Annotated in this window: 122 protein-coding genes and 2 pseudogenes (1 of these 124 running past the window's edge); 80 read left to right on the forward strand and 44 right to left on the reverse strand. The window is 62.8% G+C overall.

All coding sequences use genetic code 11. From position 1 onward, the window contains the following. Window positions 1–141 (reverse strand): porin PorA family protein (locus ACKAMS_RS22505; RefSeq protein WP_408989599.1); only part of this gene is annotated, 141 nt, incomplete at its 3' end. Window positions 142–357: 216 nt separating this feature from the next. On the opposite strand from ACKAMS_RS22505, the pseudogene ACKAMS_RS22510 reads away from it, so the two are divergent. Continuing rightward, a pseudogene (locus ACKAMS_RS22510) lies at window positions 358–1,407 on the forward strand (acyltransferase family protein); the annotation flags it as partial. A gap of 23 nt (window positions 1,408–1,430) precedes the next feature. Here ACKAMS_RS22510 and ACKAMS_RS22515 read toward each other — a convergent pair. The 4 genes from ACKAMS_RS22515 to ACKAMS_RS22530 all read right to left on the reverse strand — a co-directional run bounded on the left by ACKAMS_RS22515 (window position 1,431) and on the right by ACKAMS_RS22530 (window position 7,713). After that, the gene (locus ACKAMS_RS22515; RefSeq protein ID WP_408989600.1) at window positions 1,431–5,765 is read right to left on the reverse strand and encodes an alpha-(1->3)-arabinofuranosyltransferase family protein; all 4,335 of its coding nucleotides are present in this window, start codon (window positions 5,763–5,765) and stop codon (window positions 1,431–1,433) included. Between the two features lie 43 nt (window positions 5,766–5,808). Continuing rightward, window positions 5,809–5,982, reverse strand: a complete 174-nt coding sequence (locus ACKAMS_RS22520; protein ID WP_003945488.1) for a DUF2613 domain-containing protein — start codon at window positions 5,980–5,982, stop codon at window positions 5,809–5,811. 129 nt (window positions 5,983–6,111) lie between these two features. Continuing rightward, the gene (locus ACKAMS_RS22525) at window positions 6,112–7,200 is read right to left on the reverse strand and encodes an isochorismate synthase MenF (protein WP_020906430.1); all 1,089 of its coding nucleotides are present in this window, start codon (window positions 7,198–7,200) and stop codon (window positions 6,112–6,114) included. Window positions 7,201–7,245: 45 nt separating this feature from the next. Further along, on the reverse strand, window positions 7,246–7,713 hold the full coding sequence (locus ACKAMS_RS22530; protein WP_003945900.1) for a universal stress protein: 468 nt from the start codon (window positions 7,711–7,713) through the stop codon (window positions 7,246–7,248). A gap of 101 nt (window positions 7,714–7,814) precedes the next feature. Between ACKAMS_RS22530 and ACKAMS_RS22535 the strand changes: the two genes are divergently transcribed. Continuing rightward, window positions 7,815–8,993 (forward strand): glycoside hydrolase family 3 N-terminal domain-containing protein, encoded by a 1,179-nt coding sequence (locus ACKAMS_RS22535; RefSeq protein WP_019747138.1) that lies wholly within the window; start codon window positions 7,815–7,817, stop codon window positions 8,991–8,993. A 72-nt stretch (window positions 8,994–9,065) separates the two neighbouring features. Continuing rightward, window positions 9,066–9,665: a TetR/AcrR family transcriptional regulator gene (locus tag ACKAMS_RS22540; RefSeq protein WP_003945885.1), complete on the forward strand. Its 600-nt coding sequence runs from the start codon at window positions 9,066–9,068 to the stop codon at window positions 9,663–9,665. Window positions 9,666–9,767: 102 nt separating this feature from the next. Here ACKAMS_RS22540 and ACKAMS_RS22545 read toward each other — a convergent pair whose 3' ends face one another. The 3 genes from ACKAMS_RS22545 to ACKAMS_RS22555 all read right to left on the reverse strand — a co-directional run bounded on the left by ACKAMS_RS22545 (window position 9,768) and on the right by ACKAMS_RS22555 (window position 12,326). Then, window positions 9,768–10,631, reverse strand: coding sequence for a MaoC/PaaZ C-terminal domain-containing protein (locus ACKAMS_RS22545; protein ID WP_084326925.1), 864 nt, complete (start codon window positions 10,629–10,631; stop codon window positions 9,768–9,770). After that, window positions 10,631–11,977 carry a 3-oxoacyl-ACP reductase gene (locus tag ACKAMS_RS22550; protein WP_003945596.1) on the reverse strand — a complete coding sequence of 449 codons (1,347 nt, stop codon included), beginning with the start codon at window positions 11,975–11,977 and terminating at the stop codon, window positions 10,631–10,633. The genes ACKAMS_RS22545 and ACKAMS_RS22550 overlap by 1 nt, the downstream gene beginning before the upstream one ends. 76 nt (window positions 11,978–12,053) lie before the next feature. Then, window positions 12,054–12,326, reverse strand: coding sequence for a helix-turn-helix domain-containing protein (locus ACKAMS_RS22555; RefSeq protein ID WP_408989529.1), 273 nt, complete (start codon window positions 12,324–12,326; stop codon window positions 12,054–12,056). Window positions 12,327–12,415: 89 nt separating this feature from the next. Here ACKAMS_RS22555 and ACKAMS_RS22560 point away from each other — a divergent pair, with 89 nt between their 5' ends. From ACKAMS_RS22560 to ACKAMS_RS22820, 53 genes are all read left to right on the forward strand, one after another. Then, the gene (locus ACKAMS_RS22560) at window positions 12,416–12,604 is read left to right on the forward strand and encodes an excisionase family DNA-binding protein (protein ID WP_408989530.1); all 189 of its coding nucleotides are present in this window, start codon (window positions 12,416–12,418) and stop codon (window positions 12,602–12,604) included. Window positions 12,605–12,673: 69 nt separating this feature from the next. After that, window positions 12,674–13,219 carry a hypothetical protein gene (locus ACKAMS_RS22565; RefSeq protein ID WP_408989531.1) on the forward strand — a complete coding sequence of 182 codons (546 nt, stop codon included), beginning with the start codon at window positions 12,674–12,676 and terminating at the stop codon, window positions 13,217–13,219. Window positions 13,220–13,291: 72 nt separating this feature from the next. Beyond that, a complete protein-coding gene (locus tag ACKAMS_RS22570; protein WP_408989532.1) occupies window positions 13,292–14,488 on the forward strand; it encodes a hypothetical protein in 1,197 nt (398 codons plus the stop codon). Continuing rightward, a complete protein-coding gene (locus ACKAMS_RS22575) occupies window positions 14,476–15,435 on the forward strand; it encodes a hypothetical protein (RefSeq protein ID WP_408989533.1) in 960 nt (319 codons plus the stop codon). Before ACKAMS_RS22570 ends, ACKAMS_RS22575 begins: the two co-directional genes overlap by 13 nt. A gap of 131 nt (window positions 15,436–15,566) precedes the next feature. Then, the gene (locus ACKAMS_RS22580; protein WP_408989534.1) at window positions 15,567–15,779 is read left to right on the forward strand and encodes a hypothetical protein; all 213 of its coding nucleotides are present in this window, start codon (window positions 15,567–15,569) and stop codon (window positions 15,777–15,779) included. After that, window positions 15,776–16,189, forward strand: a complete 414-nt coding sequence (locus tag ACKAMS_RS22585) for a hypothetical protein (RefSeq protein WP_408989535.1) — start codon at window positions 15,776–15,778, stop codon at window positions 16,187–16,189. Before ACKAMS_RS22580 ends, ACKAMS_RS22585 begins: the two co-directional genes overlap by 4 nt. Then, window positions 16,186–16,464 (forward strand): hypothetical protein, encoded by a 279-nt coding sequence (locus ACKAMS_RS22590; RefSeq protein WP_408989536.1) that lies wholly within the window; start codon window positions 16,186–16,188, stop codon window positions 16,462–16,464. Before ACKAMS_RS22585 ends, ACKAMS_RS22590 begins: the two co-directional genes overlap by 4 nt. Next, entirely contained in the window at window positions 16,464–16,853 is a 390-nt protein-coding gene (locus tag ACKAMS_RS22595) for a hypothetical protein (RefSeq protein ID WP_408989537.1), read from the forward strand. Before ACKAMS_RS22590 ends, ACKAMS_RS22595 begins: the two co-directional genes overlap by 1 nt. Next, window positions 16,853–17,185 (forward strand): hypothetical protein, encoded by a 333-nt coding sequence (locus ACKAMS_RS22600; protein ID WP_042950682.1) that lies wholly within the window; start codon window positions 16,853–16,855, stop codon window positions 17,183–17,185. Before ACKAMS_RS22595 ends, ACKAMS_RS22600 begins: the two co-directional genes overlap by 1 nt. After that, a complete protein-coding gene (locus ACKAMS_RS22605) occupies window positions 17,182–18,582 on the forward strand; it encodes a ParB/RepB/Spo0J family partition protein (protein ID WP_408989538.1) in 1,401 nt (466 codons plus the stop codon). Before ACKAMS_RS22600 ends, ACKAMS_RS22605 begins: the two co-directional genes overlap by 4 nt. Window positions 18,583–18,743: 161 nt before the next feature. Next, window positions 18,744–19,673 carry a hypothetical protein gene (locus ACKAMS_RS22610; RefSeq protein ID WP_408989539.1) on the forward strand — a complete coding sequence of 310 codons (930 nt, stop codon included), beginning with the start codon at window positions 18,744–18,746 and terminating at the stop codon, window positions 19,671–19,673. Beyond that, window positions 19,670–19,870, forward strand: coding sequence for a hypothetical protein (locus tag ACKAMS_RS22615; protein WP_408989540.1), 201 nt, complete (start codon window positions 19,670–19,672; stop codon window positions 19,868–19,870). Before ACKAMS_RS22610 ends, ACKAMS_RS22615 begins: the two co-directional genes overlap by 4 nt. Further along, window positions 19,867–20,004 carry a hypothetical protein gene (locus ACKAMS_RS22620; RefSeq protein WP_157838957.1) on the forward strand — a complete coding sequence of 46 codons (138 nt, stop codon included), beginning with the start codon at window positions 19,867–19,869 and terminating at the stop codon, window positions 20,002–20,004. The genes ACKAMS_RS22615 and ACKAMS_RS22620 overlap by 4 nt, the downstream gene beginning before the upstream one ends. Next, window positions 20,001–20,321 (forward strand): hypothetical protein, encoded by a 321-nt coding sequence (locus ACKAMS_RS22625; protein WP_042950684.1) that lies wholly within the window; start codon window positions 20,001–20,003, stop codon window positions 20,319–20,321. Before ACKAMS_RS22620 ends, ACKAMS_RS22625 begins: the two co-directional genes overlap by 4 nt. 1 nt (window position 20,322) lies before the next feature. After that, the gene (locus ACKAMS_RS22630; RefSeq protein ID WP_408989541.1) at window positions 20,323–20,919 is read left to right on the forward strand and encodes a hypothetical protein; all 597 of its coding nucleotides are present in this window, start codon (window positions 20,323–20,325) and stop codon (window positions 20,917–20,919) included. Then, complete coding sequence (locus ACKAMS_RS22635; protein WP_408989542.1) at window positions 20,916–21,764, forward strand: hypothetical protein; 849 nt, start codon at window positions 20,916–20,918, stop codon at window positions 21,762–21,764. The genes ACKAMS_RS22630 and ACKAMS_RS22635 overlap by 4 nt, the downstream gene beginning before the upstream one ends. Then, window positions 21,761–22,036 (forward strand): hypothetical protein, encoded by a 276-nt coding sequence (locus tag ACKAMS_RS22640; RefSeq protein ID WP_408989543.1) that lies wholly within the window; start codon window positions 21,761–21,763, stop codon window positions 22,034–22,036. Before ACKAMS_RS22635 ends, ACKAMS_RS22640 begins: the two co-directional genes overlap by 4 nt. Before the next feature lie 82 nt (window positions 22,037–22,118). After that, window positions 22,119–23,456, forward strand: coding sequence for a hypothetical protein (locus tag ACKAMS_RS22645; protein WP_408989544.1), 1,338 nt, complete (start codon window positions 22,119–22,121; stop codon window positions 23,454–23,456). Next, window positions 23,453–23,830, forward strand: coding sequence for a hypothetical protein (locus tag ACKAMS_RS22650; RefSeq protein ID WP_408989545.1), 378 nt, complete (start codon window positions 23,453–23,455; stop codon window positions 23,828–23,830). Before ACKAMS_RS22645 ends, ACKAMS_RS22650 begins: the two co-directional genes overlap by 4 nt. After that, a complete protein-coding gene (locus ACKAMS_RS22655; RefSeq protein WP_408989546.1) occupies window positions 23,827–24,975 on the forward strand; it encodes a DUF6221 family protein in 1,149 nt (382 codons plus the stop codon). Before ACKAMS_RS22650 ends, ACKAMS_RS22655 begins: the two co-directional genes overlap by 4 nt. Continuing rightward, complete coding sequence (locus ACKAMS_RS22660; protein WP_408989547.1) at window positions 24,972–25,163, forward strand: hypothetical protein; 192 nt, start codon at window positions 24,972–24,974, stop codon at window positions 25,161–25,163. The genes ACKAMS_RS22655 and ACKAMS_RS22660 overlap by 4 nt, the downstream gene beginning before the upstream one ends. Further along, complete coding sequence (locus ACKAMS_RS22665; RefSeq protein ID WP_408989548.1) at window positions 25,160–25,420, forward strand: hypothetical protein; 261 nt, start codon at window positions 25,160–25,162, stop codon at window positions 25,418–25,420. The genes ACKAMS_RS22660 and ACKAMS_RS22665 overlap by 4 nt, the downstream gene beginning before the upstream one ends. Next, window positions 25,410–26,033: a hypothetical protein gene (locus ACKAMS_RS22670; protein WP_408989549.1), complete on the forward strand. Its 624-nt coding sequence runs from the start codon at window positions 25,410–25,412 to the stop codon at window positions 26,031–26,033. Before ACKAMS_RS22665 ends, ACKAMS_RS22670 begins: the two co-directional genes overlap by 11 nt. Window position 26,034: 1 nt before the next feature. Continuing rightward, the gene (locus tag ACKAMS_RS22675) at window positions 26,035–26,406 is read left to right on the forward strand and encodes a hypothetical protein (RefSeq protein ID WP_408989550.1); all 372 of its coding nucleotides are present in this window, start codon (window positions 26,035–26,037) and stop codon (window positions 26,404–26,406) included. A gap of 53 nt (window positions 26,407–26,459) precedes the next feature. Further along, complete coding sequence (locus ACKAMS_RS22680; RefSeq protein ID WP_346842999.1) at window positions 26,460–26,819, forward strand: HNH endonuclease; 360 nt, start codon at window positions 26,460–26,462, stop codon at window positions 26,817–26,819. A gap of 96 nt (window positions 26,820–26,915) precedes the next feature. Further along, on the forward strand, window positions 26,916–27,395 hold the full coding sequence (locus ACKAMS_RS22685; RefSeq protein WP_408989551.1) for a hypothetical protein: 480 nt from the start codon (window positions 26,916–26,918) through the stop codon (window positions 27,393–27,395). Further along, window positions 27,379–28,851, forward strand: coding sequence for a hypothetical protein (locus ACKAMS_RS22690; protein WP_408989552.1), 1,473 nt, complete (start codon window positions 27,379–27,381; stop codon window positions 28,849–28,851). Before ACKAMS_RS22685 ends, ACKAMS_RS22690 begins: the two co-directional genes overlap by 17 nt. 4 nt (window positions 28,852–28,855) lie before the next feature. Further along, on the forward strand, window positions 28,856–30,205 hold the full coding sequence (locus tag ACKAMS_RS22695) for a phage portal protein (protein WP_408989553.1): 1,350 nt from the start codon (window positions 28,856–28,858) through the stop codon (window positions 30,203–30,205). Next, window positions 30,205–31,974 (forward strand): hypothetical protein, encoded by a 1,770-nt coding sequence (locus ACKAMS_RS22700; protein WP_408989554.1) that lies wholly within the window; start codon window positions 30,205–30,207, stop codon window positions 31,972–31,974. Before ACKAMS_RS22695 ends, ACKAMS_RS22700 begins: the two co-directional genes overlap by 1 nt. Beyond that, complete coding sequence (locus ACKAMS_RS22705) at window positions 31,971–32,258, forward strand: hypothetical protein (RefSeq protein WP_317827544.1); 288 nt, start codon at window positions 31,971–31,973, stop codon at window positions 32,256–32,258. The genes ACKAMS_RS22700 and ACKAMS_RS22705 overlap by 4 nt, the downstream gene beginning before the upstream one ends. 151 nt (window positions 32,259–32,409) lie before the next feature. Beyond that, window positions 32,410–33,051: a hypothetical protein gene (locus ACKAMS_RS22710; protein WP_408989555.1), complete on the forward strand. Its 642-nt coding sequence runs from the start codon at window positions 32,410–32,412 to the stop codon at window positions 33,049–33,051. 62 nt (window positions 33,052–33,113) lie between these two features. Then, entirely contained in the window at window positions 33,114–34,265 is a 1,152-nt protein-coding gene (locus tag ACKAMS_RS22715; RefSeq protein ID WP_408989556.1) for a P22 phage major capsid protein family protein, read from the forward strand. A gap of 15 nt (window positions 34,266–34,280) precedes the next feature. Next, the gene (locus tag ACKAMS_RS22720; RefSeq protein WP_408989557.1) at window positions 34,281–34,790 is read left to right on the forward strand and encodes a hypothetical protein; all 510 of its coding nucleotides are present in this window, start codon (window positions 34,281–34,283) and stop codon (window positions 34,788–34,790) included. Continuing rightward, window positions 34,787–35,137, forward strand: a complete 351-nt coding sequence (locus tag ACKAMS_RS22725; protein ID WP_408989558.1) for a hypothetical protein — start codon at window positions 34,787–34,789, stop codon at window positions 35,135–35,137. The genes ACKAMS_RS22720 and ACKAMS_RS22725 overlap by 4 nt, the downstream gene beginning before the upstream one ends. 1 nt (window position 35,138) lies before the next feature. Beyond that, window positions 35,139–35,489: a hypothetical protein gene (locus ACKAMS_RS22730; RefSeq protein WP_408989559.1), complete on the forward strand. Its 351-nt coding sequence runs from the start codon at window positions 35,139–35,141 to the stop codon at window positions 35,487–35,489. Next, window positions 35,486–35,923, forward strand: coding sequence for a hypothetical protein (locus ACKAMS_RS22735; RefSeq protein WP_408989560.1), 438 nt, complete (start codon window positions 35,486–35,488; stop codon window positions 35,921–35,923). The genes ACKAMS_RS22730 and ACKAMS_RS22735 overlap by 4 nt, the downstream gene beginning before the upstream one ends. 93 nt (window positions 35,924–36,016) lie before the next feature. Continuing rightward, entirely contained in the window at window positions 36,017–36,958 is a 942-nt protein-coding gene (locus tag ACKAMS_RS22740; protein ID WP_408989561.1) for an Ig domain-containing protein, read from the forward strand. Window positions 36,959–37,068: 110 nt separating this feature from the next. Beyond that, complete coding sequence (locus tag ACKAMS_RS22745; RefSeq protein WP_295101563.1) at window positions 37,069–37,497, forward strand: hypothetical protein; 429 nt, start codon at window positions 37,069–37,071, stop codon at window positions 37,495–37,497. Window positions 37,498–37,625: 128 nt separating this feature from the next. Beyond that, window positions 37,626–37,940, forward strand: coding sequence for a hypothetical protein (locus tag ACKAMS_RS22750; RefSeq protein WP_408989562.1), 315 nt, complete (start codon window positions 37,626–37,628; stop codon window positions 37,938–37,940). Window positions 37,941–37,974: 34 nt separating this feature from the next. Further along, window positions 37,975–42,660, forward strand: coding sequence for a transglycosylase SLT domain-containing protein (locus ACKAMS_RS22755; protein ID WP_408989563.1), 4,686 nt, complete (start codon window positions 37,975–37,977; stop codon window positions 42,658–42,660). Then, entirely contained in the window at window positions 42,661–43,536 is an 876-nt protein-coding gene (locus ACKAMS_RS22760; RefSeq protein WP_408989564.1) for a hypothetical protein, read from the forward strand. After that, window positions 43,533–45,266: a hypothetical protein gene (locus ACKAMS_RS22765; protein WP_408989565.1), complete on the forward strand. Its 1,734-nt coding sequence runs from the start codon at window positions 43,533–43,535 to the stop codon at window positions 45,264–45,266. Before ACKAMS_RS22760 ends, ACKAMS_RS22765 begins: the two co-directional genes overlap by 4 nt. Before the next feature lie 20 nt (window positions 45,267–45,286). After that, the gene (locus tag ACKAMS_RS22770) at window positions 45,287–45,799 is read left to right on the forward strand and encodes a DUF2744 domain-containing protein (protein WP_408989566.1); all 513 of its coding nucleotides are present in this window, start codon (window positions 45,287–45,289) and stop codon (window positions 45,797–45,799) included. Then, window positions 45,796–46,866, forward strand: coding sequence for an N-acetylmuramoyl-L-alanine amidase (locus ACKAMS_RS22775; RefSeq protein ID WP_408989567.1), 1,071 nt, complete (start codon window positions 45,796–45,798; stop codon window positions 46,864–46,866). Before ACKAMS_RS22770 ends, ACKAMS_RS22775 begins: the two co-directional genes overlap by 4 nt. Continuing rightward, window positions 46,863–47,099, forward strand: a complete 237-nt coding sequence (locus tag ACKAMS_RS22780) for a hypothetical protein (RefSeq protein ID WP_408989568.1) — start codon at window positions 46,863–46,865, stop codon at window positions 47,097–47,099. Before ACKAMS_RS22775 ends, ACKAMS_RS22780 begins: the two co-directional genes overlap by 4 nt. Beyond that, complete coding sequence (locus ACKAMS_RS22785; RefSeq protein WP_408989569.1) at window positions 47,099–47,392, forward strand: hypothetical protein; 294 nt, start codon at window positions 47,099–47,101, stop codon at window positions 47,390–47,392. Before ACKAMS_RS22780 ends, ACKAMS_RS22785 begins: the two co-directional genes overlap by 1 nt. Before the next feature lies 1 nt (window position 47,393). After that, complete coding sequence (locus tag ACKAMS_RS22790) at window positions 47,394–47,798, forward strand: hypothetical protein (RefSeq protein ID WP_408989570.1); 405 nt, start codon at window positions 47,394–47,396, stop codon at window positions 47,796–47,798. Next, window positions 47,799–48,131 carry a hypothetical protein gene (locus ACKAMS_RS22795; RefSeq protein WP_408989571.1) on the forward strand — a complete coding sequence of 111 codons (333 nt, stop codon included), beginning with the start codon at window positions 47,799–47,801 and terminating at the stop codon, window positions 48,129–48,131. A gap of 36 nt (window positions 48,132–48,167) precedes the next feature. Beyond that, window positions 48,168–48,824, forward strand: a complete 657-nt coding sequence (locus ACKAMS_RS22800) for a hypothetical protein (protein ID WP_408989572.1) — start codon at window positions 48,168–48,170, stop codon at window positions 48,822–48,824. Window positions 48,825–48,833: 9 nt separating this feature from the next. Continuing rightward, complete coding sequence (locus ACKAMS_RS22805; protein WP_408989573.1) at window positions 48,834–49,112, forward strand: hypothetical protein; 279 nt, start codon at window positions 48,834–48,836, stop codon at window positions 49,110–49,112. Beyond that, window positions 49,109–49,510, forward strand: a complete 402-nt coding sequence (locus ACKAMS_RS22810; protein ID WP_408989574.1) for a hypothetical protein — start codon at window positions 49,109–49,111, stop codon at window positions 49,508–49,510. Before ACKAMS_RS22805 ends, ACKAMS_RS22810 begins: the two co-directional genes overlap by 4 nt. 9 nt (window positions 49,511–49,519) lie before the next feature. Further along, complete coding sequence (locus tag ACKAMS_RS22815; protein WP_408989575.1) at window positions 49,520–49,957, forward strand: hypothetical protein; 438 nt, start codon at window positions 49,520–49,522, stop codon at window positions 49,955–49,957. A 2-nt stretch (window positions 49,958–49,959) separates the two neighbouring features. Further along, the gene (locus ACKAMS_RS22820) at window positions 49,960–51,297 is read left to right on the forward strand and encodes a hypothetical protein (RefSeq protein ID WP_408989576.1); all 1,338 of its coding nucleotides are present in this window, start codon (window positions 49,960–49,962) and stop codon (window positions 51,295–51,297) included. A 73-nt stretch (window positions 51,298–51,370) separates the two neighbouring features. On the opposite strand, the gene ACKAMS_RS22825 is transcribed toward ACKAMS_RS22820, so the two are convergent. After that, complete coding sequence (locus ACKAMS_RS22825; RefSeq protein ID WP_408989577.1) at window positions 51,371–51,706, reverse strand: hypothetical protein; 336 nt, start codon at window positions 51,704–51,706, stop codon at window positions 51,371–51,373. Between the two features lie 18 nt (window positions 51,707–51,724). Further along, window positions 51,725–52,609, reverse strand: a complete 885-nt coding sequence (locus ACKAMS_RS22830) for a tyrosine-type recombinase/integrase (RefSeq protein ID WP_408989578.1) — start codon at window positions 52,607–52,609, stop codon at window positions 51,725–51,727. 200 nt (window positions 52,610–52,809) lie between these two features. Between ACKAMS_RS22830 and ACKAMS_RS22835 the strand changes: the two genes are divergently transcribed. Then, window positions 52,810–54,165, forward strand: a complete 1,356-nt coding sequence (locus ACKAMS_RS22835; protein WP_019747140.1) for an acetyl-CoA C-acetyltransferase — start codon at window positions 52,810–52,812, stop codon at window positions 54,163–54,165. A gap of 294 nt (window positions 54,166–54,459) precedes the next feature. Next, window positions 54,460–56,724: a VanW family protein gene (locus ACKAMS_RS22840; protein WP_279219017.1), complete on the forward strand. Its 2,265-nt coding sequence runs from the start codon at window positions 54,460–54,462 to the stop codon at window positions 56,722–56,724. Window positions 56,725–56,728: 4 nt separating this feature from the next. Here the strand turns inward: ACKAMS_RS22840 and ACKAMS_RS22845 are convergent, their stop codons facing one another. From ACKAMS_RS22845 to ACKAMS_RS22855, 3 genes are all read right to left on the reverse strand, one after another. Then, window positions 56,729–57,712 (reverse strand): LLM class F420-dependent oxidoreductase, encoded by a 984-nt coding sequence (locus tag ACKAMS_RS22845; protein WP_408989579.1) that lies wholly within the window; start codon window positions 57,710–57,712, stop codon window positions 56,729–56,731. Between the two features lie 85 nt (window positions 57,713–57,797). Further along, the gene (locus ACKAMS_RS22850; RefSeq protein ID WP_019747143.1) at window positions 57,798–58,286 is read right to left on the reverse strand and encodes a hypothetical protein; all 489 of its coding nucleotides are present in this window, start codon (window positions 58,284–58,286) and stop codon (window positions 57,798–57,800) included. After that, window positions 58,283–58,528 (reverse strand): helix-turn-helix transcriptional regulator, encoded by a 246-nt coding sequence (locus ACKAMS_RS22855; RefSeq protein ID WP_019747144.1) that lies wholly within the window; start codon window positions 58,526–58,528, stop codon window positions 58,283–58,285. The genes ACKAMS_RS22850 and ACKAMS_RS22855 overlap by 4 nt, the downstream gene beginning before the upstream one ends. 65 nt (window positions 58,529–58,593) lie before the next feature. Between ACKAMS_RS22855 and ACKAMS_RS22860 the strand changes: the two genes are divergently transcribed. Then, window positions 58,594–59,172 (forward strand): nucleotidyltransferase family protein, encoded by a 579-nt coding sequence (locus ACKAMS_RS22860; RefSeq protein ID WP_029254596.1) that lies wholly within the window; start codon window positions 58,594–58,596, stop codon window positions 59,170–59,172. Here the strand turns inward: ACKAMS_RS22860 and ACKAMS_RS22865 are convergent. Together ACKAMS_RS22865 and ACKAMS_RS22870 are read right to left on the reverse strand one after the other, a co-directional pair. Next, entirely contained in the window at window positions 59,169–61,181 is a 2,013-nt protein-coding gene (locus tag ACKAMS_RS22865) for a YhgE/Pip domain-containing protein (protein ID WP_029254597.1), read from the reverse strand. The two genes, ACKAMS_RS22860 and ACKAMS_RS22865, sit on opposite strands and share 4 nt — an antisense overlap. A gap of 5 nt (window positions 61,182–61,186) precedes the next feature. Further along, window positions 61,187–61,909 (reverse strand): ATP-binding cassette domain-containing protein, encoded by a 723-nt coding sequence (locus ACKAMS_RS22870; RefSeq protein WP_019747147.1) that lies wholly within the window; start codon window positions 61,907–61,909, stop codon window positions 61,187–61,189. A gap of 320 nt (window positions 61,910–62,229) precedes the next feature. Between ACKAMS_RS22870 and ACKAMS_RS22875 the strand changes: the two genes are divergently transcribed. Continuing rightward, window positions 62,230–62,718: a hypothetical protein gene (locus ACKAMS_RS22875; RefSeq protein ID WP_256063696.1), complete on the forward strand. Its 489-nt coding sequence runs from the start codon at window positions 62,230–62,232 to the stop codon at window positions 62,716–62,718. Between the two features lie 85 nt (window positions 62,719–62,803). Here the strand turns inward: ACKAMS_RS22875 and ACKAMS_RS22880 are convergent, their stop codons facing one another. The 4 genes from ACKAMS_RS22880 to ACKAMS_RS22895 all read right to left on the reverse strand — a co-directional run bounded on the left by ACKAMS_RS22880 (window position 62,804) and on the right by ACKAMS_RS22895 (window position 68,648). Continuing rightward, the gene (locus ACKAMS_RS22880; RefSeq protein WP_020906438.1) at window positions 62,804–64,639 is read right to left on the reverse strand and encodes an acyl-CoA dehydrogenase; all 1,836 of its coding nucleotides are present in this window, start codon (window positions 64,637–64,639) and stop codon (window positions 62,804–62,806) included. An 89-nt stretch (window positions 64,640–64,728) separates the two neighbouring features. Continuing rightward, window positions 64,729–65,361, reverse strand: a complete 633-nt coding sequence (locus ACKAMS_RS22885) for a bifunctional 2-polyprenyl-6-hydroxyphenol methylase/3-demethylubiquinol 3-O-methyltransferase UbiG (RefSeq protein ID WP_019747150.1) — start codon at window positions 65,359–65,361, stop codon at window positions 64,729–64,731. Between the two features lie 21 nt (window positions 65,362–65,382). Beyond that, window positions 65,383–67,866 carry an FtsX-like permease family protein gene (locus ACKAMS_RS22890; protein ID WP_408989580.1) on the reverse strand — a complete coding sequence of 828 codons (2,484 nt, stop codon included), beginning with the start codon at window positions 67,864–67,866 and terminating at the stop codon, window positions 65,383–65,385. Next, window positions 67,866–68,648: an ABC transporter ATP-binding protein gene (locus ACKAMS_RS22895; RefSeq protein WP_019747152.1), complete on the reverse strand. Its 783-nt coding sequence runs from the start codon at window positions 68,646–68,648 to the stop codon at window positions 67,866–67,868. Before ACKAMS_RS22895 ends, ACKAMS_RS22890 begins: the two co-directional genes overlap by 1 nt. A gap of 109 nt (window positions 68,649–68,757) precedes the next feature. Between ACKAMS_RS22895 and ACKAMS_RS22900 the strand changes: the two genes are divergently transcribed. From ACKAMS_RS22900 to murJ, 4 genes are all read left to right on the forward strand, one after another. Beyond that, complete coding sequence (locus ACKAMS_RS22900; RefSeq protein WP_408989581.1) at window positions 68,758–69,996, forward strand: sensor histidine kinase; 1,239 nt, start codon at window positions 68,758–68,760, stop codon at window positions 69,994–69,996. Beyond that, complete coding sequence (locus ACKAMS_RS22905; protein WP_003945784.1) at window positions 69,984–70,625, forward strand: response regulator transcription factor; 642 nt, start codon at window positions 69,984–69,986, stop codon at window positions 70,623–70,625. The genes ACKAMS_RS22900 and ACKAMS_RS22905 overlap by 13 nt, the downstream gene beginning before the upstream one ends. A 161-nt stretch (window positions 70,626–70,786) precedes the next feature. After that, a complete protein-coding gene (locus tag ACKAMS_RS22910; RefSeq protein ID WP_003945837.1) occupies window positions 70,787–71,815 on the forward strand; it encodes a beta-ketoacyl-ACP synthase III in 1,029 nt (342 codons plus the stop codon). Between the two features lie 97 nt (window positions 71,816–71,912). Then, on the forward strand, window positions 71,913–73,529 hold the full coding sequence (gene murJ / locus ACKAMS_RS22915) for a murein biosynthesis integral membrane protein MurJ (RefSeq protein WP_021343075.1): 1,617 nt from the start codon (window positions 71,913–71,915) through the stop codon (window positions 73,527–73,529). Here murJ and ACKAMS_RS22920 read toward each other — a convergent pair. The 3 genes from ACKAMS_RS22920 to ACKAMS_RS22930 all read right to left on the reverse strand — a co-directional run bounded on the left by ACKAMS_RS22920 (window position 73,515) and on the right by ACKAMS_RS22930 (window position 76,784). Further along, window positions 73,515–74,669 (reverse strand): alkaline phosphatase family protein, encoded by a 1,155-nt coding sequence (locus ACKAMS_RS22920; protein WP_060938329.1) that lies wholly within the window; start codon window positions 74,667–74,669, stop codon window positions 73,515–73,517. The two genes, murJ and ACKAMS_RS22920, sit on opposite strands and share 15 nt — an antisense overlap. A 135-nt stretch (window positions 74,670–74,804) precedes the next feature. Continuing rightward, on the reverse strand, window positions 74,805–75,578 hold the full coding sequence (locus ACKAMS_RS22925; RefSeq protein WP_019747156.1) for a VOC family protein: 774 nt from the start codon (window positions 75,576–75,578) through the stop codon (window positions 74,805–74,807). A 261-nt stretch (window positions 75,579–75,839) separates the two neighbouring features. Continuing rightward, the gene (locus tag ACKAMS_RS22930) at window positions 75,840–76,784 is read right to left on the reverse strand and encodes an alpha/beta fold hydrolase (RefSeq protein WP_408989582.1); all 945 of its coding nucleotides are present in this window, start codon (window positions 76,782–76,784) and stop codon (window positions 75,840–75,842) included. Between the two features lie 219 nt (window positions 76,785–77,003). Here ACKAMS_RS22930 and ACKAMS_RS22935 point away from each other — a divergent pair, with 219 nt between their 5' ends. Then, on the forward strand, window positions 77,004–77,141 hold the full coding sequence (locus tag ACKAMS_RS22935) for a hypothetical protein (protein WP_256063691.1): 138 nt from the start codon (window positions 77,004–77,006) through the stop codon (window positions 77,139–77,141). Here ACKAMS_RS22935 and ACKAMS_RS22940 read toward each other — a convergent pair. Next, on the reverse strand, window positions 77,123–77,884 hold the full coding sequence (locus tag ACKAMS_RS22940; RefSeq protein ID WP_020723638.1) for an SDR family NAD(P)-dependent oxidoreductase: 762 nt from the start codon (window positions 77,882–77,884) through the stop codon (window positions 77,123–77,125). The genes ACKAMS_RS22935 and ACKAMS_RS22940 overlap by 19 nt on opposite strands. Before the next feature lie 205 nt (window positions 77,885–78,089). Between ACKAMS_RS22940 and ACKAMS_RS22945 the strand changes: the two genes are divergently transcribed. Further along, window positions 78,090–78,218: a hypothetical protein gene (locus ACKAMS_RS22945; RefSeq protein WP_046378037.1), complete on the forward strand. Its 129-nt coding sequence runs from the start codon at window positions 78,090–78,092 to the stop codon at window positions 78,216–78,218. A gap of 109 nt (window positions 78,219–78,327) precedes the next feature. On the opposite strand, the gene ACKAMS_RS22950 is transcribed toward ACKAMS_RS22945, so the two are convergent. Next, window positions 78,328–79,173: a glycosyltransferase family 92 protein gene (locus ACKAMS_RS22950; RefSeq protein WP_408989583.1), complete on the reverse strand. Its 846-nt coding sequence runs from the start codon at window positions 79,171–79,173 to the stop codon at window positions 78,328–78,330. A 105-nt stretch (window positions 79,174–79,278) separates the two neighbouring features. Here ACKAMS_RS22950 and ACKAMS_RS22955 point away from each other — a divergent pair, with 105 nt between their 5' ends. The 3 genes from ACKAMS_RS22955 to ACKAMS_RS22965 all read left to right on the forward strand — a co-directional run bounded on the left by ACKAMS_RS22955 (window position 79,279) and on the right by ACKAMS_RS22965 (window position 83,087). Beyond that, a complete protein-coding gene (locus ACKAMS_RS22955; RefSeq protein ID WP_084326934.1) occupies window positions 79,279–80,514 on the forward strand; it encodes a cytochrome P450 in 1,236 nt (411 codons plus the stop codon). Then, a complete protein-coding gene (locus ACKAMS_RS22960) occupies window positions 80,511–81,074 on the forward strand; it encodes a TetR/AcrR family transcriptional regulator (RefSeq protein WP_060938324.1) in 564 nt (187 codons plus the stop codon). Before ACKAMS_RS22955 ends, ACKAMS_RS22960 begins: the two co-directional genes overlap by 4 nt. A gap of 99 nt (window positions 81,075–81,173) precedes the next feature. Next, window positions 81,174–83,087, forward strand: a complete 1,914-nt coding sequence (locus tag ACKAMS_RS22965; protein ID WP_408989584.1) for an alkyl/aryl-sulfatase — start codon at window positions 81,174–81,176, stop codon at window positions 83,085–83,087. Window positions 83,088–83,130: 43 nt separating this feature from the next. On the opposite strand, the gene ACKAMS_RS22970 is transcribed toward ACKAMS_RS22965, so the two are convergent. Then, the gene (locus ACKAMS_RS22970) at window positions 83,131–84,243 is read right to left on the reverse strand and encodes an NDMA-dependent alcohol dehydrogenase (RefSeq protein ID WP_024487546.1); all 1,113 of its coding nucleotides are present in this window, start codon (window positions 84,241–84,243) and stop codon (window positions 83,131–83,133) included. 163 nt (window positions 84,244–84,406) lie between these two features. Between ACKAMS_RS22970 and ACKAMS_RS22975 the strand changes: the two genes are divergently transcribed. After that, complete coding sequence (locus tag ACKAMS_RS22975) at window positions 84,407–85,366, forward strand: helix-turn-helix domain-containing protein (protein ID WP_408989585.1); 960 nt, start codon at window positions 84,407–84,409, stop codon at window positions 85,364–85,366. A gap of 9 nt (window positions 85,367–85,375) precedes the next feature. Here the strand turns inward: ACKAMS_RS22975 and ACKAMS_RS22980 are convergent, their stop codons facing one another. From ACKAMS_RS22980 to ACKAMS_RS22990, 3 genes are read right to left on the reverse strand one after another with little or no spacing between them, the layout of a single operon-like run. Then, window positions 85,376–85,996: an L-threonylcarbamoyladenylate synthase gene (locus tag ACKAMS_RS22980; protein ID WP_019747165.1), complete on the reverse strand. Its 621-nt coding sequence runs from the start codon at window positions 85,994–85,996 to the stop codon at window positions 85,376–85,378. A 26-nt stretch (window positions 85,997–86,022) separates the two neighbouring features. Then, a complete protein-coding gene (locus ACKAMS_RS22985; RefSeq protein WP_019747166.1) occupies window positions 86,023–86,448 on the reverse strand; it encodes a MerR family transcriptional regulator in 426 nt (141 codons plus the stop codon). Between the two features lie 35 nt (window positions 86,449–86,483). Next, window positions 86,484–87,983: a SulP family inorganic anion transporter gene (locus ACKAMS_RS22990; protein WP_182262504.1), complete on the reverse strand. Its 1,500-nt coding sequence runs from the start codon at window positions 87,981–87,983 to the stop codon at window positions 86,484–86,486. 297 nt (window positions 87,984–88,280) lie between these two features. Between ACKAMS_RS22990 and ACKAMS_RS22995 the strand changes: the two genes are divergently transcribed. The 4 genes from ACKAMS_RS22995 to ACKAMS_RS23010 all read left to right on the forward strand — a co-directional run bounded on the left by ACKAMS_RS22995 (window position 88,281) and on the right by ACKAMS_RS23010 (window position 91,851). Next, complete coding sequence (locus tag ACKAMS_RS22995; RefSeq protein ID WP_020968624.1) at window positions 88,281–89,495, forward strand: Ig-like domain-containing protein; 1,215 nt, start codon at window positions 88,281–88,283, stop codon at window positions 89,493–89,495. Window positions 89,496–89,550: 55 nt separating this feature from the next. Further along, window positions 89,551–90,669, forward strand: a complete 1,119-nt coding sequence (locus tag ACKAMS_RS23000) for an Ig-like domain-containing protein (RefSeq protein ID WP_047889148.1) — start codon at window positions 89,551–89,553, stop codon at window positions 90,667–90,669. A 288-nt stretch (window positions 90,670–90,957) separates the two neighbouring features. After that, the gene (locus tag ACKAMS_RS23005) at window positions 90,958–91,326 is read left to right on the forward strand and encodes a hypothetical protein (protein ID WP_029537646.1); all 369 of its coding nucleotides are present in this window, start codon (window positions 90,958–90,960) and stop codon (window positions 91,324–91,326) included. A 354-nt stretch (window positions 91,327–91,680) separates the two neighbouring features. Then, window positions 91,681–91,851 carry a hypothetical protein gene (locus tag ACKAMS_RS23010; RefSeq protein ID WP_020906453.1) on the forward strand — a complete coding sequence of 57 codons (171 nt, stop codon included), beginning with the start codon at window positions 91,681–91,683 and terminating at the stop codon, window positions 91,849–91,851. A 72-nt stretch (window positions 91,852–91,923) separates the two neighbouring features. Here ACKAMS_RS23010 and ACKAMS_RS23015 read toward each other — a convergent pair. From ACKAMS_RS23015 to ACKAMS_RS23025, 3 genes and pseudogenes are all read right to left on the reverse strand, one after another. After that, a pseudogene (locus tag ACKAMS_RS23015) lies at window positions 91,924–92,667 on the reverse strand (HNH endonuclease family protein); the annotation flags it as partial. A gap of 78 nt (window positions 92,668–92,745) precedes the next feature. Continuing rightward, window positions 92,746–93,111: a pyridoxamine 5'-phosphate oxidase family protein gene (locus ACKAMS_RS23020; RefSeq protein WP_279219660.1), complete on the reverse strand. Its 366-nt coding sequence runs from the start codon at window positions 93,109–93,111 to the stop codon at window positions 92,746–92,748. Between the two features lie 113 nt (window positions 93,112–93,224). Further along, window positions 93,225–93,593: a hypothetical protein gene (locus ACKAMS_RS23025; RefSeq protein ID WP_020906454.1), complete on the reverse strand. Its 369-nt coding sequence runs from the start codon at window positions 93,591–93,593 to the stop codon at window positions 93,225–93,227. 704 nt (window positions 93,594–94,297) lie between these two features. Here ACKAMS_RS23025 and ACKAMS_RS23030 point away from each other — a divergent pair. Then, entirely contained in the window at window positions 94,298–94,768 is a 471-nt protein-coding gene (locus ACKAMS_RS23030) for a hypothetical protein (protein ID WP_029254609.1), read from the forward strand. Between the two features lie 7 nt (window positions 94,769–94,775). Here the strand turns inward: ACKAMS_RS23030 and ACKAMS_RS23035 are convergent, their stop codons facing one another. The 3 genes from ACKAMS_RS23035 to ACKAMS_RS23045 form a co-directional block, all read right to left on the reverse strand. Then, window positions 94,776–95,699 carry a DUF2797 domain-containing protein gene (locus ACKAMS_RS23035; RefSeq protein ID WP_029254610.1) on the reverse strand — a complete coding sequence of 308 codons (924 nt, stop codon included), beginning with the start codon at window positions 95,697–95,699 and terminating at the stop codon, window positions 94,776–94,778. Window positions 95,700–95,762: 63 nt separating this feature from the next. After that, a complete protein-coding gene (locus tag ACKAMS_RS23040; protein ID WP_069147077.1) occupies window positions 95,763–96,419 on the reverse strand; it encodes a DUF305 domain-containing protein in 657 nt (218 codons plus the stop codon). Continuing rightward, window positions 96,416–97,981 (reverse strand): LVIVD repeat-containing protein, encoded by a 1,566-nt coding sequence (locus ACKAMS_RS23045; protein ID WP_408989586.1) that lies wholly within the window; start codon window positions 97,979–97,981, stop codon window positions 96,416–96,418. The genes ACKAMS_RS23040 and ACKAMS_RS23045 overlap by 4 nt, the downstream gene beginning before the upstream one ends. Before the next feature lie 195 nt (window positions 97,982–98,176). On the opposite strand from ACKAMS_RS23045, the gene ACKAMS_RS23050 reads away from it, so the two are divergent. Both ACKAMS_RS23050 and ACKAMS_RS23055 read left to right on the forward strand, forming a co-directional pair. Further along, entirely contained in the window at window positions 98,177–98,764 is a 588-nt protein-coding gene (locus ACKAMS_RS23050; protein ID WP_408989587.1) for a TetR family transcriptional regulator, read from the forward strand. A gap of 45 nt (window positions 98,765–98,809) precedes the next feature. After that, the gene (locus tag ACKAMS_RS23055; protein WP_408989588.1) at window positions 98,810–99,946 is read left to right on the forward strand and encodes a GIY-YIG nuclease family protein; all 1,137 of its coding nucleotides are present in this window, start codon (window positions 98,810–98,812) and stop codon (window positions 99,944–99,946) included. 80 nt (window positions 99,947–100,026) lie between these two features. Here ACKAMS_RS23055 and ACKAMS_RS23060 read toward each other — a convergent pair whose 3' ends face one another. From ACKAMS_RS23060 to ACKAMS_RS23075, 4 genes are all read right to left on the reverse strand, one after another. Continuing rightward, window positions 100,027–101,244: a Dyp-type peroxidase gene (locus ACKAMS_RS23060; protein WP_142006686.1), complete on the reverse strand. Its 1,218-nt coding sequence runs from the start codon at window positions 101,242–101,244 to the stop codon at window positions 100,027–100,029. Beyond that, entirely contained in the window at window positions 101,237–101,737 is a 501-nt protein-coding gene (locus ACKAMS_RS23065; RefSeq protein ID WP_047889154.1) for a copper chaperone PCu(A)C, read from the reverse strand. Before ACKAMS_RS23065 ends, ACKAMS_RS23060 begins: the two co-directional genes overlap by 8 nt. Window positions 101,738–101,762: 25 nt before the next feature. Continuing rightward, entirely contained in the window at window positions 101,763–103,196 is a 1,434-nt protein-coding gene (locus tag ACKAMS_RS23070) for a PepSY-associated TM helix domain-containing protein (protein WP_408989589.1), read from the reverse strand. Window positions 103,197–103,304: 108 nt separating this feature from the next. Next, entirely contained in the window at window positions 103,305–103,835 is a 531-nt protein-coding gene (locus ACKAMS_RS23075; protein WP_029254615.1) for a hypothetical protein, read from the reverse strand. Between the two features lie 387 nt (window positions 103,836–104,222). Between ACKAMS_RS23075 and ACKAMS_RS23080 the strand changes: the two genes are divergently transcribed. Both ACKAMS_RS23080 and ACKAMS_RS23085 read left to right on the forward strand, forming a co-directional pair. Next, window positions 104,223–104,393 (forward strand): hypothetical protein, encoded by a 171-nt coding sequence (locus ACKAMS_RS23080; RefSeq protein ID WP_158304199.1) that lies wholly within the window; start codon window positions 104,223–104,225, stop codon window positions 104,391–104,393. 385 nt (window positions 104,394–104,778) lie between these two features. Continuing rightward, entirely contained in the window at window positions 104,779–105,945 is a 1,167-nt protein-coding gene (locus tag ACKAMS_RS23085; RefSeq protein ID WP_020906466.1) for a MinD/ParA family protein, read from the forward strand. 37 nt (window positions 105,946–105,982) lie between these two features. Here the strand turns inward: ACKAMS_RS23085 and ACKAMS_RS23090 are convergent, their stop codons facing one another. From ACKAMS_RS23090 to ACKAMS_RS23100, 3 genes are all read right to left on the reverse strand, one after another. Beyond that, the gene (locus tag ACKAMS_RS23090; protein WP_019747188.1) at window positions 105,983–107,017 is read right to left on the reverse strand and encodes a hypothetical protein; all 1,035 of its coding nucleotides are present in this window, start codon (window positions 107,015–107,017) and stop codon (window positions 105,983–105,985) included. 201 nt (window positions 107,018–107,218) lie between these two features. After that, entirely contained in the window at window positions 107,219–108,301 is a 1,083-nt protein-coding gene (locus ACKAMS_RS23095; protein ID WP_019747189.1) for a M48 family metallopeptidase, read from the reverse strand. 77 nt (window positions 108,302–108,378) lie between these two features. Next, window positions 108,379–108,582: a hypothetical protein gene (locus tag ACKAMS_RS23100; protein WP_003945456.1), complete on the reverse strand. Its 204-nt coding sequence runs from the start codon at window positions 108,580–108,582 to the stop codon at window positions 108,379–108,381. A gap of 145 nt (window positions 108,583–108,727) precedes the next feature. On the opposite strand from ACKAMS_RS23100, the gene ACKAMS_RS23105 reads away from it, so the two are divergent. Then, window positions 108,728–108,883, forward strand: coding sequence for a DUF6131 family protein (locus ACKAMS_RS23105; RefSeq protein ID WP_003945912.1), 156 nt, complete (start codon window positions 108,728–108,730; stop codon window positions 108,881–108,883). Here ACKAMS_RS23105 and ACKAMS_RS23110 read toward each other — a convergent pair. The 3 genes from ACKAMS_RS23110 to ACKAMS_RS23120 all read right to left on the reverse strand — a co-directional run. Continuing rightward, the gene (locus ACKAMS_RS23110; RefSeq protein WP_408989590.1) at window positions 108,877–110,046 is read right to left on the reverse strand and encodes a glutamate--cysteine ligase; all 1,170 of its coding nucleotides are present in this window, start codon (window positions 110,044–110,046) and stop codon (window positions 108,877–108,879) included. The genes ACKAMS_RS23105 and ACKAMS_RS23110 overlap by 7 nt on opposite strands. Window positions 110,047–110,563: 517 nt before the next feature. Further along, on the reverse strand, window positions 110,564–110,950 hold the full coding sequence (locus tag ACKAMS_RS23115; protein WP_135000256.1) for a hypothetical protein: 387 nt from the start codon (window positions 110,948–110,950) through the stop codon (window positions 110,564–110,566). Window positions 110,951–111,205: 255 nt separating this feature from the next. Next, window positions 111,206–111,488, reverse strand: the final stretch of a protein-coding gene (locus tag ACKAMS_RS23120; protein WP_408989591.1) for a serine hydrolase. It continues 1,124 nt past the right edge of the window; 283 of the gene's 1,407 nt are visible here — the last part of the coding sequence; its start codon lies off the right edge, out of view — the gene reads right to left on this strand; it ends in the stop codon at window positions 111,206–111,208.

Raw genomic sequence — 111,488 nt, forward strand, 5'->3', positions numbered from 1 at the left:
GGTCACCTCGAGGTCGAGTGGCGTCTTCTCCAGCTTGCCTACCGTGTAGGTAGGAATGAGGATGGCGATGGCCAAAAGGAAGGCACCGAGGCCCACCAGAATGCAAGGAAGTATCCGGCTCGGCCCTGAGCGTTCCGCCATGCTGTGACTCCTAACCCGTTAAGTCTTTCGAGGTTCCCCAACCGGCACAATATGAGCTGCGCAGATCGCATGGGGCCCCCGATGGACACCATGTGTGGCAGAACACTAACAGTCCACCGGCCCGGTTTGTCGCATGAGGGCATGAATTGGCCAGGCATTTTGTTGTGAGTCCCTGGTGGTTTCCCTCAATCGGCCTGGGGTGCACACTTATCCGTGATGATCAGTTCCACGAATTCCTCTCAGACGGTCCCGCCACAGGCTCGGGGCTTCGTTCCGGCTTTGGACGGTATGCGTGGATTGGCCGCGCTCGGCGTCCTCGTCACCCATGTCGCGTTCCAGACCGGTGAAGCGCAGTCCGGTGCGATCGGGCGCGCGTTCGGTCGACTCGATCTCGCCGTAGCGGTGTTCTTTGCCTTGTCCGGATTTCTCCTGTGGCGCCCCCACGCGGCAAAGGCTCGCGGAATCGGGCAGCCGCAGTCGACCGTCCGGTACTGGATCTCCCGCGCGACGCGCATTCTGCCGGCGTACTGGGTGGCAGTGGTCCTGATCCTGCTGTTCCTGCCCGGAGCCGGCGGGGGCTACCAAGTGTGGCTGGCGAATCTCGGGTTGGCGCAGGTCTTCGTGCCGTTGACACTCACCGAGGGCCTCACGCAGATGTGGAGCCTGTCGGTCGAGGTGGCGTTCTATGTTCTGCTGCCGCTTTTCGCGTATCTGATGGTCCGACTACGAGGAAACTCGGTCCGGTTCCGGCTGCCGCTTCTGCTCGGGGTGTCGGTCTTGGCCTTGACGTGGGCATTCATTCCGATTCCGACGCCGGACGCTATCCACCACGACAACTGGTTGCCGGGCTACCTGCCGTGGTTCGGCGCCGGCATGGTGCTGGCCGAGCTGGCAGTGGGCCCGTCGACATGGGTGCATCGCCTCGCGCACCGTCGGGTACTCCTGACCCTGATTGCCTTTATCGCCTTCGTTCTCTCGTGCACTGATCTGGCCGGGCCCGAAGGTCTGGTGCGGCCTGAGCCGTGGCAGTACGCGATCAAGATTGCACTCGGTGCGATCATCAGCTTCTCGTTGATCGCGCCACTGGTTCTGCGCGATCAATCGCAGCATCGGTTCCTGGCCAGTCCATTGGCGCTGGCAATCGGACGCTGGTCCTACGGCCTGTTCATCTGGCACCTGGCCGTACTGAACGCTGTGTTCCCCGTATTCGGCATAGTTCCGTTCTCGGGCAGCTTCTTCTACGTCCTGGCCCTCACGGTCGTCCTGAGCGTCGCTGTGGCCTCGGCCAGTTACGCCTTGGTGGAGGAACCGGCGCGCGTCGCGGTCACGCGGTGGGAGAAGCGCCGCCACATCGGTGAACCGGCAAAGGGCAACGCGGCCAACCCGGTCACGACCAAGGCCACCAACATCGAGAACTGAATCGCGAACGAGTCGCCCACATAGCCGCCCGGCGCCCGCCACGGTCCGGTCGAGAGCAGCGTGATGCCGATCATCGCGGCCACGCCGGCGGTGCCGACGAGAATGCGTGCGGTCCGAGCCGGGCCGAAGATTCGCAGCGCGGCAAGTCCGAGGATCGAGCACACAACTGCGATCGCCGCTCCCACTCCGCCGCCGATGACGGTGGCCGCCGCGAGCACGCCCACCCATCCTGCCGCGACGCTGCGCCACGGTCGGGGTGGTGTGAGGGGCTTGGGCTCTCGGCGCGTGGGGACAAGAGCCGCGAACAACAGCGGGATCAGCAACACGAGCCCGCCGAAGATGCCGAGGCGGTACCAACGGTCGCTGGGGAAGTCGATGGTGACGGTTCCCGCGGTGCCTGCCGGCACGATCCAGCCCTGCTGCCAACCGTTCACGACCACCGGCGTCAGCTCGGAACCGTCCGGCGCCGTGGCGATCCAACCGATGCTGGTGCTCTCGGGATTGACGATCAGCTGATCGGCGGACGAGTTCGTGACGGTGAGTTCGCGGTGATTCGCCGTCCACGCGGTCGATTCGAGCGGTGTATTCCGTTGCGCGGCTGAAGGACCGACAGCCGTCAGATCGAGATTGTCGACCGAGAATGCGGGGCCTGGTTCGACGACCACTTCAGGCTGTCCCGCCGGCAAAGTCGCCGAAGCGTCCAGACCGCACACACGTGCCTCGACGGGTGCGCCGGTCCGAAGTTGCGTCGCCGTCGCCGTGATCGAGGTGGGGAACTGCTGTCCGGCAACCGAAATGGTCGGGCCGTCGCCACAGGTGACGGTGACGGTGCGGTTGTCGAATGATTCTGCGCCCTGCACTCCGGAACCGGCGATCGGGGTTCCGTCGGCACCGACGACGCCGACCTCGGCGAGGCCGGTGGGCTGCGCCTGGGCGAAGCCGAGCGCCGTCTGATCGAGGACCGGTTCCCAATCGGTGATGCTCAGGACGATCTTGTCGGTGACGAAGGGGGAGAGGGTAACTCGACTGGTTCGAGGCGTGTCGTCCGAGGGTTCGGGCAGCTCTCGCACCTGCGGCCCGTTGCCGAGATTCACCGCGACACTGGTCGGCAGCGACGGCAGAGTGCCAAGTCCCCGCGTGATGTCCAGGCCGGTGACCAGGGTGGGCTCGGGAAGATTGAGAGTCAGCGTCGGTTTCGGGCCGCCCGGTTCTGTGGTGCTCTGCGGCGCCGACCACGTGGTGCGTGCGTCGCCGTCGGTGGCAGCGAAGGCAGATCCGCGTGTGTCGCCGATGTCGCTCGAACCCGAAGCCGTGATTCGGCCGGGGACGGAAAGCAGGTCTTCGAGAGCGTTGCCCTGACGCGCTCGGACAGTCAGTGTCGGTGCAACGACTGTGTTTTCGGCCACCGTGAGCGTGCGCTGGAAGCGGCTCGGCTCTTCCGGTATCGCCATGAATGCATTGCTGCACCGCACGCGGTCCGTCGAGTCGGCGCAGGCGTTGCGGCCGGGGAACTCCTGGCTCAGGTTCCACGCGTTCACAGATGCGCCCGTCGGCGTGCTCGGCAGGACTGTGTCGAAACGGATCGGTACGGTCTTCGGCGCGCTGCGATCGGAGAAGTCTTCGACGGAGAGTTCGCTGATGCCGAACTGTGTTCCAGGAGATCCGTTTTCGGTGTGAGTCGCTGTGACGCGTACCCACGGCGTGTTGCCGCCCGGGATCGAGACGGTGATGGGCTCACCGGGACGCTCCACCTTCACCGCCGTGCTGCCGTTCGGTGTCGAGACCTCGAGCCATTTGACGGGAGCTCCGATTGCCGCGGCACTGGTGGTCAGATGAAGCAACCCACTGGAAATCGGTGTGTCGAAGTCGATCTGCAACCACTGGCCCAGTGCGCGCTCGATGCCGTTGCTGAACCAGCCGGTGGCCGGATCGCCGTCGACCGTCGACGCGGGACTGCTCGACGGTGAAGTGCCGCCCAGCTGGGTGGCGTCGGAGGCGGCGCTGGAAACGGTGATCGAAGCTCCGCTCCAACGGCCTTCCGCGAGAGGCGTGTTCGCAACCGGGTAGTCGGGCACCAGATTGTAGGTACGACGAGCGTCGTCGGGGGTGCGAAGGGCGGAACTGTGGTTGTCGACCTGACCGAAATCGGTTTCTCGATCGCGCGGTGTGTCGGTGACGGTGACAGAATCGACGGGCAGTCCCGCAGCTTCGGCGTCGGCGGCGAGAATCATCGGCCCGGTCCCCGGAACCAGCCCGCTTTCGTGAAGTCGCACAGACGATTCCGGCCCACCTTGTACACGCGGAACCTGGTTCAGGTCGACGGAGTACGGGCCACTGACCGCCGGGGTGCCGTCGGGCGGGGTGACCTCGAAGATTTCGATGGCCGGGTAACCGGGACGCAGATCGCTGTCCGCGACCAGCCCTTCGATCTGTTCGGGGCTGTCGTCTTCACCGAAGTGGGCGACTCGCTCGATCCCCGGCGAGCCTTCGACCGCCTGGTGCACGAGTATCGGCCTGGCCGATCGCGACGTTTCGCCGTCGAGGTCGTTGCGCATCACCAGGTAGTGGATGCCCTGCCCAAGCAAGGTCTGCGCGAGGCCGTCCGACGGACGTCCGTCGGCGATGAGACGTTGCACCGAATCGAGCGCTCGGATCGCGCCGGGAGGGGTCAGCGGGACCGAGTCACGCACCGCCCACGGCGTACTCGCCAACGCCTGAAGCGGTTCGTCACGCGTCAGACCCCAGACTTGGCTGCCGAAGGGCGCTCCCGGGACGACCAGGGCTCGTTCGGCTTCCGATCCGGGGGAGGTGTTGTCCTCGAGCCACTGCGCTGCTTCGTTCCAGTACGAGGGAACGTCCGGATAAGCACCGCGGGGAGCGAGCTTTCCCGTCCAGGCCAAGGCAGTCGAGAGGGTGAGGGCAACGAGGATCAGGCTGGTCAGTGCGACCATCGGTTCGCGCTCGGGATGGGCGAACGCGCGGCGCCATCGGGCGAGTGGAACCGATCCCGGTAGTGGCACTTTGGCCAGCAGGTGTGCGAGTCCGAGCACCAGCGGCAGACGGACCAACGGCTCGAGCTTGTGGACGTTGCGCAGCGGCGCGCCCGCCGAGTCGAGGAACAGGCGTACCGACTCCGACACCGGCGAGCTGAGTTCACCAACGTATCCCGCGGCCAGGCCGGTGATACCGACGAACAGGATGAGTGTCAGCCGGCCGCGAGCAGGCATGGACCGCATGCAGAGCCCGGCGAGGCCGGCGGCGGCAACCAGACCGGTGGCGACAACTGCTGCGGGCTGGGTGACCAGGACGGCGCCGGCAATGCGTTCGGGGGAGACGAACGGGGTCCAACTGTCCGTGCCGCGAAGTATCTCGGCCAGCGACGCCCACTGTGTGGTGACACCGGCGGACTCGATGTAGTCGAGGAACGGTGGGCTGATCTTGCCGAGCAGAAGTAGCGGCACGATCCACCAGAGCGTGCCGAGAGCGACGAACAGCGCCCACCACGCGGTGAACGTCAGCCATGTTCGGTTGGGTTTGTGCGAGAGCCACCAGATGATCGCGACCAGGCAGGCCGCGGCGGTCGCGACGGCATTGATCGAACCCATGAGCGCGACGGCAAGCGCGGATTGTGCGGCCAACCGCCTCAACCCCCGTGAGTGGTCAGGGAGTCCAGGGACTCGTTTTCCACGCACAGGGCCGAAAGCCAAAATCACCGGCAACAACACCCACGGCGCCAGCATCATCGGCAGGGTTTCCGAGGAAATCGAACCGAGCGTGGTCAGCACGCGGGGAGAAAGAACAAAGGCAACCGCTGCGATGACGCGCGAACTACGGCTGCCGATACCGAGAGCCTCGGCAACTCGGATGATGCCCCAGAATCCTGCGATCAGAAGCAGCGCCCACCAGATGCGCTGGGTGAACCACGGCGGAACGTTCGCCAACTCGCCGAGCGCGAAGAACGGCCCGTGCGGAAAGAAATATCCGTAGGCCTGGTTCTGAACCTGGCCGAGCGGGGCCTGACTACTCCACTGATGCGACGCGCGTTCGAGAAAACCGAACGGATTCTGCGTCAGGTCGTACTTGGTGTCAGCGGTGATCAGACCCGGCGATTGCAGAAAAGTAAGAAGAAACGCTACGACGGAGGCGCCGAACAGCCACCGCTTCGACAGGGGCTCTGCCGACGGGGCGGTGTCTACCGAAGACACCGCTGCGTCGGCGGAAGAACGGGAACTCGCGAGGCCTGCGCTCTCAGCGGCTGCCGTACTCAACCTGGTTCAGCACGGAAGAATCTGCGTTTCCGCTGCGGTCGATCTCGGGACGAGTGTTGTCCGACGCGGCGGCCGTGACACCGAAGATGACGCCGGCACCCAGAACGGCACCGATGACAGCGCTGGCCACACCGGGGACAAGGAACTTCGTCATCGCGGATCTCCCAATTGGTCGTTAGTCGGTCGTTCGCGGTCGGACGGACTTACCGGCCCGTACGAACTGCTCGGGTCAAGGTATCACCCGCACTCGAGAATCCGGACGATTACCCTCGTGACGTGCTGGTCAGTCGAGGGTTTCGGCACCAAGCGCGGTCAACAGAGTGCGCAGTTTCGTAGATGTCTCGTCGAGTTCGTCCTGCGGATCCGATTCGGCGACAATTCCACCACCCGCGCTGGCCCAGGCGTTACGGCCGTCTGCACTGATCTCGGCGCAGCGGATGGCAACCACCCAATCGCCGTCACCGGCCTCGTCGCACCATCCCACGGCGCCGCCGTAGAAACGGCGAGGCTCCTCGGTCTCGCGGATGACTTTCAGTGCCGCGTCGGTGGGTGTTCCGCACAGCGCGGGCGTCGGATGCAGAGCGATGGCGAGGTCGAGCGCAGTGGTGTCGTTTCGCAGCGTGCCGCGGATCGGGCTGGCCAAGTGCCAGACCTCGTGAGTATTGGTCAGTTCGGGAGTTACCGGCACCGACAGATCGCTGCACATCGGTTGCAGGACCTCGCGGATCCACGCCGTCACGAAGGCGTGCTCGGCCAGATTCTTCGTCGAATGCAGAAGGCTCTCGCCTGCCTCGCGGTCTTGATCGGCGTCGGCGGATCGCTTTGTGGTCCCGGCCAACGGGCGACACGTCACGACGCGCCCGCGTCGACTGACCAATACTTCGGGCGTCGCGCCGACCAGGCTGTGGCCCTCGAATTCGGCTCCCGCAGCAGAGAGGTCGACGGCAAAGGTGTTGGCGACGGGATTGAGCGCCGCCATGCGTGCGGCGAGCGCGGTCGGGGAGATCGGGGTCTGCGTGCGAAGTTCCACAGTGCGAGCCGCGACAACCTTGTCGATCTCTCCACTGCGGAGACGTCCGATCAACTTTTCCACCCGACGAAGATGCTCCGACGACGACGGGATCTCCCGGTCAACCCGGGTCGTGGGCAGGGCCTGGGGATCGCACGGTTGCCACGGCCGCGACGTGATCGTCGCCTCGGCAGGTTCGTACAACGCCGTTGCGGCAGCCGGGTCGAAGGGGAGCGCTCCGACGATCAGCTTTGTCGTACCTGCCGACAGAGCGTGGGTGGCCGCGTCGGAGCTGTCGAAGCTGCGTCGTACGCCGCGGGTGACCACGCTGTGATCGGGGCGCGAGAGAACAAAACCGTCCATGGTGGCTTCGACACTAGTCGGCCACGGATCAGGAATGCGCGAAGGTCACTTCCCTGGAGGGACGATCAACACCGGCCGATGACTGTGACGCAGAACATGATCCGCGACGCTGCTCTGCAGTAGCGACCGCAAACCCGTAGTGCCACGGGTGCCGGTCACGATGATGTCGACGTCCAATTCGTCTGCGGTTTCGCAGATTGCAGACCAGATCGCGGATCGGCACTCGGCGCTTCTGCCTTCGACGGTCAGGCCTGCGGCCTCGGCCAGTGCGACGCCCTCGGCGAGGGTGACTTTGGCGTCGGTGTACGCGATGTCCTCGACGTCGTCGTCGGGAACCCACTCCGGTTGCATCACCCCGGACAGGCCGGACATGCGAGCGGCCTGGCGAACCATCGGCTCCCAGGCAGTGACGAGAACAGCACGATTGGCGGAGAGGAAACGCCCCGCATAGTCGACTGCACGCTTGGCGTTGTCGGAACCGTCGTACGCGATGAGCATCAGACCTTGTGGCATCACGACCTCCTCGTCAGCGGGGGAATCGGTTCTCTTCCAGGCTACCGTCCCGATGTGCCCGTGAGGGAGTGTATGGGTACCGGGTCCGTTACGGTCGAGGTATGCGGATCAAGTTTCTGAAGGCTGCGACGACCATTGCTTTATGCGGAGGGTTGGTTGCGGGATGCTCGGGCGAAAACGGGACCGCCGATCCGGTTTCGAGCGCCCCGACCAGCACCACCTCCGAGATCACGTCGACGCCTGCGGCATCCAGCTCCGCGCCCGTCGCCGCGTCGTGCGGTAGTGACCTTCTGGCTTCACTGTCCCTGCGTCAGAAACTTGCCCAGCTGCTCAACGTCGGCGTCACCGGGACCGATGACGCGTTGTCGATAGTGCAGAACGAGGAGATCGGCGGCATCTTCGTCGGAAGTTGGACCGATCAGTCGATGCTCACCAATCGCGAAGTGCCGCAGGTTGCTTCGGCGTCGAAGTTGCCGTTGATGGTGACGATCGACGAAGAAGGTGGACGAGTTTCCCGCGTCGCGGACATCCTCGGGCCCGATCCGTCGGCCAGAGAAACGGCGCAGACCATGACAGTGGAACAGACGTACCAGATGGCGCTCGAGCGTGGACGCGGGTTGAAGGATCTCGGGATCACCGTCAACTACGCCCCCGACGTCGACGTCAGCAGCCAACCCGACGACTCCGTGATCGGGGACCGCTCGTACTCCGACGACCCCCAGACCGTGGTTGCCTACGCCGGTGCGTACGCGCAGGGTATGCGCGATGCCGGAATCTTCCCGGTGATCAAGCACTTTCCCGGACATGGCAGCGCGTCGGGTGACTCGCACCGGGGTGAGGTGACAACGCCGCCCTTGCAGGATCTGATCGCGTCGGACCTGATTCCCTTCCGGGAGCTGTCGGGAACCGGAGTCGGCGTCATGATGGGTCACCTCGAGGTTCCCGGTCTGACCGAGCCCGGTACCCCTGCCAGCATCAGCCCCGCCGCCGTCGCGTTGCTTCGCGACGGAGTGGGTTACGGCGCAGCGCCGTTCACCGGCCCGGTATTCACCGACGACCTCAGCGGAATGCAGGCGATCACCGACCGATACGATATTGCCGACGCGGTTCAGGCTGCGCTGGTGGCTGGAGTCGATCAGGCATTGTGGCTGACAACCGACGACGTTCCGCGGGTGCTCGACCATCTCGAGCAGGCCGTCGCGTCCGGTGAGCTTCCGCAGGCGCGGGTCGATCAGGCCGTGGTCACAGTTGCCACTGCCAAAGGTGCCGTGACCTGCTGAGTCGAAGTCGGGATTCGACGCACAATCTTACCGTAGAGTAAGATCGACATTTACCCTGTGGTTGGAGGAAGCATGGCCGGCGGTACCAAGCGACTGCCACGCGCAGTGCGTGAGCAGCAGATGCTCGACGCGGCTGTGGACGTGTTCTCCGACAGGGGGTTTCACGAAACTTCGATGGACACCATCGCAGCCAAAGCCGAGATCTCGAAGCCGATGCTGTACCTGTACTACGGCTCGAAGGAAGAGTTGTTCGCGGCGTGCATTCATCGTGAAGGGCTCCGCTTCCTCGAAGCGCTCGCCCCGGCCGGTGCGCCGAACCTGACTCCGCGTGAACAATTGCGCGCCGCTCTCGAGGGCTTCCTCGGGTTCGTGGGCGCAAACCGCAAGTCGTGGATGGTGCTCTACCGTCAGGCCGTCGGGCAGCAGGCTTTTGCGGGAACCGTGCAGTCCAGCCGCGATCGGTTGATCGAGTTGACTGCGCATCTGCTCGAGTCCAGCACCAAGGATCCTGATGCCGCGCACGATTACGGGATCATCGCCATTGCGCTCGTCGGCGCCGGTGAGGCGGTAGCCGACCGGGTCGCGGGTGGGGAAATCGAAGTGGATGCCGCAGCGGATCTACTCGAATCCCTCGCGTGGCGCGGTCTGTCGGGCAAGAAGAAGTCCGAATAGCCCCCCAAGCCAATCTGAGCGAACGTACCTTTCAGCGCATCCAAGGCGCCGAAAGGTACGTTCGCTCAATTGGGGTGGGTGGGAAACCCGACAAAACTCAGGTCAGCGCAGCGTCGCCGTGACGTGCGGGTAGCCCTTCTTCGGGTGACGCAGCGACAGATCCCAGCCGCCGTCGGTGCGATCAGCGTAGGCATTCAGCGTCGCCGGTAGCAGAATCGGCTTGCCGAAACGCACGCTGTAGGTGACCTTGTCCGCGACGGATCCCTCGACGGTCCGCAGAACTGCCGCGGCACTCCACATTCCGTGAGCAATGGTCTTCGGGAAACCGAAAGCCTTGGCGCCCAGAGACGAGACGTGAATCGGATTGCGGTCGCCGGAGACGGCGGCGTACTTGCTGATCGTGGTCTGGTCGACGCGGATGGTGCTCATCGGCATCGGCGGGACCTCGTCGGCCTTGGGCTCCGGACCTGGCTGGCCGGACAGGGAGGTCTTCTGCTGGTTCAGGAAGCTCGAGGTCTGTCGCCAGACCAGTTCCCGTCCCACCCGAATTTCGGTGATCACGTCGATCAGCAGGCCCTTGCGGTGCTCACGCAGGTTCTCGGCATGCACCGAGAGGTCAAGCGGTTCGCTGACGGAGATGGGCCGCAGCGATTCGATGACGTTCTCGGCGTGAACGGAGCCGACGGCGGCGAAGGGGAAGTCCTTCGACACCATCAGCTTCATCACGGTCGGGAAGGCCAAGGTGAAGGGATACGTGATCGGCAAAGTGTCGCCGAATCGCAGTCCGGTCACGCGGCAGTACGCCGCCAGATTGTCGGTGTCGACCTTCAGTCCGGTGAGGGTGAAGGTCTGCTGTGGCACCGAGCGCGAGTTGGACTTGTTCCACGGCAACAATCCCAGTACCGCCCGGGAGTAGATGTCGATGGTCTTCGGCTGCTCGGTGAGCGCGACGGTCTTTGTTGCCATCATGCGCCCAGGAGGCTCTGGCCGCAGACGCGAACGACCTGTCCCGTAACGGCATTGGAGGCCGGGCTGGCGAAGTATGCGACGGTCTCGGCGACGTCGACGGTCTCGCCGCCCTGCAGGAGCGAGCTCATGCGGCGGCCGGCTTCTCGGGTGGCGAAGGGGATGGCTGCGGTCATGGCGGTCTCGATGAAGCCCGGTGCGACGGCGTTGATGGTGATGTTCTTCTTCGCCAGGACGGGAGCTTCGGCGTGTACGAGGCCGATGACGCCGGCCTTGGAGGTGCCGTAGTTGGTCTGGCCGCGGTTGCCCGCGATGCCGGCGATGGACGAGACGTCGACGACGCGGCCGCCTTCCTTGAGAGCGCCCTTCTCGACGAGGTGCTCGGTGATCTTCTGCGGTGCAAGAAGATTGACGTTCATGACCATGTTCCAGCGGCCCTCGTCCATGTTGGCGAGGGTCTTGTCGCGGGTGATGCCGGCGTTGTGGACGATGATGTCGGCTCCGCCGTGACGCTCGAGGAGGTGAGCTGCGAGGACCTCGGCTGCGTCGGCCGCCGTGACGTCAAGGGCGAGGGACGTGCCGCCGACCTTGTTTGCGGTCTCGGACAGTGCTTCGCCGGCGGCCGGGATGTCAGCGCAGACCACGTGTGCGCCGTCGCGGGCCAGGACCTCGGCGATGGTGGCGCCGATACCGCGGGCTGCGCCGGTGACGACGGCAACCTTGCCTTCGAGCGGCTTGTCCCAGCTTGCGGGCGCGACGGAATCTTCAGCGCCGACGACGATGACCTGGCCGTCGACGAAGGCGGACTTTGCCGAAAGGAGAAAGCGCAGAGTCGATTCCACGCCGGACAGTCCGGTGGACGCCTTGGGGGAGACGTAGACCAGCTGAGCGGTGGAGCCGCGCTTGATCTCCTTGCCGACGCTGCGGGTGAAGCCTTCGAGCGCGCGCTGCGCGACATGCTCGTCGACGCTCGACGTTTCTTCCGGCGTCGTGCCGAGAACGACGACGCGAGCCGACGGTGCGAGGTTGCGGATCACGGGCTGGAAGAACTCGAACAGCTGCTCGAGCTCGCTGACCTGAGTGATTCCGGTGGCGTCGAACACGAGTCCGCCGAAGCTGCTGTCGTGTGCCTGAGCCGCCGGGTAGTCGGAGAGCAGTACGCGAAGTGGTTCTGCGAGCCGACCCTTGCCGCCGATGAGGACAGGTCCGGCGAGTGCGGGTTCCCCTGCTTTGTAGCGACGCAGGTTCTCGGGCCTGGGCAGGCCGGCCTTCGACGCGATGAATGCGCCGGGGGCGGACGAGAGGAACTGTGAATAGAGGTCGGGAGCTCCCTTGCTGGCTGCCACGGTCCTACCTTCTGTTGTGTTTCGGGTTGTCTCTCACCGGGCAATCGGAAGAATGCGGCGATAGACAAGTAACTTACTACTGAGTAAGTGACCTTACCGAAGTTCCTACCCGGCGCTCGGGAATGAGGTCTGTTATGGGCACGTCCAGCACGGATGCGACCTCGATGAGTTCGCCGATGTCCCAGCCTCGAGCCCCAGAAAGCTTTCGCGAAAGTGCCGGCTGAGTCATGCCGAGGCGCCGGGCGAGTTCCGTCTGAGTGAGTTTTGCATTTTCTCGAGCGCTCTCGACCAATTCGCCGGCCATCGCGTTGTACATGTCCCGAGCTGCAATTCCATGCCGATTCGTCATGCCATGACAGTACGTCATGAGCGACAACTGCGACAAGGTGATTTGCGACGTGCTTGACGCGTCATGACATTTCGGTATAGCTTCGCGTTATGCCAAAACGGAATGACAGCGATGAGATTCTCACCGTTCGTCAGGTCGCCGAGGAGTGGACCGTTTCGGTTCGAACGATCCAGCGCTACATCCAAAACGGCCGCATAAAGGCTGTTCGATTGCCCGGCGGTCAGTCGAGACTTCGCCGCAGTGACGTCGATCGGGCGCTCGTTCCTCGCAGTTCCTGACCCCACGAAAATGCCCGCCCGGTGTCCTACCACCAGGCGGGCGGTGACCCCCTCACGAAAGGAGCACTGATGATCGACGACACCCCACCCGCTGATTCTGCTGTCCCGCCGAAGACGCAGATGTACTTCGCCTCTGCGTACACCGACACCACACTCGCGGAATGGTTGAAGGACCCGGCCTCCACGGACATGTTCGCCGCCGCATTCACGCACGCCGCCGCGACCTCGAACAGCCTGCTCACCGTCACTGTCGGCAGTGTCGGATCATTCGAGATCGTCACCCTCCTCGACCCCGCCAACAACTACGACCACGTCGTCCGCATCAACACCGACGACCCGTGGGCTCCCTGGTCCGATCTCTCCATCTCCATCGCTTCTGCAGCAGAGGTGTGGAGCACTGTCGAGGACGCGCTGGAAACTCTCGGCATCAATCGCGGCCTGGTGCCGGCGTCCCGCACTCGCAGTGACCGGTACTGGTACGCCGTCCTCACCTTCCCCGCCGAGCCGGGACGTCGCCGCCTCACGAATGGCAACTACCTCTCCGACGACGGCGACGGCGTCGCCCGGGAGTGGGACAGGGCCGGCCAACTCGTCAACGTCGATCGAAAAGTCTGACCCCACGAAAATGCCCGCCCGGTGTCCTACCACCGGACGGGCTGGTGACCTACCCCACGAAAGGAAAGAGTCATGTCGGAGTCTACGACAGACACACCCCCGACCGGCAAGAATGTCGGCGGAGCGTTCTACTCGGAGAGCACGGGATACCTCCTGCGTCCCGATGTTCCGATGTCGCCGAATGCCCGACGGACACTCGACGCGATCAACGCCGAACACTTCAACGGCTCGGACGACGACGTCGCAGCCGTCATGGCACGCAAGGAGAAGCCGGCCGACAGTGGCCCGCTGTACCTGGTGCGACCACACGTTCCGGCCGAGCAACAGAAAGTCATCGACCTCACGAACGGTCGCAGCCGGAAACTCGTCAAAGCGGAACGTGCCGTCGACGAACTCCGCGAACACGTGCGAGCCTTCCGCCGGTGCGACCGCGAAGGCAACACCGGAGCGTGGGCGACTCTTAACCATCACCTGTTGAAGGTGTGCACCGATCGGCTGCAGGAATTCCACAACGACGTTGTGGAAGTTCTCGGTAGCGGTGAAACATTCACGAGCGCAGCCTCATCCGAGCCGCGCCTCCAGATGGTCAGCGGTGGCACCGTTCATGAGGTGCCGCTGTATGTGCAATTCGCCATGGCGTACAGCGGGCAGTCCGTGGACGAGTACTTCGCAGAACCTTCCGACCTACGCAACGCCCTTGAGAAGTCCATCAACTCCGCTCTTCTCGACCTCCGCGAACGTGGCTGCGTCCTCACGCCGATCGACAATTCCCAACCCGCTGACTGCGACGGATGGCAGTCCGATGCATCTGGTGTCCGAAGCAGGTGGGCCGGCCACCGGACATTCGTCGAGCAGCTCACCATGGCGATACGCGGCCAGTCCGCCCACGAGTACTTCAGAGAACCCGATGAGATCCGCCGAGACAGCGAACGGAGGACAACGAACGCGCTCCTGATCATCGGTCACACCCTCGCCCCAGTCCCTGATACCGGGGCGGACGACAGTGCCACCGAGAAGAGCGATCCTCAGCAGAGCTTCGAGGACAGTTCCGGCGAACGCGATCCCGGCGCCGAAGCAGACCTCGAAGCCCTCCGCCACGAGACCGCTGTCCGAGCCCAGTACGCCGTCGGCTCGATGTCCAAAGACGCCCGACGCGGACTCCTCGACATCATCGCCACCCTGCACCCGAAGCTCGTCCTCGACGCCATCACCGACGTCAACACCGCCCGCCGCCACCTCGACCACACCCTCGACGGATGGCGGTCATGATCGGCCGGTTGCGTGCCGCGTGGGACGACTCCCGCCGTGCCGCCTACAGCCGACACGGCTCGAACCCGATGAGCCGCGAGGAATGGTTCGAACTCCACGACGTCATCAGCAAGCTCGACTCCAAGATCAGTCGGCTGCCGGACCTCGATACTCAACGCAAACTCTTCGACTTGTACCGCACGAAAGACGTGACCACTGATGGTCTCGACGAGTACCTCGAAGCGATCGGGGTGGCTTCGCCGTTCACGGATGCGCAGGAAGCGCGCATCCGTGAGCACGGCGACGAGCTGATGAAGAGCGTCGGAAATCTCATTGCTGGATTCTTCGGCGGTGATGGGGTTCGGGCGGAGTCCACCAGCGCTGAGACTGCGGACAGCGAAGAGGACGCCCTAGATGCTGAGCGTAGGCACCAAGTCCATACCGACCACGCCCTTGCCCTCGCCCATCTACTCGGTCTGAAACTCCGTGGCGGACCTGCGGCCCGAGCCGCTGTCAATGCTTTCGTCCGGGACCACAAGAACTTCAGATTCCAGCTGACCGACTATGCCAAACAGGGAGGTCAGTGCGGTGTGGATAATCTCGGAGTCCGGCTCATCCCGAAGGATCCGCGCGTTGACATCGTTGATGGCGTCGCGAGTGCTGATGGCATTGTCGGGGATGTAGTGCGGGATGGGCTTCACGATTCTTCTCCTTCTGTTGGTGATGCTGGCGCTCACAGCGTAGGAGAGGGCGAGGTCGCGGGGGTTGAAACAGCAGCCCCCGTGACTGATGCCACCGACAGCCCGGTCGATGTGGGTTGTTCGGCGCAGGTCATGTTGGCTGGCCATGTCATCGACGTGACGCTGACACAGAACGAGTACGCCGGCGCTGTCACGATGAGCATCCACCTGCCCGACGGGCCTCCCGTATGGCGCACGATGACACTTGGAGAGCTCCGGCTCCGCTGATCTCCGGTGGTGGTGGCCTTCCCCCCTCGTGCCGCCATCGGCAGCCGCCACCACCGGGCACTGCCCCCTCACTTTTTCGGACCGCCACCTCGGGTGGTTCGCCACCCTTCCCCACTCTCTTGGAGACAGCTATGTGGATTTCAACTGACCCGCATCCGGATCTGGTGCGGTTCGACGTGTCTGAGTCGAAGCCGATCGACACCGAAGCCGGGTGGAAGCGGTACCTCGATTCCACCGCGACCGCGAGCCGAATTATCTTCAGCTTGAAGTTCTCTGGTGGTGTCGTGTCGGCGTGGGCCATCCTGCGCGCACTGAACTACCTCGATCAGGTCGGTGTCCTGTGAGCTGGACCACGGTCAAGGATCAACTTCGCCATTTACCCGAGGCTCAGCAGTTAGCTGAGAAGATCCGTACGTCCCGCGAGTTCGCGAAGATTCAGAAGTTCGATCGCAATGGAGATCCGATCACCCTCGAAGAGTGGGCGGATCTGCTCTCTGATCGTGATTACTCCACTGTCGGAGCTGATTACGTCACGATCGACGGTGGGCGTGTGCTGGTGAACACGTTGTGGACGGGGGTCCCTTGGTATGGCGACGACCTGTTCACGTCTCGTCTGCTTCCGATGCGTGGATGTGTCGACGAGTCCGGGCAGCAGCGCCCGGTGTGGGCGCAGTCGTACTCGACGCTCGCGGCCGCTGCCGGCGGGCACGCCGAGATCCTCGACAGACTTCGTGCGGGCAGGTGGCCGACGTGAACGCCAACCCACCCGGTCATCCGATCCGGACTGACCCGCATGGCCAGCCGATCCGGATCGATCTCGTCGACCCCAGGCAGTCGATCAGGATCGACCATGTCGATCCCAAGCTGCCGGCCACCCCACCTCGGATCAGTCACGCCGTATACGTCGAGTGCGTCGTCTGCGCGAGACGCAGTGAGTCACTGCCAGTTTCGTTGAAGACCGGAGTCTGCACCCGATGCGAGCCCGTCGCACAAGCCACCTACATCCACGTCAAGAAGGAAGACCACTGATGGATAACGCCGAACCAATCGCAGCGCCAACGCTTCTCGCTGACGCCGATCGCGCTCTCGACGAGGACGACAAGCGAGCCCTGTCCCTCGCGCTCGGATACAACGTCGCTGTGCTGAGCCTCCCGCCGCTGCAAATCCACAACGATCACGCCGCGATTCAAGCCCACGGGTACGGCGAGGTCCGCAAGCTCCCGCAAGGCCCGCGGATTGTGTGGCAGTCGGAGAGCGAACTCGCCTCAATTACCGCGAACGAGAACGGCGAGATCACGGTTCACGTTGTGCCGTACCTCGATACGAAGACAGCGCTCGATCTCGCGGGTGCACTCGCTGCGGTGGTCGCGCGTATCGCGGGCGGCGACCTGCCGAATCCTCCGGGCCGGGAGCACTGATGGCGTCGACGTGCAACAAGAAGGGCTGCGACGCGAAGCTCCTGTTCGCCCGCTCGATGGCGACAGGTCGATCGATGCCACTGGATCTGTACCCGGACCCCGGGCGTGGCACTGTCCGGAAGCATTTCGTCACCGAGCACGGTGAGGAAGTTGTCTACGGGGAGGTGCTGCGCGGCACTGCCCTGGCCACCGCGCTCGCGAACTCTGAGCTGCTCTACGTGATGCACGCCGACACCTGCCTGGCGAACCGCCCACTCAATCCGATGCCCGCGCATCTGCGTTCCGCTTTCTCCCGCCCATCCACTCGACCGTCGAGGAGACGATTCCGATGACCACCAACACTTCTGACACCGACACCGCAGCGCCTCGTTTCGAGCTGCTCACAATTACCGCTGTGAAGCCGCACGCGAAGAACGTGCGCCGCAGTGTCGGTGGGCTCGTAGAGCTGACGGACTCGATCAAGGCGCAGGGTGTTCTGCAGCCGCTCGTCGTCGCCCCCGCGAAGAAGGCCGGCACCTACACGCTGATCGCGGGGCACCGCCGCGCCGCGGCCGCCAAACGTGCCGGCCTCAAGACCGTGCCGTGCGTGGTCCGCGCCGATCTCGACACCGACGCCAAGCAGATCGAGGCGATGCTGGTGGAGAACCTTCAGCATCTCGCGCTCGATCCGATCGAAGAGGGCGATGCGTATCAGTCCCTGTTGGATCTGAACATTCCGTACAAGGAGATCGCCGAGACCACCGGCCGCGCGCAGAAAACCATCCGTGACCGGGTGAAGGTGGCGTCCGCGTCGGACTCGATCCGCAACAAGGTCATCGACAAGCAGCTCTCACTCGAGGACGCCATCGCGCTCGAGGGATTCGCCGACGACAAGGAAGCGTACGAGCGGATCGCGAACTACATCGGTACCAACAACTTCGAGTGGGCACTCAAGCAGGCGAAAATCGAACGCGCATTCCAGAAGGAAGCAGCCAAGATCCGCGCCCAGCTGCTCGCCGAAGGCATCTCCGAGTACGACAAGGACGAGTGCCAGCGCATCGTCGACGAAGCCGCCGCCAATGGCAACGATCTCAAGTGGGTCGGTCCGACCGATGACCGCCCCGCGGACGCCAAGCCCGACGATCTCGCGTTCTACTTCTGGGCGCACGGATCGGCATCGGCGATCTCGCGGATGCGGTGGATGCGTCTCGTCCCCGCAGACACCCCCGGCGGCAAGGTCACCAACCTCGCGGACGAGCGCACCAGCCGCGACGCCGAAGCGGAGCGCCTCGCCCGCGCCAAGCTGGAGGCAGACCTCGCCATCGCGCACACCGTCCGCCGCGAACACCTCAGCAAGGCAGTCACAGCGGGCGAGAAGGACCTCGCGCACTCCTGCCTCACGCAGATGATCGCCGTCCGGTTCGACGAGGACCCGGACGACGTCGATCTCGTTGCGGCCTTCCTGGCCGTCAAGCCGCCCGTGTGGGGCGGCGACGAAGACGATGACGACCGCCTCGCGAAAGTCCGCGAACGCGTCGAGCAGGCGATCGGACGCCTCACGATCAATCAGCTCGCGATCCTGGTCCGCGTCGTCGAACGCGACTTCGCCGACATCAGCCTCAAGCGTGCCAGCGGCTGGACATGGCCGGACTCGATCGACTGGTGCAACGAGCTGTCCGAGAAGTTCGGGTACGAGTGGTCCGACGTCGAGGCCACCCTCGTCGACGCCGTCCAGTCCCAGAACGACTGACCGATGTCGAGCGCCACCGTAGCGGACGACTGGTGGCACGGACTCCCGCCCGACCGCCGGATCCAGATCTGGCAGTGGGTCGCTGGCAAGGAAGCCGCGCCGCACCAAGAAGTCGAAGGCCAGTTCGCACTCCCGCTCCACCCTCACCGAAGGTGACACCAATGGTCTCAACAACTTACGTACCCCGCCCGGACAAGTACGGCCCGCGAATCAAGCACGTGCCGCTGCACTCCCACAGCGAAGGTGAGAACGCCATAGCTCTCGCCGCAGCCGCCGGCCTCGACCTCGACCAGTGGCAGCGCGACGCCCTCGCCGCCTCGATGGGCACCGTCCTCGATACCTGGGCTGCGCCTCGCGTCGGGATTCTGTGCCCTGATGAGAACGATCGTGAATACGCCACGCTCGCTCGTGAGCTGTACGAGCTGCTGTTGTTCGCGAACCGCCGGATCGTCCACACCGCAGCTCATTTCAGCACCGCGAGGGAAGCGCAGCACAAGCTCTCTCGGATCCTGATGGAGTCGAACTTTCTGCGTTCTGAAGTCAAGCATGTCTATACCGCCAACGGTCAACAGCGCATTGAGATGCGAAATGGCAGCGTCATTCATTACGTCGCACGCAAGACCGGATCGATCCGGATCGCGAACGTCGATCTCCTCGTGCTCGACGATGCGGAGTTCCTGCCAGACAGCACCTATCGCGACGTCCTACCGATGGTTGTGCACAGCGGTAATCCACAGGTGTGGATGCTCGGCAACGCCGTCGACGCACGATCCAACAACCACGGCCATGTCTTCGGTCGGGCACGCCACCGCGCCCTCGCGCTCGATCCTCAGCAGTGCTGGATCGAGTACTCCGCCGACGACGCTCGCTATCCCAACGACGATCCGGACCCATCGCGACGAGCCCGACTCGTCATCGACCCGGACGACCGCACGCAGTGGGCGCGCGCGAACCCTGGTCGACGCATCTCAGAGAACTCGATCCGAGAAGAGAGGCAAACGGTTCTCGAAAGAGAGTTCCTCACCCACCGACTCGGAATCGGGCACTGGCCCACCATCGACGACGACGCCACAAGCGGGGACGCATCGTGAACATTCAGAAGCTGACCTACGAGAAGGAAACCCGCGAAGCCCTCGCCGGAACCTACACCCCTGCCGGCATCCAACTCTGGCTCACCGTCGCCAACCCCCGCACCTACAACTTCACCCCACTCGAAGCCATCTACGAAGGCTTCGGCGCGAAGGTTCTCGACCTCGCCAAGCGACTCGCAGCCGGGAGAAGTCGATGACCAGAACACAACTCGCCGCACTCTTCACCGCATGCTCTCTCGCTGCGATCGGCACCAGCTTCGCAGTGTTCATCGCCATCGACGGACTGATCGGCCCACTCGAGAAACTCGCCGCACGAAGGAGCACACGATGACCGTGAAGACGTTCCGAAAAAAGCCGGTCGACGTCGAGGCTGTGAAATTCACCGGATGGTCGAGCGCCGTCGAGATCCAAACATGGTTGCCTGGCACGCTCTTCGTCCCACGTGGCTATGAGCACCATCTGCGCTACAAGCGCGAGTACGACCGAAGCAACGGGAATGTGTACCCCGAAATCGCACCCTCGTTCCTGGTGATCGCCTCTGCGGCCGGCCCTGCCCGGGTCGACGAGGGTGACTGGATCATCAAAGACGGAGAGATAGTCAGCTTCTGCAACACAAGCACTTTCACGCAGACATATGAGGCGGTGTGACATGGCACTCGGACCAGAGAACGCGCGGGCTCGGCACAATCAACACGCCCTCATCGAGAAGTCGTCACTCGGCACAGACACCGCCCGTGCGCTGCGAGAGTCAGTCTCAGCTGAGCATGGCCACCGGATAGCGCAGGAAGCAGCACGACGGGAGAACGGAACCTATTGCCCTGCGTGCAAGCTGAACACCCCGCCCGCCCCGTACTGCACCAACTGCGGAGGTTCCACCATGGTGGATCGGTGGCCCACCCCGTCTATCCCTACCGAGCCCGCCGAGGAGACGACGGTGAAGGCCTTCGACATCGATGCAGCGGTCGAAAGAGTGTCGGAGGCAGTGCGGGCAGCGTTCGTCGAGATGCAGCGTTTGGGCCTCTTGGGGCCTACCGACGCACCAGAATCGTGGCCCACGTGGAACGACGTCCCCGACGGAATATGGTTCACGCGCAATGGTCTTGGACCGATCGTCGCAAATCGCAAGCGCGGGGCACTGGTCGATTGCCGTCGCCGCGATGGCTCGACCATCGTGATGCCCTACCAGTTCTCCGTCACGTCCCCGTACGATCGCGGGCCGTTCGTGCCGGTCGAGGTCGAGCGGTGAACGCCACCGAGCGGTCCCTGTTGGACCGCATCGATGCGCTCGTCGACGAGCAGCTCGACGGCGGCGAACCGGAGACCGGGTACGACTTCGATGATCCGGACTTCCCCGGTTGCCCGCACTGCAATCGTGATTGGCACGGTCTGGCAATCACGGAACGGATCGAGCGGATGCGCCAGTACGGCATGTTCGATGTGAAGTACAAGTACGCCGAGGATGATTCGCCTGTGCTGTGCCCGGGCTCGGATTTCATCGGACCGTGGGCGACACCGCATCAGATCAAGTCGATGAGGCATCGCCGGTTTCTCGGGACAACCCCGAGGACGCCGCCATGGATTGAGTATCGGTCCACTCGAGACGCGGAGTCCACGATGGAGCCGTCCGGGGCGGCTCACGACCCCCGCGACCTCATCACGCACGAGATGCCTGATGCCCTGCGGTATCTCATTGCTGCGCGCAGCGGCCGGGAAAGCCTGCTGCTCGAGATGCTGAGGAGAAATATCACGGCGCTCTACCCGGAGGGTATGTGGTCACTCCCGCCAGCGCCGGATGATCCGTTTGTTCCGGAGGAGTGGTCCGGTGTGCCGCCGATTCGGGTGTCGTGGCGCGATCCAGCGCCGGTGACGTGGCGTGATCGGATCAACGTCGTCGGGTTCCGCGGCGTACGTCCGGATCTGGAGATCATCGACGAGACGCACATACGCGTCAGCCTTCCGGGAGGTGTTGTGCTCGCGGAAATCCCGGAGGTGCCGAGTACTCCGCAGGAGCGGGCGTTGCCGCGTCCGAGTTCGACGCCGCCGATGTGGGCGGTCGATCCCACCCGTTCTCGTCGTAGGAGGAATCAGTGAGTGCTGCAAGCAAGTTCGTGTCTGTGCCGTTCGAGGTGACGGCTATTCAGTTCTCCTCGACGGTGGCTGTGCAGGGTATTGCGCAGTGGTTGGGCGTTCCGATCGTCCGCCGGCATCGTCGCTCCGGTGCGGTAGCGACGTTGGAGTCGATCGGGTTCGAGGTCGAGGGACAGTCGTTCACGTTGTATCCGGGTGACTGGTTCGTGCGTGGCCCGAATGGCTGGTATCAGCTCGAAGCCGAGTCGTTCGCCGCTCGGTACCGGCCCGCGTGATGACCGGCCGCCCGAGCGCTCGTGCGCCCCCTGCGGTGCTTGGCCCGTTCACTTCCAATCTCATTGCGACGACAGGATTCCTGTGTCTTGGTTTCAGACCGATGATCAGTTCCCCAACAACCGGAAGTCCCGGGAGTTGGCGGAGCGAGGGCTGGAGAGTCAGCTCGACGGCCTTGCGGCGCTGGGTATGTGGAATCTCGCTGGGGCGCAGTGTCAGGCGACGGGCACCGATGGTGTCGTCAAGCGTGCTGATGCGTTCCGGTTGGTTCTCAACCCGGAGTTCGTGGACCACTTGGCGGGGTTGTTGGTGGCTGTCCGTTTGTGGCATGCACCTGGCCATGACTGCTCGAGGTGCCCGCCGGTCGAGCCGGGGACGTGGTTGTTTCACGACTGGTTCGATTTGAAGTACGACCGTGCGGCCTCGAAGCGGGTTGCCGATCGCAAGAAGATGGAACTCAAGGACAAGGGCCTGATCAATCAGGTGTGGGCGAGGGATTGCATCGACCCGGCGGATCCTGGAACTGGCAAGTGCCGTTACTGCGGCAAGGTCGTCAAACGCAAGGACACCCGCTCCACGGACGGTGCTCGTCCGTGGCTCGACCACGTCGACCCCACCAGAGCCGATGGCGCACGCAACGTCGTCCTCTCGTGCAGTGGGTGCAATCAGAGGAAGGGCAATCGGACGCCCGCAGAGGCCGGCCTCGTGCTGCTGCCACCGCCGCGTCCGGTCGTTGACACCGTTTCGTCCGTCTCGCCGCAGCGCGCCGCCGCTGGGAACGTCTCGCCGGGTAATGCCGCCGCAGGGACCTTCTCGCCGTCGCCGAGCGTCGCAGGGACGGCCGAAACAGTGTCAGCCCACCCAGGAACCCCCGCAACGGTGTCGCAGCCGTCAGCGACCGCAGGGCAGCCCCACACGGGCAGCTCGCCGCTGACACGCTCCGCAGGCACCACCGCCGAGGTGACCGACCACTCTGAGACCACCGACCGACCACGGGAACGACCACACGAAAACCACGGTAAGCAAGCTGTCCCCGTGCGTGCGACGCGCACGCACACGGGCCTGGCAGGGTCAGGGCAGGGTAAGGGTTTGGGTAGGGGTGTGGGGAAGGGTTCCGGTACAGGGTCACCTGCCGATACCCACCCAGGTGAGATCCCTCGTAAACGACGTCGACGCAGAGGCCGTGGTCAATCCACCTCGCTACCGCAACCTGTGAATCCATCAGTCTCAGAGATCACCACTGACAGAGATCCCAACCTCGACGCAGGCGAAGCACCAGAGGTATTCGTGCACGCACAGTTCGGATCACCGTGGAAGAACTGGGTCGGCGCGCCGTCCACCGTCGACGAGACCACCTGCCCGATCCACCACATCGAAGACCCCTGCCACAAATGCCTCGACGAGGAAGGCCAGAACCGATGACCACCACCGAGCAGCTCGACGAAACCTCGATCGACAAACTCGACCAGCTCGCACTCCACCTCGTCGGAATCGTCCACGGCGACGGCGAACAGCGCGAGGTCACCACCCTCACCCGATCACTGACCCGAGAGCAGCTCATCGGACTCGCGATCTCCTGCGCCGCGATGGTCGACCCCGGCAAGTCCGTCGACCAACTCCTCGAATGGCTCGACCCCACCGCGAACCACTACATCGACGGCACCCGCTACACCGACTCCCAGATCCGCGACGCCCACGCAGCATTCGCCGGCGGCGACCGCAGGGACAAGATCGTCCGAATCGAGAAGGCATACCAGAAGCTCATCCGCTCGTCAGCGATGAAGGCACGCCGATGATCAACCCCGATCACCTCTGCCGAGCGGAGCACCAGTGCCGCGGCCGCCGACGAGACATCAAGTCCGGAGACTGGCTACCGGCACTCACCCTCACCCCGAACACCCTGTGCCACTCGTGCGTCCTGTGGGTCGAAGGCGCTGTCGCGCAACTCGGTACAGAACACGACGCACTGCAAGCACTGTTCCTCGACCCGTCCGCACGCCCCGGCGGCGGAGTCAAGGCAGCGTCACCGGCGCCGGCCGTCCCGATCAACGTCTACACCGACGCCCTCGCCCAAGACATCCGCGAGACCGTCCACAGGTGCGCCGAGCTGATCTGCGAAGCCATCCGCCGCGACACACCCGAGCAGAGGTTCTTCGGATCCCACTACTCGATCGTCGCCAACAACGTCCACGTCCTGCTCGCCATCCCCTCACACGAGACGACGGAATGGAACCGCGCAGGCGACGACTGGATCTACGTCGTCCACGACGGACCGACGCTCGCCCTCAAGCTCGTCGACCTCCATCGCCGAGCACGCGCCACCATCGGCCAGGAACGCGGCCGCGACCGCATGCCGTTGCCCTGCCCGCGCTGTGAGGAGCACCAACTCGGACGCTGGTACGGCTCCGTCACTGTCGACTGCCTCGCGTGCGGAAGCCGCTGGGCCGAATCCGACTACAAGCAAATGACTCTCGTCCTCGCCGCCACGCCAGGACTCACGCCGCCGCCACGCATCCGGCATCTCGCATCCAACTATCGAAGGACCAACCGCATGACCCACATCCTCGAATTCCTCCGCGCCCGCCTCGACGACGAGGAACGCATCGCCGACGCCACAACGGAGTACCAACCGATCGACGAATGGGAGGCCATCGGCGTAGAAGACGACGACAACCCCGAGATCGCACGACAGTGCTGGACCGTCTGCGAGATCGCAACGCCACGTCGCAACAACCAGGCCGCTCGCTCACTCATGACCCACATCGCCCACCACGACCCCGCACGAGTACTCCGCGACGTCGCAGCCAAACGCGCGACCCTCGACACACTCTTCGCAGCTGATCTTCTGCCTACTCAGTGGTCGATCTTCGCCAAGGTGATCGAGCCGATGGCAGCTGTGTACTCCGATCACCCTGACTACCAGAAGGAATGGACGCTATGACCCACCCTCAGCCTGTCGTGAACACCATCGCCACGATGAATGTCAGCCAGGTGACGCTCGATGTCTTGGAGCAGTTCGTCAACGCCACACGTGGCTGGCCGCGAGACACAGTCGTCAGTATCACGAACAGCGTTCACCGCAGTGAATCGAACACGTGCATCTCGGCCACGATGAAAGGCACGGAATGAGTGCCCCGAAGCGTGACGGCACCATCGAAGATGCGCAACGGCACGTCGATGCGTGGGCTGACACTGGCGACGGATACCGCAATCTCGGTAAACGACATGTCCTGCAATGCCTCTGGTGCGACAAGTACTTCGATGGCAGAACCAAAGCGGACGCCCTGGCCAAATATCGAGAGCACGAGAAGGAGGTCGCTGCTGTCGCACACCGCGCCTACGCCGCGCAGTTCGAAGCCGATCGGTGTGTGAGCGATGGCGACTGATCTGCGGGCGATCATGGACCGGGACGAGCGGATGTCGAAGATGCTTCGTGACCCGGACTTGACCGATGATGCGTTGCTGTTCGCGTTAGCGACGCTGGAGTTCATCAAGTGCATGCAGCAACCCAGGCATCGGCGTGGGTGGAAGAAGAAGCAGGACTGGATGCGTGAGGTCAGCATCATGGCATTCGGGGAGTCGAAGAAGGACTACCGCGTCAAGCGTGTGATCCGCGAGGACATTCCTCGCTACGAGGCGTCAGGTGCGGCGTGTACCGGCTGTGTGGCCCCGATGATCCGCCGTGAGGGATTGTGCGGCAAGAACACCTACACCTCGTGGATCGACCGGGATCCGCTCACCGGTGAGGCGAAGTGGGTTGGCTACTGCACGCGGCACTACGGCCACGACAAGGACATGGAGCACCGCCGGCGGTTGGAGGAGTGGCGAGCGAACGGTGAACCCAGCCCACCGCCCAATCGTGGTGGTGTCCTGGCTCGCCACATCTCGGCGGACTGGCCGTACCTGTACGAATGGGCGGCTCCGCACCTGACGCCATTGGAGGGCGGCAAGGAAGCGACGCCGCCTCGTCCGGTGTTCGAGTTGATCAGAGGAGGGTGAGATGGGTGGGTGGCCGAATCCGGCTGACAGTCCAGTCGAGGTGGCTCGTCGTGTGGCGCAGTCGTATCGGATGGCGTTGGAGTCGGTGAGTCCGGAGCTGTGCGCTCGTATCGATGGGCAGGCGGTGGAGGTTGGACAGGGTTGGGTGGTGCCGAATGCTGTGCCGCTCAACACGGATGAGCTGATGAGTGCCAAGGATCTGGAGGCGGTCTTGTTCGTGCCGGCCTCCACATTGCGCACGTGGGCGCATCGCGGTTTGCTCTCGAAGTACACGGCCGAGGACGGCAGTCCGGTGTACTTGGTGTCCGAAGTGTTGGCGCACCGATCAAGCACGAGGCGAGCACGAAAGGCACGCGCCGCCGACACGAGTTGACCTGCGCTTGCGTTGCTCTCGTGTTTCAGGGACACTGGAGACCACTGGCCGACGTGACTTCACAGCACGTCGGCCTTCGTCGTATCCAGGGTCTGGAGGTCGTCATGGCCCACACACCACGGAGCAAGGGACGCACCGGCCGGCCTTACCGCCGAGCAGTCGAACGAGTGAAGCGCCGTAGCCAGGTCTGCTGGCTGTGCAACGAGGCGATCGACATGTCGCTGAAGTGGCCGGACCCGATGAGCTTCAGCGCGGACCATGTGGAGTCCGTGAAGTCGCTGCCTCCGAACGATCCCAAGCTCACTGACCCGAAGAACCTTATGCCAGCACATCTTTCGTGCAACTCGCGGCGAGGTGACGGCAGCCGCGAGGCGCCGCGCCAGCTGCGGTGGTCGCGGCAGTGGCTCGTCTGACGCTCTGACCTGCACCCCTGGGGGGTACCCCCGGGGCCGGCAAGGCGGGGGACCGCACGGCGCCAGCGCCCTTTCTCTCCCCAGGGATGGTGAAAAATGCCAGGTCAGGACGCCGAAACCGCCGATGTGGCAGCGGTCACAATTCTGCCGGAAATGCCGAAAGGCCTGCTCAAGCGCGGTCGCGGCTTGTGGGACGAGAAGGCGCAGATCTTGGCCGGCCATCCGCTCGGGTTGATCGTCCTCGCGGAGCTGTGCCGCACCGTCGATCGGTGTGAACGCCTCGACGCGCAGCTGCGCGGCCGCGACAAGGAATGGATGAGCATCGATCTCGATCCTTTCTTCCGCGAGCACCGGCTGTCCGCCGGCGTCACCGTCGTCGACGTCACTGCCAAGGTCGTGATGAACGCGCCGCTGCGTGAGGCACGCCAGCAGCAGACAGTTCTCAAGCAACTCGCGGCGCAGGTCGATGCGTTCGAGCGCGCAGCTGTCGATGCCGGTGCAGGACGGGCAAGTTCACCGGCCGAGACGCCGGGCGTTCCCTCGATCATGGACAAGATCCGTGCTCGAAACGCCTGACGTCGGCGGTGCGGTGGCCGAGAAACCACCGCTGGACGGTTCGCAGAAGCCGCGGTTGTCGAACTACCCAACGTTCTTCACCACGCTCGGCGACGACGCGATCGACTTGTACGAGGCGACCGGGTTCGAATTGCTGGAGTGGGAGAAGGATGCTTGCCGGCATCTGATGGGCGAGGAGAAGAACTTTCGGTGGAGTTCTCCGCGTTCGCTGATCATCGCGCCGCGCCAGAACGGTAAGAACGTCATCGTCGAGGTTCGCGAATTGGCGGGGTTGTACCTGCTCGGTGAGCGCAAGATCCTGCACACCGCGCACGAGTTCAAGACGGCCAAGGACGCGTTCATCGACTTGTCCGCGCGCATCGCGAAAATCGAAGAGCTCGAGGACATGTGCCTGCTCCCGCACCGCACGTCGAACGAGGAGGTCTCGATCCGGCTCAAGCCGCATCGCGGCGAGCGAGATCCGCGCTACATCCGGTACCTCGCCCGCACTGCGGACGCGGCGCGCGGATTCAAGAAGGTGGACCTGTTCGTCGGCGACGAGGCGTACGCGATCACCCACGAACAGGTAGCGGCGTTCCGGCCCACACAGTCGGCCGCGCCGAACCGCCAGTTCATCCTGCTGTCGAGCGCGGGCACGGGCAACAGCGAGTTCCTCGCTCAGCAACGCAACGCCGGTATCGAGCACACGGCGAGCGGGTTGTTGTTCCTCGAGTACTCGGCGGACCCGGAGGCTGACCTCGACGATCACGACGCGTGGGCGATCGCGAACCCGTCGTACCCGATCCACAAGACGCACGAGTTCATGCTCGAAGAGCGCGAGCTGCAGGGTGAGATCCAGTTCGCGCGCGAGCATCTGGGCATCTGGGACGACCCGCGTGTGAACGCAGCGATCACCCCGGCGATGTGGGAAGCGTGCAGGGACGAGTCCTCGCAGGTTCTCGACCCGGTGGCGATCGCTGTCGATGTCACTCCGGATCAAGCGTTCTCGTCGATCTCGATCGCCGGTCGACGCGAAGACGGATTGCCGTATGTCGAACTCGTCTATCACGAGCGCGGCATGCACTGGGTGGTCGAGACGGCGGCGCGGCTCAAGCTCGAGCACGACGCTCTCGGGGTGGTCCTCGACGGCGGCGGCCAGGCGGGCGCGTTGATCGCGGGATTCCGCGAGATCGGGTTCGAGGTCGAGGTGACCGGTGCGCGGGACATGGCGCAGGGCGCCGGTGCGTTCTACGCCGAGGTCGAAGAAGAACGGATGCGGCACAACGGCGAACCGGATCTCGTGTCGGCGGTCGCAGCATCACGCAGACGTCAAGTCGGTGACGCGTGGGCGTGGGACCGACGGGACACGTCGGCAGATATCAGTCCGTTGGTCGCGTGCACGTTGGCGTGGCACGGATACACGAGGTTGATCACCGCATCCAGTACTAAACGGGTGCGCAGTGGGAAGGTGTGGTGATCGGATGCTCATCGAGAGCGAGGCCGTCAAGGTCGCGAAGGATCTCCTTCCGAAGTTGTATCAGGAACGCAAAAGGCTTACCCGGCTCGACAAGTGGTACCGCTGGGACCAAGAGGATCTGACGTTGCCGAGGTCGGCGACCAACGAACTCAAAGCTCTCCAGAAGCTGGCGAAGACGCCGTGGCTGTGGCTTGTGGTGACGACGCTCGCGCAGGCGATGTTCGTCGACGACTACCGATCGTCGACGGCTAAGGAGACCTCGCCGCAGTGGACGACGTGGATGGCGAACGGAATGGACGTGCGCCAGATAGCGATTCATCGCGCCGCGCTGGCCTACGGCTACTCGTACGTGAGTGTGATGCCCGGGATCGATGATCTCGGGCGTAAGCAGTCTGTGATTCGTGGCGTCTCGCCGCGTAAGGCATTCGCTGTGTACGAGGACCCGGCCGAGGACGAGTGGCCCGAATACGTGTTGCGCGATGATCCGGGCGGCAAACTACGTCTGATCGACGACCAGGTGGTGCACAACCTCCAGCGCGTGGGCAACGACGGCGAGATCGAGCACGTCGGATTCGAGTGGCACGGCGCTGACCGCTGCCCGTTCATCCGGTACGCGAACGATCTCGACCTCGAAGGCCGCGCGACCGGCCAGGTGGAGCCGTTCATCGGCGTGGCGAACAGGATCAACAAGACCACCTACGACCGGTTGCAGACACAGCACTTCAATTCGTGGAAGGTCCGCACGGTCTCGGGTATGGCCGAGCCTGAGACCGACACCGAGAAGGCGCGTGCGGAACTGTTGTTGCGGCAGAACGATCTGTTGGTCGCGGAAGACCCGGATACCAAGTTCGGGACTTTGGACGAGACGCCGCTCGACGGGTTCATCGCGGCTGCCGAATCCGACATCGAGGCACTCTCGGCGACGAGTCAGACGCCGTCGTATGCGCTGACCGGCAAGCTGGTCAACCTCAATGCGGAGGCGTTGGTGGCTGCTCGTCACCCGTTGACGCAGAAGGTGTTCGAGATCCGGACCTCGTTCGGTGGTTCGCACAATCGGACGATGCGGTTGAGTGCGTGGTTCGAGGAGGACTACGAGATCGCCACTGATGTCAGCGCGTCGGTCAAGTGGCAGGACCTCGAGGCGCGGTCGCTTTCGCAGGCAGTCGATGCGTACGGCAAGGCAGCGAAGTTGCTCGGCGTTCCGGTGCAGGCGCTGTGGGGCCGGATTCCGGGTGTGTCGAAGACCGACGTCGAGGAGTGGCAGAAGATGGCGCTCGACAGCGATCCTCTGGCCGAGTACCTGCGTGACCAGTTCGGCCCGGTCACCTCGGCTGATCATCTCTTGGGGGTTTGATGGCTCGCACGAAACTCGGTCGCAAGCTGACCGAGTTGCATCGGCGTGCGCAGCTGCGACTCTCGGCTCAGGTGGTCGCGGATCTGCGGCGCGCGTGGCGGATTCTCGCGTTTCAGCGATTGGACGAGACGCAGGGTCCGTGGTTGCAGGTCGCGGTCCCGGTGATCGAGGCGGCGCACATGCAGTCGCAGGAGATCTCGGCACAGTACGTGCAGGACTTCCGCGCTGCGGAGCGTCCGGAGCTTCGACCGATCCCGTGGGTCGAGCCGGTGCGCACGGTGCTCGGTGAGGATCGATCACCGGCTCCGGTGCCGGTTCCGGAGAGCACGGCGAAACCGTCTGCGCGGAGCCGGGTTACGGATTCTTCGCAGTCGGGGCAGTCTGCTCGTTCGCGGGCCCGGGTCACTGATCCGGAAGCTGCCGAGCGGGGGACACGGTCACGGGCGCGGGTCACCGACAACACCGCGCCGACAACGCGAGCCCGTTCACGCTCGCGGGTCAGTGTGGCGGAGCCGATCGAACTCGACCTCGACCGGACAGCTCGTGGTCTGTTGATCACTGGGCCGGTGCGGGCACGCAAGCTGATGCCGGCACCGGAAGCCGACGCGATGGACAAGGCGTTCGTGTCCTCGACGTCGGCGGCTGTGCGGATGGTCGCCGAGGGAGGACGGGACTTCACGCAGAAGATCGTCGAACTCGATCGCGAGGCATTGGGATTCGCGCGAGTGACGAAGGCTGAACCCTGCTGGTTCTGCGCGATGCTCGCCAGTCTCGGCGCGGTCTACAAGGGTCAGACGTCGTTCTCGTCGACGGACGCTCGGTACACCGGCGGCGGCACGGCGAAGGTGCATGACGGGTGTCAGTGCACGTTGGAGCCGATCTACGACGAGACCGCGGATCTTCCCGACCGGACAGCGGAGTTCCGGGCGTTGTGGGACGAGGCGACGGCCGGTGCGAGTGGGCACGAGGCGACGGTGTTGTTTCGGCGTGCATACGAGGGCCGGACTCAGGAGAACGATCCAGCGCATCCGGACACGCCGAAGGAACCGGAGAAAGGCAGCGACGAGTACAAGCGAGCACTCGCGGAGCGGTTGCTGCCGAAGTTCGAGAGCCAGCTCGAGACGCTGCTCGCGGACGGCCGAGGCGAAGACTCCGAACCTGTCATCTACCACCGCGCACAGATCGCCCGTCACCGCGAGGCACTCGGACTGGGGCCCGGCGAGAAGACACCGGAAACGAAGGCCAGTGGCGGGAGTACTCCTCCGCCGAAGGCACCGAGTACTCGCAGCGTTGCCAGCGGCGACGAGGGCGATACGTGGCGGGTTCCCGATGCAGAGGTCCCGGCTCAGTATCCGGAAGTCGGTGGTGACGGAGGCGGCGTGCCGTTCACTCCGGATCAGCGTCCGAGCGTCGATGCGCGTTTCGCTCACATCGCGGACGGTGACAAGAACCGGGACGGGAAGATCGTTTCCGGTGGTCACCGCTTCGGAAGCAACGTCATCGGCAAGGACGGACGCCCGAAAGAAGAGTTCCCGGACGTTCCGGACACGCAGCTCAAGGCGATGATCGATCGAGCGCTCGCAGATCCGACGTCGATCACCCGGCGCGGCGGTCAGATGGACTTTCGGCGGATCGTCGACGGGTGTCCGGTGGTGGTGCGGGTGCGCGGCCGGGAGGGTCCGGGGCGGATCAACACCGCGTATCCGGCGTGGAAGGAACTCGAAAGGGCTCGGACTACCGGCGAAGGGCGGCTACTATGGGGACTGTGAGCAGGACATTCGAGGATTTCGAAGACCTGGCCGAAGCGATGTATCGCTCCGGCCGCTTCGTCGATTCCTCCGACGTCGCTGATGCCGCGGTCTCGGCGTACGAGGCGGGCGAGTACTTCTACTCCGTCGTCTCGATGGTCGAGTTCGCCGCCGATCACCAGATCACGCTCGGCGAGTTCCGCAGCGAGGTCGACCGACTGATCATCCCGCTCTTCGACGACGAGATCGACCTGACCTCGTTCCGGGAGTACCTCGACAAGGTTCCCAACCGCAGAGCCGCATAAGTAGTTTTCACCAGCTACACCCGAATGCCCCGTTGACCATCTGGTCCGGGGCATTCGGCGTTTCATCACGACTTCCTCGCCGGGTTCGGTGAGGCTCGCTCACGGTCAGCGATCAATGACCGGTATGCCGACGGGCTCACGGGAGATACCAATGAATGTCAAGACCACACGTGCACATGCCGGATTCGGTTTCGGGCACGCGGATCCTTTCACGTCGATGTCGATGAGGGCATGCCGCCAGCATCCACGCCGAGATCCGGACGGGCACAAGCCCGACGGAGGCAACGGCGGAGATGGCGGTGACGGTGGAGACGGTGGTGACGGCGGAAAGCCGTTCACTCCGATCACCACTCAAGCCGAATTCGACAAAGCACTCGGTGCGCGGCTGACACGTGAGCGGGCGCAGTACGCCAATCACGATACGTACAAAGCCAGTCACGACGAGTTGCAGAAGATCAGGGACGGCGAGAAGTCCGAGACGGAGAAGGAACGTGATCTTCGCGTCGCGGCCGAGAAGCGTGCCGAGCAGCTCGAACTCAAGGATCTGCAACGGTCGGTTGCCGAGGCCAAGGGCATTCCTCTCAAGCACGCCGGGCGGCTCAAAGGTGCAACCAAAGAAGAACTCGAAGCGGACGCCGACGAGTATCTCGAGGATTACACGCCGTCGGAAAGCGCTGGCAAGCCACGCATTCCGGGCAAGCCTCGGGAGAATCTGCGTGGCGGCGGCGCTCCGGACGCAGAACCCGAGGAGACCGATCCCGTCAAGTTGGCGGCCTCGATCCCTCGATACTGATCAACCACTCGCTGCGGCATGGCAGCCGACGTGGTCAACCCCAACAACCATGAGGAGGAACCATGCCGAACGAAAACGAACATGAGTTCATCAAGCCGAACGTCATCATCAACACCGCGCTCGGGCTTCTCCAGCGCGAGATCGTCATCCCGAACTTGGTGTGGCTGAATGGTTTCGGGGACTTCGCCGGAGCTGCTGACGACACGATCAGCCTGCGGGTGCCGGGTCGCCTCGGATCGCGCACTCGTGCGCTGCGCGCCGAGGGTGCGGCTCGCAACATCCAGATGGACACCCTGAAGGAGACCAAGGTCGACGTCACCCTCACCGACGACGTCTACAACGCTGTACCGGTCACCGACGAGCAGCTCAGCCTCGACATCAAGGACTTCGGCAAGCAGATCCTCGCGCCGCAGGTGCGCGGCGTCGCGGAAGGCCTCGAAATCGGCCTGGTCGAGGAAATGCGAGACGCGCCGTACCAGGCGACGGTCATCATCGACCGCTCCAACGTGTTCGACAGTTTCGTCGATGCACGTAAGGCGCTCAACGATGAGAACGTTCCGTTCGGTGAGCGGACCGCACTTGTCGGGTCGGGCATCGAAGCCGCGATCCTCAAGGACCCGAACTTCAAGCATGCCGATCAGGCTGGCTCGGATTCGGCTCTGCGCGAGGCGATTGTCGGTCGCATCGCAGGATTCACCATCGTGGTCTCCAACGCCCTCGACGACGACGAGGGTTACGTCTTCCACAAGACGGCGTACACGATGGTCACTCGTGCGCCGGCCGTCCCGGACGGTGCGAGCTTCGGAAAGTCGCAGGCCTTCAACGGGCTCGCGATGCGCTGGCTCCGGGATTACGACTTCACGTCCACCACGGACCGATCGCTGGTGGATGCGTACGTCGGCTACGGCCACGTCGTGGAGCCCGACGGGCGGTTCCTGCGCGGGGTTCGGCTGCAGCTCGGTACTGCATCCATCACCGTCGTGCCGACCACCGCGTCGGTGGTCGTCGGAGGCAACACTCAGATCACCGTCAAGGACGACGGCGGCGACGCGGTCACCCCGAAGGGTGCGACGTACACCAGCTCCGATCCGACGAAGGCGACCGTGTCGACCACAGGCAAGGTCACCGGCGTTGCAGTGGGCTCGGCGACGATCACCGCGAAGTACCAGAACAAGACGGCGACGACGGCGATCACCGTCACCGCAGCGCCCTGATCGAAGGAGTAGGCGATGACTGAACCGACCGGGCCCGCACGGCTGGCCACCACCGATCAGCTCAAGGTCCGGTTGGGGAAGTCCTCGTTCTCCACCAAGGACGAGGCCCGCGCGGCTGCTGTTCTCGACGACGTCTCTGCCCTCGCTCGCAGCGAGGGCAGAGCGTGGCCGGACGCAGCATCTGCCGGTGCCGACGTCGTGGCCGTGGTGCTCTCGGCGTCGATGCGGGCGTACAACAACCCGAACATGTACGTCTCGCGCGCTGCCGGGGTGTTCAACCATCGGGTGCACGATTCCGCTTTCGCGACAGGAACGTTCACGAAAGCCGAACTCGACATCCTCGCTCGTGCTCGCCGCAAGGCCAGTCGATCGTCGGGGTTGTGGACGCAGGCAACGACGAAGGGCGGGTACGGGTTCCCGACTGGGTTCGTTCCGGTCGACGGTTCGTCCGATCCGTTCCCGGTGTACGCGGAGGATGATCCGTTCAACGCGTACGGCGATCACTACTCGGGCGGCTCTCGATGATGCCGGGTGAGGGCGAGACCATCGAGGTGTTCCCGCCGGTGGATTCCGTGGTCGTCGACCGGCACGGTGACACCGATGCGCCGGCGACCTCGTATGAGGTCGAGGATGTTCTGATCGACTGGGACGCCACGATGGACACTCCGGTGCGCGGTACTGCCGGCGCTCGCGGGCAGAACGTGCTCACGAAGGTGATCCTGATCTGTCCGGAAGGTACCGAGATCGTCAACGGCGCAAAGGTGAAGTTGCCGGGTGTTGCGGCGAAGTTCACCGTTGACGGCGATCCTGCGCCGTGGCGGATGGGTAGCTGGGAGCCAGGTGTGATCGTTCGGCTCAAGGGGGTGAAATGACATGGCAATCAGGAACTATCAGCCCAACCATGCGGGGATCGGCGAGTTGCTCAAGGGCAGACAGATGCGCTCGCTGGTGCGTGAGCGGGCTGAGATGGCGGAAGCGCTCTACCGCGGCCGCGTCGCTCGTCGTACCGGGATGCTCGCCCGAGATACCCGGGTGTCGACGTTCCTCGGCGGTCCGCTCAACAACATGGCCAAGGGCGACCGCTGGGTCGGCCGGTTGACAGTCGGCAATCAGCGCGTCGAGTACGGCGCGAGTCACGAGTTCGGTACCGACAACGGCGACGAGCGGATAGTGGCAGGCGCGCACGATCTGCCTGCGGTGCTCGCAGAATTGCGGAACGTATGAGTGTCAACGACTTTCCGTCGATCGACGATCTTCCGGACTGGCCCGATCTCGAAGACCTGATGTGTACGTACTTCGCACGGTTCGGCACAGCGTTGACGCAGCGCCCGAATCCGGACGAGTTCAACGAAAGGCTGACGGCCGGTGAGGTGTTCATCGAGATCGCCCGCGCCGGCGGCGGCGCTCCTGACGGCCGCCTGGATCTCGCTCCGATCGTCGTCGCAGTCACCTCGACCAAGCGCAGCACGTCGTGGCAGGTGATGGGTCAGATCCGCAAAGCCGTCCAGGTCGCCAACAACGGCGTCACCATCGACGGGGTACTGATTCACTCGATCACCGAAACCGGTGAGCTGTCGATGATTCCGCAGTTGGGTGTCGATCCACGGACCGTCGAGTTGACGTTCGTCACGATCGCCCCGATGCCGCGCACTCGCTGACTGCGCCGCACCACCCTGAAGCCATCCGATGACCGGGTGGCTTTTTTCATGCCCGAGAACTTCGGTTCCCTCTTTCACTCCGATAGGAGCACCATGTCCATCTCCTCGTTCAAAGATGCCAACAACGACCTGATCATTTCCGCGCTCGATCTCGCGATCGTCCTCACGCCGTATTCGAATCCGATGCTCGAAACGCTCGAGGATCCGGCGACAGGTGACCTCATCACGCTGCCTGAGCACTGGCGCTCTGTGGGTTTGACGGAGAAGAAGTCGGGTGTGAACTTCGGTCACGAGACCTCGTCGACGGACATCGAGTCCTACGGTGAGTCGGAGCCGACGAAGAAGATCATGAACAAGCGCACCGGCACCACGGATTTCGTGATGCAGGAGTCGAATCGTCAGGCGCTGGAGCTGTTCTGGCAGGCTGACTACTCGGACATCGAACCGTCCGAGCACGGCGGTATCGTGCTTCCCGCTCCGGGGCGTCCGACGATCCGGTTCTACCACGCGATCGTGCTCGGCACTGATGGCGCGGAAGGCGCGGAGATCTACCCGTACTGGCTGTTGCCGAAGGTGTCGGTGACCAAGGTCGACAACCAGTCGTCCAACGACGACGGGTCGATCACGTACCACCCGACTCTGACCTGGTACAAGGACCGCAACTTCCTCACCAGCCTCGTGTCCGGTGGCACGGCGTCGGCGCAGGGCTTCTGTGGTCTCGGCTGGGCGAACCTGGTCGAGGCGGCTGGATTCGGTGCACCTGCCGGCACAACGCTGGCGATCTCGACGGTCACCCTGCCCGGTGGCACGGTCGGCGCGTCGTATTCGCAGACGCTGACTGCGTCCGGTGGTAATGGCGCGAAGACGTGGTCGCTGCAGACCGGGACGCTGCCGGCCGGACTGAATCTCAACGCGTCGACCGGTGTCATCTCCGGAACGCCGAGCGCGGCCGGTACGTCGAACGTGACCGTCAAGGTCACCGACGCCGCGGCTGCTACCGCAACGAAGGCCCTGTCGATCGTCGTCAGCGCCTGACCCACTGACGGCCCCTGGTCGTCTCCCACGCCTGGCCGCACGGTGATGTCCCAGCCACCGTGCGGCCAGCCTTTTCGTATCCGGCTGGGACGCTGGGAAGGAAAACAATCATGTCCGAGAACACATTCACTGCTCCGCCACTGGTCGACTCGCTCGATGCCACACCAGCGCCCGCGGCGTTCGGCGGCAAGTTCGCCGAGTACCAGCAGCGCGCAGCACTCAAGGCCCGCCCGCCTGTCATCTTCGGCGCAGAGGAAGGTTTCGATCCGCCGATCGTGATCGCGCCGGCGAATCCGGAGCGTATGGACGCGATGAACCGGGTCATCTTCGACAAGGACAAGCTGACCATCTTGATGGCCGGCGCTCTCGACGAGGACGATCCGAACTTCGACGCGCACGGCCGTAAGGAGTTCGATCGCCTGTGGGCTGTGATCGGGCAGATGCCGATCGAGGTGTATCGGGTTCTGTTCCAGGATGTCTGGGATCAGCTCTTCGGTAAGGGAGCGGCGAATGTGCCGGGGGGTTCGAAGCGCTCCTAGCTCTAGTCGAGAACTACGGGGCGCAGCTGCGCTACGACTTTCACGCTCACCTCACCCTCGATCTCGACGACTGGTTTCGAGGTGAGCGTGACTGGCGCACGTTCTGGGAACTGAAAGACGAACTGCCGATGGGCAGCAAGTACAAGGCAGCGCTCCAGGACGACGACGAACACGCTGCCGTGTTGCTGCGGTTGCATCCGGAACTCGCGCAACCGGCCAAGGCGGGCAAAGCCGGAATCCCGTTGCAGGGCTTCACTCCCGAGATGGCACTGCTCGCTCGCGGATTGAACCATCTGATCGCGCTGCTGGCGGCGTTGGTGGGTGCCAAGGATCCGAAGTTCATCGACCCTCCGCGCACTGCCCTCGATCGGGTGATCGAAGCCGGTCGCGGCAACGGAATGGCGCGCACGCTCGCGAAAGCTCTTCCGCACCAACACCAATAACTGAAAACCCTGACGCTCACGTGTGGAGGCGACGATGACCAACTATTCGGCCGGTTCGGCATCGATCGACATCGGATCGAATCTGCACAACTTCCACCGTGACGTCAGGGCCAAGGTCGAGTCGGAGGACGTCAGTTTCTTCGTCGACGTCCTCCCGGACATGACTGGGTTCGCGGCCGAAGTCAACAACAGGCTCGACGCCATCGATGCCGAGTTCTATGTCGACGTGCTGCCGGACATGACGGGCTTCGCGCGCGAGGTCGACACTCGTCTGGGTGCAATCGACGCGGACTTCTACGTCGACGTGCATCCCGACCTGACCGGATTCGCGCAGGAACTCGACACCCGCCTCGGACAGATCAGTGCGTCCGTGGCCGTCGACGTCGAGGCAGATCTGACCGGGTTCGCACAGGACCTTCAGGCGCGCCTGGACCTGATGACACCGACCGTGCAGGTCGATGTCGAGATCAATTCTCTGCTCGCGTCGATCGAGCTCGCGGCGCTCACCCGCAACCGCTCGATGACGATCGACGTCAACGTCGACCGGGACACGCTCAACCAGCTCGGCAGCTTGGGTGGAAGTCTCGGCGGCGGTCTCGGTGGTTCCATCTCGGGTCTCGGCGGGGCAAGTTCCTCGGCCACTGGCGGTTTGACGAGCATGGCGCTGATCCTCGGCGCCATCGTGACGTTGGCTCCGCTGGTGATCGGTGCTGTCGGCTCGATCGGTGTCGGTATCGCGGCACTCGGTACTGTTGCCGGCCCCGCACTCGGAGGCTTGCTCACGGGCCTGTCCGGTGTCGGAGAGGCCTTCACCGCTGCTGGTGCGGCAGCGGATTCCGCCGGGGAGGACGTCGAGGCTTCTGCGAAGGCTCAGGAGTCCGCTCTGCGGTCGCTGGGGATGGCGCAGCGCAACCTCGAGGACGCCGTCAAGGACGAGGCTCAAGCCCGTGAGGACGTCGTCCGTGCACGCAAGGACGAGCAGGAGCAGCTCGAAGATCTGAACATCACTCTGCGCGGTGGTGCGATCGCGGAGCAGGGCGCGGTGTTGGCGCTCGCGAAGGCGCGCCGTGATGCCCGCAACCTGAAGCCCGGCACCGACAGGCTCGATCAGGACGTCGCGGTTCAGCGGGTCGCGGAGGCGGAGCAGCGTCTGCTAGAGGTCCAGGAACGTAACCAGGACCTCGCCGGTAAGGCGGACGACGCGAACCGCGTCGGTATCGAGGGTTCGAATCAGGTTGTCGCGGCGAAGGACCGGGTGTACGACGCCGAGCGCCGTGTCACCGATGCGCAGCAGCAGGTCCGTCTGGCGCAGGAGGCCACCGAAGAGTCGATGACCAAGGCGTCCTCGGCGGCCGACAAGTACGAGCAGGCGTTGGCGAAGCTGTCGCCGGCGGCCGCGGACTTCGTGCGGAGAATGCGTGCTCTCGCCGAAGAGGGCGGCGCGTGGAACGTTTTCCAGCAGTCCGTGCAGCAAGGTCTGTTCGAAGGTATCGGTGATTCGGTCTCGAATCTCGCGAATACTGTTTTGCCGAAGATCACTCCGGCGATGACGGAGATCGCGCGCTCGATCGGCGGGATTGTCACCACGATCTCCGATGTCCTCACCGGCCCGGCTGGTGAGCAACTGACGACGCTGCTGACGTCGATCCCGCAGTTCTTCACCGCGATGACGCCCGGTATCGAATCGACCGTGCAGGGGTTCCTCGCGTTCGGTGATGCTGCGGCTCCCGCGATGTCGGCACTCGGGCAGGGTGTCGGTGACGTCCTCGGGATGATCGGTGACGCGTTCGTCGAGCTGAACGACTCCGGTGTTCTGACGGAAGCGATTTCAGGGTTCGGGGACATGCTTTCGGGCATCGGTCAGTGGATGGGTCCGCTGACGACGATGTTCGTCGAACTCGGTGCGGTAGCAGGTCCGATTTTCGGTGACCTGTTCACCATCTGGGGTCAGACCATCTCGGAGATGACACCGGCGCTGACGGTCATGGCGCAGGTGATCGGTGACGTGCTCGTCAACGACTTCGAGGCATTCCGGCCCACGATTGTCGCTGTCACGCAAGCATTTGCGGACTTCCTCGTCGCGGTCGCGCCGCTCATCGAACCGCTGGCGGAGATGGCCGCCGTCATCCTGACGGGAATGGCGACGAACTTCTCCTCGCTTATGGTCGCGATGACACCGGTTATCCAGCAGATCGCGGACAACCTGACGCCGATCATTCCGATTCTCGCGAATCACATGGAGAAACTGACGCCGATCTTCGCTGACGCGGCGATGATTCTCGGTGACGCGCTGGTGACGGCACTCGACGAACTCGGGCCGTACCTGCCCGAGCTGGTGCAGACGATGTCGGATCTGGTGATCACCATCGCTCCGCTGCTTCCGGAACTGGTGGAGTTGGCGATCGAAGTCATTCCGATCGTGGTGGGTGCGGCGTCGACGATTCTGCCGATCTTCACCAACGTCGTCGGGATCTTTGCGGAGATCGCGACGTATGCGGTTCCGCTGATCACAGGTGCGCTCAACGGGCTGGAAGGGCCGGTCGGTGCGATCGGCGGATTCTTCGAGGGTATGGCCGAGACCGTTGGTCGGGTCTGGGACGGGATTATCCGGACGATCGGTAGGGCCGTCGGTCAAGTCGGCGGGATCATCAAATCCATTGGTGATGCGGATATTTGGTTCCCAGGAAAAGACGGCGTCCGCAGTCTTGGTGAGTCGATGGTCAGCTGGGGCAACCGTGTCGTGCAAGGGCCCACTGTCATCGACGGTAATGCGGTTGCTGAATCGGCCGATGGTGCGAAGTCTCCGGAGCGTATGCGGATTCAGCGGCGCGCTGATGGCGGGCTCTTCCGTGGTTACGGTGGCCCTCGGGACGATGCGAATGTCGTGGCGATCTCGGACGAGGAGTACATCGTCAACGCGGTCTCGACGGCGAAGCACTTCGATCTGATCGAGGCGATCAACAACGACGAGTTGCCGGCGTTCAAGGACGGAGGCACCACCGGCCGGAAGAAGCCTGGCGGCGCGGCAGCTCCGACGCCGATCGTGCAGGCGCAGAAGGCCCCGACAGCGGCGGAGACGGCCGCGTCGACGGCGACTCCGACCACGACCTCGGGTGCCTCGCGTGGCGCGGCATCACCGGCCGGTACACCGGTTCCGGCGTCGGCGTCCTCGGGCAGCATCATCGGCTCGATGGAAGCCGTGGTCGGGGCGAAGTTCCCGTCGCTGCTGCAGAACGGGCGCGCGTTCTCCGGCATGCGTTCCGGAGACCCCGGCCATCACGGCTCCGGTCACGCCGCCGACTTCTCCAACGGAGGCGACGAGGGCAGCCCCGAGATGCAGGGCCTGGCGCAGTTCATCGCCGACAACTACCTCGGGCAGACGCTCGAGCTGATCCACTCGCCGTTCGATCGCAACATCAAGAACTCCGAGTACGTCGGTGACGGCGTCGGGTTGTACGGCGCGGGAACGATGGCTGGGCATCGCAATCACGTGCACTGGGCGGTCTCGGCTCCGGTCGGCGCGCCCGGTGGTAGCGGTGCGGGCGTCTCTGGTGGCGGTGAGTCGAATCGGGTGATCAATGCCAGCCCGAACTATTCGGGAGCGTCGCCGTACAGCGCCGGCAATCCTGGTGATGCGTACGGCGCGGGGATGCTCGGCGCCAACTACGGCGACGCGTGGGATCGTGCCGACTCTTACGGTGACGGTCCCTCGGATGCTGATCTCGAGAAGATCAGTGTTCAGGCGTACGGGCGTAAAGCTGGTGAGCTGGGCGCGAATTGGTTTCTCGGGATCTTCGGGTTGGAGAATTCGATCCTGTCGGAGTCGAACGTCTATAACAAGGCGTACAACGACACGTTGGAGGCGACGAAACCGAAGGACCCCGGGCAGTACGCGGGCAGTGGGCCGGGTGTCTACACGGCGCCGCAGGTCACCGTCGACGGCGCGGATTGGATGGTCAACTCGAATTGGGGTGCCGGTGCCGGTGGTACGTCGGCGGACGCCGGGTTGAACCACGTGTACGACCCGGCGGGCGGTGCGGAGCAGTGGCGCTCGACCGTCGAGGCGGTGCTGCTCGGGACGGGGCGCTCTCCCTCGTTGGCCGGGATCACGGTTCAGCAGATCCAGATCGAATCGGGCGGCGATCCGAATGCGATCAACAACTGGGACATCAACGCGCAGAACGGGACACCGTCCATTGGTTTGATTCAGGTGATCAAGCCGACGTTCGATTCGTATATGGATGCCCGGTATCCGGGTGGTCAGGCGGACCCGGCACCGAACATCGCGGCGGCATTCAACTATGTCGATGACGAGTACGGCGGCGCGTCGAATATCTGGCCGAAGGTCAACGGGTACAAGGACGGTGGCCAGTACCGGGGACGTGGTGGCCCGCGTGAGGATGCAAATCTGATCGCGATCTCGGACGAGGAGTTCATCGTCAATGCGATGTCGACTCGGGCGAATCTGCCTCTGCTCGAAGCGATCAACTCCGGGCAGCCCGTCATGGATGCGATATCCGACAGTGCCCGGTGGTCTGCCGGTGTCGTCCCGCAGCGTCCGGTCGTCGCGGCCGGTGCCGGTTTGGGTGGTCAGAGTATCGACCGGTCCACCAATCACACCGGCGACATCATCACCGCCGATCTCGCCTCGTACTTCGCCGAACGCGAAAGACGCGCCGCGATCGACGGGTTCGCAGAACTAGCACGGTGGGGAGTGTAAATGTCCGAATTCCAGACCGACGAGATCCACGGTGCCGACGGCAGCTATTGGAACGTCACCACCGGCGAGCAGGGTGTGACGTTGGCACCGGGGCCGACGAAGCTGGTCGATGCCCCGGTGAAGACGATGTGGATCAAATCGGCCCAAGGTGAGCACTACCAGGGATCGAAAGTCCTGCGCCGCGATCCGGTGGCGGCGTTCAACATCGAGGGTGACGATCCGCTCGAATGGCACGATCGGGATTCGCGGTTTCGGATGGCGTTCGAGTACGACCGACAGAGCCGGTGGGTTCGCACCACTGCGGACGGTGCCCGCACCCTGATGGTGCGGCTGCTGTCCGAACCGGCGCAGTCTGCGATCGGCAACAAGGATCCGCACATCTGGGGTCAGTCGATGTTGACCGTGTCGTTGGCGGCGGAGTTCGCGTACTGGACGATGCCGGACATCGTGCGCCGTTGGCGTCTGATGACCGGCACTTCCGGGAGCGGGTTCGTCCCGGTGTGGAATCCGTGCGACGTCCCGATCTGGCTCAAGTGGGTGTGCACCTACCCCGGCAAGTACACGTTGCCGGACTTCTCGTTCCTCGGTGACGTCGCGGCGGCGCGTGTGGTGCCGCTGGAACCGTTGGTGGCCACGGACGGCAACCTCACGGTCGATACGTCCCAAAGTGAGGAGCAGTTGATCTCGACCGAGGAAACCCCTGTGTGGCCCCGTCAGGCGGGTAAGGGGTTCCTGTTCCCAGTGCCCGCGCACACCGCCAGTGAGGACAACCCGATCATGCTGCCTGTCTCGGTGACGGGCGGTGTGGCCGGGGTCTCGGGCGTGCAGCTGCGGATGCCTCGTAACTTCTCTCGGCCCTCGGGGGTGAAGCGATGACCACGATGCTCAGCGACGCCGAGTTCGACGAGTTGTGCGAGCAGACCTGGGACGAGGGTCAACTGATCCGTGAGGCGCACCGAGCGATGGCCCGCACGCCACCGCTGGTCCGTCTGTGGGCGAACCCGACAGATCCCGCGCAGGGACTCCTCTTGCGCGGGATCGCCGCAGACTCGAGTTCGGGGAAGTTCCCGTTCAAGAAGAACCGCGCCGGCACCGGAACGCTCAAGCTGCGAGGTGATCACTTCCTCGCCCGCTGGCTGATGACCATCCCGAACAACCCGGCCGCGAAGAAGAACGTCGTCATCTCGGTCGACCATATGGGCGGCCGGATCCGGTGGTCGGGTCTGCTCAAGCATTGGCGGTTCAGCAAAGACAAAGACGGAATCCGTTTCCTGGAAGCGACGTTCGTGGACGACTTGCAGTTCCTGTCGTACCTTCTCGCGCCGCCGAACCCGGCACTTCCGCTGGGGTTGTTCCAGTTCCCGCGTGTGTTCACCCTTCTCGGCCCGACTATCTGGGCTGCATCGATGACGATTTGGCTCAATCTGTGGAGATTCCAGGGCAATTGGTGGAACCTTCCCGACGATCCGTTCGACTTCAGTCAGTGGACCGAAGCGCACAACATGAACACCTGGCAGGTGATCATCGCCGCGCCGACGTTCTTCAACGATCCGTCGCTGCCCACTCTGTTGGCGGCGCGGATGGACCCGATCGACAAGGTCATCGAAGACGCCATCGATGACGCGCAGGTCGTGCTCCGGTACCGGCGAATCTTCACCGTCGACGGTGAGACCTCGAGCGTTGCCGGTGTCGACAATCCGCGCAACGGTGTCCTCGAGCTTTCCCTCGTCGACCGGTCGGGCTACTACGAGGACACCGGCACCGGAACCACCGGCACGGTCCTCGACGGTTTCAAGCGCTCCATTGCGCAGTTCGCTTCCGGGTTCATCGAGACCGTGGACGTGTTCGTCTCCGACGATCAGACCCTCACCCCTCCGGAGTACTACCTCAAGAAATGGTTCGGGGTGGTTCCTAGTCATCCCTGGATAGTCCTTCGGGACAGCGAATGGTCGAACATCGAAGCCTCGGATCTCTCATGGGGTCCGGCCGGTCCGGTGCAGATCGTGGTCGGCGGGCAGAACGAGTTCGCGGACAGTGCGATCGAGTTGGCGATCCAAGCGGCCGGCAACATGATCGGGTACTTCTTCCTCGGCGGATTCTCCTCCGCCGGTGATATGGCGGCGACGGTGATCATGCCGCTGCTGCGCGGAACGGTACTGGCGTGGAACAACTTCAAGTCCGGTGCGCGTGCGATCAACCTCGGTTGGGTGCACCTGATGGAGATGTACCAGTCCGGTGCGAACAACGCCTGGACCATCTCGGCGGTGATGGCGATCCGCACAGGCATGCTCGCCACTGCCGACGAGTCGGCCTCGAAGATGCGCATGTCCGCCGGTGCTCCGTACTACCCCGGATTGCACATGCTCACCGGCGACCGCGTCGCGCATTCCATCGAAGGGATGACCGACTCGATCACCACAGATCCGTTGTTCGTCAACCAGATCGAGGAAATGAACCTCGCCTGGGATGCCGAGCAGGACGCACCGCATGACTACGAGATCACCGCCGGCACGGGCAAGGCCCTGATGACTCAGGCCGAACGCTCGTCCCGGCTGATGTCCAAAGCGATGGCGACGCTGCAGAACATCGGCGTCAGCCTCGTCTAACCGATAGGAGAACAATCACGATGAGTGGTGTTCCGCTCCAACAGGAATGCGATCCCGACGACCCGGAAGAACATCTGCTCTGGTCGTACACGAAGTTGCCGATGAAACTCGCGGACGGCGCCTACCTGGTGACCATGCCGGAGGTCCTCAGGAAGTGGTCGAAGCAGCAGTACGACGCCGGGTTTCGGCATCATCCGGAATTGCAGACGATCGAGTTCGTGCCACCTCCGGGCGGGATCAGCATGTACGGCCCGCCGGGTGAGTGGCTCAAAACTGAGGACGCCGCCACCCGCCGGGTGGAGAACGCCGAAGCGACCCAGCGTGAGTTCGACGATCTCAAGGATCAGGTCCTCGCATCGATGCCCGAGTACGCGGCGCGCATCACGACGATGACTCCGGAGGAGAAGGCAGCGGCGCGTGAGGATGCGAAAAGCAAACTCCAGGAGTCGCTCTCGAACATGCAGTCGATGCTCGCCGTACTCAACCAACAGGAAGAGTCCGCCGACAACGCGGACGAGACGGAGGAATCATGACATGGACAGGTGACCCCGTATTTCTCGAGCAAGTCATTCGAGATGCGGGAGTGAGTGTTTCGCTCTATCCGGGCGCACTCGATCGAGGGCAAGGTGACTTCTACCAAATCTGGGGAATCATCGACCATCACACCGGCGCACCGGTCGGATCGAACCCCGGACCGGGAGCGATCGCGAAGCATCCGACCCTCGGGCTCGCCTCGCAGATTCACCTCTCCCGCAAAGGCGTGGCCACGATCTGTGGTGTCGGTATCGCCTACCACGCAGGGGAAGGTTCCTGGCCGGGAATCCGAACGAACGCCGCCAATCAGGTCACCATCGGTGTCGAGGCCGAGAACAGCGGCACCGAAGGCTGGTCGTCCGAACAGTATTGGGCGTACGTGCGCATCAACGCTGCGATCCTTCGGAAGATCGAGCAGCCGTCGTCCCACACGATCGGCCACAAGGAGTGGGCGAAGGTCCAAGGCAAGTGGGATCCGGGCGGAATGGACATGGGCAAGTTCCGCGCCGACGTCGCCAACATGATCGCCGAGTTGAACGGCGTCAAGCCCGATGTACCGGTGATCGAGAACCAGATCGACCGTGTCCGGTTCTTCTCCGACTGGCTCGGCAAACGCCTGCACGAGGGTGAGAAGCCGTGCAAGGACGGCGTCGGACGGTACGCGGACTTCGAGAACGGTTCGATCTACTGGCACCCCGACACCGGCGCAGTCCCGATCCCGAAGCTCGTCTACGAAGTGTGGGCTGCACGCGGGTGGGAGATCGAGTTCCTCGGCTACCCACAACGGTTCCACGTCGTCTACGAGAACGAAGGCGATCTGCAGTCTTTCCAGGGCGGCACCATCGCCCGCCGTTACGGCACACCTGGTTTCGTCTGCCACGGCGTCATCGGCCGGCGCTGGATCGAAGAAGGCGGTGTCCGCGGCGTCGACGGCAAGCCCACGAAACTCGGCTGGCCTACCTCCGACGAATACGACTACGACGGCGGCCGTCGTCAGGACTTCGAGCACGGTTCCCTCCTCTGGCATCCGTCAGGGGCAATCGAGATCACAGGAGACAACCGATGAGCCACAGCGATCCCCGCCCCAGCGCGGACATCGACAACCGTTTCGACTTCCATCCCGCCACCACAGCGGAGAAACGCGGCGAGCACGGCAGCATTCGGGAAGCGTGCAAAGCCCTCGCCCACGACCTGGACGCGAAGGTCCCACCCGGCCGCGAGAAGTCCCTCGCACTGACCAACCTGGAACAAGCCATGTTCTGGGCTAACGCAGCAATCGCACGAGGAGCGCAGCAGTGATGACGAACCCCGGTATCGACCTTCTCGGAAACCTCCTGCGGGAGCAGCTCGCTGCGCAGCCGTGGTTCAAGCGGTACGCGAACACCGTCACCTCCGCAGTGGGCTTTCTCGTCGGCGTGGTGTGGCTGCTTGTCTCGGCCGGTGTGCATCTGCCGGCGGAAGTGACCAGCGGTGTCCTGCTGCTCGTGAGCGCCCTCACTGTGGCGGGTGTGAAGCTCACCCCGAACGGCGTCACCGAGAAACAGGTTGTCGAGATCGAAGAGTACGTCGGCCGACACCGCTCCCAGGACTGACGTGCCGCGCCCTGTATTCGCAGCTATCGTCGAGCGGTCGCTGCGCACAGGCGCGTACGCGGGTGTCACGGTCGCCGGATTCGCGTCGATCCTGTGGACACCGCGCACCATCGCCGATGTACTCGTCGGCGGTACGTCGACGGCGTGGGGCATCTTCCTGCTCGTCGGTGGTGCCGTGTGCACGTTCGCGTCGATCACCGAGCGCTACCTGATCGAGCACCCGGCGATCCTGCTGGTGATCGCCGGGCTGTGCCTGTATCTCGTTGCGCTGTGGGAGATCACCCTCGACGGGGAACTCTCCCGCCTGACACAAACGGCGGTCATCACCGCGTACGCGCTGCATCTCTTCGCCAGACATGTGCAGTTGCGCAGACTAGCGGGAGCTCTGACACCAAAGGACGTGTAGATGTTCGGGTTCACCGCCACGGAAATAGCGTTACTCGTCACGGCTTTCGGTGGCGGGACCACTCTGCAAGCTGCCCTCGCAGCGCTCAAAGCACGGCGGCTCGGCGCTCAGTCTCGCGAGCAATCACAGAACTCGGCGGTCGCCACCGAGTTGGCGCGCGTCCGCGAAAGCGAGAGCGAAGCGTGGGAGCGCGCCGATGCGATGGAAGAGCGCTACGACCGGATGACTGCTTCCCGCAACGCGTGGCGAGAACGATCCCACAGGCAAGACATCTATCACGCTCGCCACTGCCGGACCGAGACGGACGAGTATCCGCCGCCGCCAAGGGAATAGGAGGACTGCCATGCTCAGTGACAGTGGAGAAGGCTGATGACCTCTCCAGGGCACGATTTCAACACACCCACCACCGTTGTCACCGGCAACGATGGTTCGACGAGGCGGATGGCGCAGCGGACGCAGGCCGCCGTGATGAAACAGAAGTCCGACGAACTCAAAGCGAGTGGGTGGGGTGAGGGTTCCGAGAAGCACTTCGGTGACAAAGCAGCCCAGCAGGCGGAACTCGCCGGCCTGCAATCGCGGACTCAGAAGCTCGAAGGCGTCATCGGCTACGCCCACGCCTACGCGAACGGCGGGCTGTCGCTCTCACTCGGCTCGGTGAAGTTCCCGATGAGCAATCAGATCGGCCCACTTGTCGGGGTCACCATGACGAACGGCTCGTTCTTCCTCGGCTCGAAAGGCCTGTGGGTCGCGGACGCACAAGCATCCTTCGACACGTACGGCGTTGGTGTGAAGAAGATTTCGATCACAGCGAAGGTGTTCAGTCCAGGTGGACTGATCCACTTTCAGCGCAGTTCGATATTCGACACCGGTGAGGAGAACACCCGCGCAGTGCACATGCCGTTCACCATTCCCTCGGCCGGATACTACGTCGAACTCTGGCTCAATGCCGCGATCGGCCGCGGGGTGTACGGCGGTAGTGAATGGAACGGGTTGTCAGTCAACAAGATCAGTACCGAAGAGAGCTAGGAGGACACCGTGGCCGTCTCGGGTGAGTTCACGTATCCACCGATCGACTACTTCGCCGGACAACCGCCGATCGAAACCCGATCTGATGCCGAGTGGGAGGAGCGCGCTCGCTTCGTCATCGCCGAAAGTGGCGTTCCCGACGGGGATGTCGCCGCCCTCGCGTCGGCATTGCGCGCGAGTGCAACTCGCGAAGAAGTACTGCGCGCGGAGATTGTCGCGGGCTGGGCCGCAATCGAGGAGGAGGCCTACCAAATGAACCAAGCGATGACCGAGGAAGGTGTGACATGACCGTCATAATGGAACCGTTGACCGACCCGGCGGGACGTCCGGAGACCGACCCGCTGACCTTCTACATCGAGACCATCCGCCAGAATGCCTCGGGCACAGCGACTGTGAGCGTCAAACGCGTGGACGTCACACCCGTCGACGGCGTGCTGACCACCCCAGATCTCGATCCTGGACCGACACAAGTGCAGTGGCGGGGAGTCCGCTACAAGATCGACATTCCGGACTCGGATACATCAGTTCGGCTGTGGCCGCTTATCGATGCCGGTTGGCCGACCCCGTCGCCGGGTGCGCCCGGCTTTGTTCGCAATGCCGGCGGTATCGACCGCATGGAACCGGTCGAACTCGCTGACTACTCCGGGCATCCGAAAGTTCCTGCATCCCTTTACTTGCTCTTCTAGGAGAATCTCATGGCCCATTCAGGTAAGTACTATGGTCTGTTTCTGAAGTCGTTGCTCAACAAGGAAGTCGACATCGACTCCGACACTCTGAAGGTGATGCTGTGCAACAGCACGTACACACCGAATCAGGATACGCACCAGTACAAGTCGTCGGTGACTAACGAGATCACCGGTACCGGATACACCGCCGGCGGCGCGACGCTCACGGGCGTGACGCTGACGTACAACGCGAGCACGAACACGATCGTGCTGGACGCTGACGATGTGTCCTGGAACGGTGCGACGTTCACGGCCCGTCACGCTGTCATCTACGACTCGACGCCCGGCTCCGATGCGACCCGGCCGCTGATCGCTGTGATCACTTTCGATACGGATATTCCGGCGACCAGTGCCCCGTTCCAGTTGCTGTGGGATGCGGCGGGGATTGCCTCTCTGACGGTGAGCTGATCGTGGCCGTCGTGCACGGCGGCCGCCCTGTGCAGGCGGTGCGGTGGATCACTGAGGACGGCGAAGAGAAGATCATCGTCCAGATCCGCTGGGTCGACGCGCACGGTGTCGATCACCTGGTGTGGGACGGGACGATGCCCGCGTTCGTCGAAGCCGGGCGCGCAACCGGTGCCGGCGCAGTCACAGCCCCGACGGTGTCGGCGGGGCAACGGCTGGCGATACCGGTTGTCGGGTCGGCCGACGGTGAAGTACTCGACGTCACCGTCTCCGCCGGCGCCCGTCTCGGCGTTCCCGTGGCAGCAGGGTCCGGAGCGGTCGCGGTTCCCGTCGTCTCAGGTGGCGCTCGAATCGCCATGCCGCACATCACCGGCTCCGGTCTCGTACGTGCACCACTGGCCGGTGAGTTCACCGACAGTGACGTGAACGTGCCGATGGTGACCGGCGAGGGCGAGGTGTACGCACCGACCGTGCAGGTACCCGTGGACCTCGAGATCACGGCCGCCTCTGGTGTCGGTGAGGTGCTGATTCCGGTCGTCCGCGCCGGTGGCGCTGCGGTGGTGCCGGTCGTGACAGGTTCGGGATCTGTGTCCGTCCCTGTGGTGACAGCAGGGCAGAGCATCACGGTTCCGCCCGCAGCGGGCTCCGGCCTCGTCCGAGTCCCTGTTGTTGCGGTACCCGCCGCCGTGTCGGTACCGATCGTCACAGGTTCCGGAGTGGTGAATGTGCCGGTCGTCAAGAACGGTGAGTCGTACACCGACCTCTTCAACCGGGCATCTCTCGGCTCGGACTGGGGCGTGTACTCACCGCTGCCTGTCATTTCGGGCAGTACGAAGATGCAGGCCGGTTCCCTGTCGTTCGGCCAGCAGGCGCTGTGCACTCCGACGTACGCACAAGCGCTCACGAGCAACAACCAGTCGGTGTCGATCACTCTCGCCGCTCCGACCGGCACGCTGAACACCAACGGCGGTTGCGTCTTCGGCGGGTATCTGCGGGCGACAGGTGCGGCGGACTCGGGAACGATGGTCGCTTTCCAGGCGTACGGCAGCACTGCGGTGATCGCGTCGAAGTCCGGTGCGACGTTTACGCAGCGGGCCACGAACACGCTCGGGTCGGCTGTCACTTCGGGTGATGTGTTCGAGTTCCGGGCAGTGAGCAACGGATACACGCTCTACCGCAACGGTCTCGTCGCGTGTTCGTGGTTGGACTCCGGAAACCTGATGGCGGTCGGATCATCGAACCTGAGGGGTGGTGCGATCGTGATGTCCGCGTACAACGCGAACACCAGCTACCAGTTGCAGTACTCGATGGCGATCGACGAGTTCACCTTGAAAGACATCTAGACCCCGAGCACGACAAAGCCCCAACTCATCAGCAAACCTGATGAGTTGGGGCTTCTTGTCGTATCAGAACTGGTTAGCAGCGACCAGACTCCGCGAGGTCGAAGGCGTGCACAGTTCGTTCGCGCTCATCGTTCGAGAGTGCGTACCAATCGTCACTCTCGATCATCCAGTCGTAAAACTCGCGGATCTCGGCCTGTCGATCGAAGTCCTCGACGAGCGGCGCAAATGCCTCGACGTAGGAGACCAGCCACCGGCACATCTCGGCAGGCGTGCTGGCATAGAAGTAGTCGTCGATCGAGATCTCACCGTCTTGTGTGCCGCTGGCGGTGGGCGTTCCCTGGACGGAGGTCGTGCAGCCGGCGAGCACAAGTGAGCCGACCACGAGTGCCACCGAAATCCGTTTGCGCATGCATGGATCAAACCAGACTTACGTAGTGTCCGGTTTCTTTCGTCGTGTTGACTTCTGTCGTTTTCGAAATGTGGACAGGCCCTCGCTCAGTTTGTCGACTGAACCGCTCGAGCGGCGTGCGCTGTACGCGACATACATGGTTGTAGTCCCGAGATCCTTGTGGCCGAGCAGCTGTTGAACGTCGCGAACATCCGCACCGAGGTCACACATCACCGTGGCGAAACGATGACGCAACGTATGAAGCGTGTATGAGAGGCCGAGTCCTTTCAGGTGCTCTGAGGCCAGCTGCGAGATGTAGTTCGGTGTGTACGGTTGGCCGTTCCGTCGGCGGAAGATCGGCCCCGATTGGTGCAGGAATGAACGCAACTCTTCCACCACAGTTGGTGGAACTCGGACGATCCGTTCGTGTCCACCCTTGCCTCTCACGGTCAGAAAGCCGCCGCCCGTGGGCTCGATGCGGAGATCGCCCCTGCAAATAGATGCGATCTCACCCGCTCGAAGTCCGCAGTAGCCCGCGAGTAATAGCCAGCAGAACATCGTGTGATTGTGCAGTGCCCCAAGCAATGCGACGCGTAGGTCGTCCTCCGGAATAGGGCGCGGTGAGCGCCGCTTAATCTTCGGCATGACGAGACATCTGGTCGGATCGTGTCCGAGTAGTTCTGACTCGTACGCCCAGAGGAAGAAAGCTCGCACATGGGAGGTGTAGGTCTGGACGCTGCTGGCGCTGACAGTGAGCGATCGCTGCCAGCGTGAGAGGTCATCGGGAGTTGCTTCGATGAGGTTCTTTCCTAGCCAAGCCTCGACTCTTTCGAGTTGACCCTTGCGGTGGATTGCGGTGTTCGGCTGGAGATTTCTCATTCTCAGGTGAGCGAGATGTTGCTTGATTTCAGTTGATGAAGTCATGGGCGAATCGTTACCCGTCCTTCGGGTCATGGCGAGTGTCGTTTCCGGTTCGATGCTCACTTGTGAGCACCTCGCAATAAGTGCAGAGACCGCCCGTTTGACCTGCGCTTTTTCGATCTAGAAATATCTGACTTTACGGTAAGATAATACTGAGTAAGAATAGTCTTCAACAGGTAATCGCACCATCCTTGGAGACGCAAGTGACAAGCAAAGCCCGTTCAAACGCAAAGCCCGCCGCACCGCGCACCGCACCGGCCGCAGCCGCTGCGAAGTCCGCAGGTCAGCGCCGTCCGGTTGCGATCGTCGGCGGAAATCGCATTCCGTTCGCACGCTCGGACAAGGCGTACGCACAGGCGTCCAACCAGGACATGTTCACCGCGACGCTCGACGGTCTGGTGAGCCGATTCAATCTGCAGGGCGAGAAGCTCGGCATGGTCGTCGGCGGTGCGGTGCTCAAGCACAGCCGTGATTTCAATCTCATTCGCGAGTCCGTTCTCGGCAGCGCGCTGAGCCCGTACACGTCGGCGTACGACCTTCAGCAGGCGTGTGGCACGGGACTGCAGTCGATCATCGCCGTCGGCGACGCCATTTCGGCCGGCCGCATCGATTCGGGCATCGGCGGCGGCACGGACACCACGTCCGACGCCCCGATCGGCGTCAACGATCAGGCGCGCGAGTTCCTGCTCTCCCTCAATCGCGCGAAGTCCACGGGCGACCGCATCAAGCTGCTCGGCAACGTCCGTGCGGGCATGCTCGGCCTCGAAATTCCGCGCAACGGCGAGCCTCGCACCGGCAAGTCGATGGGTGACCACGCTGCGATCACCGCCAAGGAATTCGGCATCAAGCGCGAGGATCAGGACGAACTTGCCGCTGCCAGCCACAAGAACATGGCGGCTGCCTACGACCGCGGCTTCTTCGACGACCTCGTCACCCCGTTCCTCGGCCTGACCCGCGACGACAACCTCCGTCCCGGTTCGACCGTCGAGAAGTTGTCGACGCTCAAGCCCGTCTTCGGTACCAAGCTCGGCGACGCGACGATGACGGCAGGCAACTCGACGCCGCTTACCGACGGCGCTTCTGCAGTGCTCCTCTCCACCGACGAGTGGGCAGCCGAGCGCAACCTTCCGGTTCTGGCGCACCTCGTCGATTCCGAAACCGCTGCCGTCGACTACGTCCACGGCAAAGACGGGTTGCTCATGGCTCCCACGTACGCGATTCCGCGTTTGCTGGCCCGCAACGGTCTGACCTTGCAGGACTTCGATTACTACGAGATCCACGAAGCCTTCGCTTCGGTGGTTCTGGCAACCCTGCAGGCCTTCGAGTCCGACGAGTACTGCAAGGAACGCCTCGGCCTCGACGGCGCGTTGGGATCGATCGACCGAAGCAAGCTCAATGTCAACGGATCGTCCTTGGCTGCAGGTCACCCGTTCGCGGCAACCGGCGGACGTATTGTGGCTTCCCTCGCAAAGATGCTCGCGGAGAAGGGCTCGGGCCGCGGCCTGATCTCGATCTGTGCGGCCGGCGGCCAGGGTGTCACGGCGATCATCGAGCGGTAAGCGCTCCACAATCTCCCCACGTGCGTGAAAACTGCGCTCACCTGCAGTGATCGTGGCGAGGGGATGCGTAATCGGGGATCCGGCCACGAGGGGTGGCCGGATCCCCGAACTCTTTGCAAACTTTTTCGCGCAGGCGTGTAACGCTGCAGAATAGCTACCGATATTCATGACAGCCCCGTGTTGCTGCCTGACCCCCGACCTGGCAGCAGCGCGGGGCTCTCGTATGTCCGGATATCCTGTATTGAGTTGTCGGTGAGCGCCGCAGCGACGGTTGATGCAGCGAGGAGCCAACAGGTGAGTGACGAAGAGGGTCCGTCCGTCGAGAAGACGAACAGCGAGGACTCGTCCCTCCCGGAACAGGAACTCGAGTCGGTCGAGGAACCTCAGGCGGTCGAAGAGACCGAGTCGGTCGATGAACCCAAGACCCCTGAGGACACCGAGGCGGTTGTCGAGGCTGAATCAGTAGAACCAGAACCAGCCGAAGCACCAAGGCCTGTCGACGAAGAAGCAATCGATTCCACAGAAGCGACAGTCGACGAAGCAGTAGACGAGCCGACAATCGTCGAGCCCACAATCGACGAGCCGACAATCGACGAATCGGCAAACGAGGTCACCACCGTCATCCCAGTCGTCCCAGCGGAGGACGCACCGCCGACGGAAGTAGTCGACTCGGCTCCGGCGACAGAAGCCATCGACGAGCAGACAGAGCAGTTCGAGCCCCCGGCAGTGGTGGTTCCCCCGAAGCCGCCGCGCCCCGAGTTCGTGCAGCAGTACGACACCCAGCAATTCGAACCCATCCAGCAGCAGTACGAGCCTGTTGTCCGCGAACCAGAGGCAGTTGCACCACCAGCACCGCAACAACAGCCAGAAGCGCCCGCTCCGGAGTCTTCCCGTAAGTGGGTCAAACCGGCGATAGCAGTCGGCGCCATCTTTGCCGTCGCAGTGATTGCCTACGGAGTGGACATCTTCACGTCGTCGGGGAAGACACCACGCGGCACCCAGGTCGCCGGGGTGGACATCGGTGATCTCACGCCTGCCGACGCAGAGGCCACGCTGCGCGCCGAACTCGGCCCACGGCTCGTCGAACCGGTAGCGGTACATGCCGGCGGCGTCGATTCCGAGATCGTTCCCGCATCTGCGGGTGTGGACGTCGACTGGTCGGCGACGCTCTCGGGCGTGAACGCTCAGCCGATCAACCCGATCACCCGCATCACGTCGTTCTTCGGCTCCCGCGAGGTGCCCGTGGTGTCGACGGTCGACCAGGGTGCGTTGGATGCCTCGATGTCGCAACTTGCGGCGAACAGCGATCGTGCGCCCGTCGAAGGCGCAGTCGTGTTCGAGAGTGGGAAGGCGACGGGTGTTTCACCTGCCGCCGGCCAGGCTCTCGAAACGCAGCAGGCGGGCGCAACGTTCGCCGCGGAGTGGTCTGACGGTGGCGTCGTCGATCTTCCGGTCGACGAGGTGCCGGTGACGGTCACTCAGGCCGGTGTCGATCGCGCACTGCAGGAGATTGCCATTCCGGCTGCCTCGGGTGATGTCGTGGTCAACGGCCGTGACGGCAAGGTTGCGACGCTCGGCGTCGACCAGATCGGTGAGGTTCTGACCTTCACACCTGACGGCTCGGGTGGGCTGACTCCGCAGTACAACACGGATGCTGCGATCAAGATTCTGACTCCGCAGTTGGTATCGACTGAAGTACAACCCAAGGACGCGTCGTTCACCTTCGCCGGTGGTAAGCCGTCGGTTGTGCCGGGTGTTGTCGGTGATCTGATCAACTGGCCGGACACGGTCAAGGAACTTCCGGTTCTGCTGGGCAGCACGGCTTCTCGGGCAACACCCGCCGTGTACGGACCCGTCCCGCCGGCGTTGACCACCGAAGCCGCGGATGCCCTCGGCATCAACGAGGTGATCGGCGAATTCACCACCGGTGGTTTCGAATACGCGTCTGGTGTGAATATCGGCCTGGCCGCATCGGAGATCGACGGGGCCGTGATCAAGCCAGGGGATACGTTCTCGCTCAACGAGTACACGGGTCCGCGCGGTGCGGCTCAGGGATACGTCGAGTCGGGGATCATCAACAATGGTCGCCCGGACAAGGCTGTCGGCGGCGGTATCAGCCAGCTCGCGACGACGCTCTACAACGCGACGTATTTCGCAGGCATGGACGACGTCGCGCACACCGAGCACAGTTACTACATCTCGCGGTACCCCGAAGCGCGTGAGGCGACCATCTTCGATGGTGCGATCGACTTGCAGTTCCGTAATCCGGCGAAGACCGGCGTGATGATCGAGACGATTGCGACGTCGTCGAACATCACCGTTCGGATCTGGGGAACCAAAACCGTCGATGTCGCTTCGACGACCGGCCCGCGCACGTCGCCGACGTCGCCGAACACCGTGACGTTGCCGGAGGGGCCTGGTTGTGTCGCTTCGAGCGGTGCGCCCGGATTCACGGTCAGCGACACCCGCGTGATCACCGACCACGCGAGTGGCGCCGAGATTTCCTCGAACACCCGGACCGTCAAGTACGACCCGGTGCCGATCGTGAAGTGCGAGTAGGGAACTACTTGCCGACGAGTGGGCCGAGGGTGCGGCCCGCAAGGTCGACGATGCCTGGCTCTTCGCCGTTGGTGATCAGGTTGATCACGACGCCGTCGATGCCGTGGTCGAGGATGCGCGTCTGAACCTGCTCGGCGACGTCGTCCGGGCTGCCGACGAAATGGCGTTCGGTGGCCTTGGCGACCACGTCTTGCGGCGCCGTGGTGATGTCGAGGCCACGCTCCGCGAGAAACGTTCGCTGATGCGCGCGAGCCTTGTCGCCGTCCTCGTCGATCATCATGAACGTGAGGAAGCTGGTCTCGAGGGTTGCGGGATCGCGACCGGCTTCGTCGCAGCGTGCCGCAAGTGCTTCCATCTTGCGCGGCAGTTCCGACGGGTCGCAGATGATGTTGAGGTGATCCGCGAAGCGAGCGGCGAGGCCGAACGTCTTCTTCTCACCGCCACCGCCGAGCAGGATCGGCAGGTCGTCGCGGACTCGCGGCTCGTTGATGGCGTCCTCGACGTGGTACCACTTGCCGTCGAAGGTGGGGCGCTCACCGCGGAGCATCGGCACGATGATCTGCAGTGCTTCGTCGAGCTTCTGGAAGCGCTCGGTGAACGTTCCGAACTCGTATCCGAACGAATTGTGTTCGAGCTCGAACCAACCGGCGCCGATGCCCAGGATGGCCCGACCGCCGCTCACCACGTCGAGGGTGGTGACGGTCTTGGCGAGCATGGGCGGATTGCGGTAGGTGTTTCCCGTGACCAGTGCAGACAACTGGATGGTTTCGGTGGCCGTCGCCAGCGCGGAGAGCGCGGAGTAGGCCTCGAGCATCGGGGCGTCCGGCGCTCCGATTCCGGGGAGTTGGTAGAAGTGATCCATCACGAATGCAGTGTCGAAGCCTGCGGCTTCGGCTTCGCGGGCCTGCACTATGACGGTGGGGAAGAGGTCCTTGACCGGACCGCCGTAGCTGAAGTTGGGCATCTGGTATCCGAGGCGAGTGCTCACCGTTTCGACGTTACTCGCGATCGGTTGACCTGGCACGATTTTACCAACTCTATGGATTCCGTTGTGCTGGGCAGACTTCCGGAATTCAGAGAAGTTCTTCGGCCGCTTCGCGTCGCTTGGCGCGCTGCTGGTGAAGCTTGACTGCCGCGATTGCGACGCCGCCACCGACGATTCCGCCGACGAGAGCGCCGACCCAGGTGGACGATTCTTCGTACGAATCGAATTTGAGGCGCGCCATGATGCCGACTGCCGCGACGAGGTACAGCGCGATGCTGATCACGACCCGGGGACGGTTGTAGTTGGACAACACGTAGACATCGACGTCGCGCCGGAGTGCATAGACAATCGTGACCACCGAGCCGAACAGCGCGACGATCAGCAGCGCGAGCGAGATCCACGCCCCTGTTCGGCCGGCGACCCAGGGCAGAATCGCCGAGCTGACGAAGACTGCCCAGAAGACACTCTGCAATCCCACCGCCGAGGCTTCGTTCCAGACGTCGCGCTGACGCTCGTCCTTGTAGAAGTCGTCGTCCAGATCTCCGACGAACCGCATTGCCTTCATCATGGTGCTCATGCCGTCTCCTCTGGAATTTCTGCGGTGAGTGCCGATTCGGGTAAGGGGAAGAGCGCTTCGACGGTGGTCCCCAGTGCCAGTGCCAGGCGAAGTGCCAGGTAGACACTCGGTGCGTAGTCGCCGCGTTCGACGGAGACGATGCTCTGTCTGCTCACCTGACCTGCCGTGGCCAGTTGCGCCTGGGTGAGGCCGGCGAGGCGTCGGTGCTCCCGCACGTTGTTGTCGCCGGCCTTTCCAGTCATAGGAAAAGTAAAGAATACTTGTCACATGATGTCAAGTTTACTTGTCATATGAGAGGCTGAAGAGCATGCGTGAACGATTTCTCGAGATCGCCCTGGCCAATCCAGTGGTTGCAACGATCGTGGATCGGGCGCCGAAGCTGGGATTGTCGGAGTGGTACCTGACGGCGGGTGGGCTCTTCCAAACCGTCTGGAATCACATCGACGGCCGTGACCTCGGCGCCGGAATCAAGGACTACGACCTCTTCTATTTCGACGCCGGCGATCTGAGCTACGACGCGGAGGACCGTGTGATTCGTTCGGCGGCAGAACTGTTCGCCGATGTGGATGCCGATGTCGAAGTACGCAACGAAGCCCGCGTGCACCTGTGGTACGAGCAGCATTTCGGGATTCCCGGCGTTCCGTTCACCAGTTGCCGCGACGCTATCGACCACTTCGCTTCCACAACTTGCTGTTTCGGGATCACCAAGTCTGCGGGCGGCACTGTGGACGTGTATGCCCCGCATGGATACGACGATCTTTTCGACATGATCGTCCGTCCCAACCCGGTGCTGGCACCGAGAGAGGTTTACGAGGCCAAGGCGGCACGGTGGCGCAAGGAATGGCCTGCGCTGACCGTGGAGCCTTGGCCGGAGACCCTGACCTAGACTTCGATCGGCGGATGCAGCCTGTCCATGGTCCATTGCCGATTTCGGCGTGCAGCAAGTGAACTGGCCCCGAGTGAGGCGACGAGAAGGCCGCCGAGGACGGCGATCGAGACCCACAGTCTCGAGTCGATACCGCCGACGGTGAGTTGTCGTAGCCCGTTCACCGCGTAGGTCATCGGGTCGAAGGGGTGGATGATCTGGAACGGTTTCGCGGTGGTTTCGACGGGATAGATGCCGCCGGCCGAAACCAGTTGCAGCATCAGGAACGCCAGGGTGATGACGCGTCCGACGGATACTCCGAAGATGGCGTTGAATGCCTGGATCAACGCCATATACGTGGCAGTGATGAGCATCAGGAATCCGACGGTGCCGAGGGCGTGTGTGGGGTGCAGGCCGACGGCGAAGTGCACGACCAGGTACATCACGATCACCTGGCAGATGCCGATGAGCAATGCCGGCCAGTAAGAGGCGAGGACCACTCGCAGCGCGCCGAGTCCGTTTGCGATGGGCCGGTTCTGGAGCGGCTTGAGCAGCATCCAGGTGATGATGCCGCCCACGAACAGCGCGAGGGGCAGGAAGAACGGAGCAAAACCGGTACCGAAGGTGCTTGCCCGGTTCTCGTAGGTCTCCTGTAGTTCGACCGGGCTGGAGAGGGTTTGAGCGGTTGCGGTTCGCTGCTGATCGGTCCAACTGGGAACCTGACCGGCGCCCTCGGTGAGTTTGGTCGCGAGTTCGGCAGACCCGGCACGGAGTTGCTCGGTGCCGTCGGCGAGTTTGGCTGCACCATCGGAGAGTTGGACGCTGCCGTCGGTGAGTTGAACCAGTCCACTGCTGAGGGTTTGAGCGCCGTCGTTGACTTGCTGACCGCCGTCACGCAGCTGCACCAGGCCGTTGCGGAGTTCACCGCCGCCGTTGGCCGCGGCATTCAGCCCGGCTCGGAAGGTGCTCGACGGATCGTCGAGTTGGTAAGCGAGTTGTTGTGCACCGCTCTTGAGTTCGCCTAGTTGGCCCATGGTCGCTTCACCGAAACCCTGAGTGCGCAGCATGTCCTGGGCAGGCGCGAGGGCATTGGCGATCTGTTGGCTGACAGGATCCGGGTTCAGCCGAAGGCTGGCCACCGCCTGCCCGACCAGCTGTGCGACGTCTGCTTGTGTGTTCCCGAGGACGCTCAGTTGGTCGACGACCTGGGTGACGCCACCACTGAGTTGGCTTGCGCCGTCGCCCAGTTGGACGGCTCCGAGATCGAGTTGCCCCAAACCGTCGGTCAGTGCGAGGACACCGTCCGTGGCGGTATTGATACCGGTCGAGAGTTGCGCTGTACCGCCGGCAAGAGTGGCTGCACCGTCACGTGCGGTAACCATGTTGTCTGCCAGAGTTTTCGAGCCCGACGCCAATTCGCCGGCTCCGGCGTTGGCAGTGTTCACTCCGGCCGAGAGCTGGAGTGCTCCGTCGGCGGCCTGCTTCAAACCTGCACCCGCGTCGGTCAATCCGACCAGGACCGTCTCGACGGACTGCGCGCCGATCTTGTCGCTGACTTGACTGAGGACCTGCTGGGCGGCGTTTTGGCCGATGATGGTGCCGAGGTAGTTGTTGACGTCGTTGAAGGTGAACTGCAACTGAGCTTTGTGAGGGTCCTTGGTCGTCGGGGAGGCCACGGCCTCGCTGAAATTCTCGGGCAGAGTGAGAGAGAAGTAGTACGTGCCGTCCGAGACTCCCTGTTCGGCTTCCTGCTGTGAGACCAGGTGGAGATCGAGCTCACCGGAATCGAGAAGTGCTTGGCTTACTTCGTCGCCCGCCTTGAGCTCTTGACCCTGCACCATTGCACCGCGGTCGGTGTTGACCAGTGCGACGGGGACCTTGTTGACCTCACCGAACGGATTCCAGAAGGCCCACAGGTACATTGCGCCGTACAGCAGTGGCATCAAGATGATGGTGACGAGTGCGATCCTGGGCATCGCGCCGCGGGAGAACCGCTTGAGTTCGGTTCCGAGAGACATTCCAGCGAGCATCGCGGTTACCTCGCCCCTTCTTGGTCGGGATTGGTGACTTCTTGGAGCAGGGCGACGGCATCGATGGGTGATCCGTCGGGCAGCGGGTTGACGGTCGACGCGATGATGGTCTGGTAGCTCCCCATCTCGACGAGTCGCTCGACGAGGTACGCGCGTTCGGAGTCGCGCCGCACCTGTTCGAGATCGTCGACGACGAGCAGGGCCGGCTTCTTCGTGTTCGCGACGGCGATACGCAGCAGGGTCGCCTCGAGTTCCCCGAGATCGCTGACGTACCGGCCGAGCGCAGGCAGCGGATGATCGCCGAAGACGGGAGCGCACACCGCTTCGAGTTCGCGGTCTCCGGCACGTCCGATGAGCTTGTACCAGGGCGCATCCCAGCGAATTTGTTCGGTGATCAGATCTCGGACGGTGACGGACTCGGCAAGCTCGTCGATGTCCTCGAACCCGGCGACCCCGGCGATCTCGAAGATCTCTCGGGGACGCGTTCGACCGAAGACGGACAGTGATCCGGAACTGGCTTTCATTCGTCCGCTGAGTGTCAGAAGTAAGGACGTACGTCCTGAACCGGCCGAGCCTTCGAGGATGGTCACACCGCCCGCACGAATCTCGAGATTGACGGGTCCGAACACCGGCCCCCATGGGCCGTCGAGCGCCAAGTCCGTGGCGGTCAATGCCAGTTCAGGGGCGTAATCGAGTTGTGCGTGCTCTGGTGCGACCACGATGATCACCTGTCTGTTGATCTACTCGGCCTTCGAAAGAACCGAGTGCTGGTTCAGTGGACGTTCGTGCTCACCCAATCACATCGGTAGCGGGTGAGCGGTCCCACGAATGGGATGTGTCGGACACGATCGGTAACTTGGAGACCGAACGGTATGTATTCTGTTGGAAACGGACAGGGGGTGTCGAGGTGCCGGTTCGTAGACGCGGTATGTGCGCGTTACTGGTCATGACCGCCCTGTCAGTTGTCTCCTGTGCCGGTGAGCGCGAGTCGCCCCCGTTCGTGTCGAGCGAGAGGCTTTTCGAGTTCACCGGTCGCAATGTCGGACCCGTGACCGTTCCGCCCTTGCCTTCCGATCGGCACGAGTCCGAAGCAGCGCCATACGGAGCCATCACCCTGTCCGGTGGGTGGAGCGGCGCAGCCAATGTCTCGCTGCCCGGATCCGTCACGTGTTTCGAGCACAACTGGGCGGATTCGCTGCCCGCCGGTCACCGCCAGTGGGCCTACGAGGTGCACACCAGTTCCTTCTACGAGTACGACGGCGGCGGCGAATATCCGGGGCGTGATTTCCAGTTGCAGGTCTACGTGAACGAAAACCCGGAACCAGGTCAGTCCGGGGCGACGATGATGTTCTCGGATCAGAGCGGACAGTTCGTGTCCTTCGGCGGCGGTGTCGACAATTCCATCGAAATAGTCAGTTCTCCGGACCGCAGGCGCGTGGCGCTTTCCCTGGTAGGAACGGCGGCACGGCCCGGCGAACAACCGACGACGTCCGTACTGTCCGCACAGATCAGTTGCCCGACCGTCGAGCGCAGATGACCACAGATTGCATTGACTGCCGAGCATGAAAATGCCGGTCCCGAAACATTTTCGGGACCGGCACTTTTCATGAATCAGGAACGAATCAGAATGCTGCTTCGTCGATCTCCATGATGTCGTTCTCGGTGTTCGCGATGATCTCGCGTGAAGCGGTGAGCTCGGGCAGGACGTTCTTGGTGAAGAAGGACGCGATGGCGACCTTGCCTTCGTAGAAGCCCTTGTCCTTGTCGGAAGCGCCGTTGTCGAGTGCTGCGAGAGCGATCTCGGACTGGCGGAGGAGCTGCCAGCCGATGAGCAGGTCGCCGACGGACATCAGGAAGCGGACGGAGCCGAGGCCGACCTTGTACAGCTCGGTGGGCTGCTCCTGAGCTCCCATGAGGAAGCCGGTGAGCGTGGCAGCCATGGCCTGGACGTCTTCGAGTGCGGTGGCGAGCAGTGCGCGCTCCGCCTTCAGGCGACCGTTGCCGGCTTCGCTGTCGATGAAGGTCTTGATCTGTCCGGCAACGTGAGCGAGCGCGACGCCGCGGTCACGAGCGATCTTGCGGAAGAAGAAGTCCTGAGCCTGGATGGCCGTGGTGCCTTCGTACAGCGAGTCGATCTTGGAATCGCGGATGTACTGCTCGATCGGGTAGTCCTGCAGGAAGCCGGAGCCACCGAGGGTCTGCAGGCTGTCCGTCAGGTACTGGTACGCACGCTCGGAGCCGACGCCCTTGACGATCGGGAGCAGCAGGTCGTTGACGCGGAACGCGGTGTCCTTGTCTGCGCCCGAGACGAGCTGGGCGACAACCTCGTCCTGGTGTGCTGCGGTGTAGAGGTATACCGCGCGCAGGCCTTCGGCGTATGCCTTCTGCATTGCCAGGCTGCGACGCACGTCGGGGTGGTGCGTGATGGTCACGCGCGGCGCTGCCTTGTTGGTCATCTGGGTCAGGTCAGCACCCTGAACGCGCTGCTTGGCGTAATCGAGAGCGTTGAGGTAACCGGTGGAGAGGGTGGCGATTGCCTTGGTGCCGACCATCATTCGAGCGTGCTCGATGACGTCGAACATCTGGGCGATGCCGTTGTGGACCTCGCCGACCAGCCAGCCCTGTGCGGGGATGCCGTGGCCACCGAAGGTGACCTCACACGTGGCGGAGACCTTCAGGCCCATCTTGTGCTCGACGTTGGTGACGAAGACGCCGTTACGCTCGCCGAACTCTTCGGTCTCGAAGTTGAAGTGCGTCTTCGGGACGAAGAACAGGCTCAGGCCCTTGGTGCCGGGTCCGGCGCCTTCGGGGCGAGCGAGAACGAGGTGGAAGATGTTCTCGAACAGGTCGTCCGAGTCGGCCGAGGTGATGAAGCGCTTGACGCCCTCGATGTGCCAGGAGCCGTCGTCCTGCTTGATCGCCTTGGTGCGTCCGGCACCGACGTCGGAGCCGGCGTCGGGCTCGGTGAGCACCATCGTGGCGCCCCATCCGCGTTCGACGATGGTGGCGGCCCACTTCTTCTGCTCTTCGGTGCCGTTGTTGAACAGCACGTCCGCGAAAGCGGGTCCGGCCTGGTACATGTGCGCTGCAGGCTGTGCGCCCAGGATCAGCTCACCGATGGCCCACACGACGGAGCGGGGAACCGGCACGCCGCCGACCTCTTCGCTCAGTCCCATGCGGTACCACTCGGCATCCCACAGAGCCTTGAACGACTTCTTGAAGGATTCCGGAAGTGCAACGGTGTGCGTCTCGGGATCGAAGACAGGGGGGTTGCGGTCCGCGTCGGCGAAAGATTCGCCAAGCGGTCCCTCGGCCAGGCGTGCGACCTCTGCCAGCATGTTGCGGACAGTGTCGGCATCCAGGTCGCCCCAAGCGCCTTCGCTCAGTGGCTTCTCCAGTCCGAGAACCTCGAAGAGGTTGAACTCCAGGTCCCGAACGTTGCTCTTGTAATGGCCCATGTCTTCTGCTTCTCCCAGTGAGGTGGTGCGGTCCAGCACTCCTAGTACCGCCCGAAGTTTATTACTCGTCGGTAACTTAATACATGTTACTAGCCGTTCTTTGCATTGCCAACACCGGATTTGCGTCCGATGACAAGTGCGTCGACCGCGATTCCCGTTTCGGTGTGTCTGTGCGGATTTCCGGCGATCTCGAACTCGAGCCTTCCTTGGAACTCCTGCATCAATTCTTCTGGTGTGTAAAGGATTTCGGGATCTTTCGGTCCGCCGACGCCGTAGTCGATGTTGCTTCGGTCGTGCCCCAAAATCATGAGGATTCCATCAGGTTTCAGAGAATTTATGGCACGGTTCACAACCAGGGTCCGTTGTGGTGCGGGCAGATGAAGGTAAAGAAGCAGGGCCAAGTCGTATCCCTGCCCGTTCCTGGAGGCGTAATCCGCGACGGTGACGTCGCCGCATCGGTAGTCGAGCCGGTCGAGAACCGATCGGGGCGAGCGGGCCGCGATCGTGCGGGCTTTCTCGATCGCGACGGCCGAGTAGTCGATGCCGGTGACCTCCCAACCGCGGGTCGCGAGCCACAACGCGTTACGGCCCTCGCCGCACGCCAGGTCGAGTGCCTGGCCGTGGGGGAGGGCCGTCGCGTATTCCACCAGCAGTTCGTTGGGAGGAGCGCCCCAGACGAGCTCGGTTTCTTCGTACTTCTTGTCCCAGGCCGCCGCATCCATAGATGACGACGGTAGTGCCACTCAGTGGTTACGCACTCCGTCCATCGGGTTCTTGCGTAGGGCGGCGCGCGTCGGGATCGCGATGGAGACAAATCCCAGAACAGCGGTCACCGCGACGATGGAACCGTAGATCGCCGGTGAAATCGCCGGGATCGGCTGCCCGGACACCGCTACGGCGATACCCATCAGAGGCGGCAGGGCGATCAGTGATCCGACCACGACGGCGATTCCCACCACCATCAACGACTCGATGCGCATCATCGCTCGGACCTGCCTCGTCCGCGAGCCCACCAGTTGAAGGAGCGCGAACTCGCGGGAACGCTCGGCAGTGGCGGCGACCAGGGTGTTCACGACGGCGACTGCGAGATAGCCGAGCAGGACGAGTACGGCGAGGATGCTGACCCACGACTGCATACGACGCTGATCTTCGCCCGCGGCCCCGAACTGGTCCTGGTTCATCGCGGCGATCGAGGGGAACGAGCGCAACGACTGCTGGACTTCGGCCGACCGTCCGGGTTCGGCAGCAACCAGAACGGTGTCGATCAGAGCGTCGGTGGAGTGCTGACGCAAAGTCTCGATCGGCATGGTCACGTCCCCGAATCCGAGGCCGCGACCATATTTTGCGACGACTATCGGATGCACCAGTGTGCCGTCCCCTAGATAGAGGTCGACGCGCTGACCTACCTTGGCTCCGAGTGTGAAGGCGCCGTCTTCGCTCACGGCAACGGTATCGCCGGTCAGAGCGCTCAGGTCGCCCTCGGTCACCGCGAGATCGAGGGTCGCGTCGGCGCTGGCGGCGTCGATGCCCTGGGCAGCGATCGCGCTGTCGGCTGAGCCGCCTTCCTCACCGCTGGGTACCGGCAGGACTTGACTGCGGACCACCGGGTTTGCCGCACTCACTCCGGGCACCGATGCGATCGAGTCGAGGAGCGAGGGAGCGATGCCGGCCGGCGCGCCGACGATCAGGTCGGCGGTGACGCCCTTGATCGACTGGTTGCTCGCCTCGGCGGCGACGGTGCTCTGGCTGAAGAACTGCACCGAGCCCAGTGCGATTGCGAGAGCCAAGGGAACAACCGCCGACGAGAGCCGTCTCGAATTGGATTCGGCGTTGGCGGCAGCGAGAACTTTGGACGCCGACCCACTACGGCGCAGTGGACCGCCGATCACCTTGATGATGCCGCGCACCAACAAGGGGCCGAGCAGCGCGACCGAGAAGATCAACAACAGTGCACTCGAACCGGCTCCAGCGGCTGCCACGCTGCCGGGCAGGAAAGCGGGGAGGATGCACGCGCTGAGACCGGCGGCACCGAAGATCAGCCCGGTGACGATGCGTCCGCGGCTCAGTTTCGCCGGGCCGCTTTCGGATTCGCGAAGCGCTTCGACTGGGTCGAGCTTCGCCGGTCGTCGTGCCGCGATCGCCGCTGCCGCGCGGGCAGTGAGTACGCAGATCAGGAATGCCGCGATCGCCGGAAGTGGGCTGTACGCCAACGCGAAATCGGTGGGCATGACCCCGGCGTCGGCAAACTGTGCACCCAGGAATCGGGCGAGCAGGTATCCGGGCACCGCGCCGAGAGCTGCCGCCGCAGCAGCAACGAGCAGCACTTCACGTCCGATCATGACGTGGACTTGTCGCGTGGTGGCCCCGATTGCCCGCAGCAGAGCGAACTCTCGGCGTCTGGCGTTGATCGAGAGCGACAGCGTGCTGGAAACTACGAACATACTGACCATCAACGCGAGACCGGCAAACGACGCGCAGAGCACGATCAACTGGGTCCGCGCAGCACCGGCGTCGAGGAATTCGATGCCTCCGCGTGCGGTGCCGGTCGAGACCTCCGCGCCGGTTCCGGCGAGTGCATCGCGGGCGAGAGCGGCAGCATCCACGCCTTCGGGAGCGATCAATCCGACTGCGGTGACAGCGTTCTGGTGCGGCCACAACCGTTCGGCCTCTGCGTCGTCGAGGAAGACGAGTGCCGGACGGTCGGGTGACGGCACCGAGGCCGAATCAGCTGTGCCGACGACGGTGTACTCGTCGGCTATCGCGCCGTGAGCCAGCGTGATTTGCTCGCCGAGAGCGGCGCCCGTGGTCGAGACCACCTCGTCTCGGCTCTGCGGAGCGCGACCTTCGGTGAGCGAGTACGGCGCCAATTGTGCCGTGTTCCAAGGATGTGCGTCGAGTACGACGCCCTCGGCGGTGCTGACGGGGACGGAGATGTCGGGAATCACCGTGACATCGAGGGCATCGAGCTTGCGGACGGTATCGCCGTCGAGGAGAACTCGCTCGGCAAAAGGCTGATCGGCGTCTTCCTTGACCTCGAGCGCCTGTGGTGCACTCACGACGGCGTCGGCACCGGCGTAGAGATGTGGTGAGACTCCGCCTCGCACTCCCGATTCCAGCAGCACACCCAGACCGCAGGTGAGGAGCGCTGCGCAGAATACGGAGACGAACACGGCGACGAAACCGGAGCGATGCGCTTTCAGGTGCGCAAAGGTGTGCGCTTTCATCATCACCAGTCCCCGAGGTGTGTCATGCGCTCGGCGATCTGCTGCGGCGTCGGGCGGTCGATGTGCCCGACAAGTTTCCCGTCGGCGAGGAACAGCACACGATCGGCGTACGACGCGGCCACCGGGTCGTGCGTGACCATGACGATGGTCTGATCGAACTCGGCGGCTGTCCGGCGCAACAACTCCAGAACCTGCTTGGCGCTGCGGGAGTCGAGGGCGCCGGTCGGCTCGTCGGCAAAGAGTGCGTCGGGGTGAGTGACGAGGGCGCGCGCGATGGCGACGCGTTGCTGCTGACCGCCGGACAGTTCGGAGGGTTTGCGCTTGCGGTGCGATCCGAGTCCGACGGATTCGAGGACGAAGGTCAGGTACTGCTTGTCGGCTCGTCGTCCGGCGAGGAGTAGGGGGAGCGTGACGTTCTGCTCGACGTCGAGAGCGCCGAGCAGGTTGTAGGCCTGGAAGACGAAACCGATGTGATCGCGACGGAAGATGCTGCGGGCCTTCGGCTTCAGCTGTGAGATCTCGGTGTCGCCCAGCCACACCGATCCGCTGCTCGGTCGATCGAGCCCTGCGGCGCAGTGCAGGAAAGTGCTCTTGCCCGATCCGGACGGGCCCATCACGGCGGTGAAGGTGCTGCGCGGCAAGGTGAGGCTGATGTTGTCGAGGGCGGTCACGGCGCCGCGGCCGTTGCCGTAGATCTTGCTGACGCCTTCGAGTCGCACGGCGGATGTTCGGGCGGCCGTGGCACCAGGGGCCGGCGGGGCGAGGACCGAGTGTCGATTCTTCATGGGATGAACGCTATGGAGATTCGGCATTCGTCGACATCCAGCCGGGTCCCGAATCAATGGTGTAGCCAGCTGTAGTGGATCGCGGCATCAGGTGCGGCATGCTGGGGCAGTGAAGAAGAGAACCAGGGCTGCGGTGTACGTGCTCGTCGAGGGTGCGGCAGCCGTGGTCTCCCTGTTCTTGCTGATGGTCGGTCTCATTCTGCTGTCGCTCTCGATTCTGATCGTCGGCTGGTTGCTGTTGCCGTCGTACGTGCGGGTGCTCCGGTGGTGGGCGGGTCTGGCCCGCAAGAGAACGGCTGCGTACACCGGACGCCCTGTTCTGCAGCGATACCCACCGATGCCCGGCAATCCGACCTTCGGGGATTGGCGCCGGTTCCTCACCGATCAGTCGACCAGGCGCGACGCGGCCTGGCTGTCGATTCATGGTCTGGGGGCTTTCGTCGCGGCGATGCTGACCATCGCTCTGCCACTCGGTGCACTCAATTCGATTGCCGTCCCGCTGTACTGGCAGCAGATGCCCGCCGGTGAACCCGTCAACAATCCGTACCCCGTGACGTCGTGGTTGGGCGCTGCCGGAATGCCGTTGATCGGCATCCTGTACCTCCTGATCGCGTGGTGGTTGGTCCCCGCGATGGCGAAGTGGATCAGCTGGTCGACCACGACTTTGCTTGCGCCGGACACGCGTTCGGACCTCTCGAAGCGCGTCACCGCCCTGACGGCCAGCCGCGCTGCGGCGCTCGACGCACATTCGGCCGAACTCAAGCGCATCGAGCGGGATCTGCACGACGGCGCGCAGAACCGTCTGGTCGCGGTGGTGATGATGTTGGGGATGGCCGAGCGGTCGTTGCAGAACAATCCGGACCAGGCTCTGCCACAACTGCATCGGGCCCAGGATGCGGCCACCGAGGCGTTGAGCGAACTCCGGACGTTGGTGCACGACATCTACCCGCCGATCCTCGACGAGTTGGGTCTGGAGGGCGCGATCTCCGCGCTCGCCGGGCGCTCCGCCGTGCCCTGCGTACTCGAGATCGAAGAACTCCGCCGTGCCCCGGCTGCCGTCGAGGCTGCTGCGTACTTCGTCGTCGCCGAGGCCTTGACCAACGTCGCAAAACACAGCGGAGCGCGCAGTGTCACCGTCACGGCACGGACGGAGGCGTCGGACGACTCGTTGGGTGAGACGATGCTCATCGACGTGATCGACGATGGTCAGGGCGGCGCGAACGAACGCCCGGGCGGCGGCGTGGCGGGTATCCGACGCCGGGTCGAGGCTTTCGAAGGAACCGCAGTATTGGAGAGCCCGGAGGGTGGACCGACAACGATGAGGGTGGAACTACCATGCGGATTCTGATTGCCGAGGACGACGCTCTCCTGCGAGAGGGGCTGGCACTGCTGCTCCGCGGAGAGGGCTTCGAGGTGTCTGCCGTCTCCGACGCCGCACAGTTCCTCACGGTGTTCGAGGAGACCGCCCCCGACGCCGCGGTGCTCGACGTCCGGATGCCTCCTACTTTCACCAACGAGGGGCTTCGAGCGGCGATCGAGGTGCGCAAGCTTCGCCCGGGCTTTCCCGTCCTGGTCCTTTCCGCGTACGTCGAGGATCGCTACGCCGGTGAATTGTTGGCAGGAGGCGCCGGCGGGGTCGGGTACCTGCTCAAGGAACGGGTCGGCAAGGTAGCCGAGTTCGTCGACGCATTGAACCGGGTCGTCGACGGCGGAACCGTGATGGATCCCGAGGTTGTATCCCAACTGATGAGCCGTCGACGCGCCGACGATCCGATCAGATCACTGACCCCACGCGAGTCCGAGGTTCTCGGACTGATGGCGGAGGGGCTGGGAAATCAGGAAATCGCCAGGAAACTGGTCGTGAGCGACACTGCTGTGAGCAAGCACATAGGAAATATCTTCGCAAAACTCGGCCTGTCGGCTTCCGAAAGCGGGCATCGTCGTGTTTTGGCAGTTCTAGCTCATTTACGCGCCTGATCGTGGATCTGGACTACATACCTGACCGAAGCGTAATGTGAGCCAGCCTCATGTTGTTGCCGTGATCGAACGGTGACCTGAGAGGCAGGGGCTTATGTCCTGTACGTAACGTGTGATGTCGAATGCGCGTCATCACCAGAAACCAACGAGGAGATCGATCAATGGGTAAGCCGATTGCCAGTGTGGCCGGAGGTCGGCAGTCCGTCCTTCTCGGGCTCGGCGTTCACCGCCCGGAGCGAGTCGTGACCAACGACGAGATCTGCGAGCTGATCGATTCCACCGACGAGTGGATCCAGACGCGATCGGGTATCAAGTCGCGCCGGTTCTCCGGCGAAGGTGAAGGCATCCTCGCGATGTCGATCAGCGCGGCGCGTAAAGCACTGGACGTCAGCGGCATTGCCCCTGAGCAGATCGGCGCCGTGATCATCGCGACGTCGACGTGGGACCTGCAGACTCCTCAGGCTGCGTCCATCGTCGCCCACGAGCTCGGCATCAAGGGTCCGGCTGCATTCGACGTCGCGGCAGGCTGCGCCGGTTTCTGTACCGCCCTTGCCGTGGCCAGCGACCTCGTTCGCGGCGGCACGGTTGATCACGTACTCGTCGTCGGCGTCGAGTTGATGAGCGAGGCCACCGAGCCCACCGATCGCAGCGTTCGCTTCATCTTCGGTGACGGCGCAGGCGCAGTTGTCGTCGGCCCGAGCGATACCGTCGGAATCGGCCCGGTCGAGTGGGGTTCGGACGGCAGCCAGTCCGACGCCATCGTTCAGGAGCCGAGCTGGCTCGACTACACCAAGAACCCGACCGGACCTCGGCCGTGGATCAAGATGGCCGGTACCGCGGTGTTCCGCTGGGCTGCCTTCGAGATGGGCAAGGTCGCCACTCGCACCCTGGAGAAGTCGGGGCTGGGTATCGAGGACATCGACGCTTTTGTGCCGCACCAGGCAAACCAGCGCATCAACGAGGTCATCGCTCGCAGCATGAAGCTGCCCGAGGGCTTCCCCGTCTCCAACGACATCGCCGAGACGGGCAACACGTCCGCGGCCTCGATCCCGCTCGCCATGGAGCAGATGCTGCGCGACGGCCAGTGCAAGCCGGGCGACAAGGCATTGCTTCTCGCCTTCGGTGCGGGTCTGTCCTTCGCCGGCCAGGTTGTCGTCATGCCGCCGTTGGCTGGAGCGGAATCAGCCTGATCTTCTCTCGTGACGAGCGCCTCGAACCCCACGGTTCGGGGCGCTCTTCCGTTTCCGTCCAGATCGTCGTACCTCTGCGATGTGGCACTCTGGCGAGATGGTCGAGAGTATGGGGGAGTCCGAACGTACGGGTGTGACGGGCGGCAGCTTGGCGAAGATGGGCGGGCAAGTGGCGCTCGCCAGCACGGTCAGTCGGATCACCGGCTTCGTCCGCACCCTTGCCCTTGCCGCGGTCCTCGGCATCGCCCTGGTCAGTGATGCGTACAACGCGGCCAACAGCTTCCCGAACATGGTCTATCAGCTCCTCCTCGGCGGAATTCTCGCCAGCGTTCTGCTTCCGTATCTGACACGGCAGCGAAGTCGTGGGCGGACGCTCGAACGAGAGCAGACGCAGCGCGTTCTCACCGTCGGAGCGCTTGCTCTTGCGCTCGTGACGGTAGTGGCGGTGGTGTGCGCGCCGCCTCTGGTCTCGGCTGTGATCGATGATCCGGCTCAACGAGAGTTGACGACGCTCTTCGCGTACTTGCTTCTGCCGGAGATCTTCTTCTACGGCGTCACGGCGATGATGACGGCAGTACTCAGTGTTCGATCAGTGTTCGGCGCGCCGGCCTGGGCGCCGGTGATCAACAACGTCGTCCTTCTGGTGACGGTCGCGGTCTTCCTGTGCATCCCGGGGCCGGTTACTCTGACTCCCGAGTCGATGACCACCGCGCAGGTTCTGGTGATCGGTATCGGCACTCTGCTCGGGATCGTGGCGCAAACCGCCGTCGTTGCTCGAGCGCTGCACCGCAACGGGTTTCGGTGGCGCCTTCGCGTGCGGGTCGTACCGCACACCTGGCGCCCGGTGCGCGTCGGGGCGCCGTTGCTCGGTTGGGTACTTGTGTACGTCGTTGCCGGTCAGATCGGTGTGTGGGTGACGATGAAGGTCACTCTCTCCCGTCACGTCTACTCGATGTACACGCACGCGGATCTGCTGTTTCAAGTGGCGTACGGCATTCTCGGTGTGTCGTTGTTGACGGTGCTGATGCCGCGGATCGCCAGGTCGGTTGCTGCGGGTGACGACGTCGGCGTCGTATCCGATCTCGGCCGGGGAGCCCGGTATTCAGTGGTGGCGCTGATTCCGGTCACGGTGGCGCTCATGGTCTTCGGCCCCTCGTTGACCACCCTGATCTTCTTCGGCCGGGTCGACGGCAGCAGTGCCCGGTTGATCGGGACGGCCGTTGCGGTCAGTGCATTCGGGCTGGTGCCCTTTGCGATGGTCATGCTTCAGCTTCGAGTGTTCTACGCCGACAACAACACCCGAACTCCCGCGGTGATCGCGCTGGTGATGGTGGTAGCCAAGACGGCGCTCGTTCTTCTTGCGTCTCTGTCGGCGAGTGACGAAACGCTGGTCCTGGCCGTCTGTGCGGCGGGCTCGTTCTCCTACGTGTGCGGAGCGGCGCTCGGCCACATCCTGCTTCGAAAGCGATACGGGCTGTTGGGATTCCGTCGCGTGCAGGCCACCGTCGGAAGGATTTCGGCGGCGGCAATTCTGGCAGGTGGTTGTGCGCTCGCTTTGGTGGTGGCGGTTCAGAACCGAGTTCCCGAGCCCAGGCTTGCTGCTGTTATTTCATTGTCGGCGGGTGCGGCCGTCGGTGCCGTCGTCCTGTTGGGCGCATGCAAGGTCGTCGGTGTTCCCGAGATTCGCCGGGCTCGGGCCCTACTGCTGTCCTGAGGACAAGAGCGGTACCAGCAGTTCGTCCGGAGTGAGGGCGCCGTGCTGTCCACGGAGGCCGGACAGTCCCGATTCGACAGATCGACGTACGACGGCCACGTCCCCGGACGCAATGGCGATGACATCACCGATCCGGCCGTGATACTCGGAATGCACTGCAGGCCCGAACAATCCTGCGACTATGCCCTCGGATCTCGTCCCGATCCACATGCGGTCACCCAGTTCGGCGCGCCAGCGGTCCGCAACATCTTGTGCAGCGCCTTCTCGGGTGTGGATGTGACGACATCTAGGTTCACCGGCAAGAGCGAGTACATCTTTGGACAGAGTCGGAGTGTTGTCGAAGTCGATCTTGTTCTCGTCCGACACGTCGACCATTCCGTGGTCTGCCGTCACCAGCAATCTCACGTCCGGACCGAGAGCGGCGGCGAGTTGCTCGACCAGTCGATCGACAAGCATCAGTTGGAAAATCCACGGCTCGGACTCGGGGCCGTAGACGTGGCCGAGTGCATCGATCTCGCTGATGTAGCAGTACGTGAACGTACGGTCGGCAGATTTCGACGCGGCCACGGTGCGAGCGAGGAGGTCTCCGTATGCCTGGATTCCGGCGAACTGGGCGCCGCGCATTCCCGCCCGGGTGAGGCCGCTGCCGTCGAATTTGGACGGAACGACGGTAGTGACGGTGATGCCGGCGGCCGCGGCACGATCGAAGGTCGTGGCCTGCGGCTGCAGGGTCTCCGGGACGATGGAGTCGGTCTGAGATTCCTTCTTGCCCGCGCTGTGCCAACCCAGCCAGTTGAACACCGAATCGGCTTCTTCGACGTAAGACTGGTAACCGGTGATTCCGTGCGCCCCCGAGGGCAGCCCGGTCCCCAACGAGACGATGCTGGTGGCCGTCGTCGTGGGGAATCCTGCCCGTATGGGCGTTCCGATAAGTGAGTTCAGGAATGGTGCGTGTTCGGCGTTGCGGGCGAGCAAGTTCGCGCCCATCCCGTCTACCAGCAGAATTACAGTCTTCTTGCTGGGCTGTAGATCGAGACGGTTCGCTTCGCCGCTCACTCCGAGAGAAGCGAGTACCGACGGCGCAAGCGTCGACAGAGTCGGCTGCGAGTACACATCGAGGAGAGGGGCGGGGGCGGGCATCCCATGAGATTAGGCGTTGGACGCAGAAAACTGCATACCTTCTGGGCGAGTGTTCAAATCCGTGCGGTCAAATCGGGACTTTCCAGATGATCAGCGAGCAGAGACCGCGGGCCGGTGCGGCCTCTGCGCGGAGATTCACTCCATGATCGTGGAGATCTGGAACTTGGCACCGAGTGGATCGGCCACCGACGCGAGACGGCCGAAGGGCGTGTCCTCGGGATCGCGCAAGACGCTGCCGCCGAATTCGACGACCTTGGCGACGGCCGCGTCGGTGTCGTCCGCCCCGAAGTACACCTGCCAGAACGACGGCACCTCTGCCGGGAGGAACGAGCTGGCATCCATCAAACCGGCGACGACGGTGTCGCCCTGCTTGGCCTGTGAGTACCGGAACTCGTCGCTGTCGCCGATGGACTCGTAAGTCCAGCCGAACACGTCGGTGTAGAACGGCAGGACCGCGGCGTAGTTCTTGGACAAAGTCTCGTGCCACACCGGGGCTCCGGCCTCGCCGACCAGACCGAAGCCGTGGTGCTGATCTGCCTGCCAGATACCGACGACTGCACCGGCAGGATCGCCCACGATCGCCATGCTGCCCTGGGGACCGACCTGCATCGACGGCATCATGATCATTCCGCCCGCGGCTTCGGCCTTGGACGCCGACGTTGCCGCATCAGTCGAGGAGATGTAGGTGGTCCAGACGTTGCCGTACGGGTTTCCCTCCTGCTGAGGTCCGAGCCCGGCGATGGGCTGCCCGTCTTTGCTGAAGATCGCGTAGCCGCCGTACTGCGGGTCGTCGTTTGTGTCAGTCTGCCAACCGAACACGTTGGTGTAGAAGGATTTGGCGACCTCGGTATCGGAGCTGGTGAGGTCGATCCAACAGGGTGTTCCGTCGAGCGCTGTGCGTGCGGGCATCTGAAACTCTCCTTTACCGAAACGGATACACAAGTACGGGTCGCGCAAATGCTTGGCCGAGGAAGGCGCGAATCTCACGCTACGCGCGTACCCCGACACATTCCCAGGGCTCGAGAGCTTTGGAGTATTTGACCGTTCGCGCTTACCGGTGGGCCGGACCTGCCGACGTAGTCGATCGCCGAATCGTCCTTGATACGCCGAAGTTGATGGGGCACTTGCTCGATCGACAAGGCCGTTCAACGGGTGTGGTGCCGGTACGTGTCAGCTCGTGATCAGCCCCGTGCGATCGAGCCACGCGAGCGCATGACGGGTGAACTCGTCCGGAATCTCCAACTGTGGGGTGTGGCCGGTGTCGCCGAGAATGATGGTGGTCCAGTGTGGATGTGCGGTAGCAGCTGCCCGTGCAGCCTCGACCGGGACAAGACGATCGCGATCGCCGTGCATCAGGAGTGTCGGAGTCGTGATCTCTCGCAGGGTCTTTCGATACGAAGCCGGACGGGCGAGGGTCATCAACAGTGACCGTGCTGCCTGGAGGAATTCTGCATCCTGGGTGGGTTCGCCGCGGCGAATCGCAGTCAAGGCGGCGCCAGCGTCGAGGACTGCGGGATCGGCTCGCGTCGGATCGGCAAAACACAATCTGGTCATCTGAGCGGCCAACTGCCGGTCGGACATCTTCCGGCGTCCGAAGCCGAGAACCTGCTCACCGACGTACGGCATCGAGTAGAGCGCGAATTGGGCGGCGACGGTCAGATCGGGAAGTTGGACGGGCAGTGGGAGCGCCGGATCCACCAGGACCAGGCCGGCAACTGATTCGGGATTGGCATGGGTCGAGATTGCCGAGACCATTCCCCCCATCGAATTGCCGAACAGGACGGCAGGTTCACCTACTACTGTCTCGAGAAAGCGATTCAGGAGTGCTGCGTTGGCGTCGACGCCGGTGTGCCGCCCACGGGCAGAGGTGAGTCCGAATCCAGCGAGGTCCAGTGCGTACACACGCGTGCGCGCCGCCAGCGTCGGTGCCACCCGCACCCAGTTCAGGTGCGAGCCGCCCAGTCCGTGAACGAGCACGATGGGCGGCGCTCCGCTGGGACCGCCGAAGTCGATCCAGTGAACATCACCGCCGAGATCGGTGATGTTGCTTGTCCCGCCCCACGGGTGTGTGAGGGTGCTTCCGTCGGCGAGTTCGGCCGAAACAGCGGATTCCATACCTGACAGGATGCACCGAGGCGCGGTTCCAGTCACGCTCTCGTCCCGGCTCGGGATCCGAAACTGTGTCCTCGATCACGGACTATCGGGAAGCTCGGGAAACGGGCAAAACGGAATTTGACTGGTGTCAAGCACTTTTCGCGGTTGTTGCCGCTTTCCGACGGCCGTGGCGCGCGTCCGGCGGAGGTCGGTTCGGGCATACTGAAAACCATGTGGTGGATGGTCGGGCTCATTGTTCTGGCCGCGCTGGTTTTGGCATCCGTTCTGGTCGGTTTCGTTTTCCGCCGCCCGATCGCCGAAGCCAAGTCGGCGGTGCTTGCCTTCGACGACGCCAGCCCTCAGCCCCAGCGCGACTGACCACCGTCGAGCGGAATTGTTGCTCCAGTCAGATACGCGGCATCCGGGCCGACCAGGAAAGCCACCGCGGTGCCGATGTCCGTTTCGCAGTCCCCGATCCTCCGTAGCGGAATCCCGGCAACAAAAGCGGCAGCCTCTTCCGGACGCGCATCTGCCCAACGCTGTAGCCCGGGCGAGGATGCATGAGGAGCAACCGCGTTGACTCGGATCCCGTCGACGCCCCATTCGCACGCTGCTGCGCGACTGAGGGCTCGGACGGATTCCTTCACGGCCGCGTATCCGCCGTAGCCGGCGGCGTCCCAACGGACGGCCACGGAACTGACCATGTTGATGATCGCCCCGCCGCCGCGCTCCTTCATGAACGGGTAGCAGGCTTGCATTGTTCGCAGCGTCGCGACGGGACCGGAAGTCAATCCGTCGGCAAGGCGCTCCGGAGTGAGGTCGAGGACGTTGCCGAGCGGGTTGAGGCTGGCGTTGTTGATCAGGATGTCGACGCCGCCGAACAGTTCCACGGTTCGCGCCACGGCAGCGGTGATGGAACCCGCGTCGGCGATATCCACGAGCACCGGTTCGGCACGGCCTCCGCGTTCGGTGATCTCGTTACATGTGACGACGAGTTTCGACTCAGTGCGGCCCGCCACCGCGACGGAAGCACCTTCCTTGGCAAGCGCAAACGCAACACCCTGGCCGACGCCTTGCCCTGCGCCAGTGATCAGCGCCACTTTTCCATCCAACTTGCCCACTGCTGTTCTCCTGCTCGTCATTCAACGGTTCCCGAAGCGTTGTCCGAATCGCGCATTGTTACTCGTGGGTTCCCGCTGGATGAGATGTGAGTTACGTCCCACTTGGTGGCACCACTTTAAAACTCGGCTGTCTTACGTATATTGTGAGCGCCGTTACATACCGGGCGCGCGGACCGCGTACACATTCCATGATGAGGAGATAGACATGGGTTCCACAGAAGCAGATCTCAAGCTCTACGGCGAGATTGCAAAGGGCATCGGCGGACTGGCCGGCCTCTTCACCGGTGTTGCTGCAATCATCGGCCTGGGCACCGCCCTCGCACCGCTTTCCTGATCCGTTTTTCGGATAGGTAGCACTCCGGCCCGCGACCTGAAGGCATTGCCTTCGTGGACGCGGGCCGGAGGTTTATCTGTACCTGAATACCTGTGTCTTGCAGGCACATTCAATTCTGTGATGCGTCAATTGCCGCCGGAACATCCACACCTTCTTCGTGGGCTTGGGGTCCGAAGTTCGGCAGCGGAGTGAAGTCGAGTGCCGCCTCCGAACCGCGGTAATGGCGGAAGTAGAAGAGGGATCGGTCGGGCCGCACCAGGCTGTCCGGTTCGCTTGTCTTCCATCCCCAGTGGACGTCCGCTCGCAGAATCTCCGACAGCCTCACGATGTTCTTGCAACCATGGCTCTGTAGCCCAAGGCATTTCAATTCCTCGACGTCTCGCAGTTGCCCGTCGCGCGTCCACCTGGATTCGTAGACCAGAGCATCGAGAACAACACGGTGTGAATCCGCCTGAGTAACTCCGGCAAGTAGAACCTCCCAGTCCAATCCTGGTGCGTGTTCGAGGTATTCGTCGGCGTCGATGAATGCTGCCCACGCGACGGTGTCGCGGTACCGGCTCACGTAATCGACGTAGGCCTCTACCTGTCCGTGCACGATCCGACCGTCCTCCTCGCGCGGTTGCCAGTCGACGATCGTCACCGGAAGGTCGTGCAGTTCTTTGCGGAATGCGACCTGAACTTCACTGTCCGACATCGATCGGGTGAAGGCGCCGTAAGAGTTGCCTCTCTTGTCCTCGCTGCGGCCGTGCCAACGGTTGAGACTGAATGCGCTTGTCTTGCGGGTGGACCCGACGGAACCGGTGTTGTCGTAGAGAACAACCTCCCAGCCCTGCTCGATGTGGTGCAGGCACCAGTCCCTGATGAAGGGGAGATGTTCGCGGGGGAGCAGGACCGCAACCACGGCGCGGCGTCCGGTGTCAGAGCTGGTCGGTTGCTTCATCGGATCTGTGATCACCCGACACACGATAGTGCTCTGCGTGGATGTGAGTTACTCGATGTTGATCGCAGAATATTGGTCGTCAACATTGACACATCTATCAATTTGTCTCATAGTCGAGTCATGACAACATCTGTGTCACATTCGCCACGGTTTGTTCCTTCCACCGGGGAGTCCTGGCGTTCGCCGTGGGCCATGTACGACGCATTGCGCGAGAACGATCCGGTGCACAACGTTGTGCCGGAAGCCTCGCCGCAGGACGACTACTGGGTGCTCACCCGTCACGAAGACGTCTACAACGCCGCTCGTGATTACGAGACGTACTCGTCGGCAAAGGGATTGACCACTGTCTACGGTGAACTCGAGCAGATCGGGATGCAGGATAATCCGCCGTTCGTGATGCAGGACCCGCCCGTGCAGTCGGAGTTCCGGCGCATGGTGTCGAAGGGATTCACCCCGCGTCAGGTCTCGGCGGTCGAGCCGATGGTCCGCGAATTCGTCGTCGAACGTATCGAAGCGTTGAAAGCGCGTGGCAGTGGCGATATCGTCGTCGAGCTCTTCAAGCCGTTGCCGTCGATGGTTGTCGCACACTATCTGGGTGTGCCGGAATCGGACCGTGACCAGTTCGACGGCTGGACCGAGGCCATTGTCGCTGCCAATTCGGCAGGTGGCGTGGCCGCGGCAGCGACGACGGCGCAGGCCGCCACCGGTGAGTTGATGATGTACTTCGCGTCGCTGATCGAACGCCGCAAGGTCGAACCGGGTGACGACACGATTTCGCACCTGCTCGCCGCTGGACTCGGTGAAGACGGCGACATGTCCGGCCTGCTGTCGATTCTGGGCTTCGCCTTCACCATGGTGGCCGGTGGAAACGACACCACGACAGGAATGCTGGGTGGTTCGGTGGCGATGCTGACCGAACGCCTCGATCAGCGTCAGATCCTGCTGGACGATCCCGCATTGATCACCGACGCGGTCGACGAGTTGCTTCGACTCACCTCACCGGTCCAAGGACTGGCACGCACCACGACTCGGGATGTGGCTTTGGGCGGCAAAGTGATTCCGGCAGGACGTAAGGTTCTGTTGATGTACGGTGCGGCCAATCGTGATCCCGAAAAGTACGGACCCGACGCGGCGGAGTTGGACGTCTTGCGTCGACCGCAGAAGATTCTCACCTTCAGTCATGGCGCCCACCACTGTCTGGGGGCGTCGGCAGCTCGGATGCAGGCTCGAGTTGCGTTGGAAGAGTTACTCTCCCGGATTCCAGATTTCCATATCGACATCGACGCGATGCAATACGCGCCGGGCAACTACGTGCGCCGTCCACTCACAGCGCCGATGTCGGTGACCCGGCCGTGAGCAACGACTGGCTCGGTGAGGGGCGCGCCTTGGCGGCAGCCGAGAAGATCCTCGACAGTGCGGCGCAACTGTTCGTCGAGAAAGGTGTCAACGCCGTCGGTATGGCGGAGATAGCCTCTGCTGCAGGATGTTCCCGGGCCACCCTGTATCGGTACTTCGAGAATCGGCAGGCCCTTCACATTGCATTCGTTCACCGCGAAGCGCGCAGGCTGGGAACTGCGATCGCGGAATCGGTAGCGACCATCGATGATCCGAGCGAGCGTCTCGAAACGGCGATGCTCACCGCAGTCTCCGCGGTGCGCAGCACTCCGACGTTGGCTGCATGGTTCACTCCGGGTGATGCGAGTCTTGCAGGTGAACTTGCCAATTCATCCGACGTCATCAACGGACTGGGCGTCGCGATGCTCGGTGAAAACGGAGCAGGCACAGCGTCACGAGCACGCTGGATCGTGCGAGTGATCCTCTCACTGCTCATGGTGCCGGGGGCGGACGAGAACGACGAGCGGACGTTGGTGCGTGAGTTCGTTGCTGCGCTGTTGAACGCTGGACGAACCACGTGATCATCCCTTCCGGGTGATGCGCGAGGACTACGTGGCGATCGAGGATGAACCGGTATCCAGACACAGGACACCGCGAGTTCCCGAGGAGCGTAAGAGAAGATGACTACACCATCCGAACTCGACCCCAAGCCCGCTACCGAAGCGACTCGCCTTGCGAATGCCCAGGTTCTCCGTGATCTTCCGTTCGATGACACATTCGACTTCGAACTGATTTCTCGAGGTCTGGTAGCGCCACTCATCGACGGCGGGTTGGTCAAGGGTGACAGAGGACAGTTCATCTTCTCCTACGGCGCCTACGGGTTCGCCGACGGCGAAGCGCCGGACACCGTCAACCCGAGTCTCTGGCGCCAAGCCACTTTGATGGGAAAGGGCGGCGGGCTCTTCAAGCTTGCCGATCGCCTCTACCAGGTGATCGGCCAGGACTTGTCGAACACGACGATCATCGAGGGCGATACCGGGTTGATCATCGGTGACACCCTGATGTCCGCGGAAACAGCCGCTCTTGCGCTGGAGTTGTACTACCAGCACCGCCCCAAGGTCCCGGTCAAGGCAATTATCTTCACACACTCCCACGGCGACCATTTCGGCGGAGTCAAAGGATTTGTCACCGACGAAGAGATCGAGTCCGGTGCCGTAAAAGTCTATGCACCAGACAGTTTCACGGAGGAAGCGATCTCCGAGAACGTGCTCGCCGGAACGGCGATGACGCGTCGCGGAATGTACATGTACGGATCATTCCTGCGTCCAGGCCCGCAGGGGCAGGTTTCCGGTGGTCTCGGACTGTCCACGTCGCACGGCACGTCGACGTTCGCGGTGCCGACCGACGTCATCACCGAGCCGGTACACGAAGAAGTCATCGACGGTGTGCGCGTGACGTTCATGCTCGCACCGGGCACCGAAGCGCCGTCCGAAATGCTGTTCTATCTACCCGATTTCAAGGCGCTCGGGTCAGCGGAGGACGTCACGCACACAATGCACAACCTGTACACGTTGCGCGGCGCCAAAACTCGCGACGCCAAGGCCTGGTCGCACTACGTTCGTCTGGCGATGGAACTTTTTCCCGACGTCGAAATCATTTTCGCGCAGCATCATTGGCCCACGTGGGGCAACGACAAGATCTTGAAGCTGATGTCGGATCAGGCAGACCTGTACAAGTATCTGCACGATCAGACGTTGCGTCTTGCCAACAAGGGACTGACACCGGTAGAGATTGCCGACCAGATCGAGGTACCCGACGCCATCGGAAAGCAGTGGTACAACCGCGGGTACTACGGCTCGCTCAGTCACAACGTCAAAGCGATCTACACCTTCTATCTCGGTTGGTTCGACGGCGTTCCCGCTCACCTCAATCCTCATCCGCCGGTGGAGAACGGCAAGCGCTATGTCGAAGCCGTCGGCGGACCCGATGCGCTTCTGACCAAGGGCAAGCAGGCGTTCGACGACGGCGACTATCGCTGGGCGGCGGAGCTGGTGAACCATCTGGTGTTCGCCGATCCGAGTAACCAGAAAGCCCGAGAGTTGTTGGCGGACACGTACGAACAACTCGGCTACCAGGCCGAGAACGGTACGTGGCGCAACTTCTACTTGGTCGGAGCGATGGAATTGCGGCATCCGCTGGCACCGATGCCGTCCAACAACCCCACCGGCCCGGCCGTTGTCGCCGTGATGCCGCTCGAGCAGATGCTGGACTTCTGGGCAGTTCGCCTCGACGGTCCCAAAGCTGCCGACGTCGACCTGTCGTTGCGATTCGTGTTGTCGGACACTGCGGACAACGTCCTGGTCACAGTGCGCAACGGCGTGCTGAATTACGACACGGACAAGGCAGATGCTTCGGCCGCCCTGACTCTGACCTTGACCCGTGCCGTGTTCAACGAGGTGTATCTGGGAACGACCTCGCTCACCGAATCCATCAAGGCCGGAACGGCAAAAGCTGTGGGAGATCAGTCTGAACTGGAGACGTTCATCTCGCTGCTGGAGGACTTCGATCTGTGGTTCGACATCGTGACGCCGTGACAGTCGCACCAGTCACGCCGTGACTGGTGCGACTGATCGATGATCAGTGTTCGTGAATGATGACTCCGCGCATGATCTTTCCCGACTTCATGTCGTCGTAGCCCTGGTTGATGTCTTCGAGGCGGTACTCGGTGGTGACCATTTCGTCGAGCTTCAAGAGCCCGGCTTCGTAGAGGTTGAGTAGACGGGGGATGTCGGCGCGAGGATTGCATTCGCCGAACAGGCTTCCGCGGAGCTGTTTTTGGAACAGGGTCATTTCGGCGAGGTGCAACTGTGTGTCAGTGGCACCCATTGGTGAGACCGCTGTCAAGACTACGCGGCCACCCTTGCGGATCAGTCCGACCATTGGCTGGATCATGTCGCCGCTCGCCACCCCGACGGTCAGGATCGCGACGTCAGCCATGACGCCCCAGGTCAATTCGTTGACCAGCGTCATGGCCTCGTCGATCGACGAAGCAAAGTGGGTCGCTCCGAGAGTTTCGGCCATGGCCTTCTTGTCCGGCGAGATGTCGACTGCCACGATGTGCCTCGCGCCCGCGATCTTCGCCCCCTGGATTGCACTTCCACCGATCCCGCCGATTCCGACGACGACCACGGAGTCGCCGGGCGAGACCTCACCGGTGTTGACGGCAGATCCCCAACCGGTGGTGACTCCGCAGCCGACGAGGCAGGCCTTCTCGAGGGGAATCCATTTGTTGATCTTCACCACGGACGCTTCCGGCACTACCGTGTAGTTGCCGAAAGTTCCCAGAAGCGAGAAGGTTCCGACGTCGTGCCCGCGAGCTGTCGCGCGGTACGTCCCGTCGACCTGTGCGCCGGCCATCAGAATGGCGCCGAGGTCGCAGAGGTTGCTCTGTCCGACTGCGCACCAACGGCAGCGTCCACACGAGGGAATGAAGGAGAGGACGACGTGATCGCCTACTTCGACGTCTCGCACGCCGGGGCCGACTTTCTCCACTATGCCCGCGCCTTCGTGGCCACCGATCACGGGGAGTGGGACTGCCAGATCACCGGTCACAGCATGATCGTCGGAGTGGCACATGCCGCTGGCAACCACTTTGATCAGGACTTCACGTTCTTTCGGATCTGCGAGCTCGATCTCCTCGACACTCCACGGTGTGTTGTGATCCCACAGCACTGCGGCCTTCGCCTTCATCGACATTCCCTTCGAGCGTGCTTCGCGGCGCAGTGTCTTCTCGTCTGCTCCTGGACACATGCTGTCTCCCTTCGGGGGCCTAGGTCATGCATCTGCGCGCCACGGTCTGGTGTTTTCGCGCCGTTTCGCCAATCCATGAAGTGAATTTGCGATAACCTTAGTTATGGTCACCACCCGGTCTGGAGAGAAGACTGCCGACGGCATTCCTGTCGGCATGGGAGGCCACTGGTGGGAATCTCGTCTGCGGGAGCAATTCATTCCCCTTGATGTGCAGGTATCCCGATCGATTCTCCGCGAGGGATTCGCCGCATCGGTCAAGCGACGCTCGCTGGACGACTTCGGTCTCGTCGACCTCAGCTGCGATCCGTGCACGGGAAAGCGAACCGCAACTCAGGTATCCGACGCCACAGAAGACTGGGTCGTGCTGATCGCAATCCGGTCAGGACGCGAAGCGCTGACACGAGCAGGTGAGACGATTCTCGTGGGCGCTGGTGACGTAGTTCTGTGGGATACGCGCAATCAGGCCGAGTTCGAGGTGCTGGAGTCGATTCGTTCGATTAATTTGCTGATTCCTCGCTCGGCCCTGGCGGAAGTCTCCGGTCGAGCGTGGCCGGCTTTCGGCGGCGCGCTGGAACGGGACTCACCGTCGGTACGTTTGTTGGTTTCCTATCTGTCGATGCTGGCCGATTCGTTGGCCGAACTTCCTGAATCCGCGGTATCAGCGGCCAGAAATGCCACCCTCGAACTGTTCGACGGGGCGGTGAGCCAGACCATCGGAACTGAGGACGCTGTCGGTTCCGCCGCGCTGCGCTTGTCGATCGATGCCTGGATCGACGGGCACCTGTGTGATCCGTCGTTGTCGTTGACCTCTGTTGCCGCCGCCCACGCGGTCTCGGCCCGGACGGTCCAGCGAGTTTTCGGCCGATCCGGTGAGACGTTCAACGGGACGGTACGGGCGCGGCGGTTGGCCAGGGCACGCGAGGAATTGCGTCGCACGAACAGTTCGATCACCTCGATCGCCACCCGATGGTGTTTCTCCGACGCAAGCCACTTCTCGCGACTTTTCAAAGAACGGTTCGGGACTTCTCCGGCGGCCTTCCGCTCTCGGAAAATGCGGAGCTGACGTCGGGGCCTACTCGAATCGGGAAGGATCTCCCGCGCCGACGCGCACGATCTCGGGGGCACCGGACGAATAGTCGACCACCGTGGTGGGCTCGGTGCCGCAGTCACCCGAGTCGATGACGGCGTCGAGTTGGTGGTCGAGTTCTTCCTTGATCTGCCAGCCGTCCGTCATCGGCTCCTCGGCGCCGGGCAGGAGAAGGGTGCTGGAGAGGATCGGTTCACCCAACTCTTGCAAGAGCGCCCGCACTACCGGGTGGCTGGGGATACGCACTCCGACGGTCTTCTTCTTGGCGTGTGCCAGTCGACGCGGAACTTCCTTCGTGGCGGGAAGGATGAACGTGTACTGCCCAGGCGTAGCGGCTTTCACCGCGCGGAACGCCGAGTTGGTGACGTGGACGAAGTGCCCGAGCTGCGCGAAGTCGGCACAGACCAGCGTGAAGTGGTGATCCGACCGCAGGTGACGGATCTCGCGGATCCGATCGGTGCCCGAGTGATTGTCCATTCGGGCACCCAGGGCGTAGCAGGAGTCGGTGGGGTAGGCGATGACCGCGTCGTTGCGCAGCATTTCGACGATCTGGCTGATCGCGCGCGGCTGCGGGTTTTCCGGGTGAACGTCGAAATATCGGGCCATCAACCCAGCTTAGTTCAGCTTGCAGATCACGAATGCCGTTCACCGTTCAGACTGTGGTCGGCGAGCAATCCCGTCAGCTCTTCGGCGTAGGCGAGTTGCTTACGTAAGTGTGTGCAGCTTTCTTCCGCCCGGGTATGGCAGGCGGTGACGAATTCGGTTGCGGCGGTTCGTGTTGACGCGTCCGAAGCTTCGTCGCCGAGCACTGCCAGGGAATTGAGGAGTTGTTTCATTTCTTCGAGACTGAATCCGAGCGGCTTCATTCGTCGGATTACCAGTAGCCGTTGGACGTCCGCCTCGGTGTACAAGCGGAATCCTCCGGCGGTCCGCTCCGATGGAGTGACCAGACCGACCTCGTCGTAATGACGGATCGTCTTGATCGACAGTTCGGTGCGTTCGGCAACCTGCCCGATCTGCATGTTCTGTCCCTGGACCGCATGTTCCGGCTCAGACATCACTCCTACTTTCGTCGCGCTGGGCTTCCATACTCTCAGTGACCGTCACCCAGTCGTCCGGACAGGCGCAGATGGCGCTCGGCCGATGCGTCGTCGAGCCCCACGATCTCGACATTCTTGCCTCTGGCCGCGTACTTGGTGGTGATCGCGTCCAGTGTCGCCACGGTCGACGCGTCCCAGACATGAGACTCGGACAGATCGATGACAATGTTCTTCGGGTCGTCGACATAGTCGAACTGGTAGATCAGATCGTTGCTGGATGCGAAGAACAGCTCGCCTCGAACCGCATAGACACGGGTGTCCTCGTCCGGATGCGCGACGTCGATTACTTCGGTGAGATGCGCGACGCGGCGGGCGAAGATGACCATCGCGGTGATCACTCCGACGATCACGCCGTAGGCAAGATTGTGGGTCGCGACGGTGACCGCCACGGTGACCAGCATGACCACTGTCTCGCCGATCGGCATGCGGCGCAGGGTCTTCGGATTGACGCTGTGCCAGTCGAAAGTGCCGACCGAGACCATGATCATGACGGCTACCAATGCGGCCATGGGAATCAACGCCACGACATCGCCGAGGCCGACCACGAGTATCAGCAAGAACACGCCCGCCAGGAAAGTCGAGATTCGAGTGCGAGCGCCGGAGACCTTGACGTTGATCATGGTCTGGCCGATCATCGCGCACCCTCCCATGCCTCCGAAGAAGCCGGTGACGATGTTCGCGACGCCTTGGCCCCACCCTTCTCGGGTCTTGTTCGAGTGAGTATCCGTGACGTCGTCGACGAGCTTGGCCGTCATCAACGATTCGAGGAGGCCGACGAGCGCCATGGCCAATGCATACGGAGCAATGATCGACAGTGTGTGCATGTCCAGAGGGACGTCGGGGAACAGTAGCGTCGGCAGGCTCGACGGAAGCTCGCCTTCGTCGCCGACATTGGGGACGTTGAACGCGAAAATGACTGTGGCGCTGGTCAGTAACACGATCGCCACCAGCGGAGCCGGGACCGCGCTGGTCAGTTTCGGCAGGAATACGAGTATCAGTAGGGCGACGGCCAGAAGTGGGTAGACGAGCCACGGAACATCGATCAGGTGGGGGAGTTGGGCAATGAAGATCAAGATGGCCAGTGCATTGACGAATCCCACCATGACGCTGCGCGGGATGAAGCGCATCAGCTTGGCGACGCCGAGGAGGCTCAACACGATCTGGAGCAGGCCGGCCAGAAGGACTGTCGCAATCAGGTAGTCGATTCCGTACTCGCGCGTCAGTGGAGCGACGACCAGTGCGACGGCGCCGGTAGCTGCGGAGATCATTGCGGGTCGTCCGCCGACGACGGCGATGGTCACTGCCATCGTGAACGACGCGAACAGTCCTACCCGCGGATCGACGCCGGCGATGATCGAGAACGAGATCGCCTCGGGAATCAGTGCCAACGCCACGACCAGTCCGGCCAAAACTTCCGTTTTGAGACGGCGAGGTGACCGGAGCGCGGCCCGAACCGAATTGTCGTTGGTGGATGAAGCGATGGTTACTGCCATGAGATTCCGTCCTGACGAGGTTCTCATACTCTACCCTCCCGTAAGGGTAGAGTATGAACGGAGTTCTCACTACGGCGCGAATTCCTGTCGAATTATGTTTCCCCGCAGTGAATCTCGAACCGCGAGATTGATCGAGAGAGGCAAGGCTCGCGGCGGCGGTCAGATGTGACGACCAGTAACCCTTACCAATTATTTACCTACTGTGTGGTTTTTGTTTATTGAAAACGGGTCAACTCGGGCGTTGGCTCCGTTACAGTTCGGCGGCAAACGTCAATCAGGTTGTTCCGAGAGGACATCATGTCAAAACGCCTACTGAATGCTGCGCTCCTTACCGGTCTCCTTGCCGGTGGAACCGCTGTGGCCGTGATTCCGGCGACCGCGGCGCCCGTTGCAGAAACCACGTCGACAACGTTTCAGGTCACGTGCCGCGCAGTTCCGAGTGCGTTCTCCGGTCCTTCGTCAGACGGAAAGCCTGCTACGGTGCGAGTTTCGGCTCCTTCGGTCGTGGCGCCAGGTCAAGTCTTCGACATCGAGGTGGATCCGGGTAGCGTCCAGATCCCGAACGATGTGAGCGGCGCAAGTGTCAAGAAGATTTCGCGTCTGAAGATCGATCTGCCGATTCCGACCAACGCGGAGTTCGTTTCGGCGACGGTCACCGATCCGGGCAATGTTGTTGCCGGGAAACCTGCTTCGGTGATTCGTGTCAACGAAGACGGCACTCCCGCAGCGGACGGTCCGATACTCCGGTTGTCCGGCGCAAACGAAGCGATCGGCAACAGTCCGTCATCGTCGTCGGGTGCGCACGGCGGGCTTGCGATCAACGCTCAGTCCGGAGCCGAGACCAACATCGTCTTTCCGAAGATCAGAATCACCGTAAAGGCCGGGCCGTCCGGCGCAGTCGAAACCAATGTCCGGACTTCGGGTGCTGCAGGTACTTTCGGCGGGCCGGAGTCGTTTTTGACCTTCCTCCCTCAGGTAAGTCACTGGCTCGCGGGAACCATCTGGGCGCCCACATCCTGTTCTCCTCGCGACGGTGAGACGGGTCCCCTCAACGCCGGTGCCGGCGCATTGGCCTCCACGAAAATCGACGGAGACCTCGGACCTGTTGATCCCGAGCCTGGAGCAGACATCGTGACGACGCTCGAAGGGCCGACGACAGCCGCTACCGGCACCAAGGTGTCTTTTGCTTCTCACGTCGATCCGGAAAACGCAACGGGAACAGTACAGTTCATGGTCGACGGCAAGCCCGTCGGTGACCCGCGGCCGGTGGTTCGCGGTATTGCCCGCCTGGATCTGACCTTCGGTAAGGCGGGTACCAAGTCCGTGACCGCAGTCTTCACAGCTACCGGCGACGAGGCGAAGTACACGTCGGCGGCACACATGCTCACGGTGACCGGGGATTCAACAGGCCCGGTCGATCCCGACCCGACCGATCCGGGCACTCCGGGTGGTCTCGGCAGCCTCGAGTCCGTTCTGCCGCAGCTGCCCACAGGTTCGCTCGGTGGCAAGTGATCACGGTCCTAATTCACCGAACACTCGATGACCGAGTCTTTTTGAAAGGCAACATATGAACTCCCGTTCTCTGGCTGTTTGCGCAGTCGTACCAGCTGTTGCGGCCGGACTCCTCGCTGTGTCCGCTCCGGCAGCAGCGGCTTCCGATACCGTGACTCGAACAGTTTCCTTCGAACACAAGTGCCGGGTCGACGGCGCCACCGATTGGGATTCGTCGTTCTCCGACAACCTGGAGGTCACGGCGCCCACGTCCGTGCGTCCCGGCGAACAGTTCACAGTGAAACTGCATCCGGGCACCATGCGTAGTTCGGATTCGGACACCGGTCGTATCAAGTACGACATCGCACTACCGCAAGGGGCAACCCTGGTTTCGTACTCCCTCGTCGGTGATTCGTCGTCCAACTTGACCGGCGAGACTGCGGTGCTGCTCCGGGTGGGCGCAGACGGAAACGCGAACCCGGCGGGTGAGTACCTGCGAATTACCGGTACCGGCAACAAGACAGTCAACGACGGTCCGAGCGCGAACGACAACAAGCCAAAGGAAGGGCTGCAAGTCAAGGCCAACACGGACTTTCGTTTACCGGCAGTCGAATTGAAACTCGAAGCTCGGTCCGACGAGGGAAATGCGACGACGCACCTGCGCGCCGGGGCGACGAGCCCGAGTATCAAGATCAAAGACACGAGCATGAGTTTCGGTGAGTCCCGGTGGGTCAATGCCGCTGGGTATTGTGTTGCTTCGGGCGAGGGACGCAGCGCCCTCTCGACTACCGAGGTATTCGCGACCAACCAGACCGAGACGACGGTCGCTGTCGCACTGGAGGCACTGACGGGCGAAGACGTCAAGATTGCGGCGAGTATCGACCCGAACCCGGGTGAGGGCACGGTCGAGTTCTTCGACGGCGATACGAAGATCGGTAGCGCCACAGTCGATTCCAATGGCCATGCAGAACTGGTCTGGCCGTTCCGCGACCAGGGCGAGCATCGCATCACCGCAAAGTTCTTGGGTACCAAGAAGTTCAGTTCTTCGGAATCTGCGGACAAGACCGTGACCGTCACCGTGCCCGGCGTCATCGTCGTCGAGCCGGTGGATCCGACGGAACCGGAAACTCCTGGTGGAACCGGAAGCCTCGGGGACATCTTCTCGAAGCTGCCGACGGGCTCACTTGGAGGCTGAGTCACCCAAACGGCAGGGGAGCGTCGACGTTTCGGCTCGAATACGGTTGTGTGATCGAATACTGGAATGACAGGTTCGAATCATGCCGAGAGCCGCAACGCCAGCGTTCCCTATTTTTCTCAATGGGAGTCTCCGTCACGGAAATCGGGCCAGAACTACAAAAGGTAGCTCACCAAAACTCGTGCCCTTTTACTACCGTTAGTTGAAGAACTGCGCGAACCGCGGGTTCTTACATCAACAAGCCTTCGAACTCGCCGCTGCGGTTCAGGTATGAACAAGGTAGGGAAAATGCGCAAGGTTAGTTTGCTCGCGTCCGCTGCAGCAGTAGCTGTCGGTGTGGCAATGATCGGGACGTCTGCGGCCTCAGCAGCGCCGGGAACGATTCCCGGTCATGGGCTGTTCGACGTGCCGTGGGAGGTGTTGCCGGGAACCTACACGACGTCTGGGCCCGTATCAGCTGATATGCCGTGCATATACGGTCGGGCAAAAGTCGACGGCGACGGTGAATTGAATGTCCTCGAGTTCGAAAGCACCCTCGAACCGGCGACAGTCACCATTCTCTTGACGGATTCTCGCTTCACCACCGCGTATTGCGCTGATTGGAAGAGAGTGTCGTCAGTCGGATCGTTGGATCTCGGATCGCTTTTCGGGTCCTAGACGTCTCCACTCTATGTCGAGATGGACCTCTGGACGTGACCACGGCCCTCTGCCATCTCGATTGAACGCTCGGCTCGCGGATGCGCTCGTTCGTCTCGAGTTTTCGACCACTCGTCGCATGAGTCCATGACCAGGGACTTTAGCCCTCAGTAATTACCTACCAATCGGTATATTCTGCGAAGGTACGGACTTCGTGAACCGATGTGAGTTGGCTCCGGGGGACGTGCCGGCCTCGCAGGACCGCCCGCAAAGTCAGCCCGGTGAGGCCACCAGAGTTCGCGCATTTCGACAGATTGCCGCTGGGTCCGTCCGCTACGAGGGGAGCGGACGGACCTGACAGCACGAGAGAGTGCCATGCCCGAACGTGGTCAAAGCAGAGTGGACGCGGGGATCATTGCCGTCGTCGCAGTCATAACCGGTGTGTTCGTCGCACTGACCGGCCACGGTCTGGTTGCAGCGCTGGCCACCGTGTTGGGCCTCGCGCTCGGGATGGCGATTGTGCGGTATCTGATCAAAGGTCGCTGATCAGAGTCCTCTGATCAAATGTCGCTGATCAGAGCCCTCTGATCAAATGTCGCTGATCACCGCAAGAGTTCAGCAGGTCGCGAGAATGTCTGCGATGGTGTCGTGTTCGGCTTGGGTAACCCACAAACCGTATGCCGCTTTTACTTCCACTTGAGCAGTCACGTACTGGCAGCGGTATGCCTTGTTGGGTGGCAGCCACGACGCCGCGTCGGAATCCGACTTCTTCTGGTTGGTGGGCCCGTCGACAGCGCGTAGGTTTCGAGGGTCGTTGGCCAGATTGGTTCGCGTTTGCGTGTCGAGCTGCTGCGCGCCCTTCTGCCAGGCGTCCGAGAGTGCGACAACATGGTCGATCTGGACTGCAGAAGACGTGTCCTGGCCGCGGGTGAAGGCGATGGTCTTGTTCGTGTACGGGTCACGGAGCGTACCGGTTTGGACCGAGCAGCTTTTGGAGCCGTCTTTGAATGTCAGGTCGGTGAGGTCACGCCGCAGGATGTCGTTTCGGGTATCGCAGCCGTTGTGGCCGAACTCGACGGTGACGTCGTCGGTCCAGGCGGTACCGAACAGTGCGCGGTCGTATCCGGTCTTGGGTGCGCGTCCCTTGATGGGGATCTGTGCCAGCAGTTCAATTGCGGCGGACGAGGGAGCCGAAGTTCCGGCCGTAACCGTCGTCGTGACGCCGGATCCGATTCCCGAACCGAGAGAAGATGTTTCGGGTGCGTCGGCGTTGGAACTGGCGCAACCTCCCAGCACGATCACGGCAGCAATGCCGATGGTGACGCCGGTGATGCCGCGCCTGTGATGTGCCGTGCGTGCCATGTGTGAGAGTCCATTTCTGCGAGAGATGAACTACAAGTATGTCATTCACGACATTTCGGGCTGAACCGGCACTGTCTGTCAGTCCGGTCGAAGTAGCCATCGCGTCACCGGAACCGACACGAGAACTCGCGGACCTTCACGAGTTTCGTCTGCGGCATCCCAGCCGTCGTACTTCTCGCCGAAAAGTCTCAGGAGACCGCCGAACTCGCCGACATCGTGATGAATTGTCCCGAACCCCTGTGCGACCCATGGGTCGCGAGAGGATCCGTCGACTGCCAACGAGACCCGAGGATCGTCCAGCAGGTTCCGAACCTTCCGATTCTGCTCGGCGCTCGGTATCCAGAATGTGTTCTGACGCAGTAAGAACCAAACCGGAGTCGTGTGCGGCGAGCCGTCGCTTCGAAGGGTGGTCAACCACCCGCAAGGAGTATCCGCGATAGTCACTGTCTCAGTATCGGTGCCGGCGCGACGTTCACCAATCGACGATGCGGAACGAACAATGCCCGGTCCTCGCCGTTGGCGAGGACCGGGCATTGCCGGGAAGGGGGGTGGAAGCGTCAGATCTCGATCTTGGGTGTCTGTTCGCCCAGCTTGTGGCGGGCCAGTGCCAGGTTCGCACGCGCGCGGTCCAAAACCAGGTACACGAACAGCGTTGACAGTCCGGGCGTCTCGAGGACACGAATGAGGTGGTACTGGTTACTCAGGGTGATCAGAATGTCTTCGAGGGTGTCGGTAATCCCCAAGTTACTCATCGTGCGGAGCTTTGCTCGCACAACCTCGGAGTTTCCGGCGCCGGCGTACTCGAGGCTGAATGACGGGTTGCCGCTCATACCGAGAACCATCCCGCTGTCGGCGTCGACTACGGCTGCACCGCTGGCACCGTCGATGCGCATCAATTCGCCGAGGATCTTGTCGATGTTGCTCATTGCTTCTCCTTGGTAGGGCAGAGTCGCGCGGGGCGACTCCAGGTGATGCTTCGGTGATGAAGTCATCGGTACATTTCGAGGTGGAATCGTTGGTTGCGGTGTCGGGAGTGGGCTGGGCGGCAACTGTTCAGCTTGTGAGATTTGTGGGCTCGTTCCGTTCGGTGCAGATGAGCGGCCACTCGACGACTCGAATTCGTCGATGCGGTCTGCGGGCAGCCAGCCGTCCCCGGGGGGTGCGCTGAGCGGCCATCTCGTATCCGTCTCGAAGTCCGGCACCGGCGTCTGAAGTTGCGGATACACCGGCGCGGTAAGCGGCCGCTTGTACGGAACCGGCTGACCGCCCGCGTCGGAGACGTTCGCGAACCAGGCGGCATACCCGGGGTCGCTGCGATCGAGGTTCTGCCCGCGATCGTCGTCTTCCTCCCGGGAGCCTCGTCGACGAAAAAGTCCCACTCGTTCCAGCCCCTTAAAGACGAACTATTTCCGATCAGAGCGTTCCGGATGAACGCGGCAGACCGGACAATCCCACCCATAGTTACTTTGCAGTTAAGTCACCGTAGCATGGGTTCGCAGACGGGGCATATGGTCCAATCCTGTAGGCGGGCCGACGAGGCAGTCGGATTCGACAGGCTGCCCGGACGATTCTCGCCGGTCGACGATGCCGGTCCGTTCGAGCGCCAGACGCCCTCTGGCATCCTTGAAGGATGAAGAAAACGATCACCGGGTTCATCGGTGCCTGCTCGCTGGTGGCGCTGGTTGCCTGCGGTTCTGACGGAGACAAGCCGACCGAGGTCGGAACACTCACTTCCTCCGCTTCGGCGACCACCACTGCGTCACCGACGACGTCATCCGAGGCTCCGGCGACATCGTCGGAATCGACTACCGAGGCACCGTCGGTCGACTCGAGCGTCCCGGCTGAGGTCCCGTCGGACCCGAATGTGAGTTCGGCACTGCCACGGACCTACGCGCAGGCGTGCTCCGACGTTCTCCGGTACCTCGACGCATACCAGCCGGCAATTGACGAGTCGGGCGAGGAAATGGGTATGACGCGTGAATCATTGGCAAACGACATGCTGACCTCCATCCAGGCTTATCCCGAGTGGTCGAGCTTGTCTGCCGACGAGCAGGCTGAGGTCACTCGCGGATTCGCCGCAGCGACCGCGGGAAGTTGCTGACCTACTTTCAGAACAACGATTCCTGAATCGCCACGCCAGGGGACTCGAACTCGCCGACGGTGATGGTTCGACCGACCAGTCCGGACACATCCGCGACGAAGCGTGGCGATTCAGGATCGGGGTCGATCCGCAGCGAGGCGATCGAACCGGCAAGGCCCTCCAAGTACAAGGAATGTTCCCCGGACTCGAAAGTGTGCGGATACGCGATCAACGGTGCCGCATCGAAGACAACGTCGGCGCACGCCGGCGCCGTCCATTCTTCGGGAGCCTCCAGGATCTCGATTCCGTCGATGTCCGATCCGATGTCATTCAGCTCGTCTTTCATCGACGATACGAAGTGGTGCAACGACTTTCGCAGTTTCTCGCGATCCAAGGGTCCTGACAGCGCTTCGATCTTCCGAGACGTACGTATGGCCTGGCTCAAGTGGAAGTGCTCCGAAACTCGGGCTTCGAGGGAACGAATGCTGTAACCGTCCGTCGACCGCGCTACGAACAATGCGCAGACCGCTCCCTGTTCGGCGACTCGCGGATGCTTGCGGAACTCGGCCGCCGTCCCCACCTTCATCTGACCGCCGGCGAAGATGTCGATGTAGAGCCATTGTGGTTGCGTGAGATAGGTGCGCACGTTCGGATGAATGTGCGCGCCGCTGACATGTGCCTGATGAACGGTGGTGAATCCCTCACGATTTCGGCATCGATCGCACTGGCGCCCGGTAACGACCGTGGCCCCGCGGTCACACGGCGAGTGTCCCGGACCTTCGGCGGTGAGATCTCGCCACCCGAGGCAACGGCGGCCCTTCGCCTCGTCGACGGAGAATCGCAGAACCGAGTCGTGAGTGTAGAAGGTCGTAGCGGAAGTGGTGTCGTCGACGCATCGGATCCGCGGTGCTGTCGGGTTCGACCATTCGATTCCGCGAACGAGCAGGGTCATTGAAGTGTCGATTCCTTCTGTAGTTCACAGGTCGACACCCATGCTAGTCAGTGCAGATGCGGTTCAGTGCAGTGGTTGCGCCCCACGTTGTCCGAGCATCAGTGTCATCAGCCCGGATTCCTGACTCTGGGAATTGATCATGTCGCGGGCCGACTGTTTCACCGGTCCGCGCTCGAGCAGAGCATCGGCGGCCTGCGCCATAGCGATCCCGCCACGGTGGTGACGTTCCATCAGTTGCAGGAACATAACCTCGGCGTCGAACCCGCGAGCGCTACTCAGTTTCTCGAGTTCTTCGGTCGTAGCCATACCCGGCATGGAGGCGGCCTCGGTGTCCAGCGTTGCCGGGTGATGATGAGAGTCGCCAGCGCCGCTCGGTGACGCCTCCATCCACGCCATCGGCGTTCTACTGTTCGGCGGGACACCGGCCAACCGCAGCCAGCCGAGCATGACACCGATTTCCGTTCTCTGAACATCGTCGATCTGCTGGGCCAGTCTCGTAACCGCCGGGTCCACATCGGGGCTCAGACGCGCGAGAATGAAGAGGGCCTGTTGATGGTGGGCCGCCATGTCATGCACGAATCCGATTTCGGTTTCGCTCAGAACAGCTGTCTGCGTGTGGTTCTCGGGTGCGAACAGCGGACGTAATGCTGCGCCGAGTACGAGCAGCATCAGTGCCGCAGCCACGAGTGCGACGGCTTTGACCGATCGCGGCGCCGTCATGATCCCACGGTCGTCTTCTGGTCAGCGGGTGGTGTGTAGACACCGTTTTCGAGTTGCATGGCAACAAAGCCGTTGTCGGCGCACGTCGCCCACAACGTGGTACCGCGCCATTCGGGTGGGGAGAAGCACCAATCGGTCGAGATGTCGCCGAGAGCGAGCATGCCCGATCGCGAACTCAGCGCTTGGCCGGGGTCGAACTGGCCTTGCGCGATCGACTGCGCGATTGCCGGCGTGCTGAGAATGGGTACCCCGATGAGCGAGGCGAGAGCGTGCGGCGAGTTGGCGAGTTCGAGATTGTCGCCGGTCCGAGCGGGTGGGTTGAAGTACGCAATTTCGTGGACGTCGAAGGGATCTCGAACATCGAAGACCCGAATCCCGCTCGAGATCCATCCGCATGCCAGCGCCGTCGGGTCGGCCGGGCGATCGGCCGAACAGTAGTGAGATTCGTACGCGAACAGCGATCCGCCGGCAGCAGACGCCAGCGCAGCATCTTGATTCTCCGGCAGATTGATCTCGAGCTTCACCGAATTGACGACCGCAGGTTCGTCGTCATTGGAGACGTCGATCAATTTGACTCCGCCGGAACCACCTTCGTCGACGGTGAACAGGTACGGCGAACCGTCGTAGGTGACCGGAATGCTGTGTTGGGTGGCCCAACCGTCGGTCCACGAGAGCTGGGACAGTTGGCGCACCCGAGGATTCGGGACGCGGCGCTGAACCTCACTGATGTCGAGAACATGTATTCCGCCGAGATTGTTCGACAAGTACATGCGATTTCCGTCTGGAGTGATTCCGAAGCCGTGGGTCGACAACCCGATGAGGTCCTGCCAGACGACGCGCGGGTTGGCGGGATCGGTGAGATCGACGGCGCTCACCACGCCGGGAGCGGTGCCGGAAGACCAGTAGGTGTTCCCGTCCGGTGAAAATCCACCCTCGTGATTGGTGATCGGCAGCGGCATCCCCAGATCGGTTCCTGGTCCTGGGTTGAGCAGTTTCGGGTGCGCGCAATCGGAGATGTCGTAGACCGACATCAGGCCGACGCCGGTCAAGAGCGGAACGCCCGTGCCCACCAGCAGCTTTCGCGCGGTGTTGACCTTGAGACTCTCCCACGTTCCGGCCAGCATCGCAGGTTCGGTCAGCGTGGCGGTGAGAGCAGGATTGGCAGGATCCGACACGTCGAGAACTTGCACGCCCTGCGCGGGGCCCAGGAGGTTCCCGGGGAAGAAGCTGCCGATGTACGAGCAGTGTTCGAAGTTGGTGGACGTGATCCCGCCGCCGCGACCCGAGTAACCGCCGATCTGAGACATGTTGCAGCTGTACCCGTCTCGGCTGCGTCCGCTGTTTCGGTCCTCGGCCGGAACATCACCCTGCAACCCGGTCTCGGGCATCGAGCCCGGGCCGCATTCGGCGCGGCTTGCAGCGTTGGAAGCGACACCCGGGTTCTCGTGGATCGAGCCCGGGGCAGTGGCGGGCTCAGCAGAAGCGACGCACACGGGAAGGACGGTGATCAAGGTGACGAGCGCGATGGCAGATCTGGTTCTGATGGTCGTGAACGATTTCATCGAGTCCAACTCCCGGTGCGGGATTGCCTTTCGTATCTCACGGGCAGACGTATCTCACGGGCAGACGTATCTCACGGACAGGCAGCACGGAGGGCAGGCGCGCGTTCGAGCGCTCACGACGATCGGGTCGGGGTGTGAACCGGTGTCGGGCCGCAACCAACCGGACAATGCTGTCCGGTTGGTATCGTAGTGTGCGTGACATCGTCTGGCCGCGTCAATAGCGGATCTCTCAACAGAGGGCCGAGAGATGCGGCGCGCAATCGTGCTGCACTCATTGCAGCAGCTCGCGAGGTGTTCGCCACCCAGGGATTTGCTGCTCCGCTCAGCCTGATCGCCCGCACGGCCGGCGTCGGCCAGGGCAGCCTCTACCGGCACTTTCCCACTCGTGAAAGTCTCGCACTCGCGGTGTTCGACGAGAACATCGTCGAGCTGCACGATCTGGCGGCTGATCCGGATTCGACTCTCGACGATCTTTTTCGTTTGTTGGTCGACCAGATCACTACCTCCATCGTGTTCGTGGAGGTCATCAAGCCGGTCTCCTTCGGCGACTCGCGACTGAATTCGGCTGGCGCCCGTTTGACCGTTCTCCTCGAAGGGCGCCTCGACGAGGCGCGTCGAACTGGGAAGATACGAGAGTCCGTGACTGCTGAGGACGTGATCCTGGCGATCGCCATGTTCGCCGCGATCATGGAACGGACTGCCGAGAGCTCGCGGAAAGAAGTCGCGCACTCGGCCTGGAACCTTCTTGTGCAGGGACTGGCCGGGCCGGCAGCGGCGGGCTGAGTCGCGTTCGCCTCGCGTCTCGAGGTGATCGCCTAGGCTCGTGGCATGGCTATTGTCTGGACAGTTCCTCGCGCTATCGGCTCCACCCTGCTCGTTGCTCCGTTGATCAAGGAGTTCCTTGTCGAGGGTGACGGCACCCTCGATGCAAAACTGACTGCGGTCGGTACGGTCTCTGCATCTCTCGAGAAGCAAGTCGGCCGCACGTTCACCTCGATCAGCGCTGCTTCGGCGGCAATCTTTTCCGGTGCTGCCGGTTCCACCAGCGTGCCCGACGCACTCCGTCTGGCCGTGATGCGCACTCTGTCCACCGAGGTCGTCGTCAGGAAGCCGGCTCCGCAGCCGTTCACCGAAAAGGTTGGGAAGAGATTGGGGCAGTACGTCTTTGCCCTGCGTGACCCGCGCAACGATCAGGTGTTCCATGTCGGGCACGGCACGGGAAATCAAGTGTTCGCGCCGGTATTCGAAGCGCTCGGTGAACTTGCGAATCTCGAAGGAGCGGACGGCCCAGCCGAGTCGANTGCTGCTGTGACAGCAGCCAAGATCGCCCGCATCCGTGAAATCTACGACGCGGGTTCGGCGGTGGAGCACTTCGTTCTTCTCCGCTCGGTCGCTGCCGCCACGGATTCGGCCGCCACTACCGACGAGGTCGTCCGCGGCATCGTGGAAGCCTTGCGAATCACCGACGCGGGCGAGGGCCTGACCAACCTCGCGGGCGATACATCGGACAAGGACGCCCGTGCGACCCGCGTCGAGGAACTCGCATTGCGCTACTCGGCCGATCCCGCGCCGGAACTCCCGACGCCGAGCATCGTCCTCCACGTGCCGGCCTCCGCTCGTCCGGGAGCAACGCCGGAAGAGATCTACGAACTCGCGCGCGCCGAGTGGTCTGCCGGTGCAGCTGTTCGTGCCGAGATCGGAATCCCCGTTCTGGTGTTTGCCGACAGCATCATTCGTGGTGCATTCCGCGCTCAGTCATGGGAGGTGTCCACTCGCAATGCCGACGGAAGCCAACTGTGGCGGTTCAACGGAACCGTCGACGACGAGCTCGCTGCCAAGTACGTCGGAACCGAGGTGACCCCGCACAACGTCGGCCTGAAGAAGTGGCCCGTCAGCGGTTGGGTCACGAGGTTGACTACCGCTCGTCCGGGGGCGGTTTTGCCGGGACCTCGTAAGTCCAAGTAACGCAACAACTTCAGGTAGAAGACATTGTGGGGGCGGGATCCGTTCGGATCCCGCCCCCACAATGTCGTTACCCGGGGTTGTCAGCCGAGCAATCCGCTTCCCACATAGTCGTTCTCGGTGCATCCCGGCGGAATGAGATACACCGCAGAACCGATCGGCGTCGTCCACTCGTTGAGTGCGTCGAAGTCACTCAATCGCTGTTGGACCGGTAGATATTGCTCGGCGATGTCCCGTTGGAATGCTGCGAAGATCAATCCCGAGTTCGAGGTCTGCCCGCCCTCGGGTGCGTCGTCGTAGTTGTATGCCCGACGGAAGAACTGCTCCTTCTCATGCGTCTGGTGGGCTCGCGCGATGTGTGATCCTGGCGGGATCACCGGAATGCCGAACTTGTCCGTGAGTGTGAAATCCGCTTCGTCGAATTCGTTGGTTCCGTTGAGCGGAGCGCCATTGGACAACGTGCGCCCCATGGTGAGTTCACGCCCCGAGCGATCGAGTTCGTCCCAGGTATCCATTTCCATGCGAATGCGTCGTAGTACCAACGAGGTTCCGCCCGCCAGCCACGGTTGACCGGCGCCGTCGTGCCAGATCAGTGAATCGAAATCCACTGTTCCCGGAGCCGGATTGACCGTCCCGTCCACTTGGCCCATGAGATTGCGCATCGTGGTTCCCTCGGGCGTGGTGCCGCGAGCGTTGCGGAATCCCTTTTGCGTCCACCGGATTGTCGTCAGTGATCGGACGTTCTTGGTCAGAACTCGCACAGCATGAGCAATGGTCACCGGATCGTCGCCACAAATCTGCAGCAACAGGTCCGATCCGCCCCATCGATCGTCAAGTCGGTCGATCTCGTAGCTCGGCAACGGCTCGAACCAGTCCGGTTGACGTGCTTGCAATCCCAGCTTGGTGAACAGGCCAGGGCCGTAGCCGACGGTCACCGTCAAGCGGGCCGGATCCACGGCCAGTTCCCGTTCGGTATCCGCCAACGCCGGGTTACCGGCGGTCAGCCGTGACGCATCCTCGGACCACATCTTCATGATCCCGACGACCACAGCTCGATCGGCTCCAGGCAAGAGGTCGAACCCGATGAACGTGCCGTGCGCTTGCGGAGTGGTGGCGATCCCAGCTTGGTGGACGCCGTAGAACGGTTCCACCAGCTTGCCTGCTTGCTGCTCGTGTTCGCTGCGCTCGACCACTGTGGTTGCGCCCCAGGTTATTCCCGCGACGCCGAGCGCGGCGGCACCTCCTCCGAGAAGGCGCCGCCGGCTGAGTGCTCGGCCGGGCGGGTTCGTGTTCTCAGCCACCGTGATTCGGGTCGTAGTTCTCCTGATTACCGGAGAAGTCGCGAATCTGGGCTGTGAACGTGGTGCTGGAACCGTCGTCGTAGATCAAAGTGAGGTCGGTTTCTGCGCCAGGGAGCAGCGGCGCGGACAGGTCCATGAACATCAGGTGGTCACCACCCGGGGTGAGGCTGGCGGACCCGTTGGCAGGGACCAGGAACCCACCGTCCTTGGGGCGCATCGTCATCGTGCCGCCGTCCCCGGTCACGACCTCGTGCAGTTCCAGTCGCGATGACGCGGGACTGGTTGCCGAGACCACCCGTACGTCCTTGTCACTGGAGTTGACGAGTTCGGCGAACGCCGCACTCATTCCCTCCGGCGCCGCCTTGACCCATTGATCCTGAACTGTGATGGATTGTGCGGCTTCGGTTTCGTTGTCGGAGTTCGAAGAACAGCCGGTCAAGGCGAGAGCTGCGGTCAGTGCAACAGCTGCGAATATCTTTGTTCGAACAGTCATGTGTGTCTCCGTGATTCGTGAGGTGTCAGGTGGTGGCGCGGCGTTTGAACGCCGCAATGCAAACGTCGATCAGCAGGAATGCGAGAAGGCTGATGCCGAGTAGCGGAACAAACCAGCCCACCAGTGCGGTTACCGCAACCAGCGCAACAATGCTGAGCGGGGAGAGGTTGCGAATCCCGCCGCGGGCAGGGGCCCGGCCGACAGCCCAGTCGGAGCCACGGGTGGGGCGTCGGCGCCACCACATGATGTAGCCACGAATGACCACGCTGACCAACGCGAGTGCCAGTGCGGTGAGTGCGATCTGGTTGGCAAGGCCGAACATCAGGCCCATGTGGAGCTGGATTCCCCAAGCCGAAAGTTTGGCTGCGAGTGGCCAATCCGAGAACCACAACTCGTCGGTGACCTTCTGCGTCGCTCCGTCGATTGCGATGGTGTTGTTGCTGTACACCCACGGCTGACGCGTCTGGGCGACGGTGAACGCCGTCTCGGCGTTGGCGGGTATCGATACTTCGACCGGACCGGTGATCCCGTTGTACCTGGCGATACCGAGGACGGTGTCGACACGTCCGACGTTGGTGTCTGTCAGCGTGCCGGCGGCGGCGGCGGGGGCCATGTCGTGACCCTCGTGCCCGCCCGTTGCCGGTGGTGGAGCGTCGCCGAGAGTTTTCACGACCGAGGGCGTCGTCCAACTCAATGCGGTTCTCAGATTGCTGACGTTCTCTCCGGCGTAGGTCGACCACGTGAGGCCGGTCGCCGAGAGGAAGACCAATGCAACTGCTATCCAGATGCCGACGACACCGTGCCAGTTCAGGGTCCGGCTTCGTCCGGCGGATGCTCGGTCGATCGTGAGCAGTCGAGCGTTCCGAGCGGTGCGGTATTGACGGAACCACAGGTAGACGCCACCGAGTGCGACCACCCACATCCACGACGCGGCCAATTCGCTGTAGAGGCGGCCAGGTTCACCGAGATGAAGGTGGCGATGCAGCTGAGAGATCCAGGTGCGCAGTGGCAACGAACCACTGCTTCCGTAGACCGCCAGCTCGCCGACCGGCTGTGCAAGCACTGGATCGACGAAGACTGCGAGCCTCTCCGATTCGCCCAACGACGGATCGGTGAACAGGACCCGCGTGGTTTCTCCGGCCGCAGGGGACGGACGTACTGCCGAGACGGTCAGGTCAGGGCGGTACTGCTGAGCGGAACGGATCTGGTCGTTCAGTGATGCGATCTGTCCGGTGGTGTCGGTCTGGAGGTAGTCGCTGTAGACGAATTTCTCGATGGTGGGCGCCATCGCGTAGAGACCACCGCTCAGCGCGGCGATGAGGATGAACGGCCCGATGAGGATTCCGGCATAGAAGTGCAGGCGCAGAATCAGCGGTCTGGCGCCGCCGACCTGCTTCTTCGGGGGAGAGCTGTCGTTGGAAGCGCGTGTCTGTGCGCGCTCCAATTCGGGTGCGGACATGCGTGTACTCGATCCCGCCGTGCGCCTTTATTAACCGCGGGCGGTTAATAAAGGCGCACAGCAAAGTGGCGCACGTATTCACGTGCGTGAGAGGAAAGGGAAGGTGAGTTACACGAATGCCGGTGGGCCGCGAGTGCCCAGGCCTGAGGTGAGAAGTTGACGCAGAACAACTTTGGCGCGGTATCGAGTACGCGCAGTGAACGGCGAGGGTTCAGGTGCCCACGGGCGCAATAGGACGGCGACGATTGCCGCCACCGTCGATGCCGCCACGACGTACCCGCGTTCTGCGCCGCGGATCAGAACTGCGCACACTCCGACGGCAGCGATGTGCGCTGCGAGCATCGGAAGCGACAGGAGCAGGCCGTGTTGATGATCCGAAGCGATGGTCAATGTCGCGTGACCGATGGCCTGACCCGCAGCGAGCATAAGGGCGAGCAAGAGGGCAGGGGATCGGCGAGTGTCGATGGACGTGACCACCGCGCCGACGCTCGCGCACGCGAGGATCAACAACACCACCGCGCTCTCGGACGGGGCCATGCCGCCGCCACCGAGCGCGTGGGCTGCGACGGAAACCGCGCCGGAGGTACCGCCCACGAAAGCGCCGCGCAGCTGCGCGACATCTTTCGGACCCGGCGTCATACGCGAAAGGATACAGGCAGCTACTACGAGGGCTAGTAGTCGAGCCCGGCCGAGTCGGTTTGACGCCGTTGACGGCAGTCAGGTCGCGCCACTCACATTCTTGCAATCCCTGTATACGAATGGTGCACGGTCATCGTTCAACGCTGTCGGTCATCATCCGTACTCGTATCCGGCGCTGCCTACCGATGAACATGACTGGAACTCGTGGTCTCAGATGAGTGTCGAGTCGTTCGCGGGCGGCGGGATCGTTCGGCCGAGCCTTCGCGGAATCATGACTGCCAACGGAGATTCTGCAAAAAGATTTGGATTACCGAGTTCGGGGCGCCTACAAGTGGGACTCCGGACAGCGTCCGCGAAGCACGTCAACTCGAGATCTATCAGGCAGCGATGGCAGACAAGCAAACCAAGTCTTGGTTGGGGCCGCTCATCTTCTACCGTCTCAACGACTACGCGCCTTACGGGGCAACGACGGATCGAGAGTCGTATTTCGGCGCAGTGAGGTCGGACGGCACCGTCAAACCGAGTGGTGCATACGTGAAGAGTGTGCTCTGCCCGTGATGACGGTCGAATGGTACGAGTGATCCGTAGGGTTGGGGGCACTTCGTTCGAGAGCGCGGAATTCTGCAGCAGCTGAACACTTGTCCATGAAGGGAGGGCGATCGCCCAGGTGATCACCCTCCCTTTTCTCGTTTGTTACCAAGGGATTTGCCCTGACATTGCGGAAGGCTGTTTTCAGCGGCAGATGAAGATATCTGTGCCGCATATCGTTACGACGTTCGTATTTGCTGAGATCGGCACAGGCGTGGGGACCAAAGTCATCGAAGTGCGGGTGTAACGGTCTGTTGTGCCGTGACGGTATTGAGCAGAGAACGGCAAGCCCGCCAGAGTGATAGCGTCCGAGAGGCTATGTCCGAAATGATTCCGAACTCGACCTAGGAAAACGGTGCGCAGCGATAACAACGGTTCGAATAACGGAGTCCTGGGGAACAACTCCGGAACGACTCAGGGCGACGGCCTTTTCGACGCGTCCGACGACGGTTACGCAACGTCGATTCGAACCGTCACCTTCACGCCGCAATTCGACGAACCTGCGGCAAAACCGTTGCCCAGTCAGCGGATGCGCCAGCAACGTCGTGAAGAGCCGACCGATTTTCGGACCTCGACGCCCAGGGCTATGACCTCTGTCGACGATCTGGACATCATCAAGCGGGCGAAGCGTCCACCCGAACGCGGTTTGGGCAGTGTGTTGTTCAAACTCACCGGGGGTCGGATCAACACTGGGCAGTCGGCCGCCGAACTCGAACATCAAGCTCTGGTGCGCCGTGCCAACCGAACAGTGCGCGGCGTGTACAAGATTGCTTTCATCTCACTCAAGGGTGGTGTGGGAAAAACCACGGCGGCCAAGACCGTCGGTTCGACGTTCGCGTCGATCCGTGGCGATCGAATCGTAGCCATCGACGCCAATCCTGACCTGGGAACTCTGGCTGATCGTGAACGACGTGAACATCACCTGACCGTTCGTGATCTGTTGGCCGACGGTGACATTCGTACGTACAGCGATGTTCGCTACTACACCTCGCAAGGCGACAGCCGACTCGAAATCCTTGCGAGTGAGGCAGATCCGGAAACTTCGGAGTCTTTCAACGAGCAGGACTACCTCGATACTCTGCGAATTCTCGAGGTGCATTACAACATCGTCATCACCGACTGTGGCACCGGAATCATGCACTCGGCCATGTACGGAATTCTCGACGAAGCAGACGCTTTGGTAGTCGTCAGCCCGACGGCGCAGGACGGTGCCCGTAGTGCTGCAGCAACGCTCAGTTGGCTGACCAAGCACGGATACGCAGATCTGGTGAGCAGGTCGGTCGTGGCGATCAATGCGACGCGGCCGGGTTCGTCTTCGCTCGACCTCGACCAACTCGAGGACGTTTTCGCTCAGCGTGGAGTGCGAGCGGTCAAGACGTTGCCCTATGACGATCACCTCGGTGAGGGCGGTCCGATCGACTTGAAATTGTTGAACAAGCGCACTGCACGGGCATATCTGGAACTCGTCGCAGCGATTGCCGACGGTTTCCCGGACTCGGTGGGCAAGCACGCTTCTCGCTGAACGTGCTCGCCCCCGAATCTGATCATCGGGCCGGTGTTCAGGGGTGCCGAAGTATCGCGCCGTATCCGTCGGCGAGAACGAGGCGTTCGTCGATCTGTACCAGCTCGGTGCCGGTCCCGATTGCGATGTAGGGGAGTACGCGATCGGCGGGCCCGATCAGCTTTCCACTGGTGACTTCCTTGTCGTCGGGATCGGTGAGCAGCAGTGTCTCGACCTTGCCCTGCTCGAGGGCGTCGAGGACGCGTGCGGTCCCGTCGATGGAGAGGCCGGAGTCCCGGCCCTGCTCTGCGACGTAGCGTTCGGTTTCCGCATCCATTCTGCGTAGTCGCTGCGTGTCGATCAGTTCACGAATCGACTTCGACACCTCGGCGGGTGTCGAACCGACTGAACGCGAACCTTTTTCGACGTCCACCACCCGTAGCGTCGACGGTAGGAGCTGTGCAAAAGCTTTGCGGGACTGTACTTCTCCGATCACGACCACCAGTGCGACCTTGTGTTCGCGGGCGAGCGCCGCCGCGCGCTCCACGGCCTGTGTCAGGTTCTTTCGGATGTTCTCCTCCACGAGGCTTTGGCTGTCGGTGTACCGCTCCTGGCCGCCCACGTGTGCCTTGTGGACCGGGAAGCCGTCGCCGTCTACCGTTTCGCCGTACACGTCACGCCCGCGAGCATCGCGCACGCACAGGTCCGCGCCGGTGTGGTCGACCTTTGCGATGAGGAACGGTTCGGTGTCGTATCCGTGTGCGATCAGTGGAATCAAGTAGGGCAGTTCGCCCAAGGTCGCGATGGTGGAGCCGGCAGGTTCGAGCAGAATATCGTCGATCAGCACTGCCTCGGATGTGGCGACGATCGCGCGTCCGGCGCGACCTGAGATGCCGTGATGGTTGTCCTTCACCTCGTCCAGTCGCGCGATCAGCGATTCCGATGCTCCCTGTTTCGTCAGTTGATTGCGCATCGAGCGCCATTCGAGTTCGAAGCGCTCGCGTGCATCTTCCCGGTTGCGGACGTCTTCGAAGTACACGGAGGCAAACGGGCCGTCACTCGAACCGACCTTCTTCAGCCGCCCAGCATGCATGTCGGCTCCCTTCTGTAGTGGTCCTATGCCGCGTACCCGACAACTGGTGATTCGACACGACCGCTTTCAGTTCGCATGTTTGTTCGACTGCTGGTACTGTCTGTGAACGTGAGGGTGGTGCAGAGGGAAGCCTGCATCACCTTCACGCCAAGAACCCGGGACCTGCCGCCGACTGCCTTCGGTGGCAGGTCCCGATTCTGCTTAATCGGCGTCGTCAGTGCCCTTCGACCTGTCGGAACTCTTGCGCCAGTGAGTGAATCGTTCCTTGATGTCCGTCGCTACGTCGCCGACGCCGTTCCCGACGGCGCCCACGGCACCGCCCAATCCGCTACCGATGTCGCGCACCATCCGGACCAAGGGGTCTTCCGACTCGTCGAAGTTCTGCTTGTACGTCTTGGCTGCATTCTTGAACTCGTCGCTGATCTTCGCTCCGTCGTCATCGCCGCGGCGGGGGTAGTTTCCGCGCAGAATCGCGGCGTAGTCTCCGCTGTCCACCCACTTCTTGAGTTCGGCGGCGCGAAGCACCGAGAACGGGTGAGAGAGCAGTTCGATGTTGAGGAGCTTGAGTACACCGTCGCGGAGGTCGCCGCTGGCGTCGTACTCGGCGGCCTGGGCGAGAAACGCGTCGATGTCGATTTCACTGACTCGGGATCCGCCGGCCAATTTCATCTGCACGCGAATCGCTGTGTGTACGTCCTGGCCGCACAGTAGTCCTGCACGATCGCCGGACAGTTCGGACTTGCGTTGCCATTCCATCAGGGCGGCGATGATCGCGCGCAGTGCCCATCCGCCGACCGGCAGCCATCCGATGGTTCCGGCCAGTCGCATCAAATGCATCAAGATGGTGCGATACACGGCATGGCCGGACAGTGCGTGGCCTAGTTCGTGGCCGATGATGAACCGTTGCTCCTCGTAGTTCATCACGTCCAGCAGACCAGTAGTGACCACCATGAACGGCTTGTCCATGCCGATGGTGAAGGCGTTGACCATCGGGGTCTGGAGTACGAACAGCTCTGGTGTCTCGTCGGCCTGCAGGATCTCGACGCAGTCACGGCGCAGATCGTTCAGGTCACTGAACTGGCGTTCGTCGACTCGCACTGACGTGGCGAGGTACATGAGGCGGTGCTGACGTTCTTGGAGCAGTCCGGACAGCGTCCGCAGAACAGTGTCGAACCCCCGAAGCGTCCGGAGCGTCACCAATGCGGCCCGATCGGCTGGGTGTTCCCACGCACGCGAGCTGATGTCCGGGAACTCGATTCGGGTGCGATCTGGTGCAGTGGTCATGGTGGCCCCTCACTTCGATGTGTGTCGACTCACCTCCAGGGTAACGACTAGTCGGTTTAGCGCGGATGTCCGGCAGCTCACTCGGTGGGCTGGGGGAGCGTGCAATCCGTGACTTTGGGGTTGACGCCGAAGTAGTTCAGCGGGCCGGCGATGACCGTGAGCGCGATGGTCCCGACGCCGGCGCAGTTGGTCGGCGAACTGCTGTAGTAGCCGCGTTGGCCGGCCGCGACGGCCCCGACTATCAGCCAGATCAGAACGATCAGAGTCACAATTCTCATCATGGCGGGCTCGATTCTTCAAATATTATGGTGCCCAGCGAAATACCCGGTCAGAGTGGGTATGAAACGCTCAGCCGACGGGTATCCCTGATGTATGCGGCTCGAGGCGGGCGTATCCGCCCGAGTGAACGCACTGAAGGAGCTTGTGATGATCATCCTCGGCGTAATCCTGCTGATTATCGGTTTCGTGGTGAACATTCCGATCCTCTGGACGATCGGTGTCGTCTTGTTGGTGATCGGAATCATCCTGTACGCGCTGGGCGCGGCCGGGCACGCTATCGGTGGTCGGAGGCATTACTACTGATCAGGGGTCGACCCGTCATGCGTACCCGTGCCCGTCGGGACGGTGCGCTCAACCGCACGTGCGATCAGTTTCCGCAGGCAGACCTGGCGAAGCGTTCGCTGTTGCCAGTCGCTGCCGCCGCCGGTCACGCATTTGTCGCGCAGTGCTGATTCCACGCTCGTGTACTCGCCTGTCTCGTCGAGGGAGTCACGGACATGGATCAGGAGTCGGTGCAACTGTTCCGTGGCCGAAATTCTTTGTGTGGTAACCGGATCGATCGACGCTCCCAGGACGCCTTCCTTCGCGGACACCCAGGTTGCGAGGCGGAGGTTCTCGAGGGAAGTGCGCGGAGCGACGACTCCTCGTTCGACGGCGCGCAGTGCAGTGGCGACCAGTGCGCGCACAAGTGCTGCAAGCAATACGGTGTCGTCGACCGTCGGCTGAACGTCGCAGACCCGGATCTCGACGGTCGGTAGGTGGCAGGAAGGCCGGATATCCCAGTAGGCCATCCGCTTGTCGAGCATCACGCCGCAATCCACCATCTTCGCGACCGCAGTGTCGAAGTCCCCGGGTGTCTCGAAGTACGGCGGCGGCCCGGCGACGGGCCACCGGGACCATTGGATCGCCCGCCAACTCGCGAAGTCGGTGTCGACTCCTTGGTGGATACGGGAGTTGGCGCTCAGTGCCAGCAGGGCAGGCAACCAGATGCGCACGTGATTGCAGACCTGCACGGCCTCTACTTGATCAGCGACGCCCACATGGATGTGGCAACCGCAGATACTTTGTTCGGCGGTGAGGGCGCCGAAGTGTTCGCCCATCTGGCGGTAGCGAGGGGAGTCGCTGATCTCGAAACGTGAAGGCCCCGAAAGCGGTGCGCCGACGGCCAACAGCCTGCAGCCGTTCAACTCGGCCGCTTTCGCCGCGAGCCGACGCATGTCGATCAAGTGGGTTCGGAGTTCGTCGATGCTCTGGCACACGGGAGAGTTGGTCTCGACTTGGCAGCGGGACAACTCGAGCTGAAGATCCAAACCGAGTGTCGACGCGGTTTCCGCAACCGCGGCATTGTCGGTGGACGGCAGCCAGGATGTCGGGTCGACGAGGATGAATTCTTCTTCGACGCCGACGGTCGGGGTCGTCGATTCGTAGCGGCCAGCGGTGGATCCGGTCGAGCAGGTGGCGCCCATGCTCGCGTCTACCCGGTCGGTCGAAGGCGGAAACCGACCCGAGGAAGCCCCGTTCTCGTCGGGAGAACGGGGCCTGTGGTCGGTCTTGCCAACATCTCGGAAGCGTCAACGAGCCCTTGCACACCGTATGAATCTGGGGACTGGCGTGCCTGGGAAAACGTACTGTGTCGGACTCGGTAAAACGAGACCCCAAGGCATGTCTCACCCCCGATTTCACCCTCATGCGAGGGTGCCTGCACGCCCTTCGTCGAGGCGCGGATCGTGACCTGGTGGCCTGCGGCGGTCCAGTCGCGGTTTATCCGTGGGGCCGCCTTTATCGGGCAGATTTCGAGAAATACGAACCCATCTAAACTAACGTCCAGCATTCGGATGTGAAGTTCTGGCGAAGTGTGGGGACTCGGTGAGTCAACAGACATTTGATCAGTTAATCGCGTGCACAGTATCCACTGAAGATATGTAATTTTCGAACTGGTATTGCGTTTCATCTGCGAGAATATCCAGTGGTCATGGGTGAAAGTCAGAAGGTGGGAGAAAGTGCCTGGGATTGTGTTGCTAACGGTTCGTTATCGCCGCCGAATGCCCACCATGTATGTGGATGGCGCCTCTTGGAAGCGGGAAAACTGCGTGTCATCCGTGTCGCAACTTCCTCTGCCTTGTGGTCTTGGATTGAGAGTTTCACCAGGAGAATCTTTCGTAATCGACGCGTCCGGAAATTTTTCTCAAGATTTACCCACTTGCGAATTGGGGAATTTAATGGGTTGTGGAAAGTGGAAATATTGCGGGTGGGAGCTGTTATTTGCGGTGATTTGCTCATATCTTGCTGAGTGAGGTATTTGCAACCGAAGTGCCACGTGGTCGAGAAATAATGCTTTTCATGCTTTACATTGGAAATTGCAAGATGCACGTTTCATCCTCCAGTGTTAAACGAAAGGACGAACGCAATGGGTAGCTTGGAAGATTTCGACATCGCGGCACTTCTTCAGAAGGTCATCGCATTCTTCGACGGATTCTCGTCGGACGAGACCGAGCCCCCCACGGGCTAAGACTTGGCGAAGCCGCTGTGCATCCGGATGACACTGGAAGCACAGCGGCTTCTGTGTCCGGACCTCATCTGTCAACCCAGTTGGAGACTGTTGCGAAATCTCAACCTTCTATCGTTCTAGCTGGTCGCATCCTTCTGGATCAGGAGCATCGCGTCGTCGACCGGATCGAAGTACAGAGCCGGATCGGCAACCAGGGCAGCGTCGTCACCATGAGTTTGCATGGTGACGACCCAGGCGCGATCGTCGTGTTCCACGTAGTAGGCACCCGCAAGGACCCCGATGGAGCTGCCGCCCTTGAATCCGCCGTAGGTGAACCATTTCGCGGACTCGTCACCGAGCGCCGGATCTTCGGCCAGTATGTCTCGAACCGGTGCACCGCTCTCGGTCTTCGCCATCTCT

Source organism: Rhodococcus sp. 5A-K4, from assembly GCF_046097995.1.
Lineage (GTDB): Bacteria > Actinomycetota > Actinomycetes > Mycobacteriales > Mycobacteriaceae > Rhodococcus_F > Rhodococcus_F erythropolis.

Coding starts and splice junctions, on each gene's coding strand:
- ACKAMS_RS22670 (WP_408989549.1), top strand. CDS start 25,410: ATGGCGACTGATCTGCGGGCGATCATGGACCGGGACGAGCGGATGTCG.
- ACKAMS_RS22955 (WP_084326934.1), top strand. CDS start 79,279: ATGACAACATCTGTGTCACATTCGCCACGGTTTGTTCCTTCCACCGGG.
- ACKAMS_RS22755 (WP_408989563.1), top strand. CDS start 37,975: ATGACCAACTATTCGGCCGGTTCGGCATCGATCGACATCGGATCGAAT.
- ACKAMS_RS22695 (WP_408989553.1), top strand. CDS start 28,856: ATGCTCATCGAGAGCGAGGCCGTCAAGGTCGCGAAGGATCTCCTTCCG.
- ACKAMS_RS22660 (WP_408989547.1), top strand. CDS start 24,972: ATGACCCACCCTCAGCCTGTCGTGAACACCATCGCCACGATGAATGTC.
- ACKAMS_RS22890 (WP_408989580.1), bottom strand. CDS start 67,866: ATGATGAAAGCGCACACCTTTGCGCACCTGAAAGCGCATCGCTCCGGT.
- ACKAMS_RS22725 (WP_408989558.1), top strand. CDS start 34,787: ATGATGCCGGGTGAGGGCGAGACCATCGAGGTGTTCCCGCCGGTGGAT.
- ACKAMS_RS22555 (WP_408989529.1), bottom strand. CDS start 12,326: ATGACGAATCGGCATGGAATTGCAGCTCGGGACATGTACAACGCGATG.
- ACKAMS_RS22625 (WP_042950684.1), top strand. CDS start 20,001: ATGACCGTGAAGACGTTCCGAAAAAAGCCGGTCGACGTCGAGGCTGTG.
- ACKAMS_RS23095 (WP_019747189.1), bottom strand. CDS start 108,301: ATGACCACTGCACCAGATCGCACCCGAATCGAGTTCCCGGACATCAGC.
- ACKAMS_RS23030 (WP_029254609.1), top strand. CDS start 94,298: ATGAAGAAAACGATCACCGGGTTCATCGGTGCCTGCTCGCTGGTGGCG.
- ACKAMS_RS22665 (WP_408989548.1), top strand. CDS start 25,160: ATGAGTGCCCCGAAGCGTGACGGCACCATCGAAGATGCGCAACGGCAC.
- ACKAMS_RS22765 (WP_408989565.1), top strand. CDS start 43,533: ATGACCACGATGCTCAGCGACGCCGAGTTCGACGAGTTGTGCGAGCAG.
- ACKAMS_RS22580 (WP_408989534.1), top strand. CDS start 15,567: ATGTGGATTTCAACTGACCCGCATCCGGATCTGGTGCGGTTCGACGTG.
- ACKAMS_RS23025 (WP_020906454.1), bottom strand. CDS start 93,593: ATGAGCAACATCGACAAGATCCTCGGCGAATTGATGCGCATCGACGGT.
- ACKAMS_RS23100 (WP_003945456.1), bottom strand. CDS start 108,582: ATGATGAGAATTGTGACTCTGATCGTTCTGATCTGGCTGATAGTCGGG.
- ACKAMS_RS22720 (WP_408989557.1), top strand. CDS start 34,281: ATGACTGAACCGACCGGGCCCGCACGGCTGGCCACCACCGATCAGCTC.
- ACKAMS_RS23110 (WP_408989590.1), bottom strand. CDS start 110,046: ATGGGCGCCACCTGCTCGACCGGATCCACCGCTGGCCGCTACGAATCG.
- ACKAMS_RS22605 (WP_408989538.1), top strand. CDS start 17,182: ATGACCACCAACACTTCTGACACCGACACCGCAGCGCCTCGTTTCGAG.
- ACKAMS_RS22595 (WP_408989537.1), top strand. CDS start 16,464: ATGGATAACGCCGAACCAATCGCAGCGCCAACGCTTCTCGCTGACGCC.
- ACKAMS_RS22860 (WP_029254596.1), top strand. CDS start 58,594: ATGCGTGAACGATTTCTCGAGATCGCCCTGGCCAATCCAGTGGTTGCA.
- ACKAMS_RS23065 (WP_047889154.1), bottom strand. CDS start 101,737: ATGACTGTTCGAACAAAGATATTCGCAGCTGTTGCACTGACCGCAGCT.
- ACKAMS_RS22865 (WP_029254597.1), bottom strand. CDS start 61,181: ATGCTCGCTGGAATGTCTCTCGGAACCGAACTCAAGCGGTTCTCCCGC.
- ACKAMS_RS22970 (WP_024487546.1), bottom strand. CDS start 84,243: ATGAAGGCGAAGGCCGCAGTGCTGTGGGATCACAACACACCGTGGAGT.
- ACKAMS_RS22850 (WP_019747143.1), bottom strand. CDS start 58,286: ATGAGCACCATGATGAAGGCAATGCGGTTCGTCGGAGATCTGGACGAC.
- ACKAMS_RS22740 (WP_408989561.1), top strand. CDS start 36,017: ATGTCCATCTCCTCGTTCAAAGATGCCAACAACGACCTGATCATTTCC.
- ACKAMS_RS23040 (WP_069147077.1), bottom strand. CDS start 96,419: ATGACGGCGCCGCGATCGGTCAAAGCCGTCGCACTCGTGGCTGCGGCA.
- ACKAMS_RS22780 (WP_408989568.1), top strand. CDS start 46,863: ATGAGCCACAGCGATCCCCGCCCCAGCGCGGACATCGACAACCGTTTC.
- ACKAMS_RS22610 (WP_408989539.1), top strand. CDS start 18,744: ATGGTCTCAACAACTTACGTACCCCGCCCGGACAAGTACGGCCCGCGA.
- ACKAMS_RS22530 (WP_003945900.1), bottom strand. CDS start 7,713: ATGCCACAAGGTCTGATGCTCATCGCGTACGACGGTTCCGACAACGCC.
- ACKAMS_RS22930 (WP_408989582.1), bottom strand. CDS start 76,784: ATGGAATCCGCTGTTTCGGCCGAACTCGCCGACGGAAGCACCCTCACA.
- ACKAMS_RS23090 (WP_019747188.1), bottom strand. CDS start 107,017: ATGCATGCTGGGCGGCTGAAGAAGGTCGGTTCGAGTGACGGCCCGTTT.
- ACKAMS_RS22810 (WP_408989574.1), top strand. CDS start 49,109: ATGACCGTCATAATGGAACCGTTGACCGACCCGGCGGGACGTCCGGAG.
- ACKAMS_RS23005 (WP_029537646.1), top strand. CDS start 90,958: ATGCGCAAGGTTAGTTTGCTCGCGTCCGCTGCAGCAGTAGCTGTCGGT.
- ACKAMS_RS22965 (WP_408989584.1), top strand. CDS start 81,174: ATGACTACACCATCCGAACTCGACCCCAAGCCCGCTACCGAAGCGACT.
- ACKAMS_RS22925 (WP_019747156.1), bottom strand. CDS start 75,578: ATGCCCGCACGCACAGCGCTCGACGGAACACCCTGTTGGATCGACCTC.
- ACKAMS_RS22990 (WP_182262504.1), bottom strand. CDS start 87,983: ATGGCAGTAACCATCGCTTCATCCACCAACGACAATTCGGTTCGGGCC.
- ACKAMS_RS22800 (WP_408989572.1), top strand. CDS start 48,168: ATGACCTCTCCAGGGCACGATTTCAACACACCCACCACCGTTGTCACC.
- ACKAMS_RS22975 (WP_408989585.1), top strand. CDS start 84,407: ATGGTCACCACCCGGTCTGGAGAGAAGACTGCCGACGGCATTCCTGTC.
- ACKAMS_RS22880 (WP_020906438.1), bottom strand. CDS start 64,639: ATGGGCCATTACAAGAGCAACGTTCGGGACCTGGAGTTCAACCTCTTC.
- ACKAMS_RS22895 (WP_019747152.1), bottom strand. CDS start 68,648: ATGAAGAATCGACACTCGGTCCTCGCCCCGCCGGCCCCTGGTGCCACG.
- ACKAMS_RS22855 (WP_019747144.1), bottom strand. CDS start 58,528: ATGACTGGAAAGGCCGGCGACAACAACGTGCGGGAGCACCGACGCCTC.
- ACKAMS_RS22715 (WP_408989556.1), top strand. CDS start 33,114: ATGCCGAACGAAAACGAACATGAGTTCATCAAGCCGAACGTCATCATC.
- ACKAMS_RS22760 (WP_408989564.1), top strand. CDS start 42,661: ATGTCCGAATTCCAGACCGACGAGATCCACGGTGCCGACGGCAGCTAT.
- ACKAMS_RS23105 (WP_003945912.1), top strand. CDS start 108,728: ATGATCATCCTCGGCGTAATCCTGCTGATTATCGGTTTCGTGGTGAAC.
- ACKAMS_RS22560 (WP_408989530.1), top strand. CDS start 12,416: ATGCCAAAACGGAATGACAGCGATGAGATTCTCACCGTTCGTCAGGTC.
- ACKAMS_RS23035 (WP_029254610.1), bottom strand. CDS start 95,699: ATGACCCTGCTCGTTCGCGGAATCGAATGGTCGAACCCGACAGCACCG.
- ACKAMS_RS22630 (WP_408989541.1), top strand. CDS start 20,323: ATGGCACTCGGACCAGAGAACGCGCGGGCTCGGCACAATCAACACGCC.
- ACKAMS_RS23080 (WP_158304199.1), top strand. CDS start 104,223: ATGGCAGACAAGCAAACCAAGTCTTGGTTGGGGCCGCTCATCTTCTAC.
- ACKAMS_RS22815 (WP_408989575.1), top strand. CDS start 49,520: ATGGCCCATTCAGGTAAGTACTATGGTCTGTTTCTGAAGTCGTTGCTC.
- ACKAMS_RS22825 (WP_408989577.1), bottom strand. CDS start 51,706: ATGCGCAAACGGATTTCGGTGGCACTCGTGGTCGGCTCACTTGTGCTC.
- ACKAMS_RS22935 (WP_256063691.1), top strand. CDS start 77,004: ATGGTCGGGCTCATTGTTCTGGCCGCGCTGGTTTTGGCATCCGTTCTG.
- ACKAMS_RS22785 (WP_408989569.1), top strand. CDS start 47,099: ATGACGAACCCCGGTATCGACCTTCTCGGAAACCTCCTGCGGGAGCAG.
- ACKAMS_RS22620 (WP_157838957.1), top strand. CDS start 19,867: ATGACCAGAACACAACTCGCCGCACTCTTCACCGCATGCTCTCTCGCT.
- ACKAMS_RS22830 (WP_408989578.1), bottom strand. CDS start 52,609: ATGACTTCATCAACTGAAATCAAGCAACATCTCGCTCACCTGAGAATG.
- ACKAMS_RS22685 (WP_408989551.1), top strand. CDS start 26,916: ATGCCAGGTCAGGACGCCGAAACCGCCGATGTGGCAGCGGTCACAATT.
- ACKAMS_RS22535 (WP_019747138.1), top strand. CDS start 7,815: ATGCGGATCAAGTTTCTGAAGGCTGCGACGACCATTGCTTTATGCGGA.
- ACKAMS_RS23045 (WP_408989586.1), bottom strand. CDS start 97,981: ATGAAATCGTTCACGACCATCAGAACCAGATCTGCCATCGCGCTCGTC.
- ACKAMS_RS22525 (WP_020906430.1), bottom strand. CDS start 7,200: ATGGACGGTTTTGTTCTCTCGCGCCCCGATCACAGCGTGGTCACCCGC.
- ACKAMS_RS22520 (WP_003945488.1), bottom strand. CDS start 5,982: ATGACGAAGTTCCTTGTCCCCGGTGTGGCCAGCGCTGTCATCGGTGCC.
- ACKAMS_RS22730 (WP_408989559.1), top strand. CDS start 35,139: ATGGCAATCAGGAACTATCAGCCCAACCATGCGGGGATCGGCGAGTTG.
- ACKAMS_RS22710 (WP_408989555.1), top strand. CDS start 32,410: ATGAATGTCAAGACCACACGTGCACATGCCGGATTCGGTTTCGGGCAC.
- ACKAMS_RS22985 (WP_019747166.1), bottom strand. CDS start 86,448: ATGTCTGAGCCGGAACATGCGGTCCAGGGACAGAACATGCAGATCGGG.
- ACKAMS_RS22650 (WP_408989545.1), top strand. CDS start 23,453: ATGACCACCACCGAGCAGCTCGACGAAACCTCGATCGACAAACTCGAC.
- ACKAMS_RS22700 (WP_408989554.1), top strand. CDS start 30,205: ATGGCTCGCACGAAACTCGGTCGCAAGCTGACCGAGTTGCATCGGCGT.
- murJ (WP_021343075.1), top strand. CDS start 71,913: ATGGTCGAGAGTATGGGGGAGTCCGAACGTACGGGTGTGACGGGCGGC.
- ACKAMS_RS22885 (WP_019747150.1), bottom strand. CDS start 65,361: ATGGATGCGGCGGCCTGGGACAAGAAGTACGAAGAAACCGAGCTCGTC.
- ACKAMS_RS23000 (WP_047889148.1), top strand. CDS start 89,551: ATGAACTCCCGTTCTCTGGCTGTTTGCGCAGTCGTACCAGCTGTTGCG.
- ACKAMS_RS22735 (WP_408989560.1), top strand. CDS start 35,486: ATGAGTGTCAACGACTTTCCGTCGATCGACGATCTTCCGGACTGGCCC.
- ACKAMS_RS22910 (WP_003945837.1), top strand. CDS start 70,787: ATGGGTAAGCCGATTGCCAGTGTGGCCGGAGGTCGGCAGTCCGTCCTT.
- ACKAMS_RS22770 (WP_408989566.1), top strand. CDS start 45,287: ATGAGTGGTGTTCCGCTCCAACAGGAATGCGATCCCGACGACCCGGAA.
- ACKAMS_RS22540 (WP_003945885.1), top strand. CDS start 9,066: ATGGCCGGCGGTACCAAGCGACTGCCACGCGCAGTGCGTGAGCAGCAG.
- ACKAMS_RS23010 (WP_020906453.1), top strand. CDS start 91,681: ATGCCCGAACGTGGTCAAAGCAGAGTGGACGCGGGGATCATTGCCGTC.
- ACKAMS_RS22675 (WP_408989550.1), top strand. CDS start 26,035: ATGGGTGGGTGGCCGAATCCGGCTGACAGTCCAGTCGAGGTGGCTCGT.
- ACKAMS_RS23070 (WP_408989589.1), bottom strand. CDS start 103,196: ATGTCCGCACCCGAATTGGAGCGCGCACAGACACGCGCTTCCAACGAC.
- ACKAMS_RS23075 (WP_029254615.1), bottom strand. CDS start 103,835: ATGACGCCGGGTCCGAAAGATGTCGCGCAGCTGCGCGGCGCTTTCGTG.
- ACKAMS_RS22795 (WP_408989571.1), top strand. CDS start 47,799: ATGTTCGGGTTCACCGCCACGGAAATAGCGTTACTCGTCACGGCTTTC.
- ACKAMS_RS22750 (WP_408989562.1), top strand. CDS start 37,626: ATGGGCAGCAAGTACAAGGCAGCGCTCCAGGACGACGACGAACACGCT.
- ACKAMS_RS22575 (WP_408989533.1), top strand. CDS start 14,476: ATGGCGGTCATGATCGGCCGGTTGCGTGCCGCGTGGGACGACTCCCGC.
- ACKAMS_RS22600 (WP_042950682.1), top strand. CDS start 16,853: ATGGCGTCGACGTGCAACAAGAAGGGCTGCGACGCGAAGCTCCTGTTC.
- ACKAMS_RS22905 (WP_003945784.1), top strand. CDS start 69,984: ATGCGGATTCTGATTGCCGAGGACGACGCTCTCCTGCGAGAGGGGCTG.
- ACKAMS_RS22745 (WP_295101563.1), top strand. CDS start 37,069: ATGTCCGAGAACACATTCACTGCTCCGCCACTGGTCGACTCGCTCGAT.
- ACKAMS_RS22945 (WP_046378037.1), top strand. CDS start 78,090: ATGGGTTCCACAGAAGCAGATCTCAAGCTCTACGGCGAGATTGCAAAG.
- ACKAMS_RS22920 (WP_060938329.1), bottom strand. CDS start 74,669: ATGCCCGCCCCCGCCCCTCTCCTCGATGTGTACTCGCAGCCGACTCTG.
- ACKAMS_RS22565 (WP_408989531.1), top strand. CDS start 12,674: ATGATCGACGACACCCCACCCGCTGATTCTGCTGTCCCGCCGAAGACG.
- ACKAMS_RS22995 (WP_020968624.1), top strand. CDS start 88,281: ATGTCAAAACGCCTACTGAATGCTGCGCTCCTTACCGGTCTCCTTGCC.
- ACKAMS_RS22980 (WP_019747165.1), bottom strand. CDS start 85,996: ATGGCCCGATATTTCGACGTTCACCCGGAAAACCCGCAGCCGCGCGCG.
- ACKAMS_RS22570 (WP_408989532.1), top strand. CDS start 13,292: ATGTCGGAGTCTACGACAGACACACCCCCGACCGGCAAGAATGTCGGC.
- ACKAMS_RS22775 (WP_408989567.1), top strand. CDS start 45,796: ATGACATGGACAGGTGACCCCGTATTTCTCGAGCAAGTCATTCGAGAT.
- ACKAMS_RS22655 (WP_408989546.1), top strand. CDS start 23,827: ATGATCAACCCCGATCACCTCTGCCGAGCGGAGCACCAGTGCCGCGGC.
- ACKAMS_RS22545 (WP_084326925.1), bottom strand. CDS start 10,631: ATGGCAACAAAGACCGTCGCGCTCACCGAGCAGCCGAAGACCATCGAC.